Here is a 112578-nt window from a genome sequence, read left to right as displayed (position 1 = left end):
CCACGAAGGGCAGGATGGCATCCGCCACCGGCTTGAGCTGGCGGGTCAGGTAGTGATCGGTATCGATGGCCGAGCGCCGCCCCTCCAGGGGCTCCGGCCCGGCCACCGTCATCACGTAGCGAATCCATCCGCCCTGCTGGTACTGGCGCGGGCGCCCCAGCCGCGCATTGAGCTCGTCGGCGAGCCGCGCCGCCCGCACATGGGGCGGCACGTTGCGCCGATAGTCGCCCAGGGGGCGGCGGAGTCGCTTGCGGTAGACCAGCCGATCCTCGAAGTCGCCGGCCAGGGTGCGTCGCACATAGTCGCGCACGTAGTCCCGATACGGCTCCCCGGTGAAGATGCGCCGATAGAGTTCCTCCTGGAACGTCTTGGCCAGGACCGTCCAGTCGCTGCGGACGCTCTCCAGCCCCTTGAAGACCAGCCGTTCCTGCCCTGACGGGTCGCGCATCAGACCGGCATAGCGTTTCTTGCTGCCCGCCTCGGCGCCGCGGATGGTGGGCATCAGGAAGCGCCGGTAATGGGTCTCGAACTGCAGCTCCAGGGCGCTCTCCAGGCCGTATTCCCGGTCGAGGTGGTCCCGCCACCAGGCATTGACACCCGCCACCAGGCGCCGACCGATCGCCGCGGCCTCCGCCTCGTCATGCGCGCGGCCCAGCCAGACGAAGGTGGAGTCGGTATCTCCGTAGATGACGGTGTAGCCCTCGGCCTCGATCAGCTCGCGGGTGCGACGCATGATCTCGTGACCGCGCATGGTGATCGACGAGGCCAGGCGGGCGTCGAAGAACCGACAGCCCTTCGAGCCCAGCACCCCGTAGAAGCTGTTCATGATGATCTTCAGTGCCTGGGCGAGCGGCGCATCGCCGGCCCGCTTGGCGGCCTCCCGCCCTTCCCAGACCCGGGCCACGATGTCCGGCAGGGCGTGGTGCGTACGCGAGAAGCGTGCCCCGCGAAAGCCCGGCGCCGACGCGGCGTCGGTGGGCTCGTCGAGGCCCTCGATCAGGCCCGCCGGGTCGATCAGGAAGCTGCGGATGATCGAGGGATAGAGACTCTTGAAGTCGAGGACCAGCACCGAGTCGTAGAGGCCCGGTCGGGAATCCATGACGAAGCCCCCCGGGCTCTCGTCCGGCTGCCCCTCGCCGAGGTTCGGCGCCACGAACCCCAGGCGGTGCAGGCGCGGCAGGTAGAGGTGGGTGAAGGCCGCCACCGAGCCGCCGCTGCGATCGGCGGCAAGCCCGGTCACCGTGGCCCGCTCGAGCAGGAAGTCGAGGAGTTCGGCCCTGGCGAAGATCCGTGTCACCAGCTCGCAGTCCTGGAGGTTGTAGCGCGCCAGGGCCGGCTTGTCCTCGGCGAACATGCGCAGGATCTCGTCCAGCCGCTGGTAGGGGTTGTCGATGGCCTTGCCCTCGCCGAGCAGGGTGCGGGCCACGTGCTCCAGCCCGAAGGAGGCGAACTGCCAGGTCGCCGAGCGCAGGGCCTCGATGCCGTCGACGAGCAGCCGCCCGGCCGTCGAGGCGACGTAGCGATCGGCCCGATGGCCATGGGCGCGCCATTCCAGCTCGGCCCCGCCGCGCCCCAGCCTCAGGGGCACGCCGAGCCGTTGCGCATGCTCCTGGAGAACCCGCAGGTCGAACTGCACCAGGTTCCAGCCGATGATGGCGTCAGGGTCATGCTCGGCGAACCATTGGTTCAGCCGCTCCAGCAGCGCCGCGCGGCTGTCGCAGTAGTCGAGGCAGAAGTCGAGCCCCCCGGCCTCGCCGTTGGGCGGTCCGAGCATGAAGACCCGGCGCTGCCCCTCCCCTTCCAGGGCGATGGAATACAGCTCGCCCGTCCCGCTGGTCTCGATATCCAGCGACACCAGGCTGAGTCGCGGGCGATAGCCCGGCTCGGGCCTGAGCCGTGTGGCCACCAGGCCGCCCTGGCCGTCGGCTTCCCCCTGGACGCTCACCGGCGCGGTGATAAAGCGCTCCATGAGATAGCGCTCCGGGGGCCGGATATCGGCCTCGTAGACCTCCACGCCGGCATCCTTCAGGCGTCGTTCCAGGGCGATCAGCCGGCGGTGACGCCGGCAGTAGAGACCCAGCACCGGCCGACGCTGGAAGTCGCGCAGCGCGAGCGGGCGCAGCTCGACGCCGCTTTCGCCGCGCAGCACGGACTCGGCCCGCTCCCGCTGTGCCGCCGGCAGGAAGGCCACCGACGGCTGAGGCGGCACGCGCACCCGGAGAGGCCCCTCGTCGGTGGCCAGCCAGAACGCGACCTCGGTGCCCTCGGGCGTCTCCTGCCAGTGCCGGGTCAGGATGAACCCCTGCCGTACCACCACCGCCTTTCCTCTTGTCCTCCCAGGGATCCCGATCTTAACCCGGGCGCCGCCGGCTCACACCCGGCGCCCGGGGGCGGGCTCGTCCGGTCACCAAGGGAGCGGGCCGGCGACTCTCCCCTGCCCCTCCCCCAACGGACATAAAAAAGGCCCCCGAAGGGGCCAGTAGGAGCACGCCAGCTCACTCGTCGCGTCGGTTGCCGCGCAGCGACGAACGGCAACCGACCGGACGACCGGGATCGCGTCCAGGACACGATCATCCTCCGGCCGCCGACACCGATCCCTTTACAAGCGCTATGCCACCCAGGAGATTTTCCTTTACCGATAGAGGGTTAGAGAAAAACCTTCGCGAACGCCCCCGAGCCGGACGCCGAGTCGGCGCACCATGGCCGCCCGACGGGGTATTGCAGCGCATCATGGCGGGGCATCCCGCCGCGACCACTTGATGGAAAACCCTTCCATAACGCATGCTGAGGCTTTTGCACAGGGAGACTCCCCCATGACGCATCCCCGCCTCGGTTTCATCGGCATCGGCCTGATGGGCGACCCCATGACCCGCCGGCTGCTCGGCGCCGGCTTCGACGTCACCGTCTGGAACCGCTCGGCGGACAAGACCGCCGGGGTCGCCGAGGCCGGGGCCCGGGTGGCCGGCTCGCTCGGCGAGCTGGTCGACGAGGCGGACGTCATCCTGCTGTGCCTCGCGAACACCGCCGTGGTCGAGGCGGTGGTGTTCGGCGAGGACGGCGTGGCGGCCCGTGCCCGGCCCGGGCAGCGCCTGGTCGATCTCTCCAGCAGCGACCCCGCGGCCACCCGGGACTTCGCCGCCCGGCTCGAGGCAGCCTGCGGGGTGCCCTGGGTGGACGCGCCGGTCTCCGGCGGGGTGGCCGGGGCCGAGGCCGGGGAGCTGGCCATCATGTGCGGCGGGGCGGAACAGGACGTCGAGGCCGTGCGGCCCCTGCTCGAGCCGCTGGCCGCGCGCCTCACCCGCATGGGGCCGGTGGGCAGCGGCCAGGTCACCAAGGTCTGCAACCAGATGATCGTGGGCTGCCAGGCGGCGGTGATCGCCGAGATGGTGGCGCTCGCCGAGGCCAGCGGCGTCGACGCCACCCGGCTCACCGAGGCGCTCGCCGGCGGCTTCGCCGACTCCAGGCCGTTCCGCATCCTCGCGCCGCGCATGGCCACGCGCGACTTCGCCGCCCCGCCCTGGCACCTGCGCACCCTGCTCAAGGACCTGGACATGGCGGTGGCGCAGAGCGGCCGGGTGACCAGCGCCACGCCGATGAGCGCCCTGGCCGCCCAGCTGATGCGGGCCCAGGCCGCGCGGGGACGGGGCGAGGCCGATCCGGCGATCCTGGTGGAGGCCTATCGTCCCGACGACGCCGACTGACCGGCCCTGGTGGCGGTCCCGACGCGACGGAGCCATCCTGAGCCTGCGCCCCGTTCTCGGGAGACAACACGACGCGGGCGCCGGGAGGCCGCATGAGCCGCACGGCACGAGTTCACGTCGGGACCTCGGGCTACCAGTACGCTCACTGGCGAGGCGTCTTCTACCCGGACGCCCTGCCCCGTGAACGCTGGCTCGGGCACTACGCCGAGCATTTCGCGACGGTGGAGATCAACAACACCTTCTATCGGCTACCCGAGGCCACCACCTTCCGCGCCTGGCGCGACGCCGTCCCCGACGGCTTCCGCTTCGCCGTCAAGTTCAGCCGTTACGGCAGCCACATCAAGAAGCTCAAGGATCCCGGGGCCACCATCGGCCGCTTCCTGGAGGTGGCCGAATGGCTCGGCGACACGCTGGGCCCGATCCTGGTGCAGCTGCCGGGGCGCTGGCGGGTCGACGCCGAGCGCCTGGATGCCTTTCTCGAGGCGGCCCCGCCCGAGCATCGCTGGGCCCTGGAATTCCGCGACCCCTCCTGGCTGTGCGATGCCGTCTACCGGGTGCTGCAGGCCCACGGCGTCGCCCTGTGCTGGCACGACATGCTCCCCAACCACCCCCGGCGGCTCACCGCCGACTGGACCTACCTGCGTTTCCACGGCGATCACTACCGGGGCGCCTACTCGCCCCAGTACCTCACCGCCCAGGCCCGACGGCTCCGGGACCAGGCCGTGGACGGCCACGACGCCTACGCCTACTTCAACAACGACGAGGCCGGCCACGCCGTCGAGAACGCCCGGCAGTTGCGCCGCTATCTCGCCCGTCTCGGGCCCGACAGGGGATCGTGACGCCTGAGGCTCCCCGCCACTCGCCGAGGAGATTGTCCCGTCGGCGCCCCTTACGTACACTCGTTTGAATTTGTGACGACCTTCGAGAGGCGATCCATGGCGTTCGACAGCACTTCCACCTACGTGGCCACCGAGGGCCTCAAGCGGGCGGTGAATGCCGCCGTGACCCTGCAGCGCCCGCTGCTGGTCAAGGGCGAACCGGGCACCGGCAAGACCCGACTGGCCGAGGAGCTGGCGGCCTCGCTGGACACCCGCCTGATCACCTGGCACGTCAAGTCCACCACCAAGGCCGCCCAGGGGCTCTACGAGTACGACGCGGTGAGCCGGCTGCGCGACTCCCAGCTCGGCATCGAGGGCGTGGAGGACGTGGCCAACTACATCCGACCGGGCAAGCTGTGGGAGGCCTTCACCGCCGACGAGCGGGTGGTGCTGCTGATCGACGAGATCGACAAGGCCGACATCGAGTTTCCCAACGACCTGCTGCAGGAACTCGACCGCATGGAATTCCACGTCTACGAGACGGACGAGACCATCCGCGCCCGCCATCGCCCGGTGGTGGTGATCACCTCCAACAACGAGAAGGAGCTGCCCGACGCCTTCCTGCGCCGCTGCTTCTTCCACTACATCGACTTCCCGGACCGCGAGACCATGCAGGCCATCGTCGACGTCCACTTCCCCGGGATCGCCCCGCGGCTGGTCGGCGAGGCCCTGGAGGTGTTCTTCGAGCTGCGCGAGGCCCCGGGCCTCAAGAAGAAGCCCTCCACCTCCGAGCTGGTGGACTGGCTGAAGCTGCTGATGGCCGACGAGCTGGCCCAGGAGGCGCTCTACCAGCGCGACCCGGCCCGGGCCATCCCGCCGCTGGCCGGCGCCCTGGTGAAGAACGAGCAGGATACGCAGTTACTGGAACGGCTGGCCTTCATGCTGCGCCGGCAAGGCAGGTAAGTCATGTTCATCGGCCTGTTCGAGACCCTGCGCCGCTTCGAGGTGCCGGTGTCGCTGCGCGAGTTGCTCGACCTGCACGCCGTGGTGGAGCGGGGCGTGATCTTCGCCGACCTGGAAGCCCTGCACGGGGTCGCCCGCACCGTGCTGGTCAAGGACGAGCGCCACTTCGACCGCTTCGATCGGGCCTTCGGCGCCTGGGTCGAGGGCATCGAGGATCTCGACGCCGCCATCGAGGCGCTGATCCCCGACGACTGGCTGCGCCGGGAGTTCGAGAAGCGGCTGTCCGAGGAGGAGAAGGCAAGGATCGAGTCCCTGGGCGGCCTCGAGGCGCTGATCGAGACCTTCAAGCGACGCCTCGAGGAACAGACCGACCGCCACGCCGGCGGCAACAAGTGGATCGGCACCGGCGGCACCAGTCCCTTCGGCGCCTATGGCTACCATCCCGAGGGCATCCGCCTCGGCCAGGACGGCTCGCGCCACCGTCGGGCGGCGAAGGTCTGGGACGAACGGCGCTTCCGCGACTACGACGACGATCGCCGACTCGGTACCCGCAACATCAAGATGGCCCTGCGCCGGCTGCGGCGCTTCGCCCGGGAAGGCGCGGCCGAGGAGTTCGACGTCGACGCCACCATCCGCGCCACCGCCCGGGACGCCGGCTTGCTCAACGTGCGGATGCGCCCCGAGCGCCACAACGCGGTCAAGGTGCTGCTGCTGCTCGACGTGGGCGGCTCCATGGACGACCACATCCGTACCTGCGAGGCGCTGTTTTCCGCCGCCCGGGCCGAGTTCAAGCACCTCGAACACTACTACTTCCACAACTGCCTCTACGAGGGCCTGTGGCGGCACAATGCCCGGCGACACGCCGAGCGCATCCCCACGCGGGACGTCCTCCATACCTATGGCGACGATTACCGGGTGGTGATCGTCGGCGACGCCGCCATGTCGCCCTACGAGATCACCCATCCCGGCGGCAGCGTCGAGCACTTCAACGACGAGCCCGGCGCGGCCTGGCTGTCACGGTTGGTCCGGTCCTTCCCGCGCCTGGCCTGGCTCAATCCCATGCCTCGGCGGCACTGGGACTTCACGCCCTCGACCGGCCTGATCCGCGAGCTGATCGACGACCGCATGTATCCCATGACCCTGGCCGGGCCGGAGCAGGCCATGGGCGCACTGGCGCGGCAGAGGTGATGGCGGATGGCGGCCGCTATATAACTCAATAAGGCTATTTTATTGATTAATAGCCTTTTTGGGCTATGGTTAACACCATGATGCTCCCGAAGGGAGGAACGCTCATGGTCTCCCGTCTCGCCGTGCTGACCGGCGACGTCATCGAGTCGCGCCGCATCGCCGATGCCCGCTGCCTCCACCGGACGCTCGAGGCGGCGCTCGCCGAGCTCGCCGACCACCATGACGGCACCTATCAACGCTACCGCGGCGACGGCTTCCAGCTTGCGCTGCCGGACCCCGCCGCCGCCGTGGATGCGGCCGTGACGCTGCGCGCCAGCCTGATCGAGCGCTCCGAGGCCGACCAGCGCTGGGACGCCCGGGTGGCCATCGCGGTGGGCGCGGACACCCTCCCCCCCGCCGATGACCTGGCCTCCGCCGATGGACCGGTCTTCGTGGCCTCGGGCCGGGCCCTGGATGCCCTGGCCCGCCGGGACGAGCATCTCGCCCTGGCGATGACCACCGAGGCCGTGGAACCCTGCCTGGCGCTGGTGCTGCGCTACCTGGACGAGCTGGTCGAGGGCTGGTCGCCCTACTCCGCCGAGATCGTCCGGCTGCGACTGCGGCATGAGGAGACCCAGCAGGCCCTGGCCGAGCGCCTGGGCATCCGCCAGCCCAGCGTGCACAAGCGGCTGCGCGCCGCCCGCTGGCCCCTGCTGGTCGACACCCTGGCCCTGTTCCGCAAACGCCTGGCCGAGGAGGACACCACTCCATGAGCGCGACGCCCCTGGCGGCACTGCTCGCCCTGCTCCTGGCCCACCTGGTGGGCGACTTCCTGCTCCAGCCGCGACGCTGGGTGGAGGCGCGCCAGCGCCACAAGGGACGCGCCACCGCCCTCTACCTCCATGCGGGCCTGCATGGCCTGCTGACGCTGGGCGTGCTGGGGCTCGCCGGGGCCGGCCCCATCCCGGCCTTCCTCGCGGGACTGGCCGTCGCCGGCAGCCACGGCCTCATCGACCTGGGCAAGGCCTGGCTCGATCCCCACCGGCTGCGCTGGTTCCTGCTCGACCAGGCCCTGCACCTGGCGGTGCTGCTGGCCGTCTGGCTGGCATGGCAGGGCAGCGCGGCCCCGCTGGCCGAGACCCTGGCTTGGCTGGCCAGCCCGGGGGTGCTGACGCTCGCCCTGGCCTACCTGCTGGTGACCCGGCCCATGGCGCTGGCCATCGCGCTCGCCATGCGCCCCTGGAGCGACGAGGTCGCCGATCCCGGCACCCTGGCCGCGGCGGGCGCGCGGATCGGGATCCTCGAGCGCCTGCTGGTGCTGACCCTGGTGCTGGTCGACGAATTCACCGCCGTAGGCTTCCTGCTCACCGCCAAGTCGGTGCTGCGCTTCGGCGACCTGCGCGAGCGCCGCGACCGCAAGCTCACCGAATACGTGCTGCTCGGCACCCTGCTCAGCGTCTCGGCGACCCTGGCCCTGGGGTTGCTGGTACGCGCCACGCCCTGGGTGGGATGAGTGGTGTCGCGGCGGCGGTCGTGCAGGTCGCCATCAGGATTGGCGCGAACGGGCTCGCCTGCTAGGGTGCCGGCGACCTGCCACCAGCCGGGAGCGACGATCATGGCGGCCATCACCCTGACCACCTGCCAGGGGCGCGACATCGCCCCCCACCTGGAGGCCCTGGCGCGGCTGCGCATCCGGGTCTTCCGCGATTTCCCCTACCTCTACGACGGCGACCCGGCCTACGAGGCCGACTACCTCGACCGCTACGCCCGCAACCCGCGCAGCCTCTTCGTGCTGGCCTTCGACGGCGGCCCCCTGGTGGGCGCGGCCACCGGCCAGCCGCTGGCCGACGAGGTGGATGAGTTCCGCGGCCCCTTCGAGGCCGCCGGCTACCGGCCCGAGACGGTCTTCTACTACGGCGAGTCGGTCCTGCTGCCCGAGTACCGCGGCCGGGGCATCGGCAAGGCCTTTATGGAGGCGAGGGAGACACACGCCGCGGGTGAAGGGTTCGAGTTCGCGGCCTTCTGCGCCGTGGAGCGCCCCGACGACCATCCCCGCAAGCCGGCCGACTACCGGCCGCTGCACGGCTTCTGGAACGCCCGGGGCTACCGGCGCACGCCGTCGCTTGTCACCACCTTCGCCTGGAAGGACCAGGACGAGGCCGAGGAGACCGCCAAGCCCATGGTCTTCTGGCTCAAGGCGCTGCGCCCATGACCGGGGGGAGCGAACGTCCGGTGACCGTGGCCACCGCCCAGTACCCCATCGAGGCCTTCGCCGACTTCGCCGGCTTCCGGGCCAAGGCGGCGCGCTGGGTCCAGGACGCGACGAGCCGTGGCGCCGAGCTGCTGGTCTTCCCCGAGTACGGGGCCATGGAGCTGGCCTCGATGCTGCCCGAGGCCGAGCGGGGCGACCTCCAGGCCCAGCTGCACTGCCTGCAGCCGTGGCGCGAGGCCTTCGTCGAGACCTGGCGCGAGCTGGCGGTGCGCCATGGCGCGACGATCCTCGCCCCTTCCCTGCCCTGGCGCCTGGACGACGGCCGCTTCGTCAACCGGGCCTGGCTGTTCGGCCCCGACGGCCGGGCGGGCCACCAGGACAAGCAGGTGATGACCCGCTTCGAGAACGACGACTGGGGCGTGGTCGAGGGCGACGGCCTTCGGGTCTTCGACACCCCCGCCGGGCGGCTGGGGGTGCTGATCTGCTACGACAGCGAGTTCCCCCTGCTGGCGCGAGCCCTGGTCGAGGCCGGCGCCGAGCTGCTGCTGGTGCCGAGCTGCACCGACACCGAGGCCGGCTACCAGCGGGTGCGCCTCAGCGCCCAGGCCCGGGCCATCGAGCAGCAGGTGGCGGTGATCCATTCGCCCACGGTGGGCGAGGCGCTATGGTCGCCGGCGGTGGACATCAACATCGGCCGTGCCGGCGTCTTCACGCCCTGCGACCATGGCTTCCCGCCGGACGGGGTGCTGACCCTGGCCGCGGACGCCACCCCCGGCTGGCAGCTGGCGCGCCTGGACCTGGCACGGATCCGCGCCCTGCGCGAACACGGCCAGGTCAACAACCACGCCGACTGGGCGCTGCAACACCCCCGCCTGGCGCCGGGCATCGCGACGCACCCTTTGGGGTAAGCCCTGCGGCCCCGGACTATCGCAGACAGCGGATCGATCGGGACTGATCCGGCGACAAGCCTTCGAGGAGGCGCTGTGAACCCTTCCATGGGCGCTACCGACGCCGTCCATGGCGTAGGACCTCCTCTTCGGCTTGTCCCCGGCGCCCCTCGTCAGATCCAACTGCGATAGCGCTGCCCGGCCCCCGCGGGCTTTTGCCGCCACTCCCGCTTGGCCGTACAATGCCGCTCATGTCCCGCCACCCGGCGGCCCGACCGTTTCCACCCGATTCTTGCTCGAGGACACCCCGGACCCATGCGCGCCACGCAACTGTTGATCTCCACCCTCAAGGAAACCCCCGCCGACGCCGAGGTGGTCAGCCACCAGCTGATGCTGCGGGCCGGCATGATCCGCCGCCTGACCTCGGGCCTCTATACCTGGTTGCCGCTGGGTCTCAAGACCCTGCGCAAGGTGGAGCGCATCGTCCGCGAGGAGATGGACCGCGCCGGCGCCCAGGAGGTGCTGATGCCCGCCGTCCAGCCCGCCGAGCTGTGGCAGGAATCCGGCCGCTGGGAGCAGTACGGCCCCGAGCTGCTGCGCCTCAAGGACCGCCACGACCGCGACTACTGCGTCGGCCCGACCCACGAGGAGGTGATCACCGACCTGATCCGTCGCGAGATCTCCAGCTACAAGCAGCTGCCCTCGAACTTCTACCAGATCCAGACCAAGTTCCGTGACGAGATCCGCCCGCGCTTCGGGGTAATGCGTTCCCGCGAGTTCCTGATGAAGGACGCCTACTCCTTCCATATCGACGAGCCCTCGCTCATGGAGACCTACCAGGCCATGTACGATGCCTATGTGCGCATCTTCACCCGCCTGGGCCTGGACTTCCGCCCGGTGATCGCCGACACCGGCGCCATCGGCGGCACCGACTCCCACGAGTTCCACGTGCTGGCCGACTCCGGCGAGGACGACATCGTCTTCTCCACCGAGTCCGACTACGCCGCCAACATGGAGAAGGCCGAGGCCCTGCCGGCGCCGCTGGGCAGCCAGCCGGAGCGCCCCGCGCCGAGCGAGGAGCTGCGCCTGGTCGACACCCCGGACGCCAAGACCATCGCCGCCCTGGTCGAGCAGCACGGGCTGCCCATCGAGAAGACCCTCAAGACCTTGATGGTGCAGGGCGCCGAGGGCGGCCTGGTGGCCCTGCTGGTGCGCGGCGACCACGAGCTCAACGAGGTCAAGGCCGAGCACCTGCCCGAGGTGGCCAGCCCCCTGACCATGGCCACCGAGGAGGAGATCCGCGCGGTGGTGGGCGCCGGTCCCGGCTCCCTGGGCCCGGTGAACCTGGACATGCCGATCGTCATCGACCGCAGCGTGGCGCTGATGAGCGACTTCGGCGCCGGCGCCAACATCGACGGCAAGCACTACTTCGGCATCAACTGGGAGCGCGACGTGGCGCTGCCCAAGGTCGCCGACCTGCGCAACGTGGTCGAGGGCGACCCCTCGCCGGACGGCCAGGGCACCCTGTCCATCAAGCGCGGCATCGAGGTGGGCCACGTCTTCCAGCTGGGCCGCAAGTACAGCGAAGCGATGAATGCCACCGTCCTCGACGCCAACGGCAAGGCCGCGCATCCCTGGATGGGCTGCTATGGTATCGGGGTAACCCGGGTGGTCGCCGCCGCCATCGAGCAGAACCATGACGAGAACGGCATCATCTGGCCGGACGCCATCGCGCCCTTCCACGTCACCGTGGTGCCGATGAATGCCCACAAGTCGCAGCGGGTCCGCGAGGAGAGCGAGCGCCTCTACCAGGAGCTCACCGCCGCCGGCTACGACGTGCTGCTCGACGACCGCGACCTGCGGCCGGGCGTGCGCTTCGCCGACCAGGAGCTGATGGGCATCCCCCATCGCCTGGTGGTGGGCGACCGAGGCCTGGACAAGGGAGAACTGGAGTACAAGGGACGCCGTGACACCGAGGCCACCATGGTCCCCGCCGGGGACATTCTCGACTTCCTGCGCGAGAAGATCGACGCCTGAGGAAACGCTGAATACATCGCCGAGCATCGTAAAGCGCAAGGCGCACGGAGCACAGAAAGCGAGACATAACGAGGAGTTAGGCGAGCTTTCGAGCACCGCGCAACGAAGCGATTTGCATGCGCAGGCATTCAAGCAGTGTTTCCGTAAGGGACGCTTCCTGGCCGCCGCCCTACTGGCGGCCGGGAGCCTCTTGCCCCCCGCTCCGGGCCTGGCGTCGGACGACTTCCTCACGGCCCTGGCCGCGAGGCCGAACCCGGGGGGCGTCTCCTCCGCGGCCGCGCCCCTGCCTTCCACCCTGCGCCAGACCCTCGAGGGCACCCGCCAGGCCCCGCGCTCCCCCGCCGAGGTCTGGGCCGCGCGACAGTGGCTCAACGACATGATGCCCCGCCTGGCCCGCCGGGTCCCCGACGCCGAGCGCCGCCGGGCCTTGCTGTCCCGGGTCCACCAGGAAGCCCGCCTGGCGGGCCTGGCCCCGGAACTGGTGCTGGCCGTCATCCAGGTGGAGAGCGCCTTCCAGGCCGAGGCGGTCTCCTCCGCCGGCGCCGTGGGCCTGATGCAGATCATGCCGTTCTGGATCCGCGAGCTCGGGCTGCCCGCCGACGACCTCAAGGACCCCGAACGCAACCTGCGCTACGGCTGCACCATCCTCGCCCACTACCTGGCGGTGGAGGACGGCGATCTCACCCGGGCGCTGGCCCGCTACAACGGCAGCCTGGGCAAGACCTGGTACCCGGAACGGGTGATGCGCGCCCTCTCGCGGCACTGGTCGTCCGCCGGCGGCGTCGTGGAGCGCCTGACCGCCGAGCGATAAGCAAAAAAATGGCCGATCCCGAAGGATCGGCCCAGTGGGGGGAAGCTCCCCCCTCCCCTGACGACTGGTGGAGCGGCTGGCTCAGTGCTTCTTCTTGCGATGGTGGTCGCGAACGACGAATGCGATCCAGCCCCCCATGAAAGCGATCATCATTCCGACGGTGGCCAGTCCGAAGATTACGGCGTCATCCCAGTACATGTGGTGGTCCTCCCGTCTCGATGTGTTGAGTGCACTGTAGCGCTCATGAGCCGGGAGAAAGCTGACCTGAATCAACTTTGCCGCCGGCCTCCTTCACGAGGGCCGACGGCCTTTGATCCAGGTCAGATTCGGGGCCGGGAGAGTCCCGGCGGGGAGGAGGGGCGAGCGGAAGGGACGGCCGAGCTCAGGGCATCTTCTTGTCTTCCACCTGGTCCGGCGTGGTGCCCGGCGGGAGGGGATGGCCCTTGGCGAGCTCGGCGCGGGTGGCCTCGCGTACGTCGAGGACCTCGAGGCGGTAGCGCAGCGTCTGGCCGGCCAGCGGATGGTTGGTGTCGATCAGCACGCCGTCGTCGCGCACCTCCAGCACGGTGACGATCTCCGGGCCATCGTCCCCCGGCGTCTGGAAGCGCATGCCGGGCGAGAGGTCGGGGACCGGGAAGGCCCCTCGGCCGACCTCGCGCACCAGGGACTCGTCGCGCAGGCCATAGGCCTCGGCGGGCATCAGGGTGACGCTGAGTTCGGCGCCGGCCTCTCGTCCGAGCAGGGCGCGTTCCAGCCCGGCCATGATGTTGTCATGGCCGTGCAGGTATTCGAGCGGGGTCTGGCGGGCGCGAGAGTCGTCGAGGACGTTGCCGTCCTGGTCGCTGAGCACGTAGTGCAGGGTCACGACCCGCTGGGGGGCGATCGTCATGGGGCCTCCGGGGCAGGGAATGGGGGATCAGTCGCGGCGGCGCAGCTGGGCGACGGGCATCTCCAGGCGCTGCTGCTTGTGCAGCATGTTGAGCAGCACGATGGCGCGCTCCTCGCCCTTGTGGCTGGCGAAGACCGCCTGAAGGTCCTTGAAGGGGCCCTCGGTGATCTCCACCGTCTCGCCGGCGCGGAAGTACACCTGGATAGCGTCGCCGGCCTCCTGGCTGCCGTGACGGCGCAGGGTGTCCACCAGCTCGTCGCTGACCGGGATCGGCATGTCCACCCCGAAGGTCACCAGGCGAAGCACCCCTCGGGTCGAGCGGATCGGTCGCCAGTTGCTGACCAGGCGGTCGAGGCGAATGAACAGGTAATAGGGGAAGAGCGGCTCGCTGACCCACTCGAGCTTGCCGCGGCGCTTCTTCTGGGCCTGGAACACCGGGTGGAAGACCTCGTAGCCCTGGTTGTCCAGGTGTTCGGCGGCCCGGAAGGATTCCCCGCCCTTGCACTGGATGACGTACCAGCGGGGGACGGCCGCCTCGTCGCCGTCCAGGCGAATGTCGTCGTCACTCATGGCTTTCCTGATCGCTCTGGCTGGTGTCGGCGCCGGGGCTCTGCAACAATCGGCGGCGCGCGCCCCCCGTATCGCGAGGCCCCGGTCGAGGCCGCCATCTTATCACCGATGGCCCGGCGCGTGGCCCCGTCCCAGCCCCGCAAGGAGAGCTTACGCCATGCCGACCCCTTCCGCGCAACGCAGCTGGCGCGATGCCCTGGCGATCTACCGGCGCCCCCCGGTGCTGACGATGCTGTTCCTGGGGTTCTCGGCGGGCCTGCCCTTCCTGCTGGTGTTCTCCACCCTGTCGGCCTGGCTGCGCAGCGACGGCGTCGAGGTGGCGGCCATCGGGTTCTTCGCCTGGATCGGCATCCTCTATTCGATCAAGTTCTTCTGGGCCCCGGTGGTGGATCGCCTGGCCCTGCCGGGACTCACCCGGGCCTTCGGCCAGCGGCGCGGCTGGATGCTGCTCGCCCAGGCCATGATCGCCACCGGCCTGGTGGGCCTGGCCAGCCTGGACCCGCTGGGCCACCTGCCGATGGTCGCCGCCTTCGCCCTGCTGGTGGCCTTCGGCTCGGCGACCCAGGACATCGCCATCGATGCCTTCCGCATCGAGTCGGCGCCGGAAGACCTGCAGGCGGCCATGGCCTCCACCTACATCATCGGCTACCGCGGCGGGCTGATCGCCGCCGGCGCGGGCGCCCTCTACGTGGCCTCGCTGGTCTCCTGGCACGCCGCCTACCTGGCCATGGCCGCCCTGGTGGCCGTGGGGGTGGTGACGGTGCTGGTGCGGCCGGAGCCCGAGCGCCTGGCGCTGACCACCCAACTGATCCATGAGCCGCGGGTGCGCGCCTTCCTGCGCGCCAGCCGCGGCCGGCCGGCCTGGCAGCGCCGCCTGGGCGCCTGGGCCATCGGCGCGGTGGTCTGTCCCTTCACCGACTTCTTCGCCCGGCATCGTCTCAAGGCATTGTGGCTGCTGGTGTTCGTGGCGGTGTTCCGGATCAGCGACCTGGCCATGGCCTCCATGGCCAATCCGCTCTACATCGACCTGGGGTTCAGCCTGGCCGCCATCGCCAACGTGACCAACGTCTTCGGCATCGCCATGAGCATCGGCGGGGGCCTGCTCGGCGGCCTGCTGGTGGCCCGCTACGGGGTGGGGCCCATCCTGGTGCTCGGCGCCACGGCCACCGCGCTGACCAACCTGCTGTTCGTGGTCCTCGCCCTGGCCGGGGACAGCCTGCCCATGCTGGTGGTGACCATCGTCGGCGACAACCTCTCCAACGGCCTGGCCAGCGCGGTCTTTATCGCCTTCCTGTCGGGGCTGACGTCACGAGCCTACACCGCCACCCAGTATGCGCTGTTCTCCTCGCTGATGACCCTGCCGGGCAAGTTCCTCAGCGGCTTCGGGGGCCTGGTGGTGGCCGGCCAAGGCTACCCGGGCTTCTTCCTGCTGGCCTCGCTCCTGGGCCTGCCGGCCATCGCCCTGGCCGTCTGGGTCAGCCGCATCCGCAGCCTGGTGCCGGCCCCGAAGGCGGCCTGAGCGGACTCAGATGATCGCCCGTTCGGCGAGCCACTCCAGCGCGCCCGGCGTGGCCCGCCACTGGTCGCGCATCAGGGTGCGGTACTGCCAGGCCTCGGCCCGGGAGCCGATGGCGGCGCCGTCGGGAGCGGGAGTCGGCGGACGCGGGTGCTCGTCGCACAGCAGGGCCGGAGCGAAGGCGTTGTGGCGGCGGGCGGCCTCCAGGGCCTCGGCGGCCTCCTCGCGACGCTCCAGACGGAAGAGGGCCAGCACCCGCCCCATCAGCAGCCCGAGCACGGATTCCTCCTCGACCTCGCTCTCCAGGGCCGCCTCGCTCAGCGCCAGGGCCTCGGCGTCACGACCGTCCCGGAGCAGCTGGTCGAGCACCAGCTCGCGCAGCCCCAGGCTGTCCTGGTCGTCCAGCTCGAGCAGCCGTTCGGCGAGCCGGCGCGACCGCTCCCGGGCCCCGCGCTCCATGCCCACCACCAGCGCCAGGCCGGTGCGCAGCAGCACGGCGTTGTCGGCGACGTCCCAGGTCAGCGGGGCCTCGCCGGCCTGGCGCGCCTGCTCCAGCCAGCGCTCCAGGCGCACCGCCAGCGGCTCGAAGAGGCTCGGGGCCATCCACGGCAGGCTGCCGAATCGGGTGGTCAGGGCCAGGGCCAGGGACTGCATGACGGCGGGGGCATCCAGCCACTCGGGATGCGCGCACAACGCCGGCAGCCAGTCGCCGGCCTGGGGCCAGGGATCGACATCGAAGCTCAGGGTCGCCTCGCTCTGCACCTCGGCCGGGAAGACCGACCGGAAGGCGGCATAGAGGGTGGCCTCCCGGGCGCTGGCCTGATAGGCGAGCCAGCCGTCCACCTCCTGGACGTCCAGGCGGGGCGCGGTGGGCAACGATTCGAGCAGGGTCTGGAAGGCGACCAGGGGTTCGGCGAGGTCCTCCTCGGCATTGAGCAGCTGCTCGGCCAGGGTGGCGCCGGGGTTGTCGGCCAGGTCGGCGAGGAACTGCAGCTGGTCGGGGTCCAGATCGCCCTGCCGGGACAGCCGGCGGAACCAGAACCGCGAGCGTTCCCGCGCTTCCGCCTCGTGCCCCTCGTGGAGCAGCAGCATGGCCTCGATGTAGGCCAGGGTGGGCGAGTCCGGCAGTGCCTGCTGGGCGCGCACGAAGGCGGCCCGGGCGCTGTCCAGGTCGTCGTTGTCCAGGTGCAGCAGGCACAGCCGCTCCAGCGCCACGCCGCGCAGGAACAGCGGCCCCCGATCGAGCACGGCGTCGAGCAGCGCCTCGCGCTTGCGATGGAAGCCGCGCTCCTGGTAGAGGTCGACGAGGATCTCGAAGGCCGGCTCGGCCTGCTCCGGCAGGCGCGACCAGTCGGCGGTCTCGAACAGCGACTCGAGGATCTGCTGAGCCCGCCCCCGCTGGCCGGACTCCGCGGCGATCAGGCCGGCCTCGAGCAGCGCCTGGGCGGGTGCGCGGCCGCTGGCCAGCGCCGCCTTGAGGGTCTCGCCCTTCCACTCCCGCAGCGACAGCATCCACATCAGGTGCCCGGGGACGTGTCCGGGCAGGGTGACCGCGCCGCAGCAGTGCTTGGTCTTGCGCCCCGAGTCGCACCAGCAGGGCTCGTTGCGTCCCGGCCGGGCCAGGGGCTCACAGGCGAAGTCGAGCCGCTCCAGCGGCGTCTGCGACCAGAGTTCCGGGGCCAGCGCCTGAGCCAAAGCCAGGTCGCCGGTCAGCTTGGGGCCCTCTCGGCGCGCCCAGGCCATCAGCGTCGGATAGCGCTCGTCTTCCCTGATCGCCTTGAGGGCGCCCGAGGCGAACCCCAGCAGCTGTTCTACCCATACCGCCAGCATTGCCGTCTCCACTGCCCAAAAACCGCACAGTCTACCAGCCGACCGCCGGCCTGGCAGCCGCTTTCAGGCCCTCGCCCAGGCGAGCAGCGGACGAGTGCGCCGGTGCATGTCGAGGCGCGCCCCGAGGCGCACCAGGTTCCAGTAGTGGCCGTTGAGGGTGCGCGACAGCAGCAGGGTATCCGCTGGCGGCTGGAGCCGGTCCATGGCCGCCCATACCTTGGGGCTCAGCTCGCGCAGCCGACGGTGCACCCGCACGTCGCCGAAGTCTTGGGGCCCGGGCGCGAACAGCGGCGCCACCGCCTCGGCGGATTCCCGATAGAGGGCCAGGGGGGCCCCTTCTCCCTGGCGGCCGCCGAGCTCCCGCAGGGCCGCGTCCATGGCCAGGGCATCGGCGGCCAGCGTCGCCTCCAGCAGGCGCATCATGGCCGCCAGTCGCGCCCGGGGCACAGGAATCACTGCCCCCAGATCATAGATCACCAGCCGCCCCTCGGCGTCGGCGGCGAAGTTGCCGGCATGGGGATCGGCATGCAGCTCGCCGTGGGTGAAGATCTCCTCGGTCAGCCAGTCCGCCAGGGTGGCGGCGATGCGCTGGCGCACGGCGTCCTCGGCTCCATCCAGCTCGCGCAACGGCGTTCCCGCCACGTAGCGCATGGCGAGTACCCGAGGGCCACAGAACGACGGCAGCGGCTCGGGAATCACCAGGTCCGGAAGATGCGCATAGCGCGCCCGGTAGCGGGCGAGCGCCTGAGCCTCGGCCCGATAGTCCAGCTCGCCGCGCAGGCTGGCGGCGAGTTCCTCGAAGAGCGCCTCCAGCCGCGCCTGGGGGACGCTCAGCCATCGCCCCAGGCGCATCAGCCGACGCAGCCGGGCGAGGTCGTCCTCCAGCACGTCGCCGAGCCCGGGGTACTGCACCTTGAGCACCACCGTCTCGCCTTCGCGGGTCACCGCACGGTGCACCTGGCCCATGGACGCGCTGGCGAAGGGCGTCGTCTCGATGCGTTCGAAGCGCTGCTCCGGGTCACCGTACTCCGCATCCAGGGTCCGCCGGATGCTCCCCCAGGGCATGGGCGTCGCCTGGCGCTGCAACCGGGAAAGCTCCTCGGCCAGCTCGGGGGGCAGCAGGTCGTCCCACTGGGCCATGATCTGGGCCAGCTTCATGGCCGGGCCCTTGAGCTCCGAGAGCCCCTCGACCAGCGCCTCGCCCAGGGCGTGCCAGTCGCTCTGGCCACCCAGACGCGCCTTCAGCAGGGCACCGCCGGTGCGAGTCCCCAGCCCCAGCAGGCGTCGTGTCCGACCGCGTTCGAGCATGCCCTGCCCTCCGACCAGAATCATACAAGAATTATACAAACATCAAGACATGTTACACCTGGTCTCGCCACGAGAATACTGTAAGAATTCCCATGTCTTCATCGCCGCCTCGAGGTCCGCTTGCGCCTGATCATCGCCGAGAAACCCAGCCTGGCCCGTGCCATCGCCGAGGCACTCCCTGCCGGCGTCCCCGGCCAGGACGGCGCCCTGATGGCCGGCGACAGCGTGGTCACCTGGTGCCTGGGTCATCTGCTGGAACAGGCGCCACCGGACGCCTACGACCCGTCCCACAAGGCCTGGCGCCTGGATACCCTGCCGATCCTGCCCGACCGATGGAAGCTCGTGCCCCGCGCCAAGGCCCGTGCCCAGCTCGCCGTGATCCGCGGCCTGCTCAAGCGAGCCGACACCGTGGTCCACGCCGGCGACCCCGACCGGGAGGGCCAGCTGCTGGTCCAGGAGGTCATCGAGCACCTCGGCTGGCAGGGGCCGGTGGCACGCCTGCTGGTCAGCGACCTCAACGCCCCGGCGGTCAAGCGGGCTCTCTCCCGCCTTGAGGACAACGCCCGCTACGCGCCCCTGTATCGGGCGGCCCAGGCCCGCGCCCGGGCCGACTGGCTCTACGGGATCAACCTGACCCGCGCCTGGACCCTGGTCGGCCGCCAGGCCGGCCACGACGGGGTGCTCTCGGTGGGCCGGGTGCAGACGCCGGTCCTCGGGCTGGTGGTGCGCCGGGACGCCGAGATCCGCGACTTCGAGCCACGCCCCTTCTTCGTGCTGTGGGCGGATCTCGTCGTGGCCCGGGGCCGGCTGCGTGCCTGGTGGGTGCCCGGCGAGGGCCATTCGCTGGACGACCAGGGGCGGCTTCTGGAGCGGGCCCCGGCCGAGGCTTTGGGCGGCCGGCTTGCCGGGGCCGAGGGCCGGCTCGCCCGGCTCGAGACCCGCGACAGGCGTCAGGCCGCCCCCCTGCCCTACTCCCTGTCGGCCCTGCAGGTGGATGCCGCCCGGCGCCACGGCCTCTCGGCCAAGGCGGTGCTCGACATCTGTCAGCGCCTCTACGAGCGTCACCAGCTGATCACCTATCCCCGCTCCGACTGCCGCTACCTCCCGGAGGAGCATTGGGCCGGCGCCCGGCGCACCCTGGAAGGCGCCTGCGGCGAGGATGCCACCCTGCGGGGCTGGCTGGCCGGCGCCGACTTCGCGAAGCGCTCCAAGGCCTGGAATGACAAGAAGGTCGGCGCCCACCACGCCCTGGCGCCCACCGGCAAGCGGGCCGATCTCTCGCGGCTCTCCCGCCAGGAGGCCGACGTCTTCCGACTGATCACCCGCAACGTGCTCGCCCAGTTCTACCCTCCCCTGTCGACCCGGGAGGTGAAGGCGGAGTTCGCCATCGCCGGCGAGGTCTTCCGGGCCCGGGGGCAGGAAGTGCTCGAGGCCGGCTGGAAGCCGCTGTTCACCACCCGGGACGAGGCGCCGCCCCTGCCGCCGCTGACCGAGGGCGAACCCTGCCGAGTGGAGGAGGCCGGCGTGGAGGATCGCGAGACGCGCCCGCCCGAACCCTTCACCGACGCCAGCCTGATCAAGGCGATGATGAACATCGCCCGCTACGTGGAGGACCCGGCGATCCGGCGCACCCTGCGCGACTCCGACGGCCTGGGCACCGAGGCCACCCGGGCCGGCATCCTCGAGACCCTGCTGGAGCGCGGCTACCTGGCCCGGGAGGGCAAGGCGCTGCGCGCCACCCGCCTTGGCGATGCCCTGATCGCCTCGCTGCCCGAGGCCGTGGGACGTCCCGAGCGCACCGCCCTCTGGGAGCAGCGACTGTCCGCCATCGCCGAGGACGGCGACGCCCCGGCGCCCTTCCTGGACGCCCTGGTGGAGGACCTCCGCGGGCTGCTCGGCCACGCCGATGCCGAACGGATGCGCCGGGCCCTGGCCGGGGCCCGGGGCGTCGAGGTGCCGAGCCGAGGGCGCAAGGCCGGCGGGAAGGCGAGGCGTCAGTCCGCCGGGCGTCGCACCGGCGGGAAGACATCCCCCGGGGGCGCTCGTCGCAAGCGGGGCTCCTCCTCATGAGCCTGTCGCTGATCCTCGGCCCGGGCGCCCTGGGTCGCCTGCTGGCCCTGCGCCTGGCCGAGCAGGCGCCGGTGACCCTGATCGGCCGACGTCCCCTGCCGCCCCGCCAGGCCCTGACCACCCCGGAGGGCGAGACGCTCGACCGGGAGCTGGACTGTCGGACGACGGCGACCCTGACGCGCGCGCTGGCCGGCGAGGCCGAGTGTCTCCATCTCACCACCAAGGCCTACGCCGCCGAGGCCGCCCTGGCCGCCGTCGCCGATCGGCTACGGCCCGACCTCCCCCTGGTGCTCTGGCAGAACGGTTTCGGCGTGCAGCAGGTCCTCGCCGAACGGTGGACGGGGCCGGTGCTCTGCGCCACCACTACCGAGGGTGCCTTCCTGGCGGGCGATGACGGGGTGGTGCATGCCGGACACGGCCGAACCCTGATCGGCGCCCTGGATGGCCGGCATGGCTCCCTCGCCGAACGGCTGGCCGACCGACTGACGGCCGCGGGCCTTCCGGCCACGCCGGTCGAGGACATCCGTGTGCGACTGTGGCACAAGCTGGCCGTCAATGCCGCCATCAATCCCCTGGTGGCCCGCTTTCGCATCCGTAACGGCCAGCTGCGCGACCGCCCCTTCCGGCCCATGGTCGAGGCGGTGATCGAGGAGGTCGCGGCGATCATGGCCGCGGAGCACATCCCGGCTCCCGAGGGAGGCTGGGACTGCCTGGTGTGGACGGTGGTGTCGGCGACCGGCAACAACCGCGCCTCGATGCTGCAGGACGTGCTGGCCGGTCGCCCCACCGAGCATGCCGCCATCCTCGGCCCCCTGCTGGCCGCCGGACGCCGCCATGGCCTGGCCACGCCGACGCTCGCGGCGCTTCACGCCCGCTTCGATGGCTCGACCTGAGCGCCGCCGGCCGGCCGTCGATCTGGCATCTTGCGGTGTCGCCTGCTAGCCTCAATGCGATAACGACACCGGACGGCTCCAGCCGTTCCAAGGCCAGGGAATCATGAACATCCGAGCGCTGTGGCGGCTCCCGCTGGCGGCCATGACGTTGATGGCGGCATTGCCGGCGATGGCGGACGCCGACACTCCCGCCTATGCCGGCGAAGCCACCGATATCGCCCGGCTCGACAACGGGCTGCGCCTGCTGGGCGATGACGTCGAGTCCCTCGACGGCATGACCTCCGGCTTCCGACTCACCGCCGGCTTCACGCCCAGCCACCTGCCCCGGCTCGACTTCGGGGCCGAGGTCAGCTATCGACACAGCGACGACGTCGCCGTCAGCGCCGACTCCCGCGACATGCTCCTCGACACCACCAGCCTGGGCGGCAGCCTGCTGGCCGGCGTACGCCTGGGGCGCGTGGGGCTCTATGCCAAGTCGGGGCTCGCCGGCTGGGAGAGCGAGGCGGTCAACGGCCGCCAGGAAGGCATCCCCGAGGGCGGGACGACTCGCATCAACGGCTTCGGCGCCCGCTTCAGCTTCGACCGCTGGGTGAGCCGGCTGGAATACGAGGAGGTCGAGGACCCGACCCTCTCGCATCTCAACCTGATCACCGCCTCGGTGCATCTGCCCTTCTAAGCTGCAAGCTGCAAGCTGCAAGCTGCAAGCTGCAAGCTGCAAGCTGCAAGCTGCAAGCTGCAAGCTGCAAGCTGCAAGCTGCAAGCTGCAAGCTGCAAGCTGCAAGCTGGCAGCATGAGTTCTCCCCGAGCATAAGCAACCCCCGAAGGTCTAGGCCTTCGGGGGTTGCTTGTAGCTCGGCGCTTGTAGCTTGCGGCTCCGGGCGCAGCCCGGGCCTAGCCGGTGTTGCGAAGCCCCGCGGCGATGCCCGCCATGGTCACCATCAGCGCCCGGGACAGGTCGGCACTGATGGCGCCGTCGGCGTCCCGGTTTCGCTGCAGCAGTTCCGCCTGGAGGCCGTGAAGCGGGTCGATGTAAGGGTTGCGCACCTCCACCGCCTGCCGGATCAAGGGGGTACTCTCCAGCAACTCCTGCTGGTCGAGGATCTCCAGGACCGCCTCGTTGAGCCGGGCGAAGCGCTCCCGCAACCGCGTTCCCAGGGCCTGCAGCGCCGGCTCGTCCACCAGCCGATGCTCGTAGTAGGCGGCGATGCCCGAATCGGCCTTGGCCAGCACCATCTCCAGCATGTCCAGGTAGGTGCCGAAGAAGGGCCAGCGGTCGCGCATCTCGCGCAGCACTTCCCGGCCGCCCTCCTCCTCGAGCCGCTGGGCGAAGGCCTCACCGCTGCCGAGCCAGGCGGGCAGCATCAGCCGGGTCTGGGTCCAGGCGAAGATCCAGGGGATGGCCCGCAGGGTCTCGACGCCGCCCTCCTGGCGCCGCTTGGCCGGACGCGACCCCAGCGGCAGCCGGCTCAAGGCGGTCTCCGGCGTCACCGAGCGGAAGTAGGGCACGAAATCCGGGTCCTCCCTCACCACGCCGACATAGGCCCGGTGAGCGACCTCGGCCAGCCGATCCATCTCCTCGCGCCAGGCCGGCTCGGGCGCCGGCGGCGGCAGCAGCGAGGCCTCCAGCACCGCACAGGCGTAGATCTCCATGGAGCGCAGGGCGATCTCCGGCTGGCCGAACTTGAAGCGGATCATCTCGCCCTGCTCGGTCACCCGCAGGCTGCCGTTCACCGACCCCGGCGGCTGGGAGAGGATCGCCGCGTGGGCCGGGCCGCCGCCACGGCCCACGGTGCCGCCACGGCCATGGAAGAGGGTCAGGTCCACCCCGTGGCGCTCGCAGACTTCCACCAGCGCTTCCTGGGCCCGGTACTGCGCCCAGGCGGCGGCCAGCTGGCCGGCGTCCTTGGCGGAGTCCGAATAACCGATCATGACCTCCTGGCGATCGCCGGCCAGCTCGCGGTAGCCCGGCAGGGCCAGCAACCGATCGATGACGTCGCCGGCCCGGTTGAGGTCGTCCAGGGTCTCGAACAGCGGGGCGATGGGCAGCGTCGCCTCGCCTCCCACTTCCTTCATCAGCAGCGCCACGGTCAGGACATCGGAGGGCTGGGCGGCCATGGAGATGATGTAGGTGCCAAGCGCCTCGGCATGCTCGCCCCCCACGACCCGGAAGGTATCGAGCACCTCCCGGGTCTCCGCCGAGCATTCCCAGCGGCGTGGGATGAGCGGCCGGCGGGAGGCCAGCTCGGCGAGCAGGAAGTCCTGGCGTTCCTCCTCGCTCCAGTCACGGTAATGGCCGAGCCCCAGGCTGTCGGTAAGCTCCTCCATCACCTGCTCATGGCGACCGGCCTCCTGGCGCAGGTCGAGCTTGGTGAGGGTGACCCCGAACACCGCCACCCGGCGCAGGGTGTCGAGCAGCACGCCATTGGCGATGGTGTCGAGGCCCACGTCGCACAGCGAGCGGTAGCAGGTGAGCAAGGGAGCATAGAGCTGGTCACGGGTCTCGATGATGGGCCCGCCATCGAAGCTCTTGCCGTCGAGCCGGGCCTTGGCCCAGTCACGGGTGGCCTCGACCTTGATCAGCAATCGCTTGAGCAGCTCGCGATAGGGTTCGGCGACGTCGCCCACCTCGGCCTTGAGCGCGCTGTTGGCCTTCCACATGGACAGCTCGATCTTGAGCTGCTCCAGGTCGCGCAGGTAGAGGTCCGCGGCCATCCAGCGACCCAGCAGCAGGACCTCCCGCGTCACCTTGGCGGTGACGTTGGGGTTGCCGTCGCGGTCGCCGCCCATCCAGGAGGCGAAGCGCAGCGGCGCCGCATCGAGCGGCAGGCGCTCGCCGGCGGTCTCCAGCAGCAGGTTGTCCAGGTCGCGGTGGAAGTCGGGCACCGCCTGCCACAGCGAGTTCTCGATCACCGCGAAGCCCCACTTGGCCTCGTCCACCGGGGTCGGGCGCTCGTGGCGGATCTCGTCGGTGTGCCAGGCCTGGCTGATCAGCTCCTCGAGCCGCCCCTGGGCCCGGGCGCCCCGCTCGGGATAGCCGGCGGAGGACTCGAGGGCGGTCAGGCAGTCGTCGATGGCGTCGTACTTCTGGATCAGCGTCCGGCGGATGACCTCGGTGGGGTGGGCGGTGAGCACCAGCTCGACGCGCATCCTGGCCAGGCTCTCGACCAGCTTGCGAGGCGAGTGGCCCTCGCGCCGGGCGCGTTCGAGCAGTTCGCCGAGCACCGGCTGGGCACCGGGCTTGTAGTCCTCCACCCGACGGAAGCGGGCGCGGTAGTGCTGCTCGGCGATGTTGGCCAGGTTCAGGAACTGGTTGAAGGCCCGGGTCACCGGCAGCAGGTCGCGGTCGGGCAGGCCACGCAGGTACTCGATGAGCTCCCGCTGGCTGTCGGCCTCGCCCTGGCGTCCCTGCTTGGCGAGGCCGCGGATGGTCTCGATGCGGTCGACGAAGCCCTCCCCCAGGTCATCGGCGATGGTGCGGCCCAGGCTGTCGCCCAGGATACGAACGTTGTCGCGCAGCGATTCGTGCAGGTCGTGGCTCATGACCTTGACTCTCCTTCCGATGTGGGGGGATGGGATTCCCGGCGCTTGGCCGCCTGCCAGTGCCGTTCCATGCGCTCGAGCCCCGCTTCGGTCAGCGGCACGCCCTCCTCGGCGAGACCGCTTTCCACCTGACGGAAGCGACGCTCGAACTTGCCGTTGGTGGCGCGCAGGCAGCGTTCCGGGTCGGCGCCCAGGGTCCTCGCCAGGTTCACCGTGGCGAACAGCAGGTCGCCCACCTCCTCGGCGGCATGGGCGGCATCGCCCTCGGCCAGGGCCGCCTCGACCTCGTCGAGCTCCTCGCGCAGCTTGGCGATCACGCCGCGGCTGTCGGGCCAGTCGAATCCTACCCGGGCGGCACGCTTGGACAGCTTGGCGGCTCGGGACAGCGCCGGCAGGGTCCGCGGGACGTCGTCCAGCACCGAGCGGGCCTCCCGGGCCTCGCGTTCCTCGGCCTTGAGCGACTCCCAGCGGGAATGCACCTGGCGGGTCTCGACCTCGGCGGCGCTCACACCCTCCCGGCGCGAGGCCAGGGTGCCGTCGGGGAAGACATGGGGATGGCGACGCAGCATCTTGGCGGTGAGGACGTGGACCACGTCGTGGAAATCGAAGCGGCCTTCCTCGGCACCGAACTGGCTATAGTAGACCACCTGGAAGAGCAGGTCGCCAAGCTCGCCGGGCAGCTCGTCGAAGGCTCGGCGCTCGATGGCGTCGGCCACCTCGTAGGCCTCCTCCAGGGTGTGGGGAACGATGCTGTCCCAGTCCTGCTTGAGGTCCCAGGGACAGCCGAGTTCGGGGTCGCGCAACACCGCCATCAGGGTCAGCAGGTCGTCGAGATCGAAGCGGCGCTCGCTCATGGACGCTTGCTCCCGCGTTTCTTCTTGCCCTTGCCGCCGCTGCGCAGGCGGCGCACCTCGATGACGTTGGCCAGCTGCTGGATGCGCGAGAACAGCCGACCCAGGGTCTCCAGGCCGTCCACCTCCAGGGTGATCTGCAGCCGCGCGATGCCGTCGTCGCTGTCGGTGAGGGTGTTCACCGACAGCACGTTGACCTTCTCGTGGCTCAGCACCGCGGTCACGTCACGCAACAGTCCGGAGCGATCCCAGGCCTGGATCTCGATGTCCACCGGGTACTGGGTACGGGCCCGCTCGCCCCACTCCACCTCGATCACTCGCTGGGGCTCGTCGACGCGCAGCTGGAGGATGTTCGGGCAGTCCTCCCGGTGCACGGTCACGCCGCGCCCCTGGGTGATGAAGCCCACGATGGCCTCGCCGGGCACCGGATGACAGCAGTTGGCCATGCTCGTCTTCAGGTTGCCGACCCCGAGCACGGTGATGCCGTCGCCGCCACCCTTGCCCTGGCCGCGCCTGGGCTTGGCCAGCAGCTTGTCGAGCTGCTCCTGGTCGTCGTTCTCGCCGAACAGCTGCTGAGCCTGGTGCAACACCTGGCCGATCCGCAGGTCGCCGGCGCCGAGGGCGGCGTACATGTCCTCCGGCGTGGCGTAGTTGACCTTGTTGGCCAGGCGAGTGAGGTCCATGTCGCCGACGTCGAGGCGCTTCATCTCGCGCTCGAACAGGAGCCGCCCCTCCTCGAGGTTACGGTCCCGGGCCTGGTGCTTGAACCAGGACTGGATCTTGGCCCGGGCGCGGGAGGTGCAGACATAGCCGAGGTTTGGGTTGAGCCAGTCACGACTGGGGCCGCCCTTGCTGGCGGTGAGGATCTCCACCTGCTGGCCGGTCTTGAGCCGGTAGGTCAGCGGCACGATGCGCCCGTTGACCTTGGCCCCCCGGCAACGGTGCCCCACCTCGGTGTGCACCCGATAGGCGAAGTCGATGGGCGTGGCCTCCCGCGGCAGGTCGATGACGTGGCCGTCGGGGGTGAAGACATAGATGCGATCCGGCGCCACGTCGCTGGACAGGCCTTCGCGGATGTCGCCGAAGTCGCCGACCTCCTCCTGCCATTCCAGCACCTGGCGCAGCCAGGCGATCTTCTCCTCGTAGCTGGCGCTGCGGGCGTTGGTGTCGTGGCCCTTGTAGCGCCAGTGGGCGCAGACCCCCAGCTCGGCCTCCTCGTGCATGGCGAAGGTGCGGATCTGGATCTCCAGCACCTTGCCCTCGGGGCCGAAGACGGCGGTATGCAGTGACTGGTAGCCGTTCTTCTTGGGGTTGGCGATGTAGTCGTCGAATTCGTTGGGGACATGATGCCAGCGCGAGTGCACCAGGCCGAGCACCGTGTAGCAGTCGCTGATCTCGGGGACCAGGATGCGGACCGCGCGAATGTCATGGACCTGGGAGAAGTCGATGCGCTTGCGCTTCATCTTCCGCCAGATCGAATAGATGTGCTTGGCGCGGCCGTCCACCTGATAGTGATGGATGCCCTGAGCCTCGATCAGGCCCTTGAGGATCTCCACCACGTCGTGGATGTAGCGGTCCCGGTCCAGGCGCTTCTCGGCGAGCTGGCGGGCGATGGCCTTGTAGTCGTCCTCGTGGAGATAGCGAAAGGACAGGTCCTCGAGCTCCCACTTGAGGTGGCCGATGCCCAGGCGGTGCGCCAGGGGCGCGTAGATGTCGAAGACCTCCCGGGCCACCTGCATGCGCTTCTCGCGGGGGGCGTCCCGCACCTGGCGCAGCGCGCAGGTGCGCTCGGCGATCTTGATCAGCGCCACCCGCACGTCATCGATCATGTTGACCAGCATCTTGCGCAGGTTGTCCTGCTGGTCGTGCTGGCTGAGGCCTTGGCTGGGGGTCTGGGAGGTGCTGATGGCGGCCATCTGCAGCACGCCGTCGATCAGGCCGGCGACCTCCTGGCCGAAGCGCTTGGCGATGTCCTCCAGACCGATCAGGCCCTCGCGTACCGCCCGATAGAGCACCGCCGCCTCGAGCGCCGGCTGGTCCAGGCGCAGCTCGCCGAGGATGTCGGCCATCTCCAGGCCCATGCGAAAGCTCGACCCGTCCTTGAGCCATACCTTGTGGGGGCGATCGGACTCGCGCTCCAGGCGCTGGGCCAGCTCGCAGGCCGCCCGCATCTCGTCCGGGGCGCGCAGCTTGACGTCCTCCTGCAGGCGTTCGACCCAGCGTGGAATATCGACCGCGCCGTCCTCGGCCAGCGGCTGGTCTTCCCGCACTTTAACCATCGATTGACGCTCCTTCGCACCGCCGCCCGGCATCCGGGTGCTCGAGCAGCAGCATGGATTCCAGGTGGGCGGTGTGGGCGAACATGTCGGCCACCGCCCAGCGTTGGATGACGTAGCCAGCCTGCACGAGCCGCGCCGCATCCCGGGCCAGGGTGGCCGGGTCGCAGGACACGTACAGCACCCGCGGTACCGGACGCTCGGCCAGCGACCGGCAGACGGCCTCGGCGCCGTCCCGGGGGGGATCCAGCAGCACGGTACGCGGCCCGAGCTCGTCGAGCAGGGCCCGACCGGACGCCGCGGCGTTGAGGTCGGCCTGGCGGGCGTCCACCCTGAGCCCGTTGCGCTGGGCATTGTCGCCCAGGCGGTCGACCATGGCGGCACTGCCCTCCACGGCGCAGACCCGCGCCCCGAGGGCCGAGAGGGGCAGGCCGAAGTTGCCCACCCCGGCGAACAGGTCCAGAACCGGCTCGCCCGGGGACAGCGGCGACAGCCAGGCCAGGGCGGTGGCGACCATGCGGGCGTTGACCGCCTCGTTGGCCTGCAGGAAGTCGCCGGGGGCGAAGCCCAGGGTCAGCTCACGCTCCCCCACCGCCAGACGGCAGCTCAGGGCCGGAGCCGGCGTCAGCCACTCGAACGTCGGCGCCTCCCGTCCGACCCAGCGTGCCAGGTGGACGCCCCGGGCCTCGGCGAAGGTCCGCCATCGGTAGGTATCGTCGGGATGCTCGCGCAGCTGGCGAATCACCAGGGTCTCGCCGACGTCGCTGGCCAGCAGTTCCAGGTGACCCACGTGCCGCGGGGCCTCGAGGGCCTTCAGGCAGTCGCGCAGCGGGGTGAGCAGCGCCGACAGCTCGGGGAGGAGCACCGGACAGGCATCGAGGTCGACCAGGCGGTGGCTGTGGCGCGCCCGGAACCCCAGGTGCACGCCACCCTCGGCATCGACCTTGACCCCCAGCCGCGCCCGGCGCCGGTAGCCCTCGCCGGCCTCGGCCAGCAGCTCGGGCTCGCCGGCGGGTGCCAGGCCCTGGCGGGCGAGCAGCTCGCGAAGTACCGCCTGCTTGTGGCGATGCTGCCCCGCCAGGCTCAGGTGCTGGAGGTCGCAGCCGCCGCAGCTGCCGTAATGGGCGCAGGGCGGCGTGACCCGATCCACAGAGGGCTCGAGCACCTCGCGCACATGGGCCTCGTCGAAGCGCTTGCGGGTACGATGCACCGCCACGGCCACCGTCTCGCCGGCCAGGCCGCCCTCGACGAAGACGGTCTTGCCGGCCGGGGTGCGGCCCACGCCGCGGCCGTCATGGGCGAGTCCCTGGAGGGTCAAGACCGGGGCGTCGTCGCCTGCGCCCTTGGCCGGGGGCGCCTCCCGACGCCGTTCCTGGAGCCCCGAGACGCCGGAACGGGCTCTCGTGGGCCGTCGCTTGCCGAGCCCCACCTCAGGACTCCGGGGCGAACAGGCCGGTGGACAGGTAACGGTCGCCGCGGTCGCAGACGATGAAGACGATCACCGCATCCTCGACTTCCTCGGCCAGGCGCAGCGCGCCCGCCAGGGCCCCGCCGGAGGAGACCCCGGCGAGGATGCCTTCTTCCCGAGCCAGGCGGCGCATGTGCACCTCGGCCTCGTGCTGGCCGATGTCGAGTACCCGATCGACCCGGGAGGAATCGAAGATCTGCGGCAGGTAGGCCTCGGGCCAGCGTCTTATGCCGGCGATGCTGGCGCCGTCCTCCGGCTGGAGGCCGACGATCTGCACCCCGGGGTTCCTTTCCTTGAGGTAGCGGGAGACGCCCATGATGGTGCCGGTGGTCCCCATGGAGCTGACGAAGTGGGTGATGGTGCCACCGGTCTGCTCCCACAGCTCCGGCCCGGTGCCTCGATAGTGCGCCAGGGGGTTGTCGGGATTGGCGAACTGGTCGAGCGGCTTGCCCTCACCGCGGGCGATCATGGTCTCGGCCAGGTCACGGGCCTCTTCCATGCCGCCGGCCTGGCTGACCTCGATCAGTTCGGCGCCGTAAGCGGCCATGGCCTGCTTGCGCTCGCTGGAGGCGTTCTCCGGCATGATCAGGACCAGACGATAGCCCTTGATGGCCGCGGCCATGGCCAGGGCGATGCCGGTGTTGCCGGAGGTGGCCTCGACGAGGGTGTCGCCCGGGGAGATCGTGCCCCGCGCCTCCGCCTGCTCGAGCATGGACAATGCCGGACGGTCCTTGACGGAGCCGGCCGGATTGTTGCCCTCGAGCTTGGCGAGCAGGGTGTTGTTGCGCCCCGCGGTGATGCGCTTCAGGCGAACCAGCGGCGTATGGCCGACGGTCTCCTCCAGGGTGGGGAACTGCATGCAACCTTCCTTCTGGAAACGTCTTTTCGGCATTATATCCTTGGCCGCCCCGAGTGGACAGGCATGCCCGCCGGCTGTGGCATACTACGCCGCGACACCCACCCGACGAGTCATCTCCATGTCATTGAAGACCCGCCTGATGCTGGCCATCCTCGTGCTTCCCCTGGTATTGATGACCCTGGTGGTGGCGGTGGTGGCGGAGCTGGAGGATCGCCGCCACCGGCAGCTGATGCGCGAACGCCTGGTCCAGGCCACCTCGATGCTCGCCCCCTCCCTGGGCGAGGCCCTGGCGGCCGGAGAGCGGGAGACCCTGGAGAGGACCGCCGCCCGCCTGCTCGACCTGGAAGACGTGCGCGCCCTCGGCATCCAGGACGCCGAGGGCCGACGGCGCCTGGAGCTCGGCCGCCTCAGGGCGAGTCCCGACATGGCGGCACCGGAGGCCATCCGCATCGAGGAACAGGGACGGCGCTGGCTGATCCGGGCTCCCCTGCCGGGCGCGCCCGGCGCAGGACTGTTGCTCGACGTGGACGCCTCGGTCCTGCCCCTGACCTACTACCGTCATCTGGCCATCGGCGGGATCGTGCTGCTGATGCTCGGGATGCTGCTGTTCATGGTGGCTTACGGCCTCAGCCGCCGGGTGTCGGTACCGCTGGAACGCGCCGCCCAGACGCTGGAGTGGCTGACCGCCGGCGGCGACCCGCGTCCGCTCCCCCTGCCCCGGGATCCGGAGATGAGCCGGCTGGCCCAGCGACTCAATGCCCTGGGCGACCACCTCGCCTCGGCCCGGGAGGATCTTCAGGCCCAGATCGACCAGGCCACCGGCGAGCTCCAGGAATCGATGGAGACCATCGAGGTCCAGAACATCGAGCTGGATCTCGCCCACCGTCGCGCCCTGGAGGCCAATCGGGCCAAGTCGGAGTTCCTGGCCAACATGAGCCACGAGATCCGTACCCCCTTGAACGGCATCATCGGCTTCTGCCGACTGCTGCATCGCACCGAGCTCGCCCCGCGCCAGCGCGAATGGCTCGACCATGTCCAGCGGGCCTGCGACAACCTGCTGATGCTGATCAATGACGTCCTGGATTTCTCCAAGATCGAGGCCGGCCGACTGGAGCTCGAGCATACCGAACTGGACATGGTGGCCCTGGTCGACGAAGTGCTCGGTCTCCAGGCGCCCCAGGCCCAGCAGAAGGGTCTCCAGCTCCTCGGACTGGTCTACGACGACGTGCCCGAGGCGCTGCAGGGGGACCCGCTGCGCATCCGCCAGGTACTCACCAACCTGGTCGGCAACGCCGTCAAGTTCACCGAACAGGGCGAGGTCATCGTTCGGGTGATGGTCGAACAGCAGGCGCCGGGCCATGTAGTGTTGAAGCTGGCCGTCAGCGATACCGGCATCGGTCTCTCCCAGGACGCCCAGCGCCGCCTCTTCCAGGCCTTCCGCCAGGCCGACGCGAGCCACCAGCGAGAATTCGGCGGTACCGGGCTGGGCCTGGCCATCAGCCGGCAGCTGGTGGAACAGATGGGGGGCGAGATCTCCGTCGACAGCACCCCGAACGAGGGCTCCACCTTCTCGTTCACCCTTCCCTTGGCCTGCCGGGAGGATGCCGAGCGCGCCCCGGAGCTGGTGCTGGATGGCAAGCGCGTCGTCCTGGAGGAACCTCATGGCCCGACCCGGCATGCCCTCCGGCATCTGCTGTCACGCTGGGAAGCCCGGATCACCGACCTGGAGAAGGCTCGTACCGCCGCCCCCGCCCTGGCGGTGATCGGGCTGGCCGACGAGGACCTCGGCGAGACGGGGCTGGCGGCCTGGCAGCGTCGCCTGGAGGACCTGCCCTGTCCGGCCCTGCTGCTGGTCAATGCCAGCCCACCCGACCTGCCGGTCTTGCCGCTGCCACATGGCGGGGAAGTGCTGAGCAAGCCGCTGTCGCGGCGCACCCTGGTGGAATCGGTGACCCGGGCCCTGACCCGGGCGCGCCGCGATCAGTCCCCCCACCGGCCGACCGCCCCCGAAGGTCCTCCCCTTCGCCTGATGGTGGTGGATGACACCGAATCCAATCGTCTGCTGCTCAAGGAACTGATCCAGGGGCCGGAGCTGGAGGTGGGACTGGCGGCCAGCGGCGAGGAGGCCCTGGCCATGGCCCAGGAAACCCGGTTCGATCTGGTGCTGATGGACATTCGCATGCGCGGCATGGACGGCGTGGAGACGACCCGATCCCTGCGCGGCCTGGGAGGGCCCTGGCGGCACGTGCCGATCATCGCGGTCACGGCCCATGTACAGAGCGAGCAGCGTCGCCAATTGCTGGAGAGTGGGCTCGACGGGGTACTGGAGAAGCCGCTGGATACCGCCCAGCTCTCCAGCCTGCTGCGCCATCACCTGGGAGTCGGCCTGCCCCTGGAGGACGGGCCCGCCAAGCCGTCGGAAACGCCGGCCGGGGATGCCGAGCTGGCCTCGGTGGACCTGGCACTGGGTACCCAGCTGGCCGGCGGCCGCCAGACCCTGGCCCGCCAGCTGCTCGGCCAACTGATCGATTCCCTGGACGACAGCGAGAGGGCGATCCGCGAGGCCATGACGTCGAACGACGCCGAGGGACTGCTCGACGCCATCCACGCCCTCAACGGCGCCTGCCGTTACTGCGGCGTGCCGCGCCTGGGCCTGCTCGCCGAGACCCTGGAGACGCGGTTGCGCTCCCGAGGCCTCGAGGCCGTCGCCCCCCTGCTGCCCGACCTCTATGCGGCCATGGGCGCGCTCCGGGCGTGGCAGGGGGTTCACCCCTCCATCACCACGAAGGCCACGGCGAACGCCGCCTCGTCCGACAGCGAGAGATGAAGGGCCTTGACGCCGGCAGCCTCGGCCAGGTCATGGGCCTTGCCCTCCAGGCGGAGGGTCGGTCGCCCCAGGGCATCGTTGACCACCTGGATCTCGGTCCAGCGCATGCCATGGCGCAGTCCGCTGCCCAGCGCCTTGACGAAGGCCTCCTTGGCGGCGAAACGCTTGGCCAGGTAGGCCGCGGGACGCCCCCGCTCCCGATAGCGGGCCAGCTCGTCGACACCCAGCAACCGCTCGGCGAAGCGCTCGCCATGGCGTGCCTGGGCGTCCACGAAACGCGCCACCCTCGCGATGTCGGTGCCGATGCCGAGGATCATGGTCAGTGATCGTGATCGTGGTCGTGCTCTTCCAGCGCGGCCACGAAGCCGGCCTCCTGGCCGGCGATGGCCAGGCGCTTCATCTCCGCCACCGCCTCCTTGAGGCCGACGAACAGCGCTCGGGCGATGATGGCATGGCCGATGTTGAGCTCGTGCAGGCCGGGAATGGCGGCAATGGCCTCGACGTTGTGGTAATGCAGGCCATGGCCGGCATTGACGGTCAAGCCCAGTTCACCGGCCATCTCGGCGGCGGCCACCAGCCGGGCATGCTCCCGCTCGGCCCCGACGCCGGACGCCTCGGCGTAGGCCCCGGTGTGCAGCTCCACCACCGGCGCCCCGGCGTTCGCCGCGGCCTCGATCTGGGCCGGCTCCGGGTCGATGAACAGCGACACCTCGCAGCCCGCGGCCGCCAGCCGACGGCCGGCGTCGGCCACGGCCTCGAAGCTCCCCGCGACGTCCAGCCCACCCTCGGTGGTCAACTCCTCGCGCTTCTCCGGCACCAGGCAGACATGGGCCGGACGGACCTCCTCGGCCAGCGCCAGCATCGACTCGGTGACCGCCATCTCCAGGTTCATGCGGGTGTTGAGCACCTCGGCCAGCAGGTGTACGTCGCGGTCCTGGATATGGCGGCGATCCTCGCGCAGATGGACGGTGATGCCGTCGGCTCCGGCCTCCTCGGCCAGCAGCGCCGCCTGGACGGGATCGGGATAGCGGGTGCCGCGGGCCTGGCGCAGGGTGGCGATGTGGTCGATGTTGACGCCGAGCAGGATGCGGGGGGGATGCATGACACTCTCCTTCGATGAGCCGTAAGCTGGAAGCTGGAAGCTGGAAGCTGGAAGCTGGAAGCTGGAAGCTGGAAGCTGGAAAACAGCATGTTACCACCCACCTGTACCGCAAGCCTGTCTTCCAGCTTCAGGCTTCCAGGCGCGTAGCGCTGCTCTTCAAGCTTGGCGGGCCCGCCGCCGGGCCGCCAACTGGCGCATCCACTCCCGGGAGCGCAGCGGCCGGCTACCCAGCAGTGGCGCCAGGGCCGCCCGATTGACGGCCTTGGCGGGCCCGGCCAGGCCCGGCTCGCCCCGGTCGCCACTCGCCAGCAGCTTCAGGGTACGACCATCGATGCCGCCCTGTCCCGGGTGGAAGGCGCGGGAGACGGGGTCGAAGACATAGCGAGTCTGCGGGTCGAGGGCCTGGCCATCGGGGCCGCAGAAGCGCGGCTCGGCATCCAGCGCCTCGAGCAGCGCCTGCTCGAGGCGCCGCAGGGCACCGGCCCGTCGCTCGGGACGCGGCAGGGCCTCGAGGGCCGCGCCGTAGTGGACGAAGACCTCCCGGACCGGCAGCTCCACGGGCAGCAACCGGGTCAACAGTTCGTTGGCATAGAGGCCGCACAGCAGTCCTTCGCCGACCAGCATGGCCGCCGCGCCCTGAGTCTCCATCAGCGACAGCCGCTTGAGATCGCCCTCGCCGCTCCAGGTAAGGTGCAGCGGCGCGAAGGGCTGCAGGGCCGCCCGGGCCCGGCTGCGGGGCCGCTGCACGCCCCGCGCCACGGCCCGGACCCGCCCGTGGTCCAGGGTCAGCAGCTCGACCAGGGCGCTGGTCTCGCGGTAGGGCCGCTTGTGCAACAGATAGGCCGGTTGGGGGATCATGAGCGATGGGCCTTCGGGCAGCGTCAAGCCACAGGGAGCAAGGAGCAAGCGGCAAGCGGCAAGTGGCAAGTGGCAAGTGGCAAGTGGCAAGTGGCAAGCAGATGAGAACCTTTCTACTTGCGCCTCCTTCCCTTTCTACTTGCCACTTTTTACTTTCTACTCGCCGCTTGGTCGCTCAATCCAGGTCGTAGCCCAGGCTCTTGAGCGCCCGCTCGTCGTCGGACCAGCCGCGCTTGACCTTGACCCAGAGGTTGAGCATGACCTTGGCGCCGAGCACCCGCTCCATGTCGAGCCGGGCCTCGCGGCCGATCTTCTTGATGCGCTCGCCGCGCTCGCCGATCAGGATCTTCTTCTGGCCCTGCCGTTCGACCATGATCAGGGCGCTGATGTGCACCACCTTGCCCTCGTCCCGAAACTCCTCGATCTCCACGGTCATCTGGTAGGGCAGCTCGTCACCCAGCTGGCGCATGACCTTCTCGCGGACCAGTTCGGCGGCCAGGAAGCGCTGGCTCTTGTCGGTGATCTGGTCGTCGGGAAAGTAGTGCACGCTCTCGGGCAGGTGCCTGGCGACCTCGGCCTCGAGCTCCGGCACGTTGGTGCCGTGCTTGGCCGCGATGGGCACGATGGCCGCGAAGTCGCGCCGGGCGCCCACCGACTCCAGCCAGGGCAGCAGTTCCGACTTGTCCTTGAGGCGGTCGACCTTGTTGACCGCCAGGATCACCGGCGCCTCGACCCTGGCCAGGCGCTCCAGCACCACCTGGTCCTCGGCGGTCCAGCGGGTGCGGTCGATGATGAAGACCACGCAGTCCACGTCCCGCAGTGCCTGGGTGGCCGCCTGGTTCATGAAGCGGTTGATGGCCTTGTTGCGGTCCTTCTCGAGGATATGGATGCCCGGGGTATCGACGTAGATGTACTGAGCCTCGCCCTCGGTCTTGATGCCCATGACCTGATGGCGGGTGGTCTGGGGACGGCGCGAGGTGATGGAGATCTTCTGGCCGAGGATCCGGTTCATCAGCGTCGACTTGCCGACGTTGGGACGGCCGACGATGGCCACGAAGCCGCAGCGCTGGGTCATGAGCGACCTCCACGGGGGTCGAGCCGGCCCAGGGCGCGCGCGGCGGCCTGCTGCTCGGCGTGGCGGCGGCTGGAGCCGATGCCCTGGGTGTGCTCGTCGAGAATGTCCACGTGGCACTCCACCGTGAAGGTCTGGGCATGGGCCTCGCCCTCCACCGAGATGACCTCGTAGCGCGGCAGCGCCACCTGGCGCGACTGCAGGAACTCCTGCAGCCGGGTCTTGGGATCCTTCTGGGTGTCCTGGAGGTCGATGGCCTCCAGGCGCTCGGCGTACCAGGCCAGCACCCGGGCCCGGGCCGTCTCCATCCCGGCATCCAGGTGGGCGGCGCCGATGACCGCCTCGACGGCGTCGGCGAGGATGGAGTCGCGGCGATGTCCGCCGCTCTTCATCTCGCCGGAGCCCAGGCGCAGGTGATCGCCGAAGTCCATCTCGCGGGCCAGCTCGGCCAGGGTCTGGCCCTTGACCAGGCGGGCACGCAGGCGCGACAGCTGGCCCTCCCGAGCCTGGGGAAAGCGCTGGTAGAGGTCCTCCGCGATGACGAAGTTGACGATGGAATCGCCGAGGAATTCCAGGCGTTCGTTGTTGCGGCCACCGAAGCTGCGATGGGTCAGGGCCAGCTCGAGCAGCTCGGGCTGCGCGAAATCATGGCCGATCCGGCGGCTGAAAAGGGTCAGGGAATTGCTCACGAAGCTCCTGCTATGTCATGCAAGCGATGCCGATCCCGGCATGTGTTATTGAATGCGGCGCACGCTGGTGAAACTCGGCAGGCCACCGTCCCAGTGCATCCAGACGGCGAAGGCCTTGCCCACGACATTGGCCTCCGGCACGAAGCCCCAGTAGCGGCTATCGTTGGAGTGGTCGCGGTTGTCTCCCATGGTGAAATAATGGCCCGGCGGCACCACGACCTCGCGCATCTGCGGGCCGGGGTCGCGAGGATTAGTGTAGATAGCGTGGCTCACCTCGCCCAGTCGCTCTTCGAGCAGCAACTCGCCGGGAGCCGCCGCGGGCCCGGCCTCGACCAGCGACTTGGGCACCGGCTCGCCGTTGACGTAGAGCTGCTTGTCCTCGTAGCGAATGCGATCCCCCGGCACCCCCACCACGCGCTTGATGAAGTTCACCGAGGGCTCGCTGGGAAAGCGGAACACCATGACGTCGCCCCGCTCGGGCTCGCCGAGCTCGACGATCCGGGTATTGATCACCGGCAGGCGCAGGCCGTAGGCGAACTTGTTGACCAGGATGAAGTCGCCCACTTCCAGGGTCGGGCGCATCGAGCCGGAGGGAATCTGGAAGGGCTCGACCACGAAGCTGCGCAGCACCAGGACCACCAGCAGCACCGGGAAGAAGGAGCGTGCGTAGTCCACCGGCCAGGGATCCTTGAGCGCCTTCTCCCGGGCCGCGGGATCGATCCCCTCGGTCGTCCCGGCCTCGGTGTTGGCAAGCAGCCGGGCCCGGCGGGCGGGCCGCCACCAGATCAGGTCCAGCAGCCAGATGGCGCCGGTGACGGCCACCGCCACCACCAGCAAGAGTGCGAAGTCCATCGTCGACGCCCTTCCCTAGTCGTTGACCTTGAGCACGGCGAGGAAGGCATCCTGGGGAATCTCCACCCGGCCGACCTGCTTCATGCGTTTCTTGCCCGCCTTCTGCTTCTCGAGCAGCTTCTTCTTGCGGGTCACATCGCCGCCGTAGCACTTGGCGGTGACGTTCTTGCGCATCGCCTTGACCGTGGAGCGAGCCACCACCTGACCGCCGATCGCGGCCTGGATGGCCACGTCGAACATCTGCCGCGGAATCAGTTCCTTCATCTTCTCGACCAGCACCCGGCCACGGGAGTGGGCATGGTCGCGGTGGATGATCACCGCCAGGGCATCGACACGATCACCGTTGATGAGCACGTCGAGACGCACCAGCTTGGCCGCCTGGAAGCGCTCGAAGTTGTACTCCAGCGAGGCATAGCCCTTGGAAATGGACTTCAGGCGATCGAAGAAGTCCATCACCACCTCGCTCATCGGCAGCTCGTAGGTGAGCTGGATCTGGCTGCCCAGGAAGAGCATGTCGAGCTGGGTGCCGCGGCGCTGCTCGCACTCGGCGATGACGTTGCCGACGAAGTCCTGGGGCACCAGGATGCTCGCCCGCACGATGGGCTCGCGCATCTCCTCCACGTCGGCCATGTCGGGCAGCTTGGACGGGTTGGAGACGTAGCGCACCGAGCCGTCCTTCATGGCCAGCTCGTAGACCACGGTCGGCGCGGTGGTCAGCAGGTCCAGGTCGTACTCGCGCTCGAGCCGCTCCTGGACGATCTCCATGTGCAGGGTGCCGAGGAAACCGACCCGGAAGCCGAAGCCCAGGGCGTCGGAATTCTCCGGTTCGTAGTCCAGGGAGGCATCGTTGAGCGCCAGCTTCTCCAGGGCGTCGCGGAAGTCCTCGTAGTCGTCGGCGCTGACCGGGAACATGCCGGCATAGACCTGGGGCTTGACCTTCTGGAAGCCGGGCAGGCGCTTGACGTCCGGGGTCTTGGCATGGGTGATGGTATCCCCCACCGGGGCGCCATGGATGTCCTTGATGCCGGCCACCACGAACCCCACCTCGCCGGCCTTGAGCACGTCGGTCCCGCGACGCTGCGGGGTGAAGATACCCACCTCGTTGGCCTGCCAGTCGCGGCCGGTGGAGGTGATGCGGATCTTGTCGCCCTTCTTCAGGGTACCGTCGAAGATCCGCACCAGGGAGACCACGCCCAGGTAGTTGTCGAACCAGGAGTCGATGATCAGCGCCTGCAGCGGCGCCTCCGGATCGCCCTTGGGGGGCGGAATGTCGCGCACCAGCCGCTCGAGCAGCTCGTCGACGCCCAGGCCGCTCTTGGCCGACACCTGGCAGGCATCGGTGGCATCGAGGCCGATGATCTCCTCGATCTCGTGGCCGACCTTCTCGGGATCGGCCTGGGGCAGATCCATCTTGTTGAGCACCGGCAGCACCTCGAGGCCCTGCTCGATGGCCGTGTAGCAGTTGGCCACGGACTGGGCCTCGACACCCTGGGCGGCATCCACCACCAGCAGCGCCCCCTCGCAGGCATAGAGCGAGCGCGAGACCTCGTACGAGAAGTCCACGTGCCCCGGCGTATCGATGAAGTTCAGCTGGTAGACGTTGCCGTCCTTGGCGTGGTAGTCCAGCGTCACCGACTGGGCCTTGATGGTGATGCCCCGCTCACGCTCCAGGTCCATGGAATCCAGGACCTGTTCCTTGAGTTCGCGCTCGGTCAGCCCCCCGCAGGTCTGGATCAGGCGGTCGGCCAGGGTCGACTTGCCGTGATCGATGTGGGCGATGATCGAGAAGTTCCGTATCCCGTTGATTACTTTACGGTTATCGCTTTCTGCCATTCAGGATTGATCCGTGTCGTGTACGCGCCCGCAGAACCGGGGGCGGAAATGCGCATCGTGTGAGATGGCGGCATTGTAGCGGGATGCGCCGGCCAGATACAGCGACCCGGCGGCCGGGGCCGCCGGGTCTCGGCGCTCGACGGACGCCGACGGGGTCAGTCGGCGGCGAGTCGCAGGGCCACGAAGTAGGAGCGGCCTTCCCGGTAGAGACGCACCGGCACCACGCTGCCCTCCGGGAAGCCGGCGACCAGCTCGGCGAGCTGCGAGGGGCTCTCCACCGCCTGCTGGCCGATGCTCACCAGGACGTCGCCGGGGCGGATGCCGGCCTGGGCGGCGATGCCGCCCGGTTCGACCTCGGCGACCCGCACGCCATGGTCGAGCCCCAGCTTGCGGCGATCCCCCTCGTCGAGCGCCTGGACCACCACCCCCAGTCGGGCCGGGGCTGTATCGCCGCCTTCGGCGGCCAGGGCGGCATCGGGCCATGCCCCCACGTCCAGGGTGATGGTGCGACTGGCGCCGTCGCGCAGCACTTCCAGGGCGACCTCACCACCGGGCGGCACGCGACCGATCAGGCGCGGCAGGGTACTGGAGCGCTCCACCTCCTTGCCGTTGACCTCGAGGATGATGTCCCCGGCCTGCAGGCCACCCTCGGCCGCTGGTCCCTCCGGATCCAGGTCGGCGATCAACGCGCCCTCGGGGTTGTCCATGCCGAAGGACTCGGCCAGCTCCCGGGAGACCGGCTGGATCATCACCCCGAGCCAGCCGCGGGCCACCGAGCCGTTGGCGCGGAGCTGGTCGGCCACGTCCATGGCCACGTTGATGGGGATGGCGAAGGACAGCCCCATGAAGCCGCCGCTGCGGGTGAAGATCTGGGAGTTGATGCCGACCACCTCGCCGTCGAGGTTGAACAGCGGTCCCCCGGAATTTCCCGGGTTGATGGCCACGTCGGTCTGGATGAAGGGCACGTAGACATCCCGCGGCAGGGTGCGGTTGATGGCGCTGACGATGCCGGCGGTCACGGAGTGATCGAAGCCGAAGGGCGAGCCGATGGCCGCCACCCACTCGCCCACCTGGAGCTCGTCGGAGTCGCCCAGGGCGAGGGTGGGCAGGTTGTCGGCCTCGACCTTGAGCACCGCCACGTCGGTCTTCTCGTCGGCGCCGACCAGTTCGGCTTCCAGCTCGCGGCGATCGTTGAGGCGCACCAGGATCTGGTCGGCCCCGTCGACCACGTGAGCGTTGGTCATGATGTAGCCGTCCTCGTCGATGATGAAGCCCGACCCCAGCGACTGACGCTCCTCGCGCTGCCCGCCACCGCCGGGCGGCATCGGCAAGCGATCACCGAAGAAGTGACGGAAGATCTCCGGAATCTCCTGGCCGCCGAAATCGTGGAAGGGGGAGTCGCGCTCCACCATCCGTGAGGTGGAGATGTTGACGACCCCGGGGGCCGCCTCCTCCACCAGTTCGGTGAAGTCGGGCAATTCCCGGGCCTGGGCGGCCTGGGTGGCGAAGAGCGCCAGGACCAGGAGCATCCACAGGGAAAGGGATCTGGGTGTCATGAGGGACTCCTGTGACAAGGTGCGATGAATAAGCAGATCGTGTTTCTCTTACCACAAGGTGGGAGAAAGGTTCAGCAGGGGGGCTCGAGCAGCCGGGGCCGATAGCGGGCGTCATCACGCTGCAGCCGTCGCCTCAGGATCAGCAGGCCGCCGAGCAGTCCCGCGGCGAACCCCAGCGCCACCCAGGGCTCGGAGCCTCCCAGCCGCTCGATGCCCAGGGCGCCGGCCAGGGCGAGCCCCAGCGGCATGCCGTAGGTCCAGAGGCTGGCGCTGGCCAGCTCGCGCGGGGGCAGGCCCAGGGAGACCTCCTGGCCGATGGCCAGCGGATGCGAGCTTTCGATGGCCACCCGCAACGGGCGCGACCGCCCCCAACGGGCCATGGCTCGAGTGCCGCACCCGGACCGGGCCGCGCAGGCGCCGCAGGCACTGCTCCGCTCGACCTGGACCCAGGCGCCTCCCTCGAAGGGCTCCACCACCCGGCCGCGCTCGACCAGCAGGCTCGCCGTCTCGTCTGGACTCATGGGGTCACCTCCGGCCGTCTCGCCTCCCGGCCGGGGTCGCCCCCGTCGTCGGCGTGCCACTCCACGGCCTCGACCACCCGGCGCAGGACCTCGGGCGGCAGCTCGCCCATGGCCACCACCTGGCGGGGGCGGCCGCCGAGCTGCCGGTGCAGCACCGCGGCGTTCGATACCCCCAGTCGATGGACACCGGGGATCAGCAGATCACGGTTCTCCAGTGGCTCGACGAACAGGCTCAGGGTCGCCAGGCCGTCGCCATAGACCCGATGGCCGACCTCCGGACGGCGGCCGGCATGGGTCTCCACCGGCTGGGCCACGAACCCTTCGGGCATCCAGCCGGGCCGCCAGGGGGGGGCGGGGAGGCGTCGCGCCGGGGAAAGGCCGATCTCTCCCCGGTGAAGACGCGGGTCGCGCAGTTCGGTGATCTGGAAGGTCTCGATCACCCGTCCACGCTCGTCGAGCAGCATCTGCTTGAGCGGGAGGGCGGTCACGGCATCGAGCCACAACCGGTGGCCATAGCGCAGCTCGTCCAGCGGCTCGATGTCGAGCCGAACCGTTCGACGGCCGGCGATGCGATCCTCGCCGGTGATCTGGAGACGATAGAGCCCGGCGAGATGATCGACGATCGTTGCCGGCGAGGCCGGTGCGGGACGCCCCGCGGCCATACCGGCGAGACGGGCGACTCGTCCCTGGCGCTCGAACACCACGGCGGGTCCGTCGAGGAACCGCGCCACCTCACGCTCGATGCCGTCACGGATCTCGTGGGACAGCGCCAGGGTGCGCACCCCGTCGACGCCGATGCGCACCGCCCGGGCCTGGTAGACATAGCAATGGTTCGCCCAGAGGCTGCGCTCGTACCAGCCGCGGGCGGAATCCGGCGGGGCCCCGTCGGCCAGCTCGGCGCAGTCGAAGTGGGGGCCTTCGACCCCCGGCGTGGCCGCCATTCCCTGGACAGGGAGCAGCAGGATGGCGCCGGCCAGGAGGGTCGCCGCCAGTCGCGCCGTCCTTGTGCGCCGGGTCGCCATCAGCGCTGTCCCAGTGTCTCGCTTCCCGAGGCCCGCAGCAGCGGCATCCAGACGTCGCCGCCACTGGCGGCGGCGCCCTCCGCATGGCGATCCAGGTAGGACTGCAGGAGCAGGGCCTGCTGACGGTCCATGCGCAGCGACTGGCGCTGGGACGGCGACAGCATCATGGGCATCGCCTCCCCGGCCCCCACGGTCATCAGGCCGGCATTGCCTGCCGTGGGGGTCTGGAACATCGGCAGGTCGACCAGCGAGGGCATCCGGTCGTCCGTCGGAAACTCGGCCTGCTCGGCGGCGGCCGCCACGGCGGCCTCGTCGCCGCCCAGCGGCGAGGCGCCGTTGTAGAACTGCACCCCGGTGATGACCAGCAGGGACACGGCCGCGGCAATACCGGCGCTGCGCGCCAGGGGCAGCGAGCGTCGCGGCAGCTCGCTTGCGGCCGGAGTCGGCGCAGGCTCGTCCTGGAGGCGGGCCATGATCCCCGCGGAGAGGTCGGTGGCGACGTCGGCGTCCGTCTCACGTCGCATCAGGCTTCTCATCAGATGGTAGCGGCGCCAGGCATCCGCCGCGTCCGGCTCGTCCTCCAGCGACTTCAGGACCCGCCGTAGCTCGAGCTCATCCCCCTCGTCGTCCATTAGCGCAGAAAGCGATTCCCGTGCGTTCTGACTCATTTCTTATCACCCTCACAATGGGCAAGGCGCCGCCGCCTTGCATCCTGTTGGAAGCCTGGAAACCCGACCCGAAAGCCCGTGTCGTCGGCCATGTCGAGAGGCCCATGACCCGTGACGCACGGGCCGGTCACCGCATATGACGTCACAAGCGGCGGACAGTTCAGCCAATCGACAAAAACGGTGGAAATTCGCCTCATTCGGTGACCGCTTCCTGGTTGCGGGAGGTCGTGACCAGGGGCCGGATGTGCTGATCCACGGCCTCGCGTGCCCGGAAGATGCGCGAGCGCACCGTGCCCACCGGGCAGTCCATGATGTTGGCGATGTCCTCGTAGGAGAGCCCATCGAGTTCGCGCAGTGTGATCGCCGTACGCAGGTCGTCGGGCAGGGCCTCGATGGCCTCGAAGACGGCCGCCTGCAGCTGGTCCCTGGCGATGGCCGCCTCGGGGGTCTCGATGTCGGCGAGCCGGCCGCTGTGATCGACCACCTCGGCATCGACGATGTCCAGATCGCTGCCCGGCGGACGCCGCCCCTTGGACACCAGGTGGTTCTTGGCGGTATTGATGGCGATGCGATACATCCAGGTATAGAAGGCGCTCTCGGCCCGGAACTTGCCCAGGGCCCGATAGGCCTTGATGAAGGCCTCCTGGGCCACGTCCTGGACCTCGGCCTGGTCGTGCACGTAGCGCCCGATCAGGCCGATGATCTTGTGCTGGTACTTCTTGACCAGCAGATCGAAGGCTCGGGTATCGCCCTTCTGGGCGCGTTCGACGAGTTGCTGGTCGGTCTCCCGGGTGCCCATTCAACGCCTCCCCATGGCGGGAGCTGGTGGCGACGCCGCCGTGGAACGTCGCGATGAGACTGGTGTCGCTTCCATATGTATCAACCTAGACCCTGGGATGTGCGTGTGCCGATGTGGCGGGAGCCCAAGTGTTCCCGTTTCTCCGGCATCCATCAAGCCGCCGTCCCGGCGATCGGACCGACACGGTGCCGTGCGGCACCGGCGCTGTGACAGGTCGGGCCGTCCACGGTTCCCCGGATCGATTGAATTTGCCAGGCGCGCGCGCGATAGTAGGTGTCTTAGACGATTCAGCGCTGACACGACTCCGATAGGTAACGAAGCACAATGTCCGAGCAACAGGTCAACAACCTCAACGTCCTCGCCGAGGACGTCCTCATCACCCCGGCCGATCTCAAGGGGGAGATTCCCCTCTCCGAGGAAGCCGAGCGCACGGTGATCGAGGGACGCGACACCATCCAGAACATCCTCGACGGCCGCGACCCCCGGCTGCTGATGGTGGTGGGGCCCTGCTCGATCCACGACGTGGACGCGGCCCTGGACTATGCCCGCCGCCTGCGCCGGCTCGCCGATGAGGTCAAGGATAGCCTGTACGTCGTGATGCGCGTCTATTTCGAGAAGCCGCGGACCACCGTGGGCTGGAAGGGCCTGATCAACGACCCCCATCTCAACGGCTCCTTCGAGATCGAGGAGGGCCTGCATATCGCCCGCAAGCTGCTGGTGGAGCTGGCCGAGCTGGGGCTCCCCCTGGCCACCGAGGCCCTGGACCCGATCTCACCCCAGTACCTCCAGGACTGCATCAGCTGGTCCGCGATCGGCGCCCGGACCACCGAGTCCCAGACCCACCGCGAGATGGCTTCCGGCCTCTCCTGCCCCGTCGGCTTCAAGAACGGCACCGACGGCAGCCTCGACGTGGCCGTCAATGCGCTGCAGTCGGTGGCGCATCCGCACAACTTCCTCGGCATCGACCAGGCCGGCAAGGTGGCGATCATCCGCACCCGCGGCAACGCCTACGGCCATGTGGTGCTGCGCGGCGGCAACGGCAAGCCCAACTATGACAGCGTCAGCGTGGCGCTCGCCGAACAGGAGCTGAACAAGGCCGGCGTGACCCCCAACATCATGATCGACTGCTCCCATGCCAACTCCAACAAGGATCCGGGGCTGCAGCCGCTGGTGCTGGAGAACGTCACCAACCAGATCCTGGAGGGCAACCGCTCCATCATCGGCCTGATGGTCGAGTCCAACATCGGCTGGGGCAACCAGAAGGTGCCCGAGGACCACAGCCAGCTGGTCTACGGCGTCTCCATCACCGACGCCTGCATCGATTGGGACACCACCGAGCAGTCCTTCAAGTCCATGAACGAGAAGCTGGCGCCCGTGCTCGCCAAGCGCCGCGAGGCCGCCTAACCGCCCTCTCCCCTTCGCTCCTCGCATGACACGGGCCCGCCCATCTCGGCGGGCCCGCGTCGTCCGTGACCCGGCATAGGGGCAAGACAGTCGGGCACCCTGGCCCGTTGCTGGGCTACGCTCTGAGGGACGACCATGACGTCTCGACGACAGGAAACGCGGCGATGCCCCGATCGGCCAGCGAGATCGCATCCTGCCGAAGCGTCGTCGACACAGAGCGAGGGCCATGGCCACGACGGTGACGGAAACAGGACGGCAAGCGCCGGCGGCGTGCGGCATGGCGATCCGCGTGCGCGGCCTGGTGCAGGGCGTCGGGTTCCGCCCCACCGTATGGCGCCTGGCGCGCGACTGCGGGCTCGTCGGCGAGGTCGGCAACGACGCCCAGGGGGTGTGGATCCACGCCTGGGGCGAGGCGTCGTCCCGTCACCGCTTCTGCCGGCGTCTGCGCGAGGAATCGCCTCCCCTGGCCCGCATCGAGACACTGGAGATCGAGCCCCTGGACGGGGCGCCGCCGAGCGCGGGATTCGCCATCGTCGACAGCCGAGGCGGGGACGTGCACACCGGCATCGTGGCCGACGCCGCCACCTGCGCCGACTGCCGTGCCGAGCTGTTCGATCCCGGGGATCGACGCCATCGCTACGCCTTCACCAACTGCACCCACTGCGGGCCGCGGATGTCGATCGTCCGCGCCATTCCCTACGACCGCGCCAACACCAGCATGGCCGCCTTTCCGCTCTGCGCACGCTGCCGGGCGGAGTACCGGGACCCGGCGAACCGGCGCTTCCATGCCCAGCCCAATGCCTGCCCCGAGTGCGGCCCCCGCCTATGGCTGGAGGGCCCCACCGGGGCTTCGCTCGATCCCGGCGAGAAGCCGCTGACCGCCGCCCGGCGCCGGTTGCGGGCCGGCCAGATCCTGGCCATCAAGGGGGTGGGAGGCTTCCATCTGGCCTGTGACGCCACCGACGCCGAGGCCGTCGACCGGCTTCGCCGGCGCAAGTGCCGCCCCGACAAGCCGCTCGCGCTGATGGCACGCGACCTCGACATGATCCGCCGCTACTGCCGGGTCACGCCCCGGGAGCAGGCGCTGCTGGAGAGCCCGGCGGCCCCCATCGTGCTGCTCGCCGCCGGGGGTGGCGAACGTCTCGCCGAGGGCGTGGCGCCGAGGCAGCGCCATTACGGTTTCATGCTGCCCTACTCCCCCCTGCATCACCTGCTGCTGGCCGACCTGGACGCTCCCATCGTGCTGACCAGCGGCAATCGCGCCGGCGAGCCGCCATGCATCGCCAACCAGGCGGCACGGGCCGGCCTCGTCGGGGGCGAGGTCCCGATCGCCGAGGCGCTGCTGCTCCATGACCGGGAGATCGTCGACCGCCTGGACGACTCCCTGGTACGCACGGTGGCCGGGGCGCCCGCCCTGCTGCGCCGCGCCCGGGGCTTCGCCCCGGCCCCGCTGCCGCTACCCGCCGGCTTCGCCGCGTCCCCGCCGCTCCTGGCCCTGGGGGGCGAGCTCAAGAACACCTTCTGCCTGTTGAAGGACGGCCAGGCCATCCTCTCCCAACACCTGGGCCGGCTGGACACCCCGGAGGGCGAGGCCGCCCGGCAGCAGACGCTGCGCCGCTACCTGCGGCTCTTCGCCCACCGCCCCGAGCGTCTCGCGATCGATGCACATCCCGACTATCGCCCCAGCCGCGCGGGACGCGACTGGGCCGCCGCCCACGACCTGGCGCTGGTGGAGGTCCAGCATCACCACGCCCATGTCGCCGCCTGCCTCGCCGACAACGGGCTCGATCGCGACACGCCGCCGGCCCTGGGCATCGCCCTGGACGGCACCGGCTACGGCGACGACGGGACCCTGTGGGGCGGCGAGTTCCTGCTGGCCGACTATCGGGGCTACCGTCGCCTGGCCAGCCTGATGCCGGTCGCCATGCCCGGCGGCACCCAGGCCATTCGCCAGCCCTGGCGCCTGGCCCACGCCCACCTGTGCCGGCTGGGCGACTGGCCCGGCCTGGCCGCCCGACACCGGCGACTGGCCTTCTTCCAGGCGCTGGAGGCCCGGCCCCTGGCCACCCTGGAGCGGATGATCGCGACGGGGCTCAACAGCCCGCTGAGCAGTGCCGCGGGACGGCTCTTCGATGCCGTGGCGGCCCTGCTCGGCCTGCGCCTGACGGTGAGCTACGAGGGCCAGGCGGCCAGCGAGCTGGAAGCCGCCGTCGAGGAGGGCGCCCTCGCCGAAGCCGGCTATCCCTTCGCCATCGTGCAGGACGAGGGGCTGCCGCGCCTGGAGCCTGGCCCGATGTGGCAGGCGCTGCTCGCCGATCTGGCACGCGGCGAGACCACCGGCATCATGGCGGCCCGGTTCCATACCGGCCTGGCCGAGGGCCTGGCGGCGATGGTCGAGCACCTGGCGAACCATCACGGCGATCGCTGGGGAGGACGCATCGCCCTCTCGGGTGGCGTCTTCCAGAACGCGGTCCTCGCTGAAGCGCTGGTGCCTCGGCTCGAGGCGGCAGGCTGGAAGGTGCTTCGCCATGCCCGGGTCCCCGCCAACGACGGGGGGCTGAGCCTGGGACAGGCGGCCGTCGCCGCCGCCCTGACGATCGCCGAGACGAAGGAGCCGAGCCCATGTGCCTAGGCATCCCGGGTCGTATCGTGTCGATCGTCGACGACGAGACCGACACCGCCCTGGTCGAGATCGCCGGCATCCGCCGCGCGATCAACATCGCCTGCGTGGTCGAGGAGGACGGGCGTCACGCCGACTGTGTCGGCGACTGGGTGCTGGTGCATGTCGGTTTCGCCATGAGCCGCATCGACGCCGAGGAGGCCGCCAGGACCCTCGAACTGCTCCGGGAACTGGGGGAGATGGACGAGGAACTGCGCCAGCCGCAGGCGTCCGCGAGACGAGGAGGCGAGCATGGCCGATGACGTCGATCCCCTGCGGGACCTCTACCCCTTCCTGCACGGGGAGCTCCAGGATGATGCGGGGGTTCAGGACGCCCTGCTGGCATCGGTGCGGGAGAAGGCCGACCATGGCGTCCAGGTCAAGCGCGAGTTCTTCGCCTCCCGGGGCCAGGCGGTGGTCGACGCCGCCCGCGCCATCGCCGGGGTCTACCGACGGGGCGGGCGAATGCTGACCATGGGCAACGGCGGCTCGAGCTGTGATGCCGCCCACTTCGCCGTGGAGTTCCTTCACCCTGTCACGGCCGGCCGGGCGGCGCTGGCCGCCATCCCCCTGGCCGGCAACGACGCCATGCTGACCGCCGTGGGCAATGACGTCGGCTTCGACCACGTCTTCGTGCGCCAGCTGCTCGCCCTGGCCCGCCCCGAGGACGGCCTGGTGGGCTTCTCCACCAGCGGCAACTCGCGCAACCTGATGCGCGCCTTCGCCCAGGCGCGGAAGCTGGGCCTGATGACCCTGGGGCTGGCCGGTGGCGACGGCGGCGAGATGGCACGCAGCGACGACCTCGACCACTGCCTGGTGGTCGCCACGGACAGCATCCACCGTGTCCAGGAGGTACACGTCGCGACCTATCACATCCTCTGGGACCTGGTGCATACCCTGCTGGCCGACCGCCGCGGCGGCCTGGAGGCAGGCCCATGAGCCGGCCAGGGAGGCGCTCATGAAGTTCGTCGACGAATTCCGCGATCCTGGCAAGGCCCGCGCCCTGGCCAGGCGCATCGACGCCCTGGCGGCCCGCAACCCGATCTGTCGCCGGCGCCCGCTGCAGCTGATGGAGGTGTGCGGCGGCCACACCCACACCATCTTCAAGTACGGCCTCGAACAGCTGCTGCCCGAGGCCATCGAGCTGGTGCACGGTCCCGGCTGCCCGGTCTGCGTGCTGCCCATGGGCCGGGTCGATGACTGCGTGGCGCTCGCCGAACATCCCAACATCCTCTTCACCACCTACGGTGACGCCATGCGCGTGCCGGGATCGCGCAAGAGCCTGATGCAGGCCAGGGCCGAGGGCGCCGAGGTGCGCCTGGTCTACTCGCCCATGGACGCCCTCGCCCTGGCCCGGGACCAGCCTGACCGGGAGGTGGTGTTCTTCGCCCTGGGCTTCGAGACCACCATGCCCTCCACCGCCCTGACGGTGCTGCGCGCCGAGGCCGAGGGGATCGACAACTTCTCGGTGTTCTGCAACCACATCACCATCATCCCCACCATCAAGGCCATCCTCGACTCCCCGGAACTCACCCTCGACGGCTTCCTGGGCCCCGGCCACGTCAGCATGGTCATCGGCGATGCCCCCTATGCCTTCATCGCCCGGCACTACCGCAAGCCGCTGGTGATCTCTGGCTTCGAGCCGCTGGACATCCTGCAGGCCATCTGGATGGTCATGGTCCAGCTCGACGAGGGACGCTGCGAGGTGGAGAACCAGTACCGGCGCGTGGTGCCCGAGGCCGGCAACGCGGCGGCACTGCGCGCGGTGCAGCGGGTCTTCCGGCTGCGCGAGTTCTTCGAATGGCGCGGCCTGGGCTCCATCGATCACTCCGGGGTGCGCCTGAACGAGGCCTATGCCCGCTTCGATGCCGAACGCCGGTACTCCCTGCCCAACCTCCGCATCGCCGATCCCAAGGCCTGCCAGTGCGGCGAGGTGCTCAAGGGCGCGATCAAGCCCCGTCAGTGCAAGGTGTTCGGCACGGCCTGCACGCCGGAGACCCCCCTGGGCTCGCTGATGGTGTCCTCGGAGGGGGCCTGCGCCGCCGTCTACCGATACGGCGACCCGGCCGGCCCTCCGCGCCGGGATCGCACCGAGGCCGTCGACGGCCTCGCCTCCCGCGACGCCGCCGACCATCCCGCCACGAGCCAGGAGAAGCCGACATGAACGACGCCGCCTCGACGCCCCTCTCGCCGATCGGCCGGCGCAGCGGCCGGGTCCGCGACGGTACCGTGACCCTCGCCCACGGCAGCGGGGGCAAGGCGATGCGCGACCTGGTCGACGACGTCTTCGTCGCGGCCTTCGACAATCCGGCCCTGGCCCCGCTGGAGGACCAGGCCCGCTTCGCGCTGGCCGACCTCGCCCGCGACGGCGATCGCCTGGCCTTCACCACGGATTCCTACGTGGTCGATCCGCTGTTCTTCCCCGGCGGCGACATCGGCGAGCTGGCGGTGAACGGCACCGTCAACGACCTGGCGGTGTCGGGCGCGCGCCCGCGTTTCCTGTCATGCGCGGTGATCCTCGAGGAGGGCTTTCCCGTCGCCGACCTGCGCCGCATCGCCGCGTCCATGCAGCGGGCCGCCGCCGCCGCCGGCGTCGCCATCGTCACCGGCGACACCAAGGTGGTGCCACGCGGCGGGGCGGACAAGCTGTTCCTCACCACCAGCGGGGTGGGCGTGATTCCCGCCGGGGTCCAGATCGCCGCCACCCGGGCGCGCCCCGGCGACCGGGTGCTGGTCAACGGTTGTATCGGCGACCACGGCGTGGCGATCCTCGCCGCCCGCGACGACCTCGCCCTGGAGGTGCCCGTCACGAGCGACACCCGGCCGCTGAACGGCCTGATCGATGCCCTGCGGGAAGCCTGCCCCGACGTCCATTGCCTGCGCGACGCCACCCGCGGCGGGCTGGCGACGGTGCTCAACGAGTTCGCCCGGGCGGCGGGGATCGGCGTTCACCTCGACGAGGCGGCCCTGCCCGTGCGCGAGACCGTCAAGGGAGTCTCGGAGATCCTGGGGCTCGACCCGCTCTATTACGCCAACGAGGGCCTCCTGGCGGCGGTCGTGCCGCCGGACCGGGCCGAGGCCGCCCTGGCGGCGATGCGGGCGCATCCGGCGGGGCGGGATGCCGCCCTGATCGGCGAGATCGACTCGGCCCCGGCGGGCCGCGTCATCCTGCACACCGGCTTCGGCGGAGGGCGTATCGTCGACATGCTGGTCGGCGAGCAGTTGCCCCGCATCTGCTGATCGGCGCGACGTTTCGGGAGCGCGAGGATGCATGAGTTGACCGTCGCCCGACGCATCGTCGAGGTCTGCGCCGAGCGCGCCGGCGAGGCCCGGGTGCGGCGCGTGACGCTGGAGGTGGGCACGCTCACCTGCGTGATGCCCGAGGCCCTGCGCTTCTGCTACGAGGTCGCGACTCGCGCCACGCCACTGGAGGGCTCCGAGCTCGAGATCCTCGCCTGCCCCGGCCGCAGCCGCTGCCGTCGGTGCGGACGAGAGGTGACGATGTTCGACCTGCTGGCCGCCTGCGAGTGCGGCTCGGTGGACCTGGACCCGCCGAGCGGCGGCGACGAGCTCAGAATCCGATCGATGGAGATCGAGGAGATGTCCTGATGTGCACGACCTGCGGTTGTTCCGACGGCGCCCTCCCCCGGCTGACCGATCCCGCCACCGGCGAGATCCTGACCCTCGATACCGCTGCGCCTCCGGGGGCTCGGGCGACCCCGCCTGACGGAGCTTCCGATCCGGCGGCGGCGGTGGCGGGGGCTCACGGCACCACGGTGCCTCTCGAGCAGGCGGTGCTGGCCGAGAACGACCGCCTGGCCGAACGCAACCGCGCCTGGCTCGCGGCGCGGGGCATCCTGGCCCTGAACCTGGTGAGCTCGCCGGGGGCCGGCAAGACCACGCTGCTCGAACGCACCCTTCGCAATCGGACGGACCCGCCGTCGATCGGGGTGATCGAGGGCGACCAGGAGACGCAGTTCGACGTGGAGCGCATCCGCGCCACCGGCTGCCGGGCGGTGCAGATCAACACCGGCACGGGATGCCACCTGGATGCCGACATGATCGCCGGTGCCCTCGACCGGCTGGCGCCACCGCCGGGATCGCTGGTGATGATCGAGAACGTCGGCAACCTGGTCTGCCCCGCCCTGTTCGACCTCGGCGAGGCCGCCAAGGTGGCGATCCTCTCGGTGACGGAGGGGACCGACAAGCCGCTCAAGTACCCTCACCTGTTCCGCAGCGCCCGGCTGATGATCCTCAACAAGATCGACCTGCTGCCGCATGTCGACTTCGACGTGACGGCGTGCATCGCCTTCGCCCGGCGGGTCAATCCCGACATCGAGGTGATCCCCCTCTCCGCCACTCGTGGCGAGGGCCTCGATGACTGGTATGCCTGGCTGAATCGGCAGCGGGACGACATCGCCGGGGGGCATCGGCCGGATCGCGGTGAACCGTCCGTGGCCCGGCCCCTCAGGCCCCGCGCCGGATGAGCTCGCCCGCCCAGGGAAGCGCCTCGGGATAGGCCTCGGCGTCCAGCACGAATTCCTGGCCTCGGGCGACGGCCTGCAGGGCGGTGTGCTCCGCCTGCCGCCGCCAGCGTGTCGGGTCGGCGTGATAGCTCAGCGGCGGCCGGCCCTCCCCCGGATGGAACCAGGACGGCAGCCTCCAGGCGGAGACCCTCTCGGCGTCCGGGGCCGTCAGCCGGCGCTCGGGGGAATAGCCGGGGAAGATCCCGGCGCCCGGCAACGTCGTGCCGAGTCCCTCGAGCTCTAGCCGCCTCCGGGCGAGATAGAGCACGTTGTGGAGGACGTCTCCCCGCTGCCGATGGGGATGATAGTCGGCCCAGCCGTAGGCACCGGCCGGGACGCCGTCCAGGGGCAGCACCTCGCCCACCTGCATCCAGCCCCAGAGCAGATGACAGGGCCGGGCGTCGGCCCCGAAGCGCCAGGCGCCGTCGAGGTGTTCGACGCGACGGAAGAGGCCGAAGAACAGGAAGACATCCCCCGGGCCGACGCCCTGATTGCGCAGGTGGCTCTGGGCCTGGCCCATCTGGCCGAAGAGCAGTCGCCAGCCCGGCCGGCGCGGCAGGCTGTCCGCCACGAGGTCGGGGTCCAGGTGGGCCCGGGTGTCGGGGGCGATCCTGCCGCGGGTCAGGTCGGCCACGAGGGGCCCCAGCGGCTCGCCCTGGTGGGTGATCTCGCCGTAGGGGATCACCGACCGCTCGTCCGGGATGGGCAGCGCGATCATCCGTCCGTCGGGCAGGATCGGGCTGGGCACGCCCCCGGCGGCCGTATCGAAGCCCTTGCGGCTGAGGATCAGCTTCATCTCGCGTCCTGCACCACTCCCTCGATCTCGCGGACGAAGGGCGGCAGGGCATCGAGCAGGGCGCGGCCGTATCGGCGAGTGAGGACTCGCCGATCGAGCAAGGTGATGCGGCCGCGGTCGGCCTCCTTGCGGATCAGCCGGCCGCAGGCCTGGACCAGCTTGATCGAGGCGTCGGGAACGCTGATGCGCATGAAGGGATTGCCGCCCTGCTGCTCGATCCATTCCGCCAGGGTCGCCCCCACCGGGTCGTCGGGCACGGCGAAGGGCAGTCGGGTGATGACCACATGGGTCAGGTAGTCGCCGGGCAGGTCGATCCCCTCGGCGAAGCTCGCCAGGCCGAAGAGGATGCTGCCCTCCCCCTTGTCGACCCGGGCGCGGTGGCGCTCCACCAGTTCGCGCTTGGGCAGGCGGTCCTGGGCCAGCACCCGCTTGCGGGTGGCATCGGAAAGAGCCCGCTCCACGCCACGCAGCTGGGCCCGGGAGGAGAACAGCGCGAGCACCGCCTCGTCCTTCCCCAGACTCTCGACGAAGTCGACGATGGCCCGCTCGTGCCCCTCGCGGTCGGCGGGATCCGCCGCCTCACGAGGCACGCTGAGCACCGCCCGGGAATAGTCGAAGGGGCTCGGCAGGCGCTGGTAGCGGTAACGGTTGGCCAGCCCGGCGCGTTCCTGGAGGCGCTCGAAACGGCCGAGCGCGGTGAGCGTCGCGGACGTCACCACGGCGCCATGGCAGCGCCCCCACAGCGACTTCGCCAGGGTGTGGGCGGCGGACACCGGACTCGCCGAGAAGGTCAGCTCCGGCTCGCCGCCGAAGCGTTCCAGGGTCAGCCAGCGGGCCCGGGGCGGCTCGCCCTCGGGATCCGGCTCGGCGAAGGCCTGCCACAGGGCGTGGGCCTCCAGCGCCCGACCATGGAGCAGCGCCACCAGCGGCAGCCAGGGCTCGGCCTGCTCCCGGGGCAGCCCGGTGGACTTCTCGGGGTCGAGGCTCTCGCGCAGGATGTCGGCCATGGACTCCATCGTCCGCGACAGCTCGGCGAACAGCGTCACCAGGCCGTCGGCCTGCTCGCGCAGGGCCTCCGGCACCCGGCCCATCTCGAAGCGGTGCTGGGCACCGTCCTCGCCGTCCCCCAGTCCTTCCGGGCGGCCGGCCAGCTGGTGGCCCAGGGCGAAGGCCTCGGCGAGCCGGGGCTCCACCGCTTCGAAGAGCTGGGGCAGGCTCGCCAGCAGACGGGCCAGGGTGGGCTGTACGGCCAGCGCCTGGTTGAGCTCGGTGAGCGACTTCTTGAGGGTCCGCAGCCAGCGCAGGCCGCCGCCCACCGCGAACCGATGGGTGAAATGGTTGAGCGCCTTGTCCGGCAGGTGGTGGCCCTCGTCGAAGACGTAGATGCAATCTCCAGGGTCCGGCAGCACCACGCCGCCGCCCAGGGCCAGGTCGGCCAGCACCAGGTCGTGGTTGGCGACGATGACGTCGGCGCTGTCCAGGTCGCGGCGGGCGCGGAAGAAGGCGCAGGCGCCGAAATGGCCGCAGCGGCGGTTGGTGCACTGGCGGTGGTCCACGGTGAGCCGGCGCCAGTGGCCGTCCTCGATGGCCTCGGGCCAGCTGTCGCGGTCGCCGGCCCAGCGGCCGTTGCCGTAGGCCTCGCCGAGGGACTGCACGAGCGACTGGAAGTCGTCGCCGCCGCTGTCCAGGGCCTGCTCGAAGAGCGACAGGGTGGGGTTGTCCTCGCCGCCGTCCATGGCCTGGTCGAGGCGCGCCACGCAGACGTAGCGCCCGCGGCCCTTGGCCAGGGCGTAGTCGAAGGCCAGGCCGCTGTGGGCCTTGAGCGCCGGCAGGTCCTGGTGCAGCACCTGCTCCTGCAGGGCCACGGTGGCGGTGGCCACCACCAGGCGCTTGCCGTGGGCCTTGGCCACCGGCAACGCGGCCAGCAGGTAGGCCAGGGTCTTGCCGGTGCCGGTGCCGGCCTCCAGCACGCAGACGTGCTCGTCGCTGGTGCGCCGACCGGCGTCGTCGGCCTCGATGCCCGCCAGGGTGCGGGCGATCTCGGCGATCATCAGCCGCTGGCCATAGCGCGGCGTCAGGTCGAGCCCCTCGAGGACCCGCCGATAGGCGGCCTGGATCTCGCCCTTCAGGGCCTCATCAAGCATAAAATTCCTAGCTGGAAGCCAGAAGCTGGAAGCTGGAAGTCACACCAGTGCCACTCGGAGGAGGCTCTGGCTTCCGCCACAGCCGGTGTTTTTCTCTTCCAGCTTCGAGCTTAAAGCTAAGAGCTTACAACAGTCCTTCGGGCGGATGCTCGCAGGGCAGCTTGTCGTTGATGAAACGCTCGATCTCCGGCAGGGAGAAGGCGTCCTCCTCGCCCACGAAGCTGATCGAGGTGCCCTTGGCGCCGGCGCGCCCGGTGCGGCCGATGCGGTGGACGTAGTCCTCCGGGTCCTCGGGCAGGGTATAGTTGATCACGTGGCTGACATCCTCGATATGGATGCCGCGGCCGGCCACGTCGGTGGCCACCAGCACCTGGATCTCGCCCTCGCGGAAGCGCTCCAGGGTGCGGATACGCTGGTTCTGGGGCACGTCGCCGGAGAGCATGGCGGCGTTGATGCCGGCCTTCTTGAGCAGCTCGTCGAGCTTGCGCACCAGGTCGCGGCGGTTGCCGAAGACCATCACCCGGTCGAAGCTCTCCTGCTGCAGGAGATTGACCAGCAGGCGCTGCTTGTCCTCGTCGCTGACCAGGTAGACCCGCTGGTCGATGTCCGCGGCATTGTCGACGGTGACCTCGATCTCGACGTGGGCCGGGTCATGGGTCCACTGGCTGGCCAGGTTGAGGATGTCCTCGGTGAAGGTGGCCGAGAACAGGAAGGTCTGACGCTCCTCCTTCTTCGGCGTATGGCGAATGATGCGCTTGACGTCGGGAATGAAGCCCATGGAGAGCATGCGATCCGCCTCGTCGAGCACCAGCACCTCGACCTGGGTGAGGTCGACGTCCCGCCGCTGGTGGAAATCCAGCAGCCGGCCCGGGGTGGCCACCAGGATGTCGAGCTTCTTGCCCAGTCCCTCGAGCTGCTTCTGGTAGTCCATCCCGCCCACGACGCTGGCGACGTTGAGCTGGGTGAAGCGCGCCAGTGCCTTGGCGTCCTTCTCGATCTGCAGCGCCAGCTCGCGGGTGGGAGCCACGATGAGTGCCCTGGGCGCGCCGGGCTTCTGGCCGTCCGGCGCCTCCTCCTCGAGGAAGTAGGCCAGGATCGAGATCAGGAAGGCGGCGGTCTTGCCGGTGCCGGTCTGGGCCTTGCCGACGACGTCGCCGCCCAGCAGGGTATGGCGCAGCGCCTCGGCCTGGATCGGAGTGCAGTACTCGAAGCCCTGGGCATGAATGGCGCGCATCAGCGGCAGCGGGAGATCGAAGTCATGGAAGCGCCACTTGCCCGCCACGGCGGGGACCTGGAACTGGCGCAGGTCCCAGTTCGACTGGCGACGGCGCGGCTTGCGGCGGCGACGCTTGGGCTTGCGGTTCTCGGTCTGGGCCGGTGCTGTGGTCTGATCCGACTCGCTCATAGGCTGTGCTGTCTCGTCCATGGGGTGGATGGAAAGCGTCGATGGGTGGATGCGTGACGCAAACGACCATTGTACCAGTCTCCGGCGCCGAGGGCGCGCCCACTGTCGAAGCGCCACCCCCGAGGCTGATAGAATGGCGCCCATTACCCAAGGAGCCTGCGTCATGACGCGCAAGAAGAAGACCCGCTCGCTGGCCGACAAGGTGACGATTCGCACCGGCCGGCGCAAGGACTACAAGAAGTGGCGCCACGAGAACCCCGACGAGGTGACCTCGTCGCGCCGCTACACCCAGAAGAAGCGCCAGCAGCGCAAGCTGCAGGCGGCCCGCAAGCTGGCCCGCCAGGAAGCCGGCCAGTCGATCGCCATCCATCCCGACAAGCCCCACGACAAGGACGACTGACCGATGCGCCTGGTGTCATTCAACATCAACGGCATTCGCGCCCGCCTCCACCAGCTCGAGGCGCTGATCGAGGCGCACCGGCCGGACGTGATCGGCCTGCAGGAAACCAAGGTCCAGGACAGCGAGTTCCCGGTGGCCGCGGTGGAGGCCATGGGCTATCACGTCTACTTCCACGGCCAGAAGGGCCACTACGGCGTGGCGCTGCTGTGCCGGCAGGAGCCCGAGGCCGTCTACCGGGGCTTCCCGGACGACGGCGAGGAGGCCCAGCGCCGGCTGATCGGGGTGCGCCTGCGCGGGGCGGACGGCGAGCCGCTGACCGTGTGGAACGGCTACTTCCCCCAGGGCGAGAACGTCGATCACCCGGTGAAGTTCCCCCACAAGCGGGCGTTCTACGCCCAGCTCCAGCGGCTGCTCGACGAGCACCACTCCCCCGAGGAGCGCCTGGCGATCATGGGCGACTTCAACATCTCCCCTGAAGACATCGACATCGGCATCGGCGAGGCCAACCGCAAGCGCTGGCTGCGCGAGGGCAAGACCAGCTTCCAGCCGGTGGAACGGGAGTGGCTCGAGGGCATCAAGGGCTGGGGGCTGACCGACAGCTACCGGATCTGTCACCCGGAGGTGGACGACCGCTTCAGCTGGTTCGACTACCGCTCCCGGGGCTTCGAACGCGACCCCAAGCGCGGCCTGCGCATCGACTACATCCTGGTCACCCCGGCGCTGGCCGAGAAGGTCCGGGAGGCCGGGATCGACTACGAGCTGCGGGGCATGGAGAAGCCCTCGGATCACGCCCCGGTGTGGACCGAACTGGACGACTGATTCCCCTCGGCGGAGCCGGCATCACCGGCCACTCCGCGGCCTTCCTGCCCCGGCAGGCTGGCCAGCCAGGCGGCGGCCTCCGGTTCGCCCAGTGCCAGGGCCCGCGAAAGGGCCCGTTCGGCGAGTGCCCACATCCCCCAGCCATGGGCCAGTTGGCCCAGCTGCAACCAATCCTCGCCGGCGTCGCTGCGCTCGGCCAGCCGCTCCCAGGCGGCCAGGGCCCGCTCGCGGTCCCGCGCCGCCTGCCAGGCTCGGGCCAGCAGGCGGCGGTTGGCCAGGTCATCGGCGAGCGTACCCTCCTCCAGGGCGGCGGCGAGCAGTTCGGCGGCGCGGGCCGGTGTACCGCCGGCCAGATGCAGGCGGATGCGCTGGCGGAGATCGTCGCGCCCGGCGAGCGCGCCGCGGCGCCATCCCGCCTCCCAGATCGCCGCCGCCCGGCCGGCGTCGCCCAGCCGCTGGGCCAGGGCCGTCGCCCGGCGCCAGGCTTCCGGATCGCCCTCGGCGCCCTCCAGCCGGCGCTCCAGCACGGCCAGCGCCGAGGCCACCTCGCCGGCGCGCTGCAGCACGGCGGCGGCGAGCGAGGCCTCCGTCTCGTCCGGCTCACCGCCGGCTTCCAGGGCACGCCTGACCCAGCGCGCCGCCCCCTCCCAGTCCGTCTCGGCGGCCAGCAAGCGTGCCATCAGCCAGTGATCCTCGGGCTCTCCGCGATGGCGGCGGAACCAGTCGGCGAGCAGCGTCCGGGCCCGCTCGGCCTGGCCGGCCCGCAGGCGTAGCCCGGCCTCCTGGCGCAACCAGCGGTCGGCCTGGGCGCGCTCGACGCCCTCGATCGCCCGAGCCTCGGCCAGGTGTCCGGCGGCGGCCGCGGCGTCGCCGCGACGCCCCTCGGCGGCGGCGGCGAGCTGCAGGTAGAGGGCGCGCGCCCAGCGGTCGGCGGCGTTGCCGCCGGCCAGGCGCTCGGCCTGGGCCAGGGCCCGGCCCCGCACGGTGTCGAGGTCCCCGGCCTGGAGCCTCCGTTCCAGGCCCTCCAGGTCGCGGATGATGCCGCCCGGCAACGAGGGGGCGGCCAGGGCGGGCCCGGCCAGCGCCAGCCAGGCGCCGGCGATCAGGCCGGCCAAGGGGAGACGTGGTGTCATGGCGGCTACCTCAACCGGAATTCCAGGCGTTGCCGTGCCAGGCGGCGCCCCTCGGCGGTGACGAACCGCCAGTCGGCGATGGCCCGGCGGGCGGCGCGATCGAAGACCCCGCGGGGATCGGCCTCGACGACCTCGATGCTGCCGCGCTCGACCCCGCCATCCGGGGCGATGATGAACTGCACCACCACATGGCCCTGGAGGCCGCGGCGACGGGCCCGGGCGGGATACTCCGGGGGCACGCGACGGGTCGCCTGGGCCGAGGTGCCCACGTCCACCGGCTCCCGGGCGACCGGCTCGGCGGTGGCCGCCGGGGGTGCGGCGGGCCGGGGTGCCGGTTCGGGGCTGGGCGCCGGGGCCGGCTCCGGCTCACGTTCCGGCCGGGGATCGGGCTCGGGCTCCGGCGGGGTCTCGGTGAGCTCCGGCAGGGCCTCGTCCAGGGGCACCTCCGGCATCTCCATGGGCGGCAGTTCAGGTTCGGGCAGGGCGATGGCACTGTCCACCCGTGGCGCCGGGGCCGGCTCGGGAGGTGGCGTGGGGGCGCTGGGCGGCGGGGGCGGCGCGGCGAAGGCCGGCTCCGGCTCCGTCGCCGGTTCGGCCGGCACTTCGGCGAGCGCCATGGTCAGCTCCTGGCGCGGCTCGGGTTCGGCCTGGGGCGGCACCACCAGGAGCGCCAGCAGCAGGAACAGCGCCAGCGTCAGCGTCGTGCCGGCGAGCAGCGAGACCGGCAGGCGCATCAGGCGCCGCTCCGCTGGGCGGCCACGGCCACCTGCTCGACGCCTTCCTCGCGCAGGCGATCCATCACCTCGATCAGCACGCCGGTGGCCGCCTCGCGATCGGCCTGGATCACCACCGAGCCGTCGTCGCTGACCAGGCCGGCCACCCTGGGGCCCACCCGGTGCAGGTCCACCGGCTCGCCGTCGACCCAGACCGCCCCTTCCGGGGTGATCGCCACCAGCACCTGGACGTCCGGGCGCGGGGTCGCCGCGCTGGATTCGGGGCGCTCGATCTCCACCCCGCTCTCCTTGATGAAGCTGGTGGTGACGATGAAGAAGATCAGCATGATGAAGACCACGTCCAGCATCGGGGTCAGGTTGACCTCGCTGGTCTCCTCGCCGGCGGCGGCCAGTCGGCGTCTACGCATGGGCGTCCTCCGCGGCACGGGCCAGGCGGTCGTGCAGCCGCTGGTCCTCGCGCCGGATGATGTGTTCGAGACGGGCGATGAACAGCAGGCCCACCACCGAGACCGCCATGCCGCTCAGGGTGGGCAGGGTGGCCCGGGCCACGCCGTCGGCCATGGCCCGGGCCTGGTTGACCTCGCTGACGGCCAGGCTGTCGAACACCGCGATCATGCCGGTCACGGTGCCCAACAGGCCCAGCAGCGGGCAGATCACCACCAGCAGCTTCAGCCAGGGCAGCGGGCCGCGCAGCCGGGCGATCAGCTCCCGGGTCCAGACCTCGCGCAGGGTCAGGGCGCTCCAGCTGACGTGGTCGGCCCTGGCCACCCAGTGGTCCACCAGGGCCCGGCGCGCCTGGCGGTAATGGAGGCGGAAGAACCACCAGCGCTCCAGGGCCAGCGAGAACAGCAGCACAGCCACGCCGACGATGACCACCAGGACGGGCCCCCCGGCCTCGACCAGCCGGGCCAGCGGCTCAAGCCAGGGCATCGGCATGGCGCGGCGCCACGGTCGGGGAGGCGGTTCGGGCGGCCTCCAGGGTGTCGGCGAGCACGGCGCTGGCCCTGCCCTCCAGGGTGCCGATCAGCGCCCGGCTGCGGCTGGACAGCGCCGTGTGGGCGAACAGCAGCGGCACGGCGGTGATCAGCCCGAGCACCGTGGTGACCAGCGCCTGGCTGATGCCGCCGGCCATCAGCTGGGGGTCGCCGGTGCCGAACACGGTGATCGACTGGAAGGTCACGATCATGCCGGTGACCGTGCCCAGCAGGCCCAGCAGCGGGGCCACCGCGGCGAGCATCTTGACCAGGCCCTGGCCGCGCTCGAGGCGCGGCTGCTCGGCGAGCAGCGCCTCGTCGAGACGCGCCTCCAGGGCCTCGGGGGCGTGGCCGGGGCCGAGGGCCTGGAACCGCTGGAGCGCCCGGCCCAGGGGGTTGTCGTCGCGCAGCCGTTCGAGGTCGCCCAGCTGGCGGCGCAGGGTCACGGTGACCCGCAGCAGGTAGAGGTACTGGCCGAGCGCCACCAGCAGGCCGCCGAGGCCCAGGGCCACCACCACATAGCCCACGGCGCCGCCCTGCCGGAAGCGCTCCCAGAGCGTCGGTTGCCGGGCCAGGGCCTCGAGGACCCGGCCATCGGTGGGATCGAAGGATACCACCTCGCCCTCGCCGTCCTGGAAGGCCCGCAGGCGTTCGGCCACCCCGGCCGGGGTATGCGGCAGCACCGCCAGGCGGCCGTCCTCGCCGGCGCGCTCCAGCAACCGGCCGTCGCTGGCCGCCAGCAGGTCGCCGAGGCGGATCACGGCGCGCTCGGCCACCTCGCCATCGGCCCCGGCCACCGGCGCCGTCAGGCCGACCACGCGGGCGGTCTCGGCGGTCAGGCCCATCAGGCTGTCGGCCAGGGTGGCGAGCTGCTCGGCGCGCAGGATGCCGTCGGCCGCCAGGCGCGGCGGCAGCCCGGCCTCGGCGCCCAGGGTCAGCCAGCCGGCGCTCAGGTCGTCGCGCAGCTCGCCGCTGACGCCGGCCACCGCGTCGAAGACCGCCTCGAGATCGCCGCCCTGCTCCTGACGGCGAGCCTGGAGAGCCTCGAGTTCGGCGGTCTGGGCCTGTTGCCGGCCATCCAGGGTCGCGCGGCGCTCGCGTACCTCGGCCAGCTCGGCACGGGCCTCGGCGAGGGCGGCGTCGAGGGCCTGCTCGTCGTCGACCAGTTCGGCCAGTCGCGCCCGGTCCCGAGCCTCGGCGGCCTCGCGCTCGGCGCGCAGGGTCTCGAGGGGAGCGTCCGTCGCCGCGGCGTCCTCCTGGGCCAGGACCGGCAGCGGCGTCCCCGCCAGCAGCAGGCCGGCCAGCGCGCCGCGCAGAATCGGCTTCAGGGTCATCAGGCGTCCTCCCCGGGCATCGAGACAGGTTGCGAGACGGGCAGGTCAAGCAGGGCCGGGGCGCGCTGCTCACGGGCGATGGCCAGCCCCTTGCGGACCTCGGCGAGGGCCGTCTCGTCCAGGAGGCGCCACTCGCCCGACTCGGCCTGCCAGACGCCGCCCCGGCGGCCGTCGGGAGTCAGGTAGTACCAGCCCACCCGGCCCAGGCGCAGGAAGTCCACCTCCCGGGGGGGGGCGCCGGGCAGCTCGCCGCGCCAGGCGTCGAGCTCGCGGCCGTAGTCGAGCTCGGCGCGCCAGGCGGCCAGCACCCGCTCCAGCTTCTCGGCGGTGTCGAGTTCCGGGTCGGCCAGCAGGGTCTCGAGGCTCTCCACCCGGGCCAGGCGCTCGTCGCGCAGGAAGGGCATGTCGCCTTCCACCCAGGCACGCAGGCGCTCGACCATGCCGCGCATCAGCCCCGGCAGGGCCTCGCGGGTCTGGGACAAGGTGTCCAGCGCCTCTCGGCGTTCGGCCAGGGTGGCGGCCTGGCGCTCGACCAGGGGCGCCAGCTCGGCGTTGTAGCGCCTCAGGCGCCGGATCTCCTCGCGGGCCTCGCGCAGGGCCTGGAGCCTGTCTCGCACCGCCTCGTCGGCGGCATCGATGCGCGCCTGCAGCTCGGCCTGGGTGCGCTGGGCGTCGAGGGTCTCCTCGCGCAGCGTCGGCTCGGCGGCCGCCGTGGTGGCCAGCACCAGCGACAGGCGGGCCAGGCTCCGGCGGATCCATGGATGTGGGTAGGGCACGCTCGTCTCCCGAAAGGTGCACAGGTGCGATGCACCCTACCCTGAACAAGAATAGTTATCAATATCTTGAGTCCGCCAGACGCGACAGGGCCGGCTCCCCCGCAAGGAAGCCGGCCCCGGGTCGCGACCGGAAAGGGCGCGATCTGTCGCCTGCAGCTGGCTCTCGAGCGAGGGCCGCGCCTCGACCAGGTCCGCGACCAGGCCGGCGGTTGCCGAGAGCGCGACAGGGAAGGTCGCGCCCCGTTCCGCTGACTGAAAGCTTCTGCTCCCGCTCCGGCAGCGCCTCGAAGAGCTCGGCCCGTTTCACGATCAGGCCATGTGGCCTTGGAACATCGTTCTAAAGTTCAGAGGAGATGAGCGCCGGGGACAAGGTGAAGCGAGGGTCTTTTGACCATGGACGGCAATAGTAGCGCCCATGGACGGGTTTACAGCGCCCTCGCGATGGTCCGGCACTCCGGAGCTTGTCGCCGGAACAGCTCATCTCCTGGGCTGGTTATGAAAGAAGCAGTTAGAGCTTCTGTTCCAGCTCCGGCAGGGCCTCGAACAGATCCGCCACCAGGCCATAATCGGCCACCTGGAAGATCGGCGCCTCCTCGTCCTTGTTGATCGCCACGATCACCTTGGAGTCCTTCATGCCCGCCAGGTGCTGGATGGCCCCACTGATGCCCACGGCGATATAGAGCTCCGGGGCGACGATCTTGCCGGTCTGGCCGACCTGCATGTCGTTGGGCACGAAGCCCGCGTCCACCGCGGCGCGCGAGGCGCCGATGGCCGCGCCCAGCTTGTCGGCGATGCCCTCGAGCAGCTTGAAGTTCTCGCCGCTGCCCATGCCGCGGCCGCCGGAGATGACCACCTTGGCCGCCCCCAGCTCGGGCCGGTCGCTCTCGGCGAGCTCCTCGCCGACGAAGGACGACAGGGCGTTGTCGACGCTGGCCTCGACGGCCTCGACGGTCGCTCCGCCGGTCTCGTCCACGGCGTCGAAGGCGGTGGCGCGCACGGTGATCACCTTGAGCGCGTCCTCGCTCTGCACGGTGGCGATGGCGTTGCCGGCATAGATCGGGCGCTTGAAGGTGTCGGCGCTCTCCACGGCGATGATCTCGGAGATCTGGGCGACATCCTTGAGCGCGGCCAGGCGCGGCAGGACGTTCTTGCCGGTGGTGGAGGCCGCCGCCAGCACGTGGGAGTAATCGCCGGCCAGGCCGGCCAGCAGCTCGCCCATGGGCTCGGCCAGCTGGTGGGCGTAGACGGCGGCATCGGCGACGCGCACCTTGCTCACCCCGTCGAGCCTGGCGGCCGCCTCGGCGATGGCGCCGACGTTCTCGCCCGCCACCAGCACGTCGATGTCGCCGCCGATGGCCTGGGCCGCGGCGACCACATGGGCGGTGGCACCCGCGAGCTGACCGTCGTGATGTTCGGCAAGGACCAGAATGCTCATGAGATCACCTTGGCTTCGTTCTTGAGTTTGTCCACGAGCTCATCGACGGAGCCCACCTTGACGCCGCCCTGGCGCTCGGCCGGCGGCTCGACCTTGACCAGCTTGAGCTTGCTTCCCACCTCGACGCCCAGCTCCTCCGGGGTCTTGGTGTCCAGCGGCTTCTTCTTGGCCTTCATGATGTCGGGCAGCTTGGCGTAGCGCGGCTCGTTCAGGCGCAGGTCGGTGGTGACGATCGCGGGCAGGGCCAGCTCGACGGTCTGCAAGCCACCGTCGATCTCGCGGGTCACCTTGAGCTTGCCGTCCTCGACCGCGACCTCGGAGGCGAAGGTGCCCTGGGGGCGACTGGTCAGCGCGGCGAGCATCTGGCCGGTCTGGTTGTTGTCGGTGTCGATGGCCTGCTTGCCGAGGATCGTGAGCTCCGGCTGCTCGTCTTCGACCACCTTGGCCAGCGCCTTGGCGGCGCCCAGCGACTCGACGCGCTCGTCGGTCTGAACGTGGATGGCGCGATCGGCCCCCAGCGCCAGGGCGGTGCGCAGCTGCTCCTGGGCGGCCTTGGGGCCGACGGTCACGGCGACGATCTCGCTGGCCACGCCCTTCTCCTTGAGACGCACCGCTTCCTCCACGGCGATCTCGCAGAAAGGGTTCATGGCCATCTTGACGTTGGTGAGGTCGACGTCACTGTTATCCGGCTTGACCCGGATCTTGACGTTGTAGTCGATGACGCGTTTGACCGCGACGAGTACCTTCATATTGCCCTCGCTTGGTTCAGTCTCGGAACCTTGGGTGACGAGGACGAGCCTCACGTGACGAGGACGTGATACCCACCCTCCATAGAACCGGCCGGCATGCTGTTATATGTTTCATGCAAGCGTTTGATAGGCGCCGCACCGAAAAACCCCTTCAATTTGCCACATCCTCGCTGGCGGCAACAATCCCCACCATGGTGGCAAGGGGCCATCGTGGCCGCTTCACCCATCGTAAGGGGTGACCCTTTACGGCTATTATGCCTATCATGAGGCATGCCTAGAAGCAAACGACCGTTTTAACTCTAGCGACGTTAGTGGTACCTGAGGGCACCGGGCGTCGTCGCCGTGGGAGGAGAGAGAACCTATGACAGAACAAGTGGAACGCGACTCCATGGAGTTCGACGTGGTCATCGTCGGCGCCGGACCCGCCGGCCTCTCGGCGGCCTGCCGCCTGATGCAGCAGGCCAACGAGGCCGAGCAGGAGCTGACCGTCTGCGTGGTCGAGAAGGGCTCCGAGGTGGGGGCCCACATCCTCTCCGGGGCCGTCTTCGAGCCCCGCGCCCTCCAGGAGCTGTTCCCCGACTGGGAGGAGCGCGGCGCCCCCCTGACCACCCCCGCCGTGCGCGACGAGCTCTACCTGCTCAAGGACGCCGAGAAGGCCCAGAAGCTCCCCAACGCCCTGGTCCCCAAGACCATGCACAACACCGGCGGTGACCTCACGAGTGGCGACTCCCGCCGCTACGTGATCAGCGCGGGCAACCTCTGCCGCTGGCTGGCCGAGCAGGCCGAGGCGCTCGGCGTGGAGATCTTCCCCGGCTTCGCCGCCCAGGAGGCGATCGTCGAGGACGAGGTGGTCAAGGGCATCCTGATCGGCGACATGGGCGTGGGCGCCGACGGCCAGCCCAAGGACAGCTACATGCCCGGCATGGAGCTGCGCGCCAAGTACACCCTGTTCGCCGAGGGCGCCCGGGGCCATATCGGCAAGCGCCTGATCGAGCGCTTCGACCTGGCGGCCGGCAAGGACCCGCAGCACTACGGCATCGGCTTGAAGGAGCTGTGGGACGTCCCCGCCGACAAGCACGAGCCCGGCCTGGTGCTGCACGGCTCCGGCTGGCCCCTGGACAAGCACACCCACGGCGGCTGGTTCCTCTACCATGCCGAGAACGCGCAGGTGGTGGTCGGCCTGATCATGGACCTGTCCTACCAGAACCCCTACCTGTCGCCCTTCGACGAATTCCAGCGCATGAAGCACCATCCGGTGCTCGCCCGGCACCTGGAGGGGGGGGCCCGGGTCGCCTACGGCGCCCGGGCCATCGCCAAGGGCGGGCTCAACTGCCTGCCGAAGATGACCTTCCCCGGCGGGCTGCTGATCGGTTGCGACGCCGGCACCCTGAACTTCGCCAAGATCAAGGGCCTGCATACCGCCATGAAGTCCGGCCTGGTGGCCGCCGAGAGCGTCTTCGAGGCGATCGCCGCGGGCGACGAGAGTGGTCGCGAGCTCACCGCCTTCACGGACCGGTGGCAGGCCAGCTGGGCCTACAAGGAGCTCGACGAGACCCGCAGCTTCGGCCCGGCGATCCACAAGTACGGCACCGTGGTCGGCGGCGCCTACAATTTCCTCGACCAGCTCGTCGGCGGCAAGCTGCCGACCCTGCACGACACCGTGCCGGACCACGCGGCCCTCAAGAAGGCCGCCGAATGCGAGAAGATCGACTATCCCAAGCCCGACGGCAAGCTGTCCTTCGACAAGCCCTCCTCGGTGTTCCTGTCCAACACCAACCACGAGGAGGACCAGCCCTGCCACCTCCGGCTGGCCGATCCGGACCTGCCGATCCGCGACAACCTGCCGGACTACGCCGAACCGGCCCAGCGCTACTGCCCCGTGGGCGTCTACGAGGTCGTCGAGGACGAGGACGGCAAGCCGCAGTTCCAGATCAACTTCCAGAACTGCATCCACTGCAAGACCTGCGACATCAAGGACCCGGCCCAGAACATCACCTGGGTGGCGCCGGAAGGTGGTGGCGGGCCCAACTACCCGAATATGTAAGCTCCGGCTACGGGCTACGGGCTACGGGCTACGGGCTGCGCCAGCAAGGAAGCTCGAAGCTCGAAGCTCGAAGCTCGAAGCTCGAAGCTCGAAGCTCGAAGCTCGAAGCTCGAAGCCAGCATAAACAGAAACGCCCCGCAGGCCTCGGCCTTCGGGGCGTTTTCTCTTCCAGCTTCAAGCTTCCAGCCGCGAAGCGGCGCTCCTCCAGCTTCCGGTGCCCGGCTCAGTCGCCGGTGGCGAGGGGGCGGGCCGGGTCGCGGATCCACTCGCTCCAGGAACCGGGGTAGAGCCGCGGCAGGGGCCGGCCGGCGATGGCGTAGGCCAGGATATCGTGACAGGCGGTGACCCCGGACCCGCAGTAGGCGATGACTGTCTCGCCCTCGGGGAGCTCCGCATCCAGCAGCTCGGCGGCCTTGAAACGCCCGGTCGCGTCGAGGTTCTCCGCGCTGGGACGGCAGACCGCACCGGGGATGTGCCCCGCCACCGGGTCTACCGGCTCGGCCTCGCCGCGGAAGCGCTCCCGGGCACGGGCATCCACCTTGAGGGCACGGCCGGAAAACACCTCCTCGGCGCCGACCCGGGCGTCGTCGCGATAGCGCGGGGTCCAGTCGCCGGGCACGGGCGCGGGCTCGCGGCCGAGCGGCAACTCGCCGCCGGCGTCCTGCCAGGCGCGCAGGCCGCCGTCGAGCACGCGCACCTCGGGATGGCCGGCCCAGCGGGCGAGCATCCACCAGGCTCGGGCCGCGGCCAGCTGCCCGCCCATGTCGTCATAGACCACCACCGGCCGCTCGGGGGTGATGCCCAGGCGCCGGATCACCGCCGTGAAGGCCGCCTGGTCGGGCAGCGGGTGACGCCCGCCCTCCCCCGGCGGGCCGGCCAGGTCACGATCCAGGTCCAGGTGCTGGCTCCCCGGCACGTGTCCCTCGCGCCACAGGCGCTCCCCGGCATCGGGATCCCCCAGCCGGGCCCGGCAATCCAGCACCAGGGGCGGGCGATCGCCCTTCAGGGCGCTCGCCAGTTCGGCGGCATCGATCAGCACCTCGTTCATGCGCGTTCTCCATCCAGCAGTTCGATGGGCGCCCGACGGGCGATCAGCCGCCGCCGGCCGGCCTGGTCGAAACGGACCTCGATCACCGGGTTGTCCGGGTCGCCCTCCACCACGCGGATCTCGCCCTCGCCGAAGACCGCATGGCTCAACCGCCGGCCGACCCGGTAGTCGACCAGGGGTTCGGTGACCGCGGCCGGCGATACGGCCGCCTCGACGGCCAGCGCCCGCCCCTGAGCCTCGAGGTAGCGGCGCACCAGTGCCGGGCGCGTCACCCGCACCGGGGTTTCGTCACCCTCGGCCAGACGCTCGGCCACCCGCTGTCCGTCTTCCCAGGCGGTCTCGCCGAGGAAGCGGCTGGGACGATGGTCGCCGCCGTCATGCAGCATCACCAGCCGCTCCCGCGCCCGGGTGATGGCCACGTAGAACAGCCGCCGCTCCTCCTCGAGCCGCGATGGGGTCAGGGGATTGTCCCGGGTGTAGTGGGGGAAGTCTTCCTCGTTGACCCCGCCCAGCACCACCAGCGGCCACTCCCGCCCCTTGGCACCGTGCACCGTGGTGATCAGCACACCGTCGTCGCGGTTCTCCACCGGTCGTCGCAACAGCTCGATGAAATCCCCGAGCCGCTGCGTCTGGCCGGCCTGCTCGACCAGGACGTCGAGCAGGCGCACGTCCTCCTCGCCCTTGTCGCGTCGCGCCGCCGCCCGCTTGAGCACCTTCTCCGCGTCCACGCTCTCGATCACGTGCTGGAGCAGCCTGGCCGGCGACCAGCCGGCCAGGCCGGGCAGCTCGCGCAGCAAGGCCCAACGGCGCTTCAGGGTGCGGCGCGGGTGGGGCTTGAGTCCGGCGATCAGGGGATCCTGGCGCTCGGGCCACTGCTGCGTCTCGGCCAGCCGGTGGGCCAGCGCCGCCAGGCGTTCCCGGGGCACGAAGGGAGTGGGCTGGGACAGCAGGGTCAGCAGGTGACCGGGATCGCGCAGCAGGCCAGGGTCGAGGGCCAGGCTCAGGTAGCCCGTCAGGGCCTCCACCAGCGGCAGGCGGAACACGAAGCGATCCTCCCGTGGCAGGCGGAAGGGAATGCCCTCGCGCAGCAGCGCCAGCTGCAGCGGCACCGACAGGGCCCAGCTGCGCACCAGCAGGCAGGCCTCGTCGAGGCGACGGTCCTGCCGCCGCCAGGTGGCGAGGGCATCGAGCAGACCCTGGGCGCCCTGCCCCACCGACAGCCGGGTATCGGGATTGCCCGGCGCGGCCAGGCACAGCTGGTCGGGGCGTCGGCGGTTCGCGTCGATGGCATGGTTGGCGGCCAGCGCCAGGGCATGGCCATGACGAAAGGTGGTGGACAGCGGGTAGTCCCGGGCGGCGCCGAAGGTCGCGGTGAAGTCCTCCAGCATGGTGTCGGGGTGGGCCCCACGCCACTCGTAGATGCACTGGTTGGCGTCGCCTACCGCCATCACCGCCGCCTCGCGGCCGGCCAGTACGGCCAGCAGGCGCTGCTGGGTGGGGTTGATGTCCTGGTACTCGTCGATGATCACGTGATCGAGGAAGCCCTGGACCCGGGCCCGCAGGGCGGCATCGGCCTCCAGGGCCTGGAGCGGGCGATAGAGCAGGTCCGAGTAGGTCATCAGGGCCTGGTCGGCCAGCAGGGCCTCGGCGTGTTCGAAGGCGGCGACGAAATGCCCGGTGTCCTCGCCGAAGTCGAGCCGGGCATAGAGCTCGGCGGGCTCGGCCATCTCCGCCTTCACCAGGCCGCAGAAGTGAGCGAGCGCCTCGAGCTTGTCGGCGTCCAGGGCCGTCTCGGCGCCGTCGGGCACCGCCTCCAGGGCCTGCTGGGTGGCCTGGCGCAGCAGGCGTTCCAGCTGCCAGTCGGCGGTGAGCAGCCGGCGGGGAGCCAACACGCCCCAACGGGTCAGGCTCTGGGTGAGGCGGTGCCCCAGGGAGTGGAAGGTGCGCACGTCGGGCAGCGCCTGCCCCGGAGGAGCCAGGTCGCCCAGCCGGGCCTGGAAGTCCTCCCTGGCCGAGCGGTTGAACATCAGCACCAGGATGCGCGTGGACGACACCCCCTGCTCGAGCACCTGCAGGACCCGGGCCACCAGGGTGGTGGTCTTGCCGGCCCCGGCCACCGCGGCCACTCGGGCATGGCCCTCGTCGTGGACCATCACGGCCTGCTGCTCGGCGGTCAACCTCATGGCGACTCCGCGTCCCGCCGGCCCAGCGGCTGCCAGACGCCGCGGCTCTCCAGGCCGAGCTCTGCCCCGCGGGACTCGGCGGCCTCGGCGAGCCGGTAGAAGACGTTGCGTCCCAGCCGTGCCGAGAGGCCGAAGCGCACCGGCACCTCGGGCACGGGCTCGCCTCGCGGGGTCGGCGTGACCGTGAGGCGATGGTCGGCGTCGAGGCGTACCCGATCGCCGACGTTGGTGGTCAGCCACCAGTCGCCGGCGTCGTCCCGGTCGGCATCGACGACGAGGAAGGGCCTGTCCTCGACCCGGATGCGCTGCTTCTCGGCCGGGGTGACCAGGCAATAGTCGCCGTCGGTTTCCCGGCGCAGGATGGTGGACAGCAGGCGCACCAGGCGCGGACGGCGGATCGGGGTCCCCTCGTGGATCCAGCGGCCATCGGCGGCGATCGTCAGGTCGAGCTCGCCCTGGTGCTCGGGGGCCCAGCGATCCACCGGGGGAATCTCTCCATCCGGTTCGATGCCGGAAAGCAACGCATCCAGGTTCATGACGGATACCTCCTCGCGGCGCCCCGACGCTATGGGACCAGGCCGGAGCGGGCCAGGGCCTCGCGCACCTCGGCCGGCGCCTCGGGAGCGGCCGCCTTGAACAGTCGGTAGAAGTTGGCGGTGGTCTGCATGGCCACCTCCTCGACGCTGATGCCCCGCTCGGCGGCGATGCACTCGGCCACCTCCACCACCCAGGCCGGCTCGTTGGGCTTGCCGCGATGCGGCACCGGCGCCAGGTAGGGGCTGTCGGTCTCGATCAGCAGCCGGTCCAGCGGCAGGCGCCGGGCCAACTCGCGGATCGAGGCCGCGTTGCGGAAGGTGACGATGCCCGACAGCGAGATATGGAAGCCGTGACCGACGGCCTCCCGAGCCATGTCCAGATCCTCGGTGAAACAATGCAGCACCCCGCCGACGCGCGGATCCACGTGCTCGCGAATCAACGCCAGGGTGTCCTCCCGCGCCTCGCGCGTGTGGATGATCACCGGTAACTCGAGCTCGGCGGCCGCGATCAGGTGGCGACGGAAGCGCTCGAGCTGCACCTCCCGGGGCACGCCGTCGTAGTGGTAGTCGAGGCCGGTCTCCCCGATGGCGACCGCCTCGAAGCGCTCCGCGCACTCCTTGATGGCGGTCACACTGGGCTCCTCGGGGACCCGGTGCAGGGGATGGACGCCCGCGGAGATCACCACGTCGTCGTGATCGCGGGCGATGGCGGCGATGCCCGGCACCTCTTCCAGGGTCACCGCGATGGCGAGGAACTGGCGCACGTCGCGGGCCCGAGCGGCCTCCAGGGCGGCGGCGACGTCGCCGTCATGGGTACGGGGATCGAGGCGATCGAGATGGCAATGGGAATCGACAAACATCGGCAAATACGGTTCAGGGGAAATAGAGTGTAGCTTGAAGCTTGAAGCTTGAAGCTTGAAGCTTGAAGCTTGAAGCTTGAAGCTTGAAGCTCGTCAGAGCGTGTAGGTCGATGCGCCCTTGTCGAGCTGGCCGGCCAGCAGGTCCTCGATGTGGTCGCGCACGCCCTGATCGTCGGCGCTGAAGTGGATGCCGATGCCCGGCACCCGGCGCCCGGCGACGCCCTCCGGGGAGACCCAGACCACCCGGCCGGTCACCGGCAGGCGTTCGGTCTCGTCGGGCAGGGTGAGCAGGAGGAAGACTTCCTGGCCGAGTTCGTAGCGTTCCCGCGTGGGCACGAAGATCCCGCCCCGCTCCAGCTGCGGCATGTAGGCCGAGAGGAGGGTGGGAATGTCCTGGATGGTCAGGGAAAGGGCTTTTTGTGCGGCCATCGAACGAGCCTCCTCGGGCAATGTATCATCAAGAGCGCAGCAGCGCGGACCACCGCACCAGCCAGGCCTCGAGCACCAGCTGCGGATTGGGGTTGCCCCCTTCGGCCAGCAGGCGCCGCTGTTCGCGAGCATAGTCCAGGAGGCGGAACCAGTCGCGGACCCGGCCGTTCTTCACCGCCTGACGGTACAGGGGCAGCAGGTCCGGATTGCGCAACGCCTCGCCGTTGCCGGAGAGTCCCAGACGGATCAGGTCCTCGAGCCAGGCGATACCGTACCACAGGATGGCGTCGATGGACTGGCGATCGAGCCTGGCCGCCTCGGCCACCGGTTCGGCCCCCCTCACCAGGGCGTCGAACGTCTCGTGGAGCTGCTGGCGCAACGCCCGGGCATCCGGCTCGGCGAGTTCCAGCGCCCGCTGCGGCAGCCCCCCGGCGGCCCTGAGCCAGAAGCGTGCCTCCTCGTCCCCCCCCAGCCTCTCGGCCAGCCAGGCGAGGCAGGCATCCTCGTCCGGAGCGGCCAGGGCCCAATGCTGGCAGCGGGAACGGATGGTCGGCAGCAGATGCGAGGGAATGTCCGAGAGCAGCACGAAGAGCGTCCGGCCGCCGGGTTCCTCCAGGCTCTTGAGCAGGGCGTTGGAGGCCGCCACGTTCATGGCCTCCGCCGGGGCGATGACGATCACCCGGTAGCCGCCTTGCTGCGCCGTCTGGGAGACGAAGGCGTTGACCTCACGGATGGGATCGATGCGGATCTGACGCTTGCCTTCTTCCGGGGCGACCCGCAACAGGTCCGGATGATAGCCGGCGGCCAGCATCTGGCAGGCATGGCAGCGGCCGCAGGCGATCTCGCCGGGATGCTGGCACAGGGTACGGGCGACCAGAGCGTCGGCCAGGGACTGCTTGCCCACCCCATGGGGGCCGGAGAACAGCAGCGCATGGGGCAGGCGCCCGGCGTCGGCCAGGCGAACCAGCTCCTGCCAGCGCGGCTCGAGCCAGGGCAGCGGACGCGCCTCTTCGCTCATCCCCAGCTCTCCAGGCAGTCGTCGAGCAGACTCGCCAATTCGGCCTGAACGGCGGCCAGGGGCCTGTCGGCATCGACGACGGCGATACGCTGCGGAGCCTCGGCGGCCCGGGCCAGGTAGGCGCCACGCACCGCCTCGAAGAAGTCGCTCCGCTCCCGCTCGAAGCGGTCACGGGTGCCGCCGTCCCGGTCGAGGCGCCCCTCCAGGCGATGCTGCGCCGCCTCCATGGGCATGTCCAGCAGCAGGGTCAGGTCCGGCTGAAGCCCTCGCTGGACGAAGGCCTCCAGCTCGGCGATGCGACCGGGCGGAATGCCGCGTCCACCGCCCTGATAGGCGAAGGTGGCGTCGGTGAAGCGGTCGCAGACCACCCAGGCGCCGCGCTCGAGCGCCGGGCGAACCACCCGGGCCAGGTGCTGAGCACGGGCGGCGAAGACCAGCAGGAGTTCCGCGTCGGCGTCCAGCGGCTCCTCGCCGGTGGGGTCGAGCAGCAGCCCACGGATGGCCTCGGCCCGGGGCGTGCCGCCCGGTTCACGGGTTCTCACCACCTCGAGGCCGCGGTGCATCAAGTGATCGGCGACCCAGGCCAGGTTCGTGGACTTGCCCACTCCCTCGCCGCCTTCCAGGGTGATAAAGCGTCCGCGGCTCGACATGATGACGTCCCGGTGGTTGATGGCTTGATCAGCGATTGCGAATAAATCGATTGACGGCGTTGTTGTGCTCCCGCAGCGAGCGGGAGAAGTGGTGGGTCCCGTCGCCCCTCGCCACGAAGTAGAGCGCCTCCCCCTCGGCCGGATTCACCGCCGCCTCGAGCGCCGCTCGTCCGGGCAGGGCGATGGGGGTCGGCGGCAGGCCGTCGATCACGTAGGTGTTGTACGGCGTGGCCTCGCGCAGGTCGGCGCGGGTGATGTTCCCGTCGTAGCCCTCGCCCATGCCGTAGATCACGGTGGGATCGGTCTGCAGCCGCATCCCCCGCTCCAGGCGCCGCACGAAGACCCCGGCGATTCGGTCGCGCTCCTCGGGCGCGCCGGTCTCCCGTTCCACCAGCGAGGCCAGGATCAGCGCCTCGTAGGGCGTCTCGATCGGCAGGCCCTCGCGGCGTTCGGCCCAGGCCTCGGCGAGCAGGGTGTCCATCCGCTCCAGGGCCTGACGCAGGATCTCCAGGTCGCTGACGCCCTTGCGGTAGCGATAGGTGTCGGGGAAGAAGCGCCCTTCCGGGTGCTCGCCGTCACGCCCCAGCCGCGCCATGATCTCGGCGTCGGACAGTTCCTCCGTGCGGTGCTCGAGCTTTTCCGCCGCGTTCAGGGCCTCGCGCATCTGGGCGAAGGTCCAGCCCTCGGGGATGGTCAACGGATAGGTGACCACCTCGTGACGGTCCAGCATGCCGAGCAGGTCCCGGCCGCTCATCCCGGGAGTCAGACGGTACTCGCCGGGACGCAGGTCCGGCACCGCCTCCGGCTCCAGCCGGGTCAGCAGGCGGAAGGCCCAGCCATCGGCGACGATGCCCTGCTCGCCCAGGTCGGCCACCACGCGATGGAAGCCGGCGCCGGCCGGCACCTCATAGAGGGTCGCCTGTTCGAGGCTCAGCGGCGCTTCGAGGCGGGACTGCCAGTAGCGGTATCCCGCCCCCACCACCAGGGCCGCCAGGATCACCAGCAGCGGCAGGAACCTGACTGCTCGGCTCATGGAATGTCCTCTTCAGTCATCGGGTTGAAGGGGGTAGCCGAGCAGCCCATGGGCCTCGGCCTGCAGCGTCCGGTGACGCTCGGTCGGCGTCCAGCGTGCCAGGGGCCGGCCTTCGGTGTCGTCGAGCCGGGTCACCGGCCAGAGCCCCTGCACGGAGTTGCCCAGGCACAGCGCCTCGACGCGGTCCAGGACCTCGGGACCCGCCGTCACCTCGCGGATGCCGCCGCGGGCCAGCAGGGCCTCGCGCAGGGTCCCCGCCACGCCGCAGCCCTCCAGCCGAGGCGTCTGCCAGCCGCCGTCGGACCACCAGAAGACGTTCATGCAGGTCGCTTCCACCAATCGGCCCTCGGCGTCGCACAACAGCCCCTCGGCCACCTCCGGGTCGCGCCACTCGCCGCGCGCCAGAACGTTCTCCAGGCGGTTGAGGTGCTTGAGGCCGGCCAGGGCGGGCTGGACGGCGAGCCGCAGCCGACAGTGACGGACGGCCACGCCCTGCCACCAGCGCGCCGGGTCCGGGGAGAAGGGCAGGACCTGCCAGCGCAGGCGGGGCTCGGGTGCCTCGGGCGCCAGATAGCCGCGCCCGCCGCTGCCCCGGGTCAGCACCAGCTTGAGCACCGCGAGCCCTTCGCCGGCCCGCGCCGGCAGGGCCTCCAGGGTCTCGCGTTCCGGCAGGGGGAAGCCCAGCGCCGCGGCGACGCGGGCCAGGCGTCCGAGATGGCGCTCCCAGAGCTGCGGCACCCCGTCGCGAACCAGGACGGTCTCGAAGAGGCCGTCGCCGTAGGCCAGGCCGCGATCGTCGAAGGGCACCCCCTCCCCCGGGGTCAGGCCCCGGGCGAGGGAGTGATCGCCGGTCCCGCTCACACCCTGGAGAAGACCAGGGTGCCGTTGGTGCCGCCGAAGCCGAAGGAGTTCGACAGGCTGACGTCGATCTTCATCTCCCGGGCGGTATGGGGCACGTAGTCCAGCACGCAGCCTTCCTGGGGGTTGTCCAGGTTGATGGTGGGCGGCGCCACCTGATCGCGGATGGCCAGCACCGAGAACACCGCCTCGACGGCACCGGCGGCACCCAGCAGGTGGCCGATCATCGACTTGGTGGAGCTGACCGCCACGTCCTTGGCCGCCTCGCCCAGCACGCGCTCCACCGCCCGACTCTCGGCCAGATCACCGGCCGGGGTGGAGGTGCCATGGGCGTTGATGTAGTCCACGGCCGAGGGGGCGAGGCCGGCGTCGCGAATGGCATTCTGCATCGACAGGGCGGCGCCGCTGCCATCCTCGGGCGGCGCGGTCATGTGATAGGCGTCGTCGCTCATGCCGAAGCCGGTCAGCTCGGCGTAGATGGTCGCGCCGCGGGCCTTGGCGTGCTCGTACTCCTCCAGCACCATGACGCCGGCACCGTCGGAGAGCACGAAGCCGTCCCGGTCACGGTCCCAGGGCCGGCTGGCCGCCGCCGGTGCGTCGTTGCGGGTCGAGAGGGCGCGGGCCGCGGAGAAACCGCCCAGCCCCAGGGGGGTGGTGGCCATCTCGGCACCGCCACAGATCATCACGTCGGCATCGCCGTAGGCGATGGTGCGTGCGCTGTAGCCGATGTTGTGGGTGCCGGTGGTGCAGGCGGTGGTAATGGCGATGTTGGGGCCGCGATAACCGTGCTGGATGGCCAGGTTGCCCGAGATCATGTTGATGATCGAGCCCGGCACGAAGAACGGCGAGATCCGGCGTGCCCCGCCCTTCTGCAGGGCCTGGTGGTTGTGCTCGATCATCGGCAGGCCGCCGATGCCCGAGCCGATGGCCACGCCGATGCGATGGGCGTTCTCCTCGGTGCATTCGATGCCGGCGTCAGTGATCGCCTGGCTGCCCGCGGCGATGCCGTACTGGATGAACAGGTCCATCTTCCTGGCATCCTTGGGGTTCAGGTAGGGGCTGATGTCGAAGTCCTTGACCGAACCGCCGAACCGCGTGTTGAAGCCACTGGCATCGAAGTGCTCGATGGGGGCGATACCGCTCTTGCCGGCCAGGATGTTGCCCCAGCTCTCGTCGACGGTATTCCCCACTGGCGTGACCAGGCCAAGCCCCGTCACCACAACCCTTCTACGAGCCATCAGCTTTCCTCCAGATCCAGATGGTGACACGGCCCCGGAGGGCCGTCTTTGCGCGCATTATACCCGAGTCTACGTCCGCTGTGGTCGCCCCGGCCTGCCCCAGATAGCACGAGAGCCGCCCTGCACGGCAGGACGGCTCTCACCAGGGCTCGCTGCCCTGGATACACCCCAGCAAGCGGCGCCTGGCGCCCTTACTGGTGGGTGTTGACGTAGTCGATGGCTTCCTGAACGGTGGTGATCTTCTCGGCTTCCTCGTCAGGAATCTCGGTGTCGAATTCCTCTTCGAGCGCCATCACCAGCTCGACGGTATCCAGGGAATCCGCGCCGAGGTCCTCGGTGAAAGAAGAAGAGTTCTGGATGTCCTCTTCCTTGACGTTCAGGCGCTCGGCCACAACCTTCTTCACGCGCTCTTCGATGGTGCTCATTATGACGTACTCCAGTCGTTCACGTTAAGCCGACTGATAACCAGCCGCTTCAGATCCGCAAGCCAAAAAGCTGCGGGGTAGTTTATAGACCGCTTAGGTTAGACGCAACCGCCACATGGCGCGGCATCAGCGCATGTTCATGCCGCCGTTGACGTGCAGGGTTTCGCCGGTGATATAGCCGGCCGACTCGCCGGTGAGGAAGCCCACCGCGGCGGCGATTTCCTCCGGCTGACCGAGCCGCGCCAGGGGAATCTGGCCGAGCAACGCCTTCTGCTGCTCCTCCGGCAGGGCCTCGGTCATGTCGGTGGCGATGAAGCCGGGCGCCACGGCATTGACGGTGATCGCCCGGGAGGCCACCTCGCGGGCCAGCGCCCGGGTGAAGCCTTCCATGCCGGCCTTGGCGGCCGCGTAGTTGGTCTGCCCCAGGTTGCCCATGGTGGCGACCACCGAGCTGATCGACACGATGCGACCGAAGCGGGCCTTGGTCATGCCGCGCAGACAGGCCTTGCTGACCCGATAGACCGACTTGAGGTTGGCGTCGATCACCGCATCCCACTCGTCTTCCTTCATGCGCATGAGCAGGTTGTCGCGGGTGATGCCGGCGTTGTTGACCAGGATGGTCGGGGCGCCGAACTCGTCGTTGATGCGCTTGATCAAGCCGTCGACACTGGCCTGGTCGGTGACGTCGAGGCGACGCCCCCCACCTTCGAAGCCCTGGGCCTTGAGGTCGGCGTCGATGCGCTCGGCACCGGCGTCGCTGGTGGCGGTACCGATCACGATGCGGCCCTGACGGCCGAGTTCGTGGGCGGTGGCGCGGCCGATGCCGCGGCTGGCCCCGGTGATCAGGGCGACTCTACGCTCGCTAGTCATGGTCTCTTCCGTTCTCGTCCAGGAGATGGATCAGGCATTGGCCGACGGCGACTGGCCGACCGCCTCGCGGGCCAGGTCCAGGGCCGCGGACAGGCTGTCGGGGTCGTTGACCGCCAGGCCCCGGGTCCCGCGGGCGATTCGCTTGTTGAGGCCGGTGAGCACCTTACCCGGCCCGCACTCGATGAAGACCTCGGCGCCCTGGGCGACCATGGCCTCGACGCAGGCGGTCCAGCGCACCGGCTGATAGAGCTGCTCGATGAGCCGGGTGCGCAGGGTCTCGACGTCGGCATGGGCCTGGGCATCGACGTTCTGGATCACCGTATAGCGAGGCGGCCGCAGCTCGATGTCGTCCATGGCCGCGGACAGGCGCTCGGCGGCGGGACGCATCAGGTCGCAGTGTGACGGCACCGAGACCGGCAGCGGCATGGCCCGCTTGGCGCCCGCCTCCTGGCAGGCCGCGATGGCGCGATCGACCGCGGCCTTGCCGCCGGCGATGACCACCTGCCCCGGCGCATTGTAGTTCACCGCGGCGACGACCTCGCCCTGGGCGGCCTTGGCACAGGCCTCCTCCACGACGGCATCGTCCAGGCCGAGGATGGCGGCCATGGCGCCCTGCCCCATGGGCACCGCCTCCTGCATGGCCTCGCCGCGCAGCTTGACCAGCCGTACGCCGTCGGCGAACGGCAGGGTGCCGGCACAGACCATGGCGCTGTACTCGCCCAGGCTGTGGCCGGCCATGGCGCCGGGACGCGGACCTTCCAGCTCCTGCCAGACACGCCAGATGGCGACGCTGGCGGTCAGCAGCGCCGGCTGGGTGCAGGCAGTGGCGTTGAGCGCCTCGGCGGGTCCCTCCTGGACCACCTGCCAGAGGTCGTAACCCAGCGCATCGGCGGCCTCCTCGAAGGTGGTGCGCACCACGCTGTAGCGCTCGGCCAGCTCGCGCAGCATACCGATCTGCTGGGAGCCCTGCCCGGGGAAGATGAGGGCAAGGGGTTGTGTCATGTCGATCACCTTTGCTCTTGTTGGCTTGCCGCGGTCCCGACCGACTCCTTGACGCCGGGACCGAGAATCCTGGATCCGCTGTCGATTCGACCGTCACCGACGACCGAATCGACGGCGGACCGTCGAAGCTCGAGCTCCTCGGCCAGCCGCCCGGCCACGGCATGGCGCACCTCCTGCACGGCCCGGGCCACGGCGAAGCGAAAGCCCGCGGCATCGGCGCTGCCGTGGCTCTTGATGACGATGCCATCCAGCCCCAGCAGGCTCGCGCCGTTGTAGCGCACCGGGTCGAGCTCGCGGCGCAATCGGGCCAACGCCGGCCGCGCCAGCAGCCCCACCAGCCGACTCGTCCAGTGGGCATCGAAGGTCGCCTGCACGCGATGCACCAGCATCCGTGCCAGCCCCTCGCTGGCCTTGAGCACGGCGTTGCCGACGAAGCCGTCGCAGACTACCACATCGGCCTCGCCGGAGAAGATGCCGTCCCCCTCGATGAAGCCGATGTAGTTCAATCCGGAAAGCCGTCGCAACGCCTCGTCGGCCTGCTGCACGCTGACGGTCCCCTTGGTACCCTCGACGCCGACGTTGAGCAGGGCGACCCGAGGGTGCGCAAGGCCGTCCATCTGGCGCGACATGACCTCCCCCATCAGGGCGAAATCGATCAGTCGCGCCGCCCCCACGTCGACGTTGGCGCCCAGGTCCAGCAGGTAGCAACGTCCTTCGCCCCGGGTGGGGATGGCGGTGCTGATCGCCGGACGCGGCACGCCGCCCACGGTCCCCAGGGCGCGGCGGGACAGCGCCATCAGCGCCCCGGTGTTGCCGGCGCTGACCCCGGCCTCGGCCTCGCCGTGGACCAGGCAATCCAGCATGGCGGCCATGCTGCTGTCCTGGCCATGGCGAAGGGCCTGGGCCGGCCGCTGGTCCTGGCGGACCACATCGGGAGCGTGGGTGACGTGCAGACGTGACGGCGCCGCGGCCAGGGACCGCGGCAGCCGGGAGATCTCGTCCTCCAGCCGGGCGGCAGGGCCGAACAGCCGGATCTCGAGATCGGGGTCGGCCATGACGGCGCTGGCCGCACCGGCGACGGTGGCGCGGGGACCCAGATCCCCTCCCATGGCATCGACGGCGATCCGCATCTCAGCGGCCAGGCATCACGGCGGGTCGAGTCTCGTGTCGCCTCAGGCGTCGACGACCTTGCGACCGCGATAGAACCCGTCCGGAGAGACGTGGTGGCGCAGGTGAGTGGTACCGGTTTCCTTGTCCTGGGACAGGGCCTGGCCGGTCAGGGCATCGTGGCTGCGACGCATGCCGCGCTTGGAACGGGTCTTGCGGTTCTGTTGAACTGCCATGAGATATCACTCCAGAGTGAATCGATGAGGTATCAGGTTTTGCCCTTGAGACGCTTGAGCACGTCGAAGGGACTCTCGGAGGGCGAGTCCGATGAATCGGCCCCCGCCCCACTGGTCAGCTGGTCTCGCGAAACCGCGCACTCGGCCTCGTCGTGGTAAACCACCTGGGGGAGGCTGAGGATCAGCTCGTCCTCGACCACCGCCAGCAGGTTCAGCTGTTCGTTCTCCACCAGCACCGGCTCGTGGGTGCTCGGCAGATCGGCCGCCAGGGCGTCGCTGGTCACCATGCCGAGCAGGAAGTCGCTCTCGACGAGTTCCGCCAGGGGCGACAGGCAGCGGCGACAGGGCAGCTGGAGCTCGGCCTCGAGATGGCCACGGATCACCCGACGCCCCTGGGCGTCGATGGCGAAATCCAGCCACACCCGCGCCTCGCCCTGCTGGGCGCCGATCTCCTCGGCCAGCCGAGGCAGATCGCCCAGCGCCACCAGGCCTTCGAGATGTTCGGCATGTGCGGCGAGCTTGTAGGGCTCGACCCTGCCCGGGAGTCGTGAGGTCAACATAGGCGCGCAATGATAGGCACTCCCCTCCCCCCTGTCAAAGCCCGCTTGATTCGCGGTTACAATGCCCGCCAGCGACCAAGAATCCAAGCCGTTCATCCTGTTGGAGGACCCTGCCATGCCACGCCTGGTGCTCGCCTCGAGCTCGCGATACCGCCGCCAACTGCTCGACCGACTGGAGCTTCCCTATGCCTGGGAGAGCCCGGACATCGACGAGACGCCCCGTCCCGGCGAGTCCCCCCGGGCGCTGGTGCACCGACTCTCCCTGGCCAAGGCCGAACGGCTCGCCGAGGCCTGGCCGGACCACCTGATCATCGGCTCCGACCAGGTGGCGGTCTTCGAGGACGAGGTACTGGGCAAGCCCGAGGACGAGGCCGCCGCCCGAGCCCAGCTCGCGCGCTTCTCGGGACGCAGGGTGAGCTTCCTGACCGGCCTGGCGCTGATCGACACCCGGCGGGGCAGCCACCGGGTCTGCCACGAACGCTTCGACGTGCTCTTCCGCTCGCTCGACGAGGACGAGATCGCCCGCTATGTCGCCCGGGAGCGGCCGCTGGACAGCGCCGGCAGCTTCCGCATGGAAGGGCTCGGCATCGCCCTGTTCGAGCGCCTGGAGGGCGACGACCCCAATGCCCTGATCGGCCTGCCGCTGATCCGGCTCTGCGAGCTGCTGCGCGTGGCCGGGCTGGACCCGCTCGGCGAGCGATAAACCCCGGCTTCGCCGGGAGCTGGAAGATCGCCCGCTGCGCGGACGTAAGCTTGAAGCTGGAAGATTCCTCCTTTGGCGGATTCAGGCTGTCTTCCAGCTTCCAGGCGCGAAGCGCCGCTCTTCCAGCTTCGAGCTCCCCGTCAGGGGGCGAGTTGGTAGCGCACCGGCGAGTCGGCGCGGGGCAGGCCCGCCCATTCGGCAACGACCCGGCCGAAGCGCCGCGCCAGGCGCTCGAAGGGGTCGAGCCTCGGGGTGTAGTCCTGCACGCGCGGCGTCGCCAGGCGCTTCCTGGCGAGGTCGTCGAGGCTGGCCAGGCCATCCACCAGGCCAAGCTCCCGGGCCTGCTCGCCGGTCCAGATGAGCCCGCTGAACAGCCGCTCGTCGTCGGCCAGGCGAGCTCCGGGACCGGCCTTCACGTCGTCGATGAACTGCTGGTGAGTGGTGGCGAGCACGTCCTGCCAGAAGGCTCGCTGCTCCGGGGCGATGCGCGAGAAAGGATCGAGGAAGGCCTTGTTCTCGCCCGCCGTGAACACCCGCCGCTCCACGCCGAGGCGATCGATGGCCTCCTGGAACCCGAAGCCGGCGTGGATGACGCCGATCGATCCCACCAGGCTGGCCGGGGCGGCATGGATCTCGTCGGCCGCGGCGGCGATGTAGTAGGCGCCGCTGGCGCCGATGTCCTCGATCACCGCGAGGATCGGCTTGTCGCCCTGCTCCCGCAGACGCATCAGCTCCGCGAAGATCCGCTGGGACTGGACCGGACTGCCGCCGGGGCTGTCGATGTGCAGCACCACCGCCTCCGCGCCGGGGGCCTCCCAGGCGCGCTCGACGCCCTCGAGGATGCGCTCGGCGCTGGCTCGGGACTCCCGATCGATCACCCCCTCCACGCGCACCACCCCCAGGTGCGGGCCCTCCGCCCCCATCGGCCCCGGGGCCAGGAAGACGCCGAAGAGGGTGGTGCCCAGCGAGGCCAGGATCAGCAGGACGACGAGAAAGCGGAAGAACAGCTTCCAGCGCCGCGAACGACGCTGCTCGGCGAGCACGCCGTCGATCCAGCGATCGAGCATGGCCTGCTGCGCCAGCCGCTGGCGCTCGCGCAGCGTCTCGGCATCCTCGCCGGGCGCCGCCTGCTGCGCTCCCGGGGATGACTGGCGCCGCTCCCGTTCTCGCCGAGCCTGCTCGGCGCTGAGCTCCGGCCCCTGGGTCCAGTCGTCGTGTCGATCGTCACCCATGACGCTTGCCTCCTTGGTGCCGGTCAGGCATGCAACCAGTCGATGAGTTCCGGAAAGGCCTCGGCGGTGAACACCGGACGACTCGCCGCCAGGCGATCCGGAGCGTGCACGCCATAGGTCACGGCGACACGATCCATGCCCAGCGCCCGAGCCATCTCCAGGTCGTACTCGGTGTCACCGATCATCACCGCCTCCTCCGCCGGCACGCCCAACTCGTCGAGCAGCTCCTCGAGCATCTGCGGGTGGGGCTTGGAGCGGGTCTCGTCGGCGGTGCGGCTGGCATGGAACCAGTGACCGCACTCGCTCTCACGAAAGATGCGATCGAGCCCTCGCCGGCTCTTGCCGGTGGCCACCGCCAGGCGAGTCCGGCCATCGCCGCGCAGGCGGGCGATCCCCTCGGCCACGCCGGGATAGAAGGGCATCGGGGTGACGTCGCCCTCGACGAAGTGATAGGCGTAGCGGCTTCGCAGGGCCTCGGCGCGGTCCGGGTCGATGCCGGGACACAGCTTGGCGATGGCCTCGGGCAGCCCCAGGCCGATGATGTCGCGCACGCTCGCCTCGGGCAGCTCGCCCCAGCCGATGTCACGCCCCGCGGCCTGCATGCAGGCGACGATGCGCGCCACCGAGTCCATCAGGGTGCCGTCCCAGTCGAAGATCATCAGTCGGTATCGCATCTTGGCTCCGGTTCAGCGGGCCTCGCGGGCCCGGGCAAGCACGCCGTCGAGCTCCTCCCCCAGGGGGGCACGGATGCTCACGGGCTTGCCGCTGGTGGGTTCGGGGAAGGTCAGGGAGGCGGCATGCAGGAAGAGCCGGGACAACCCGAGGCGGGCGGCGATCCGCCCACCCTCGCGGCTGCCGTACTTGTCGTCGCCGAGCAACGGGTGGCCGGCATGGGCGGCATGCACGCGGATCTGGTGGGTCCGGCCGGTGATGGGTTCGGCCTCGACCAGGCTCGCGCCGCTGAAGGTCTCGCGCACGGCGAAGCGGGTCCGGGCCACCTTGCCGGCGGCATCGACCCGCACCCGACGTTCGCCGTTGCCGGCATCGAAGCGATCCAGCCTCGCGCTGACGAAATCCCTCCGCACGGGCCAGCGGCCGGCGACCAGCGCCAGGTACTGCTTGGTCATGCGGTGTTGCTTGAGCGCCTCGTTCAGGGTCAGCAGCGCGGGGCGCGACTTGGCCAGCAGCAGGCAGCCGGAGGTGTCGCGGTCCAGGCGGTGCACCAGCTCGAGGAAGTCGAGGTCCTCGCGGACCTGGCGCAGCGCCTCGATCAGGCCGATCTTGACCCCGCTGCCGCCATGAACGGCGAGCCCCGAGGGCTTGTTGATCACCAACCAGTCGCGGCCCTCGAGCAGGACGCTGCCGGCGAGCAGGTTGCGCAGGTTGTCGCTGACCTCGCGGATCGCCTCCCGGGGAGCGAGCCGGAGCGGCGGGATGCGCACCACGTCACCCAGCGCCAGGCGGGTATCGGCCTTGACGCGCTTCTTGTTCACCCGCACCTCGCCCTTGCGGACGATGCGGTAGATCAGCGCCCGGGGCGCCCCCTTGATACGCGTCATCAGGAAGTTGTCGACCCGCTGGCCCACCTGCCCCTCGGTCACTTCCACCCATTGCACCTCGCGGCCCTCGGCCATGCATTCCTCCCTCGGGAATCTGCGTGAGAGCCGCATTCTATCGCAGTGCGCGCCATCCTGCCGCCAATTGCTGGGCACCCCCTTTACTGTTATATTGCCAATTCGCTCCAGTGGGCAGGAATGCCCGTACGAGCGCCTGCACGACAGACACGCAGGCCGGAGCGAAAAGATCAGGCCGCGACGACCCTCGCCGTTTCGAGGTCCCGCCGCCGACAAGCAAGCGATACAACGCCACGCCCGCCCCGCGTCGCTCGACACGAGCGAGCGGTGATCACGGGATACGTACCACATCGTGCCGGAGGCCGGCGTTGGCGAATCGATGAATGCCAGGTGTTGGCGGTGACCGCAGGGCCGGATGGGCGAAGACCCGCCGAGACATGTCCTGCCTCCGCCCCGTACTCAACATGAACATGCCGTGCCGGGCCGCCTGCATCATCGGGCCCCGACACGGCCGGGCGCAATTCCGCATCCGCGCCATGCGCTGAGCACAAGCACGCAGCACCCAGCGGTTCGCCTTCGTCGTTGCCCATGGGCGCCCACCGGCGCGTCCATTTTGCGAGACGACATGAAAAGGATGCTCATCAACGCGACCCAGCCCGAAGAGCTGCGCGTCGCACTGGTCGATGGACAACGCCTGTATGACCTGGACATCGAATCCGGTGCCCGGGAGCAGAAGAAAGCCAACATCTACCGCGGCAAGATCACCCGCGTCGAACCCTCCCTCGAAGCCGCCTTCGTCGACTTCGGCGCCGAGCGTCACGGCTTCCTCCCCCTCAAGGAAATCTCCCGCGAGTACTTCATCAAGGAGCCCTCGGGCCGCCCCAGCATCAAGGAAGTGCTCAAGGAAGGCCAGGAAGTCATCGTCCAGGTCGACAAGGAGGAGCGCGGCAACAAGGGCGCGGCGCTGACCACCTTCATCAGCCTGGCCGGCCGCTTCCTGGTGCTGATGCCCAACAACCCTCGCGCCGGCGGCATCTCGCGGCGCATCGAGGGCGAGGAGCGGGCGCAGCTCAAGGAAGCCATGAGCCAGCTGACCGTGCCCGACAAGATGGGCCTGATCGTGCGCACCGCCGGCATCGGCCGCTCTCCCGAGGAGCTGCAGTGGGACCTGGACTACCTGGTGCAGGTGTGGGAGTCGATCACCGAGGAAGCCGGCAAGCGCCCCGCTCCCTTCCTGATCTACCGCGAGTCCAACGTCATCATCCGCGCCATGCGCGACTACCTGCGCCAGGACATCGGCGAGGTGCTGATCGACAACGAGCAGGTGCATCAGGAGGCCCTGGCCTTCATCCGCCAGGTCATGCCCTCCTACCAGCAGAAGATCAAGCGCTACGCCGACGAGGTACCGCTGTTCTCCCGCTTCCAGATCGAGTCGCAGATCGAGACCGCCTACGAGCGGGAGGTCAAGCTGCCCTCCGGCGGGTCCATCGTCATCGACCACACCGAGGCACTGGTCTCCATCGACATCAACTCGGCACGCGCCACCCGGGGCAGCGACATCGAGGAGACGGCGCTGCAGACCAACCTGGAAGCCGCCGACGAGATCGCCCGCCAGTTGCGGCTGCGTGACATCGGCGGCCTGGTGGTCATCGACTTCATCGACATGAGCCCGGCGCGCAACCAGCGCGAGGTCGAGAACCGGATGCGCGATGCGCTCAAGCTCGACCGCGCCCGGGTGCAGATCGGCCGCATCTCGCGCTTCGGCCTGATGGAGATGTCCCGCCAGCGCCTGCGCCCGTCCCTCGGCGAGACCAGCGGCGTGGTCTGCCCGCGCTGCGTCGGCCAGGGCACCATCCGCGACGTGCGCTCCATCTCGCTGTCCATCATGCGCCTCATCGAGGAAGAGGCCATGAAGGAGCGCAGCGCCCAGATCCGCGCCATCCTGCCGGTGCCGGTGGCCACCTACCTGCTCAACGAGAAGCGGGCCGTGCTGGCCGACATCGAGCGTCGCCAGGGCGTGCGCGTGGTGCTGCTGCCGCACCCCGACATGGACACCCCGCACTACGACGTCCAGCGCCTGCGCGACGATCATGTCGACGAGGAAGGCACGGCCCAGAAGTCCAGCTACGAGCTCCCCATGGAGACCGAGGTGGGCAAGGAGCCGGAAGCCGCCTTCGGCAAGCCGGTCAAGCGCGACGAGGCGGCGGTGAAGACCGTCGTCCACCACGAGCCGGCGCCGGCTTCGTTGCAGGAAGACGCCTCATCCAAGCCGGCAGCTCCGGCGGCCGCCAAGACCGAGACCGCGCCGCCCGTGCCGGCGGCGCGCGAAGGGGTCCTGGGTCGCCTGGTGAAGGGCTTCGCCCGCCTGCTGGGCAGCGAGGAGAGCGGCCAGGAGACCGCCGAACCCAAAGAGTCCCGCGACGCCCAGTCACGTCAGGCGGCGTCCGCCCGCCAGGGCGCTCCCAAGGGACGCGAGGAGCAGCGCGGCACCAGGTCCGGTAGCGGCAACGGCCGTCAGCGAGGCCGGCGCGGCGGTCAGGGCGCGGAACGCAGCGAGGCGGGACGCGGGGAAAGTCGCTCGCCCAGGTCCCAGCGCCAGGCCGAGGACAAGGCCAAGCCGGAGGCGACCGAAGGCCAGGGCCGCGGAGGCCGCGGGGGGCGCGGCCGTCGCCAGGACGAGGGTCGCCCTTCGGAGGCGCGCAAGCCCCAGGAGCGCAAGGGACAGGAGGCACGCAAGCCACAGCAGGCCCAGGCGGAAGGCACCAGGCCCGAGGCCAAGCCGCAGAAGCGCGAGGCCGTCGAGCAGGCCGCGACGACCGAGGCCAAGCCCCAGCGCACCCGCAACAATCCGCGTCAGCGTCGCCGTCAGCATGCCTTGAACCCGGCGGCCGTGGCCGAGCAGGAACGCCTCCAGGCGGAAGCCGCCCAGGCGACCGCTACGGAGGAAGTTCAGGCGCCCCCTCAGGCTGACACCGAGTCGCAGCCCAAGGCCGAGGCCAAGCCGGAGCCCAAGGCCGAAGCGAAGCCGGAAGCCAAGGCCGAGCCCAAGCCGCAAGCCAAGCCCAAGCCCAAGCCCGAAGCGAAGCCAGAAGCCAAGGCCGAGCCCAAGCCGGAACCCAAGGCCGAGCCCAAGCCCGAAGCGAAGCCGGAGCCCAAGGCCGAGGCCGAGGACAAGCCCGAAGCGAAGCCGGAAGCCAAGGCCGAGCCCAAGCCGGAGCCCAAGGCCGAGGCCAAGCCGGAGCCCAAGGCCGAGGCCAAGCCGGAGCCCAAGGCCGAGGCCAAGCCGGAGCCCAAGGCCGAGGCCAAGCCGGAGCCCAAGGCCGAGGCCAAGCCGGAGCCCAAGGCCGAGACCCAGCCGCAAGCCAAGGCCGAGCCCAAGCCCGAAACGAAGCCGGAGCCCAAGGCCGAGGCCAAGCCCGAAACGAAGCCGGAAACCCAGGCCGAGGCCAAGGCCGAGACCCAGCCGGAGCCCAAGGCCGAGCCCCAGCCGGAGCCCAAGGCCGAGACCAAGCCGCAAGCCAAGGCCGAGCCCAAGCCGCAAGCCAAGGCCGAGCCCAAGGCCGAGGCCAAGCCCGAAGCGAAGCCGGAAACCCAGGCCGAGGCCAAGGCCGAGACCCAGCCGGAGCCCAAGGCCGAGCCCCAGCCGGAAGCCAAGGCCGAAGCCCAGCCGCAAGCCAAGGCCGAGGCCAAGCCGGAGCCCAAGGCCGAGACCAAGCCGGAGCCCAAGGCCGAGCCCAAGCCGCAAGCCAAGGCCGAGGCCCAGCCGCAAGCCAAGGCCGAGGCCCAACCGGAGCCCAAGGCCGAGGCCAAGCCGGAGCCCAAGGCCGAAACCAAGCCCGAAGCGAAGCCGGAGCCCGAGGCCAGGACCGAATCCGAGTCGCAGTCTCAGGCCGAGAAGCCGGCGCCCCGCCGGCGTCGCCGCCGCGCCCACAACGACCCTCGAGAGATCCGTCGGCGTGAGCAGGAAGCCAAGCGTCAGGAAGGCAACAAGGGCTGAGCCCGCCCCCCCCTGAAGCAACAACGCCCGTGGCAGATGCCACGGGCGTTGTCGTTTGGAGGCCGGGGAAGGAGGACGGGAAGGCTAGGCGCCCTCCCCCGCCAGGCGGGGCTCACGCTCCAGCACGATGCCGAAGCGGTCCTCGACGGCTCCGGCCACGCGTTCCGCGAACGCGAGCAGCTCCGTCGCACTGCCCCCGCCATGATGCACCAGCACCAGGGCCTGACGGTCATGGACGCCGAAATGCCCATGGCGCCAGCCCTTGAGCCCGCAGCGATCGATCAGCCAGCCGGCCGCCAGCTTGACCCTGCCGGCCGGCTGCGGGAACCACGGCATGTCGGGGTGCTCCCTGAGCAGCGCCTCGGCCTGCTCCGACGCCACCACCGGATTCTTGAAGAAGCTGCCGGCGTTGCCGAGCCGGGCGGGATCGGGCAGCTTCTCGCGACGCACCGCGCATACCGCCTCCGCCACCGCCAAGGGGGTGGGGGCCGGCCCGACCCGGTTCGCCAGGTCCCCGTAGGCCAGTCGCGGCGCGGCCCGGCGCGAAAGGCGCAGCACCAGGCGGGTGATGACCACTCGACCGGCCAGGCTTCCCTTGAAGATGCTGTCGCGATAGCCGAAGGCACAATCCTCGGCTCCCAGCACGACCTCTCGCCCATCGTCGAGGTACACGAGGTGCACGGCCTCGAGCGCCTCGCCGAGCTCCACGCCATAGGCGCCGATGTTCTGGATCGGTGCCGCCCCGCAATGACCGGGAATCAATGCCAGGTTCTCCAGCCCCCAGAGGCCGCGGGCGGCCAGGGCCATGACCAGGTCGTGCCAGACCACACCGGCCTCGACATGCACACGAACGGTGTCGCCCTCGGCCTCCTCCTGCCACCAGGCGTCCATGGCGGGGCGAATCACCAGGCCGGACAGGCGCTCGGGCAGGATCAGGTTGCTGCCTCCACCGAGCACCAGAGTCGGCCAATCCTCGGCTCGCGCCAGGGCCAGGGCGGCCTGGAGCGCGGCCGTGCTGCCAGGCCGCACCAGGCGCTCGGCGATGCATGGCAGCCCCAGGGTATTGGCCTGGGCGAGGTCGACCTCGGTTCGGATGGCGACGCTCAAGGGGTCCGCTCCAGGCGATCGCGCACCGCCGTGAGCAGGCCCCGGGAGGCGGCCTCGACCAGGTCGAGGACCTCCTCGAAGCCGGCGTCGCCCCCGTAGTAGGGGTCGGGCACCGCCCGGCCCGGAAACCCGGCGAACTCGAGCAGGAGCCCCACATGGGCGGCGCAGTCGGCGGGACGCCGGGCCTGAAGGACGGACAGGTTGTCCTCGTCCATGGCCAGCAGGTAGTCGAACCGGTCGAAGTCCCGATCGTCGAGTTGCCGGGCCCGCAGCGCGGAAAGATCCAGTCCGCGGGAGGCCGCGGCCGCCTGCGCCCGAGGGTCCGGTGCCTTGCCCAGGTGCCATGACCCGATACCGCAGGAGTCGACCTCGACCCGTCCGTCGAGTCCCGCCTCCGTGAGGTGGCGGCGAAACATCCCCTCGGCGGTGGGCGATCGGCAGATGTTGCCCAGGCAGACGAAGAGCACTCGCATCACTGGTCTCCTTGGGGTTGACTCAAGACATCACGCACCCGAGCCAGGTCCTGCGGCGTATCCACGCCGGCCGGATGCGCCTGGGTGGCCAGGGCCACCTGGATGGCGTGGCCGTGATGCAGGGCCCGCAGTTGCTCCAGCTGCTCGAGACGCTCCAGGGGGGACGGCGGCCAATGGCGATACTCGGCCAGGAAGCTCGCCCGATAGGCATAGAGCCCGATGTGGCGAAGCCAGGCATCGGTCTCGAGCCAGTCGGGACGGGCCGCGAAGGCCTCGCGATCCCAGGGGATGGGCGCCCGGGAGAAGTACAGCGCCCGCCCCGACAGCGCGCGCACCACCTTGACCGCATTGGGGTTGAAGAGGGTCTCGACGTCGGTGATGGGCTCGGCGAGGGTGGCGATGGAGGCTCCCGGATCATCGAACAGCCTTGCCGCCACCTGATCGATCAGGGCCGGCGGGATCAGCGGCTCGTCGCCCTGCACGTTGACCAGGACGGCATCCTCGGCCAGCCCCAGGTGATCGGCCACCTCGGCCAGCCGGTCGGTCCCGGAGGGATGATCGTCCCGGGTCATCACGACCTCGGCGCCGAGGGGCGCCAGCGCATCGCGGATGCGCTCGTCGTCGGTGGCCACCACCACTCGCCCGGCGGCGCTGGCCGAGGCGCGCTGCCAGACGTGGGCCACCATGGGCATCCCGGCGATGTCCAGCAGCGGCTTGCCCGGCAGGCGGCTCGAGGCGAAACGGGCCGGGATGACGGCGATGAAATCCTGCATGGTCGCTTCCTCAGGCCTCGTCCCGATGACCCGACGACGGCGGGAGCTTCTCGTCCACCTCCAGGTGCCGGGCCTCCTCGGGGAGCATCACCGGGATGCCATCCCGCACCGGATAGGCCAGGCCGTCGAAGCGGCAGAGCAGCTCCTCGGCCTGCCGATCGTATTTCAGCTTGCCCTTGCACAGCGGGCAGACCAGCATCGCCAGCAGTTCCTTGTCCATTGTCACGCCTCCGTGATCAGCGAGGGCGTCGCGTCCGCGCGACGCCCGGATGGTCAGAGTGTCGCCAGGCGGCCATCCAGCCAGGCGACGAAATCGGGATCGGGGATCGCCTCCACTTCCAGTACCCACGCCTCCCCGGAGGCCAGGCCGCGGCACTTGACCGCATCCTTGGCGGTCATCACCAGGGGACGATCGTCACCGAAGGCCAGGTCATCGGCGGTGAAGCGGTGATGATCGCCGAAGGAATGCGCCACATGGGCGATGCCAAGGGCCTCCAGGGTGGCGAAGAAGCGCGCCGGACGGCCGATACCGGCCACCGCATGCACCGGGCCGCGGAAGGGGGGCGGCGAGACGGGATACCGCGCGCCGTCGTCGAGGGAGCGCCAGCCGGACGGCGCCAGGGTCATGCGATGCGCCGCGACGGGCAGGTCCCGGCGCGGCTCGCCGTTGACGATCACGGCATCCACCGTGGCGACGCGCTCCCGCGGCTCGCGCAGGGGCCCGGCGGGCAGGCAGTGGCCGTTGCCGAGGCCGCGGTGGCCGTCCACCACCAGGAGCTCCAGGTCGCGCCCCAGGGCGAGGTGCTGCAAGCCGTCGTCGGAGAGCAGGATATCGCAACCGGCTTCCAGCAACCGCCGGCCGCCCCGTGGCCGGTCCGGGTCGACCACCACCGGGACCCCGGTCTGCTCGGCCAGCATGCGTGGCTCGTCGCCGCAGGACGTCGGCGGCGTGTCGGCGGTGACCCACAGCGGATAACGCTCGGCCTTGCCCCCGTAACCCCGGGACAGGATCCCCGGGCGTCGCCCGCGCTCCTGCAGACGGCGGGCCAGCCAGGCCAGGGGCGGCGCGTTGCCGGTTCCGCCGAGGGTGATGTTGCCGACCACGATGACCGGCACCGGCGCCCGCCAGACCCGGCGTCGCCCTTCGGCATAGGCCCTGGCCCGATCCGCCACCACCCGCCGATAGAGCGCCTCCAGGGGCCGCAGGACTCGCAGCCACGGCGCGCCCGCATAGGCGGCCTCCAGCCAGCGCTCCCCGACACCGCCGCTCATGCCGGCTGGGGGTCCTGGAATTGCAGGCGATGCAGGGCCGCATAGGCCCCGTCCCGGGCCAGCAGGTCGGCATCGGTGCCCTGCTCGACGATCTCGCCCTGCTCCATGACCAGGATTCGGTCGGCCCGCTCGATGGTGGAGAGCCGGTGGGCGATGACGAAGGTGGTGCGCCCCCGGCAGACCTCCTCCAGGGCGGCCTGGATATGGCGCTCGGACTCGGAGTCCAGTGCCGAGGTGGCCTCGTCGAGGACCAGCAGGGGCGCGTCCTTGAAGATCGCCCGGGCGATGGCCAGTCGCTGGCGCTGGCCGCCGGAGAGCATCACGCCGTTCTCGCCGACCAGGGTGGCATAGCCCTGTGGCAGGCGCTCGATGAACTCGTGGGCATGGGCGGCTCGGGCCGCGGCCTCGATCGCCGCCGGGTCGGCATCGGGCACGCCGTAGGCGATGTTGTCCGCGATGGAGGCGTTGAACAGGGTCACCTGCTGGGACACCAGGGCGATGCAGCGCCGCAGGGGGGCCAGCCGATATTCCTGGAGGGCCACCCCGTCGATCAGGATGCGTCCCGCCGTTGGCCGATAGAAGCGGGGCAGCAGCCCCATCAGGGTGGACTTGCCGCTCCCCGATCGTCCGACGATGGCCACCATCTCGCCGGGGGCCACCTCCAGGTCGATGCCCTTGAGCACCTCGGGCTGATCCACCCCGTAGGCGAATCGCACGCCCTCGAAGCTCACCCGCCCCTCGAGCCGATCCGGCTCACGAGTGCCGTCGTCCGCCTCGGGCGGCTCCTCCAGCAGCCCGAAGAGCTCGCCGGAGGCGGCGATCCCCTTCTGGATCTCGCTGTTGATCTCGGTGAGCTGGCGCACCGGCTTGGCCATCAGCGAGGCCGCGGTGATGAAGGCCACGAACTCGCCGGGCGTCATGTCCGCCATCAGCGTCGGCGACATGGCCAGCCACACCAGCCCCGCCAGCGCGAGTGCCACCAGCAGCTGAATGACCGGCGTGCTGGTGGCCTTGGTCAGGGCCTCCTTCATGCTCTGGCGGCGGTTGGCCTCGCTGGCCTCGGCGAAGCGGGCCTTCTCGTAGCCCTCGGCGCCGTGGGTGCGCACCACCCGGTAACCGGACAGGGCCTCGGAGGCCACATGGGTGACATCCCCCATGGAGTGCTGGATGCGCCGCGAGATGCGCCGGAAACGCTTGCTGGCATAACTGACCACGCCGCCGATCAACGGGGTCACGGCCAGGAACAGCAGGGTGAGCATCCAGTTGGTCCACAGCAGGTAGACCCCCAGGCCGATGACGAAGAGCCCCTCGCGCAGCAGGATGGTGATGGCCTTGGTGGCCGCGCCGGTGACCTGCTCCACGTGGAAGGTCACCCGGGAGATCAGCTGCCCCGAGCTGTGGGCATCGAAGAACCGGCCCGGCAGGTGGAGCATGTGATTGAAGACGTCGCAGCGCAGAGCATGGACCAGGTTGCGGGCCACCTGGCTCATGAAGTAGGTGCCGAGGAAGGTCCCCAGGCCGCGGGCGGCGAACATGCCCACCACGAACAGCGGCAGCCAGAGCCGGAAGGCGGCATCGGGCTCCTGGATGCCATCGATCAGGCGCTTCATCATCTCGGCCAGCGCCGTGCTGGACGCCGCGTAGATGGCATAGCCGAGGATGGCCAGGACGAAGGCCTTCCGATAGGGCCTGACGTAGCCCAGCAGGCGCTTGTAGAGGGACCAGCCCGATTGTTCGCTCACGGTGACTCCGCTTCAGTGTGTGTCGCCTCGGCGGTGGCGATGCGCACCCGTCGAATGCCCTGGGCGCCGGCCCGGTCGAGCACCCGGACGACGTCGGCATGGGCGGCCCGGGCATCGGCCTCGACGACCAGGCCGTGCTCCCGGGCCCGCTCCGCTTCGGCCGCCAGGGCCTCTCCCAGCTCGTCGGCGGCGAGGATACGGTCTCCCAGGCGATAGCCGCCGTCGGGGGTGACCACCACCGTCACCGGCGACACCTCGGCGGCGACCCCGGTGACGCTCTCGGGCAGCTCGAGCTCGAGCGCCTGGCGGGTCTCGAAGGTGGTGGACACCATGAAGAAGATCAGCAGCAGGAAGACCACGTCGATCAGCGGGGTGAGGTTGACCTCCACCGGTTCGCGTCGCGTGCGCGGCACTCTCATGGCTGTTTCGCCCTCGACGTCGCGGCATCCTTGTCCGACGGGCGCGCGCCCTCGCGAGGCTCTACCTCATGACGCTCGGCGAGGGTCAGGTCGCCCGGGTAGTGGGCCAGGAATTCCACCACCTGCCCGGCCTGTTCCTCGATGCGCACGGTGATGTCCTCCACCCGCCGCTGGAAGTAGCGGTGAAACATCAGGGCGGGAATCGCCACGGTCAGGCCGGCGGCGGTGGTCACCAGTGCCCGGGAGATGCCGCCGGCCAGGTCGGCGGTACGTTCCACGCCATCGCTGGCGACGATCACCGCGAACACCTCGATCATGCCCACCACGGTGCCCAGCAGGCCGATCAGGGGGGTGATCGAGGCGATGGTGCCCAGGGGGCTGAGGAAGCGTTCCATGTCGTGGACCACGGCGGTGGCGGCCTCCTGGAAGCGGGCCCGGACCTGCTCGTGGCCGAGGCGGGCATTACGCAGCCCCGCCGCCAGCACGCCCCCCAGGGGGGAGTGACTCTCCAGCCAATAGAGGTTGATCTGGCCACGCGCCACCAGGGAGCAGACCTCCTGGCCGAGGCCACGAGGGGCGATCCGCCCGGGGCGCAGCGTCCAGAGGCGTTCGACGACGATCACCGCCGCCACCAGCGAGCAGCCCAGCAACGGCAGCATCAGCCAGCCCCCGGCGATCAGGGCCTCCATCATGGTCATGGCGGTCACCTCCCTCGAGCAATCACCGGCGCGCCTCCGGCATCGATGGGGGCGATTCTAACGCAAGGCAGTCCTCTCCGACACCGGGCGGCCGGCGGGCCGCCTGCGGCCCCTCGCCCTCCCCCCGCCCCAACCACAGGGTCAGCGCCCCGTCCCGGGCGGTGTTCCACAGGCAGCTCCCCTGTCGGCGAAAGCGCCTCACCACCTCGGGCGCCGGGTGGCCGAAGCGGTTGCCCCGCCCGGCGCTGAAGATCACGTGGCGGGGGCGTAGCCGTTGCACGAAGCGAGGGGTCGAGCTGGTGCGGCTGCCGTGATGGCCCGCCACCAGCACGGTCACCGGCCCCTCGGGGCGCTCGAGCAGGGTCGCCTCGACGCGGGCCCCGGCATCGCCGGTGACCAGCAGGTCGTGGCCCCCCGCCCGGATCAGCAGCACGCAGGAGCGGTCGTTGTCCGACAGGCCCCGCATCCTGGCGGGCGGCCAGAGGAGACGAAACGCCACCCCATCCCGCCGCCAGCGACGGCCCGCCACGCAAGGCTCGGCGGCGACCGGCAAGGCGTCCTCCGGCGGGGCCAGGAAACGCCCCACCCGATGATGGTCGAGCAGGCCCTCGAGACCGCCGGCATGGTCCCGGTCGCCGTGGCTGACGATGATGTCATCGAACACCTGCCCGGGGGGCCAGAGGGTGGTCAACGGCATGAAGCCGGAAGCGAAGCGCGGGCCGGTGTCGATCAGCGCCCGGTAGGAGGCCGTCCGCAGCTCGATCAGCTGGCCCTGCCCCACGTCATGGACCCGAACCCGCAGCTCGCCAGGTACGGGTACCGCCGGGGACGGCCAGAGCGGCAAGGCGGCCAGCAGCGGCGTGGCCGACCACCGCAATCGGATGTCGAGACCCGGCAGCCCCCAGACCAGGCCCAGCGCCGCCAGCGCCATCGCCAGGGGCAGGACCATCGCCGGGTCGGGTTGCCACAGCGGCAGGAGGTCCGTGGCGACGGCCAGCAGGCTCGCCAGACTCTCCCCCAACCAGGCGAAGAGGGCCCAGCAGGCCCCGGACAGCGGGGGCGCCCAGGCCAGGGCCCAGCCCGCCAGGCCCAGGGGCACCATCAGGCTGCCCACCAGGGGGACCGCGACCAGGTTGACCAGGGGCGCGACCGGGGCGAGACGGTCGAAGCCCAGGAGCACCGCTCCGGCCATCGGCGGCGCCAGCAGTAACTGGGTACGAACCAGCGCCCAGGCCCAGCCGCGCGCCCCGCGAGGCCGAGGCCTGCCCTGCCAGATCAGGATCAGCCAGGCCACCGCGGCGAAGGACAGCCAGAAGCCGGGACGCCAGACCGAGAGGGGATCGGCGAGCACGACCAGCGCCATGGCCAGCCACCAGGCCTGCCAGGGCCCGGGGGCATGACGGCCGCTGGCGGCCCAGAGGCCCACCACCACCATGATCGTGGCCCGCGCCGCCGGGGGCTCGAGACCGGCCAGGCCGGCATAGGTGACGGCCGACACCCCGGCGGCCCACCAGGGCCATACCGCCATCCGCCAGCCTCCCGGCGCCAGGCCGCGGGCCAGTCCCCGGGCGAGCCAGAGCGCGAAGCCCGCCACCAACCCCACATGCAGCCCGGAGATCACCATCAGGTGAGTCGTGCCGCTGGCATTGAGCAGCGCCCAGTCGTCCGCGCTGAGTCGCTCGCCGGCCCCGAGCGTCAGGGCGGCCAGCCAACGCCGCGGGCGCGGGGACAGCGCCTGGTCCTCGAGGTGATCGAGTGCCGCCCGGCGCAGCGAGAAGGGAGCGTCGGCCAGTTTCCTGGGGGGCGGATCGTCACGCACATAGCCGGTGGCCTGGATCCCCTCTCGCCACAGCCAGGCCCGGTAATCGAAGGCGCCGGGGTTGGCGAACCCGGACGGCGGTCGCAGGCGGGCCGCCAGGCGCCAACGCTCGCCCACCGTCAGCGTCGGCGGATCGTAGGCGCTCAGGCGGATTCGCGACAGCCCCTCGCAAGCGGGCAGTCCCGGCGACCGGGGGCGGCATCGCTCGACCTCCAGGGTCAGCCTGGCCAGCCGGGTCTGCCGGGAAACGGCCACCAGGCGTCCTTCCAGCACCAGGTCCTGGCGAGCCAGCCCCGGGGCGAGCTCGTCGCCCTTGAGCAGCAGCACCTGAAGGGTGACCGCCAGGAACACGCCCAGCAGCAGGACACCCTGCCAGCGGCGAGCCGCCAGCGCGACCAGCAGCACCAGGCCGAGGCCCTGCAGCCAGGCCTCGGAAGCGAGATGGCCCGAGAGCACGCCACCGAGGGCGGCGAGCGCCAGGGGCATGGCCCATCCAGGTCCCATCGCATCATCCCTGATCGGCGCCATGGCGGTCGTTGACGGGCGCCATGGCGAGGCACGCGGCATGTATGGATAATAGCTCGGGTATCGAAGCCGCGAGCCCCTTCACCATGCCGCGCCGTCTCCTGCAGCGCTATCTGCCTCATCCCGAGACCCTCAGGCGCCAGCGCTCCTTGCGCTTCATGAGCCACCTGATCGGCAATCCTTCCCTGTGGATGCTGTCCCGTCGCAGCGTGGCCAACGCCTTCTTCGTGGGCCTGTTCTGTGCCCTGCTGCCGATCCCCTTCCAGATGGCGGTGGCGGCGCTGGGCGCCTGGGGGCTGCGGGCCAACCTGCCCCTGGCGGTAGGGCTGGTCTGGATCACCAACCCCCTGACGATGCCGCTGATCTTCTATGGCAACTACCGGCTCGGCGCCTGGCTCCTGGACCTGCCGGTGCGTGCGGCACCGGATCGCCTGTCCACCGAATGGGTGGCCGAGCAGATGCTGGACATCCTGCCCGCCCTGGCGGCAGGCTCGCTGCTCGCGGCCTTGCTCGCCGGCCTGGCCGGCAGCCTGTTCATCCGGCTGGCGTGGCGCTGGCAGGTGGCGCGCAGTTGGAAGCGACGCGCGGCACGGCGCCGCGACTATCGGCTGGGCAACCGTCTGTGATGCGGGTCGTCGGCCACGCTCAGGCCCGGCTCGGCGTGGAACTCAGGCGCCCCCCATCGAGCCGCAGCACCCGATCCTGATGGGCGGCCAGGCCCGGGTCATGGGTGACGACCACGAAGGCGCAGGCCGCGCTCTGCGCCAGCTCGTCCATCAGTGCCAGGATGCTGGCGGCCGTGGTCTGGTCGAGGTTGCCGGTGGGCTCATCCATCAGCACCAGGCTGGGGTCGGTCACCAGGGCCCGCGCGATGGCGACTCGCTGGCGCTCGCCCCCCGACAGCTCGCCGGGCTTGTGGTCGGCCCGCCCTTCCATGCCGACGCGGGCCAGCAGGTCCCGGGCCCGCGCCTCGGCCACCCGCTTGCGCAGGCCACGCACGATCAACGGCAAGGCGGCGTTCTCCAGGGCCGTGAACTCGGCGAGCAGGTGATGGAACTGATAGACGAAACCGATGTGCCGGTTGCGGAACCGTCCCAGCTCGGCGTCGCCGAGCGCCTGCAGGGGCTGTCCGGCGATGCGCACTTCGCCGGCGCTGGGCCGGTCCAGGCCGCCCAGCAGGTTGAGCAGGGTCGTCTTGCCGGAGCCGGAGCTGCCGATCACCGCCACGCGCTCCCCGGCCCGCACCTCGAGTGCCAGGTCGTCGAGCACGGTGAGGTCGCGGGGCCCTTCGCGGTAGACGCGGGTCAGGCCCTCGCAGGCCAGCATCACCCCCCGCTCGGCCGTGTCTCGCGGGATAGTCTGGGTCATGGCGGGGTCATTCATAGCGGAGCACCTCGGCGGGCTGCACCCAGGCCGCGCGCCAGGCCGGGTAGAGGGTCGACAGGAAGGTCAGCACGAAGGCCGCCGCGACGATGTTGCCGACATCCGACCACAGCAGCTGGGACGGCAGGTCGCTGATGAAGTAGACGCCGGCGTCGAGGAACTGGATACCCAGCGTCGACTCGACGAAGCCGATGATGTCGGAGACGAACAGGGCCAGCAGGATGCCAAGGCCGACCCCCACCAGGATGCCGATCACCCCGATGGCCAGACCCTGGACCATGAAGATGCCCATGATGGAACGGGGCGTGGCCCCGATGGTGCGCAGGATCGCGATGTCGGCGTGCTTGTCGGTGACCACCATCACCAGGGTGGAGACGATGTTGAAGGCCGCCACCGCGACGATCACGGTGAGCAGCAAGGCGATCATGCGCTTCTCCATCTGGATGGCCTGGAAGAGGTTCCCCCGGGTGTAGGTCCAGTCCAGCCCCCGATAGCCCGGCCCCAGGTCGTCGATGATCGCACGAGTCACGCTGCCGGCGAGGAAGAGGTCGTCGAGTTCCAGGCGCAGCCCGCCCACCGCCTCGCCCATGCGGGCCAGGGTCTGCATGTCCTCGATATGGGCATAGGCCAGGCTCGCATCCAGATCCGCCCCGACGCTGAAGATACCGCTGACAGTGAAGCGCTTGAGCCGCGGGAAGACGCCCGCGGGGGTGATCGAGGCTTCGGGCACCAGCAGCGTCACCCGGTCGCCGACGCCGATGCCGAGCTGGCGGGCCAGCAGCTCGCCGAGCACGATGTTCCACTCCCCCGGGACCAGGTCCGCGAGGCTGCCGCGGACCATGTGCTCGTCGACGATCGACACCCGGCCTTCCCATGCCGGCTCGATGCCGTTGACCAGGGCCCCCTGGTTGCGCCCGCCCACCGAGAACATGCCCTGCTGCTGGACGTAGGGGGCCGCGCCGACCACATGCTCGCGTTGCATGAGGCGCTCGGCCAGGGGCTGCCAGTCGGTGAGCCCTGCCGGCACCTCGATGCGGGTATGGGGCACCATGCCCAGCACCCGAGTGCGCAGCTCCCGGTCGAAGCCGTTCATCACGGACAGCACCAGGATCAGCACCGCCACGCCCAGGGTCAGGCCCAGCATGGAGGTCAGGGAGATGAAGGAGATGAAATGATTGCGACGCTTGGCCCGCACGTAGCGCAGCCCGATCAGGAATGGCAGACGATCCAGCATATGAGCGTTCCTTGTCGGCGGGCGCTCATGGTACGTGTTTTTGCGCACGGCTGCACCGGGGCCACGGCGACTTGCATCAAGCCTGCATCCTTCGCCCGGGACCGGGCGGCGTGGGCCCGGCCGAGCCTTCAGCCATGCCGACGCATCAGCATGGCGACCACCTCCGGTGGCAGGGTGCGGCGGCGCTCACGGTCCGCAACACCGGCGCCGGCCGTCGTCCTCGGGCGGGATGCGGGCCGCTCGGCGTCCGTCGCCGTGCCGGACCCGGGGCGCAGGCGGGGCGTGGCCTCACGCAGCACCCGTGGCAACAACAGCAGGCTGGCCAGGGCCGCCAGGGCGGCGACGACCGCCAGGACGAAGGCCAGGGTGAGGTAATCCATGGCATCTCTCCATGCTCGGTTCCTGTCTGCCGCCATGATCGACCGAATGGCGCTGCCGGACTGTAAGCCATCGGCGACACCGGCTGTCTCCCCCGGCGACAGGAAGGCGACGACACCGCCGATCGACCTGAGGCGAGGCCGGACTTGCATCCCGGCGCCGCCGCCCCTACATTGCGCCGGATTCCGACATCGAGGAGGCCGCGACATGGCCGTCACCCTGCTCCCCGAGTGGCACCCCCAGGATGCCGTTCAACTGACCTGGCCCGGGCCCGAGAGCGACTGGGCACCGCTGCTGTCTCGCATCGAGGCGAGCCTGGAGAGCCTGGTGGTGGCCATCGCTCGCTATCAGCGGGTGCTGGTCGCCGTGCCGGACGAGGCCACGCGCGAGCGCCTGGCCGACACCTTCCGGCATCGGGGCGTCCCGGGGGAGCGGCTGCTCCTGGTGGTCGCCGAGGCCGACGACACCTGGGCCCGGGATCACGGGCCGATCGCGGTCGCCCGGGACGGATACCCCCTGCTGCTCGACTACGTCTTCACCGGCTGGGGCGGCAAGTTCCCGGCCGACCGTGACGACAGCCTGACTCGTCGGCTCGCCGAGGCCGGCGGCGCCGCCGCGCCCCTGGCGTCCCGGGACCTGGTCCTCGAGGGAGGCGCGATCGACACCGACGGCCAGGGCACCCTGCTCACCACCGAGGCCTGCCTGCTCAACGAGAACCGCAACCCGGGGCTCGGCCGGACCGACCTCGAGGCCCGGCTCCGCGAGGAACTCGGCATCGAGCGGGTGTTGTGGCTGGCCCATGGCCACCTGGAAGGCGACGACACCGACAGTCATGTGGACACCCTGGCGCGCTTCTGCGACCCGAAGACCATCGCCTATGTGCGCTGCGACGACGAGACAGACCCGCACTACCCGGCGCTCTCCGCCATGGAGCGCGAACTGCAGGCCCTCCGCCGGGTCGACGGCACGCCCTACCGGCTGATCCCCCTGCCCTGGCCGCGCCCCTGCCTGGATCCCGAAGACGGCCACCGCCTGCCGGCGACCTATGCCAATTTCCTGATCATCAACGGAGCCGTGCTGGTGCCCGCCTACGGGGACGCCGCCGACCTCCGGGCACTGAACGCGCTGGCCGAGGCCTTCCCGGACCGTGACATCCTGCCCATCGACTGCAGCACCGTGATCCGCCAGCATGGCAGCCTGCACTGCCTGACCATGCAACTGCCCCGGGGGACCCTCGTCGGGACCCGCCACCATGAAGGAGAGACGTCATGACCCGTACCCTCAAGGTCGGCCTGGTCCAGCAGCCCGCCTGGCCCGACAAGGAACGCAGCCTGGCCGAGAGCGAGGCCGGCATTCGCGAGCTGGCCGCCGCCGGGGCCGAGCTGGTGGTGCTCCAGGAGCTCCACGCCACCCACTACTTCTGCCAGTACGAGGATGTCGAACTCTTCGACCTGGCCGAGCCCCTGGACGGCCCCACCGGCCTGCGGCTGGCGGGCCTGGCCGCGGAACTCGGCATCGTGCTGTTGGGCTCGCTGTTCGAGCGCCGGGCTCCCGGCGTCTACCACAACACCGCCGTGGTCTATGATCGGGAACGGGGCCGGGTAGGCCACTACCGCAAGATGCACATTCCCGACGATCCCGGTTTCTACGAGAAGTTCTACTTCACCCCGGGGGATCACGACGCGGATCGCGGCCAGGGCTTCCAGCCCATCGACACCTCGGTGGGCCGGCTCGGCGTGCTGGTCTGCTGGGACCAGTGGTACCCCGAGGCCGCCCGACTCATGGCTATGGCCGGCGCGGAGCTGCTGCTCTATCCCACCGCCATCGGCTGGCACCCGCCGGACGATGCCGACGAGAAGGCCCGCCAGAAGGATGCCTGGACGCTGATCCAGCGCAGCCATGCGGTGGCCAACGGCCTGCCGGTGGTGGCGGCCAACCGGGTGGGCCACGAGCCCGATCATTCCGGCGTGAGCCCGGGCATCGACTTCTGGGGCGGGAGCTTCATCTGCGGCCCCCAGGGGGAACTGCTGGCCCATGCCGGCGAGGAGGCCGAGCGCCTGCTGGTGACCCTGGACCTGGATCGCGGCGAGGACATCCGGCGGATCTGGCCCTACCTGCGCGACCGCCGCATCGACGCCTATGGCGACCTGACCCGGCGCTATCGGGACTGAGCGCGCTTCACGCGCTCAAGCTGCAAGCTGCAAGCTGCAAGCTGCAAGCTGCAAGCTGCAAGCTGCAAGCTGCAAGCTGCAAGCTGCAAGCTGCAAGCTGCAAGCTGCAAGCTGCAAGTCAGCAGCTTGATCCCAGACCGGGCAAAAGCAAAACCCCCGAAGGCTTCCACCTTCGGGGGTTTTGCTTGTAGCTCGGCGCTCGCGCCTACTTCCAGAAATCCCGGATCGAGGCGATCCCCTGGGCCCCCACGGCGCGCGCGTGGTTGGCGTCGAAGCGGGTCATGCCGCCCAGGGCGAAGACCGGCATCCCGGCGTGCTCGACCAGCTGCTGGAAGTCGTGCCAGCCGATCGGCGCCACCTCCGGGTGGGAAGGCGTCGTGCGCAGCGGCGAGAGCGTGACGAAGTCGCAGCCGATGCGATGGGCCTGGGCCAGCTGCTCGCGGTCATGGGTCGAGGCCGACAACCACTTGCCCTCGGCCACCGGCCGCCGCTCCAGGCGCATCAAGCGCTCGCTGGTCAGGTGGACGCCGTCGGCGTCCAGCGCCTCCAGCAGCTCCGGCTCGCCATTGAGCACCAGCCGCGCGCCGTGGCGACGGCACAGGCCCAGGGCCTGCTCCGCCCGGGCGGGGTAGGCCTCACGTTCCAGTTCCTTGGCCCGCAGCTGCACCAGGCGCACCCCATCCTCGGTGAGCGCTCGCTCGAGACGGCCCAGGAAGGTGCTCTCGTCGTCCTCCTCCCCGGTGATCAGGTATTCGGTGGGCAGCATCACCGCACGCAGGATCGGCAGGTTGGCGGCCGGGAAAGGGTAGTTGATCAGCTCCTCCATGGGCACCCAGCGCACCGCTTGCCCCTCGCGGCCGAAGGGCTCGCCGGCGAAATCATGCACCTGCCAGACGTCGAGCAGGATGTGCTTGTCGGAATACTCGTGGTGGATGCGGATCAGCGGCTGGGCGCGGCGGATCTCCACGCCCAGCTCCTCGTGAAGCTCGCGCTTGAGCGCCTCGAGGCCCGTCTCGTAGGGCGCCAGCTTGCCGCCGGGAAACTCCCAGAGGCCGCCGTGATCGACGTTGGACGGGCGCCGGGCGAGCAGCACCTCACGACCGTCGGCGCTGATGATGGCGGCCGCCGCCACATGCACCCTTCTCTTCACCATTGCGTTCATTCACCTTATCCAACTTGATTCCCGCGACCGGAGGGCGGGGGTTGCTCTTGAGTCGAGGTAGGAGCGGAGGCTCAGCTGCGATAGTCGGCGTTGATGGCGACGTATTCGCGGGTCAGGTCCGTGGTCCAGACGGTGGCACTGCGTTCCCCGCGGCCGAGGGCGATCCGAATGGCGATCTCCTCCCGGGCCATCACCGCGCTGCCGGCCTCCTCGGTGTAACCGGCGGCACAGCCGCCGTGCTCCACCAGCCGCACCTCGCCCAGGTCGATGGTCACCCGGGACACGTCGAAGTCCTCCACCGGGGCCCGTCCCACCGCCGCGAGGATACGCCCCCAGTTGGCGTCGCTGGCCGCGAGCGCCGTCTTGACCAGCGGCGAGTGCGCCACCGTGAAGGCCACGTCCAGGGCCTCCTCGCGCGTCACCGCCCCGTCGACCTGCAGGCTGACGAACTTGGTGGCCCCCTCGCCGTCGCGGACGATGGCCTGGGCCAGCTCGATCATCAAGCCCTGGAGGGCGTCACGAAAGACGGCCAGGCGGTGCTCGTCGTCGACCCTGGCTCCCCGCCCGGTGGCGATCAACATGCAGGCGTCGTTGGTGGAGGTATCGCCGTCGACCGTGATGCAATTGAAGGAACGGGCCACGGTCTCGCGCAGCAGCTCGTCGAGCAGCGAGGGGGCGATGGCCGCGTCGGTGGCCACGAAGCCCAGCATGGTCGCCATGTTCGGCTTGATCATGCCCGAGCCCTTGCTGATGCCGTTGATCGTGACCGTCTCGTCACCCAGGCGTACGGTCACGCTGGCCCCCTTGGGCCGGGTATCGGTGGTCAGGATGCCCTCGCCCGCGGCGGCCCAGCCCTCGGCTCCCTCGTCCAGACCGCGCAGGGCCTCGGGCAGGCCGGCCAGCAGGCGCTCCATGGGCAGGGTCTCGCCGATCACCCCGGTGGAGAACGGCAGGACCTGGTTCGCGGCCACGCCGGCCAGATGGGCCAGCTCGGCACAGGTATCACGGGCATCGCGCAACCCGATGTCGCCGGTGCCGGCATTGGCATTGCCGGTGTTGACCACCAGGTAGCGCGGCGCCTCGCCTCGCATCCTGCAGCTTGCCAGGTGCTCGCGAGCCACGCTCACCGGTGCGGCACAGAAGGCGTTCCGGGTGAAGGTACCGGCCACGGTCGCCCCCTGCGGCACCTCGATCACCACCAGGTCACGTCGTCCGGCCGTCTTGATCCCGGCCCGGGCGGTCCCCAGGCGCAGCCCCTCGATCACCGGCATGTCCGGAAAGCTTGCAGGCCCCACTGCCATCGCTTGTCTCCTGTATGAATTCGCTTCGAGCTTCGGGCCTCGAGCAGCCTGGTGGGCTGCGCCTCGCCAGGTCTGATCCGCAGCCCGTTGCCCGACTCAGCTGAGTTTGCCGCAGCACTGCTTGAACTTCTTGCCCGACCCGCAGGGACAGGGATCGTTGCGGCCGACCTTGGGTCCCTCCCGGCGCATCGGGCGACCGTCGGCGCCCGGCGCCGGGGCGGCCGCCGCCGGGCGCTCCTCGCCGTCGGTGGCCGCCTCGGGGGCGTCATGCCGGCTGGCGGCGGACGCCTTCTCGCGCTCCAGGGCCTCGCGGCGCTGTCGCTCCAGGGCCTCGACCTCCTCGGGACGCCGCACCTTGACGTGACTGAGGATGCGCGTGACATCGGCCTTGATGTTGGTGAGCAACATCTGGAACAGCTCGAAGGACTCGCGCTTGTATTCCTGCTTGGGATTCTTCTGGGCGTAACCCCGCAGGTGGATGCCTCGGCGCAGGTGATCCATGGACTGCAGGTGCTCCTTCCAGCGGGTGTCCAGCACCTGAAGCATCACCTGCTTCTCGAAACGCCGCATCAGCTCGGGACCGGCGATCTCGACCTTCTCCTCGTAGGCCTGGCGATGCATGTCCTGGAGGCGTTCCCGGAGCCGCTCCTCATGGAAACGGTCGTCCTCCTCGGCCCACTGGACCACCGGCGCCTCGAGGTTGAACTCGGCCTTGAGATGGGCCTCCAGGCCGGCCAGATCCCACTGCTCCGGCAGGCTCTGGGGCGGCACGAACTCGCTGATCGCCTCGTCGAGCACCTCGGCCCGGATGCCGGCGACGTTCTCGGAGACGTCGTCGGCGGCGAGGATCTCGTTGCGCTGCTCGTAGATGACCCGGCGCTGGTCGTTGGCCACGTCGTCGTACTCGAGCAGCTGCTTGCGGATATCGAAGTTGCGGCCCTCGACCTTCTTCTGGGCCCGTTCCACCGCGTTGGAGACCATCTTGTGCTCGATGGCCTCGCCACGCTCCAGGCCCAGGGCCTGCATCAGGCGCTGCACCCGGTCGGAGCCGAACAGGCGCATCAGGTTGTCTTCCAGGGACAGGAAGAACCGCGTCGACCCCGGGTCGCCCTGGCGACCGGCGCGGCCGCGAAGCTGGTTGTCGATGCGTCGGGACTCGTGGCGCTCGGAACCGATCACGTGCAGGCCGCCGGCGGCGAGTACCGCCTCGTGGCGTGCCTGCCATTCTGCCTTGAGCCGCTCGATCTGGTCCTCGCTGGGCGCCTCCAGCTGGGCCGCCTCGGCCTCCCAGTTGCCGCCCAGCACGATGTCGGTGCCGCGACCTGCCATGTTGGTGGCGATGGTGATGGCTCCGGGTCGGCCGGCCTGGGCGATGATCTGGGCCTCGCTCTGGTGCTGCTTGGCGTTGAGCACGTTGAAGGCGAGCCCGGCCTGCCTCATGAGCCCCGCCAGGTACTCGGAGGTCTCGATGGAAGCGGTGCCCACCAGCACGGGGCGGCCGGCCTCGGTCTGCGCCCTGACATCGGCGATGATGGCCTCGAACTTCTCCTCGGCGGTGAGGTACACCAGGTCGTTCATGTCCTGGCGGATCAGCGGCTTGTTGGTGGGGATCACCACCACGTCCAGGCCGTAGATCTGGCGGAACTCGAAGGCCTCGGTGTCGGCGGTGCCGGTCATGCCGGACAGCTTGTCGTAGAGACGGAAGTAGTTCTGGAAGGTCGTCGAGGCGAGCGTCTGGCTCTCCCGTTGCACCGGCACCCCTTCCTTGGCCTCCACCGCCTGGTGCAGGCCCTCGGACCAGCGCCGGCCCGGCATGGTGCGACCGGTGTGCTCGTCGACGATCACCACCTGGCCATCGTTGACGATATAGTCCACGTCGCGGTGATAGAGGTGGCGGGCGCGCAGCGCCGAGTGCATGTGCTGCAGCAGGTTGAGGTTCTGGGCCGCGTAGAGCGAGTCCTCCTCGCCCAGCAGCCCCTCGGAGCGCATCAGCTCCTCGACCTTGTTGTGGCCGCCCTCGGTGAGCTCCACCTGCTTCTGCTTCTCGTCCAGGGTGAAGTCACCGCTCTCCGGGTCTTCCTCGTCGGTGCAGGGCGCAAGGTTCACCGCCAGCCGGTCCACGACCTTGTAGAGCTCGGTGTTCTCGTCCACCGCCCCGGAGATGATCAGCGGGGTGCGCGCCTCGTCGATGAGGATGGAGTCCACCTCGTCGACGATGGCGAAGCTCAGCCCCCGCTGGACCTTGTCCTCCAGCGAGAAGGCCATGTTGTCACGCAGGTAGTCGAAGCCGAACTCGTTGTTGGTCCCGTAGGTGATGTCGCAGGCGTAGGCGGCCCGCTTTTCCTCAGGGGTCTGGCCGGCATAGATGGTCCCCACGGAGAGTCCCAGGAACTCGTAGAGGGGACGCATCCAGTCGGCATCACGGCGAGCCAGGTAGTCGTTCACCGTGACCACGTGCACGCCTTCGCCCGGCAGGGCATTGAGGTAGACCGCCAGGGTGGCCACCAGGGTCTTGCCTTCCCCGGTCTTCATCTCGGCGATGCGACCGTCATGGAGGGTGATGCCACCGATCATCTGGACGTCGAAATGGCGCATGCCCATGACACGCTTGCCTGCCTCGCGCACCGTGGCGAAAGCCTCCGGGAGCAGGGCATCGAGGGACTCGCCGCCCGCCAGGCGCTCGCGAAAGGCCGGCGTGCGCGCCTTGAGCGCTTCGTCGCTGAGCGCCTCGAGCTCGCTCTCGAGGGCATTGACACGCGCCACGGTGCGGCCCATGCGCTTGATTTCTCGGTCGTTCTTGGAGCCGACGACCTTGCGTAACAATGTATTGATCATGAAGGATCCAGTCGCTGCGTGATGCTTCCGGCCGGGGTTGCCCCGCCGCTCGTCGTTCAGGGTCGACCGGCGACTGGCGGCCCCCGACGGGTCAGCACGTCATGCGCGGCCACGGCCCGGCATGGCGGCGAATCCATTGGCTCGTGACGGAGGGCGAGCCCGATCGACGCGGGACGCGGTCCGGGCGGCCAGCGGCGAGTGGCGCGACGCCGGGCCTGGAGCCGGGAACTGGCCCGGATCAGCGCCGGCGCCAGGATGCAGATCTGGATGACGCGCTCGACATGCCGGGTCGAGTCCAGCTGGGCGAGTCCCGCCGGGAGCAGGCAGCCCACCAGCAGGCCGGCGAGCCACCAGGGCGCCTGACGGTGCCCGGACACCCGCGGACGACGCGCCGCATCCTCGATCGGGCGCAGGCCCCGGGCGAGGTCGGACGAGGGACGTTCCGCGGTGAGGTGGGTCATGCTGTCGTGGGACTCCCGTGCCTGTGCTAGGCTACGTCATTCCAGTGCCGCCGGCGGGTGGCCGACGTCGATCGATCCAGGGTCCGGACCCCGGGAAACAAGCTGATGAGTATAAAGGTTAAGCGGTTCCGAGCACAGCCCATGTCCCGGCTGCTGGGCGGCGGTGGCGAACTCGGCGACCTGATGCGGCGGGCGCGCCTGATCGACCAGGCGCAACGCCACCTCCGCGACCACCTGCCCGGGGAGCTCGGCGAGCACCTCTTCGTCGGGGGCTTCCACCAGGGACGGCTGACCCTCATCACCGACCGCGCCGTCTGGCTGACCCGCTTGCGCTACGAACAGCCGCGCCTGCTGGAGCTGCTCCACCAGCTTCCGGCCTTCGCCGCGGTGACGGGGTTCGAGCTCAAGGTCCGCCCGGTGCGCCCTCCCAAGGCACCGCCCCGCCAGACTCGTCGGCTGACGTCTCGCGCCGCCGACGAGCTGTCGAGCTGTGCGGCCGACGTGGACGACCCGGGGCTCAAGCGCGCCCTGGAACGGCTCGCCTCCCACGCCGAACGAGACCCGTAAGCCCCGCCAAGCTGGAAGCGCGAACGCAGCACAGCCAGGACCTGATATGAAACAACCCCGCTGGAAGGCCCAGCGGGGTTGTTTGTCTTCCAGCTTCCGGCCGCGAAGCGGCGCTCTTCCAGCTTACGCCTCCCGGCGGAGCCGGAGGCTTACAGCTCCCGGCGAAGCCGGGTCCGGCTCAGGCCATGGCCGGTGCGGCGTAGGAGATCGGCGCCTTGGCGGCCTCGTCCTCGAAGGTGACGATTTCCCAGGCGTCCGCCGTCTCCATCAGGGCGCGACACAGCTGGTTGTTCAGGGCATGACCGGACTTCACGCCACGAAACTCGCCGATCAGGCTGTGGCCGAGCTGGTAGAGGTCGCCGATGGCATCGAGCACCTTGTGCTTGACGAACTCGTCGTCGTAGCGCAGCCCACCCTCGTTCACGATGCGGTAGTCATCGACCACGATGGCATTGTCGAGGCTGCCGCCCAGCGCCAGATTGTTGGACCGGAGGTGCTCCAGGTCACGCATGAAGCCGAAGGTCCGGGCCCGCGACACCTCCTTGACGAACGAGGTCGTGGAGAAATCGACCATCGCGGTCTGCTTCTGGTCCTCGAAGACCGGGTGGTCGAAGTCGATGGCGAAGGACACCTTGAAGCCGTGATGGGGAAGGAAGATGGCCTCCTTGTCGCCGTCACGCACCACCACTTCGCGCTTGATGCGGATGAACTTCTTGGGCGCGTTCTGCTCGGCGATGCCGGCGGACTGGATCAGGAAGACGAAGGGGCCGGCACTGCCGTCCATGATCGGCACCTCGGGAGCACTGACGTCCACGTAGGCGTTGTCGATCCCCAGGCCGGCCAGGGCGGACATCAGGTGCTCCACGGTGGCCACCTTGACGCCGTCCTGGGACAAGGCGGTGCACAGGGTAGTGTCGGCGACGTTCTCGGCCCGCGCGGGGATCTGCACCTCGGGCTCCAGGTCGGTGCGCACGAAGACGATGCCGGTATCGACCGGCGCCGGGCGCAGGGTCAGGTAGACCTTCTTCCCCGAATGCAGGCCGACGCCGGTGGCGCGGATGACGTTCTTGAGGGTGCGTTGTCTGATCATGGGCAGTCGCCAGGCACTCGTTGATTATCAAACACTGTTCACTATAACACCGAACGTCCGTTTCAACAAAAGGAACTTCCCCTAACGCTGCCTATACGAACGATAGCGACTCTCAATCGGCCTGGCGCCGCAGGAAGGCCGGGATGTCCAGATAGTCGTCGAGCTCCTGGGACTTGCGAGGCTCCGGCTGCGGACGAGACGCTTCCTGGGGCTCGGGCTTGGAGGCGGCCGCCGCGGTACGACCGCTGCCGGGCTGGGGACGGCCGGCCGCGGCGGGCTGACGCTGACGATAGTCGCCTCCGGCCTCGCTGCGGCGGGCGGATTCGCGGCTGGTCGCCTGGGACTGGCGCTGGCCATCGAGCCCGGCGGCCACCACGGTGACGCGAAGCTCGTCGCTCATCTCCATGTCGATGGAGGTACCGACCACGATGGTCGCGTCCTGGGAGGCGAACTCCTGAACGGTGGCCCCCACGTCGTTGAACTCGCCGATGGAGAGATCGGGGCCGGCGGTGATGTTGACGAGGATGCCACGCGCTCCATGGAGGTCGATGTCCTCCAGCAGCGGGCTGCGGATCGCCTTCTCGGCGGCCTCGCGGGCCCGGTTCTCGCCGGTCGCCCCGCCGGTCCCCATCATCGCCATGCCCATCTCGGACATGACCGTGCGCACGTCGGCGAAATCGACGTTGATGATCCCCGGGCTGGTGATCAGCTCGGCGATGCCCTGCACGGCGCCCAGCAGGACGTCGTTGGCCGCGCTGAAGGCGGTGAGCAGGCTGGCGCTCTTGCCGAGCACCGACAGCAGCTTCTCGTTGGGGATGGTGATCAGCGAGTCGACATGCTCGGAAAGCTCCTTCATGCCTTCCTCGGCCGCCCGCATCCGCTTGGGCCCCTCGAAGGGGAAGGGACGGGTCACCACCGCCACGGTCAGGATGCCGAGCTCCTTGGCCACCTGGGCGACGACGGGGGCGCCGCCGGTCCCGGTCCCGCCCCCCATGCCGGCGGTGATGAAGACCATGTCGGCGCCATGGAGCAGCTCGGCGATGCGCTCGCGGTCCTCCATCGCGGCCTGACGGCCGACCTCGGGATTGGCACCGGCCCCGAGACCCTTGGTAATCTCGCTGCCGAGCTGGAGCACGGTCTTGGCCGCCACCCGCTTCAGCGCCTGGGCATCGGTGTTGGCGCAGATGAACTCCACGCCCTCGATGCTGCTTTCGACCATGTGGTTGACGGCGTTACCGCCGCCGCCGCCGACACCGATGACCTTGATGACCGCACTGCTTGAGGGTGCGCTGTCTACCAGTTCGAACATTAGCCCCGTCTCCTGGACCGCTTGCGCGGCCATGTCAGAAATTTCCTTTGAACCAGCCCTTGAGCTTCGCGAGCGCCGGAATCCCTTCCCCTGCGCCACGCCGGGCAGGTTCACCGCGCCTCGGCTGCGCCGACATGCTGCCCCCGGACGGCTCCAGCTGGCCGTGCCCCTGACGGGCCTCGTTAAGAGCGTAATGTAGCAAACCGACCCCCGTCGAATAAATCGGATTGCGCACCACGTCAGCGAGCCCTCGCACGTTCTGCGGACAGGCGATGCGCACCGGCATGTGGAAGATTTCCTCGGCCAATTCGACCACGCCTTCCATGCGCGCCGTCCCCCCCGTCAGCACCACGCCGGCGGCCACCAGGTCCTCGTAGCCACTGCGCCGCAGCTCGTCGCGGACCAGGGTGAAGAGCTCCTCGTAACGAGGCTCCACCACCTCGGCCAACGACTGACGAGACAGGTCACGGGCCGGCCGGTCGCCGACGCTCGGCACCTTGATC

The 112578-nt window shown here is 70.1% G+C and carries 104 protein-coding genes (2 of these 104 cut by a window edge); 32 read left to right on the top strand and 72 right to left on the bottom strand.

The annotated features are described in order from the left end of the window. On the bottom strand, positions 1 to 2317 hold the 5' portion of the coding sequence (locus BEI_RS06595) for a DNA polymerase II (protein ID WP_097788770.1). The gene continues 47 nt to the left of window position 1, outside the view; 2317 of the gene's 2364 nt are visible here — the first part of the coding sequence; the start codon lies at positions 2315 to 2317; its stop codon lies beyond the left edge, outside the window. Positions 2318 to 2813: 496 nt separating this feature from the next. On the opposite strand from BEI_RS06595, the gene BEI_RS06590 reads away from it, so the two are divergent. From BEI_RS06590 to BEI_RS06545, 10 genes are all read left to right on the top strand, one after another. After that, entirely contained in the window at positions 2814 to 3701 is an 888-nt protein-coding gene (locus BEI_RS06590) for an NAD(P)-dependent oxidoreductase (RefSeq protein WP_097788769.1), read from the top strand. A gap of 92 nt (positions 3702 to 3793) precedes the next feature. Beyond that, positions 3794 to 4540, top strand: coding sequence for a DUF72 domain-containing protein (locus BEI_RS06585; protein WP_097788768.1), 747 nt, complete (start codon positions 3794 to 3796; stop codon positions 4538 to 4540). A gap of 96 nt (positions 4541 to 4636) precedes the next feature. Then, a complete protein-coding gene (locus BEI_RS06580; protein ID WP_097788767.1) occupies positions 4637 to 5482 on the top strand; it encodes an AAA family ATPase in 846 nt (281 codons plus the stop codon). 3 nt (positions 5483 to 5485) lie between these two features. Then, positions 5486 to 6670 (top strand): vWA domain-containing protein, encoded by a 1185-nt coding sequence (locus BEI_RS06575; RefSeq protein ID WP_097788766.1) that lies wholly within the window; start codon positions 5486 to 5488, stop codon positions 6668 to 6670. 104 nt (positions 6671 to 6774) lie between these two features. Further along, complete coding sequence (locus BEI_RS06570) at positions 6775 to 7422, top strand: hypothetical protein (protein WP_097788765.1); 648 nt, start codon at positions 6775 to 6777, stop codon at positions 7420 to 7422. Beyond that, positions 7419 to 8162, top strand: coding sequence for a DUF3307 domain-containing protein (locus BEI_RS06565; RefSeq protein WP_097788764.1), 744 nt, complete (start codon positions 7419 to 7421; stop codon positions 8160 to 8162). The genes BEI_RS06570 and BEI_RS06565 overlap by 4 nt, the downstream gene beginning before the upstream one ends. Before the next feature lie 102 nt (positions 8163 to 8264). After that, entirely contained in the window at positions 8265 to 8861 is a 597-nt protein-coding gene (locus tag BEI_RS06560) for a GNAT family N-acetyltransferase (protein ID WP_097788763.1), read from the top strand. Continuing rightward, positions 8858 to 9769: a carbon-nitrogen hydrolase family protein gene (locus BEI_RS06555; RefSeq protein ID WP_097788762.1), complete on the top strand. Its 912-nt coding sequence runs from the start codon at positions 8858 to 8860 to the stop codon at positions 9767 to 9769. Before BEI_RS06560 ends, BEI_RS06555 begins: the two co-directional genes overlap by 4 nt. A gap of 294 nt (positions 9770 to 10063) precedes the next feature. After that, positions 10064 to 11785: a proline--tRNA ligase gene (locus tag BEI_RS06550; protein WP_097788761.1), complete on the top strand. Its 1722-nt coding sequence runs from the start codon at positions 10064 to 10066 to the stop codon at positions 11783 to 11785. A gap of 295 nt (positions 11786 to 12080) precedes the next feature. After that, positions 12081 to 12596, top strand: a complete 516-nt coding sequence (locus BEI_RS06545; RefSeq protein ID WP_097791018.1) for a lytic transglycosylase domain-containing protein — start codon at positions 12081 to 12083, stop codon at positions 12594 to 12596. Between the two features lie 81 nt (positions 12597 to 12677). Here the strand turns inward: BEI_RS06545 and ccoM are convergent, their stop codons facing one another. From ccoM to rfaH, 3 genes are all read right to left on the bottom strand, one after another. Next, on the bottom strand, positions 12678 to 12794 hold the full coding sequence (gene ccoM, locus BEI_RS19445) for a cytochrome c oxidase subunit CcoM (protein WP_309651900.1): 117 nt from the start codon (positions 12792 to 12794) through the stop codon (positions 12678 to 12680). A gap of 184 nt (positions 12795 to 12978) precedes the next feature. Then, complete coding sequence (locus BEI_RS06540) at positions 12979 to 13485, bottom strand: FKBP-type peptidyl-prolyl cis-trans isomerase (protein WP_097788760.1); 507 nt, start codon at positions 13483 to 13485, stop codon at positions 12979 to 12981. Positions 13486 to 13512: 27 nt separating this feature from the next. Next, positions 13513 to 14055, bottom strand: coding sequence for a transcription/translation regulatory transformer protein RfaH (gene rfaH, locus BEI_RS06535; protein WP_097788759.1), 543 nt, complete (start codon positions 14053 to 14055; stop codon positions 13513 to 13515). A 157-nt stretch (positions 14056 to 14212) separates the two neighbouring features. Here rfaH and BEI_RS06530 point away from each other — a divergent pair, with 157 nt between their 5' ends. Continuing rightward, entirely contained in the window at positions 14213 to 15574 is a 1362-nt protein-coding gene (locus tag BEI_RS06530; protein ID WP_097788758.1) for an AmpG family muropeptide MFS transporter, read from the top strand. 6 nt (positions 15575 to 15580) lie between these two features. On the opposite strand, the gene BEI_RS06525 is transcribed toward BEI_RS06530, so the two are convergent. Continuing rightward, on the bottom strand, positions 15581 to 17401 hold the full coding sequence (locus tag BEI_RS06525) for an SEC-C domain-containing protein (protein ID WP_097788757.1): 1821 nt from the start codon (positions 17399 to 17401) through the stop codon (positions 15581 to 15583). 63 nt (positions 17402 to 17464) lie between these two features. Continuing rightward, a complete protein-coding gene (locus BEI_RS06520) occupies positions 17465 to 18709 on the bottom strand; it encodes an ABC1 kinase family protein (RefSeq protein WP_097788756.1) in 1245 nt (414 codons plus the stop codon). Positions 18710 to 18829: 120 nt separating this feature from the next. On the opposite strand from BEI_RS06520, the gene BEI_RS06515 reads away from it, so the two are divergent. The 3 genes from BEI_RS06515 (at position 18830) to BEI_RS06505 (ending at position 22348) form a co-directional block, all read left to right on the top strand. Further along, the gene (locus BEI_RS06515; protein ID WP_097788755.1) at positions 18830 to 20779 is read left to right on the top strand and encodes a DNA topoisomerase III; all 1950 of its coding nucleotides are present in this window, start codon (positions 18830 to 18832) and stop codon (positions 20777 to 20779) included. Further along, positions 20776 to 21672, top strand: a complete 897-nt coding sequence (locus BEI_RS06510; protein ID WP_097788754.1) for a ketopantoate reductase family protein — start codon at positions 20776 to 20778, stop codon at positions 21670 to 21672. The genes BEI_RS06515 and BEI_RS06510 overlap by 4 nt, the downstream gene beginning before the upstream one ends. Positions 21673 to 21775: 103 nt before the next feature. Beyond that, positions 21776 to 22348: an outer membrane beta-barrel protein gene (locus BEI_RS06505; protein WP_097788753.1), complete on the top strand. Its 573-nt coding sequence runs from the start codon at positions 21776 to 21778 to the stop codon at positions 22346 to 22348. 215 nt (positions 22349 to 22563) lie between these two features. Here BEI_RS06505 and ppc read toward each other — a convergent pair whose 3' ends face one another. From ppc to cysM, 5 genes are read right to left on the bottom strand one after another with little or no spacing between them, the layout of a single operon-like run. After that, complete coding sequence (gene ppc, locus BEI_RS06500) at positions 22564 to 25212, bottom strand: phosphoenolpyruvate carboxylase (protein WP_097788752.1); 2649 nt, start codon at positions 25210 to 25212, stop codon at positions 22564 to 22566. Beyond that, positions 25209 to 26066 (bottom strand): nucleoside triphosphate pyrophosphohydrolase, encoded by an 858-nt coding sequence (gene mazG / locus BEI_RS06495; RefSeq protein ID WP_097788751.1) that lies wholly within the window; start codon positions 26064 to 26066, stop codon positions 25209 to 25211. The genes ppc and mazG overlap by 4 nt, the downstream gene beginning before the upstream one ends. Beyond that, positions 26063 to 28342, bottom strand: a complete 2280-nt coding sequence (gene relA / locus BEI_RS06490) for a GTP diphosphokinase (RefSeq protein WP_097788750.1) — start codon at positions 28340 to 28342, stop codon at positions 26063 to 26065. The genes mazG and relA overlap by 4 nt, the downstream gene beginning before the upstream one ends. Continuing rightward, on the bottom strand, positions 28335 to 29768 hold the full coding sequence (locus tag BEI_RS06485; RefSeq protein WP_097788749.1) for a TRAM domain-containing protein: 1434 nt from the start codon (positions 29766 to 29768) through the stop codon (positions 28335 to 28337). Before BEI_RS06485 ends, relA begins: the two co-directional genes overlap by 8 nt. 1 nt (position 29769) lies before the next feature. Beyond that, a complete protein-coding gene (cysM, locus tag BEI_RS06480; RefSeq protein ID WP_097788748.1) occupies positions 29770 to 30666 on the bottom strand; it encodes a cysteine synthase CysM in 897 nt (298 codons plus the stop codon). Between the two features lie 118 nt (positions 30667 to 30784). Here cysM and BEI_RS06475 point away from each other — a divergent pair, with 118 nt between their 5' ends. After that, on the top strand, positions 30785 to 33493 hold the full coding sequence (locus BEI_RS06475; protein ID WP_097788747.1) for an ATP-binding protein: 2709 nt from the start codon (positions 30785 to 30787) through the stop codon (positions 33491 to 33493). Here the strand turns inward: BEI_RS06475 and acpS are convergent. From acpS to rpoE, 12 genes are all read right to left on the bottom strand, one after another. Beyond that, positions 33433 to 33810: a holo-ACP synthase gene (acpS, locus tag BEI_RS06470; protein WP_097788746.1), complete on the bottom strand. Its 378-nt coding sequence runs from the start codon at positions 33808 to 33810 to the stop codon at positions 33433 to 33435. The two genes, BEI_RS06475 and acpS, sit on opposite strands and share 61 nt — an antisense overlap. 2 nt (positions 33811 to 33812) lie before the next feature. Further along, positions 33813 to 34595 carry a pyridoxine 5'-phosphate synthase gene (gene pdxJ / locus BEI_RS06465; protein WP_097788745.1) on the bottom strand — a complete coding sequence of 261 codons (783 nt, stop codon included), beginning with the start codon at positions 34593 to 34595 and terminating at the stop codon, positions 33813 to 33815. 156 nt (positions 34596 to 34751) lie between these two features. Further along, positions 34752 to 35453 carry a DNA repair protein RecO gene (recO, locus tag BEI_RS06460; protein WP_097788744.1) on the bottom strand — a complete coding sequence of 234 codons (702 nt, stop codon included), beginning with the start codon at positions 35451 to 35453 and terminating at the stop codon, positions 34752 to 34754. 175 nt (positions 35454 to 35628) lie between these two features. Continuing rightward, positions 35629 to 36528, bottom strand: a complete 900-nt coding sequence (gene era / locus BEI_RS06455; RefSeq protein ID WP_097788743.1) for a GTPase Era — start codon at positions 36526 to 36528, stop codon at positions 35629 to 35631. After that, a complete protein-coding gene (rnc, locus tag BEI_RS06450) occupies positions 36525 to 37214 on the bottom strand; it encodes a ribonuclease III (RefSeq protein ID WP_097788742.1) in 690 nt (229 codons plus the stop codon). Before rnc ends, era begins: the two co-directional genes overlap by 4 nt. A gap of 45 nt (positions 37215 to 37259) precedes the next feature. Continuing rightward, entirely contained in the window at positions 37260 to 38066 is an 807-nt protein-coding gene (gene lepB, locus BEI_RS06445) for a signal peptidase I (RefSeq protein ID WP_097788741.1), read from the bottom strand. A gap of 15 nt (positions 38067 to 38081) precedes the next feature. After that, complete coding sequence (gene lepA / locus BEI_RS06440) at positions 38082 to 39899, bottom strand: translation elongation factor 4 (protein WP_097788740.1); 1818 nt, start codon at positions 39897 to 39899, stop codon at positions 38082 to 38084. Positions 39900 to 40054: 155 nt separating this feature from the next. Further along, positions 40055 to 41455, bottom strand: coding sequence for a DegQ family serine endoprotease (locus tag BEI_RS06435; RefSeq protein ID WP_097788739.1), 1401 nt, complete (start codon positions 41453 to 41455; stop codon positions 40055 to 40057). 71 nt (positions 41456 to 41526) lie between these two features. Further along, complete coding sequence (locus BEI_RS06430; protein ID WP_097788738.1) at positions 41527 to 41976, bottom strand: SoxR reducing system RseC family protein; 450 nt, start codon at positions 41974 to 41976, stop codon at positions 41527 to 41529. Next, positions 41973 to 42998 carry a MucB/RseB C-terminal domain-containing protein gene (locus tag BEI_RS06425; protein WP_227644606.1) on the bottom strand — a complete coding sequence of 342 codons (1026 nt, stop codon included), beginning with the start codon at positions 42996 to 42998 and terminating at the stop codon, positions 41973 to 41975. Before BEI_RS06425 ends, BEI_RS06430 begins: the two co-directional genes overlap by 4 nt. Then, entirely contained in the window at positions 42998 to 43666 is a 669-nt protein-coding gene (locus tag BEI_RS06420; RefSeq protein WP_097788737.1) for a sigma-E factor negative regulatory protein, read from the bottom strand. Before BEI_RS06420 ends, BEI_RS06425 begins: the two co-directional genes overlap by 1 nt. A gap of 193 nt (positions 43667 to 43859) precedes the next feature. Beyond that, positions 43860 to 44465 (bottom strand): RNA polymerase sigma factor RpoE, encoded by a 606-nt coding sequence (rpoE, locus tag BEI_RS06415; RefSeq protein ID WP_097788736.1) that lies wholly within the window; start codon positions 44463 to 44465, stop codon positions 43860 to 43862. 324 nt (positions 44466 to 44789) lie between these two features. On the opposite strand from rpoE, the gene BEI_RS06410 reads away from it, so the two are divergent. The 8 genes from BEI_RS06410 (at position 44790) to hypB (ending at position 53015) form a co-directional block, all read left to right on the top strand. Further along, on the top strand, positions 44790 to 45869 hold the full coding sequence (locus tag BEI_RS06410) for a 3-deoxy-7-phosphoheptulonate synthase (protein ID WP_097788735.1): 1080 nt from the start codon (positions 44790 to 44792) through the stop codon (positions 45867 to 45869). Between the two features lie 277 nt (positions 45870 to 46146). Next, complete coding sequence (gene hypF, locus BEI_RS06405; protein ID WP_227644604.1) at positions 46147 to 48501, top strand: carbamoyltransferase HypF; 2355 nt, start codon at positions 46147 to 46149, stop codon at positions 48499 to 48501. Next, complete coding sequence (locus BEI_RS06400; RefSeq protein WP_097788733.1) at positions 48492 to 48791, top strand: HypC/HybG/HupF family hydrogenase formation chaperone; 300 nt, start codon at positions 48492 to 48494, stop codon at positions 48789 to 48791. Before hypF ends, BEI_RS06400 begins: the two co-directional genes overlap by 10 nt. Further along, complete coding sequence (locus tag BEI_RS06395) at positions 48781 to 49467, top strand: D-sedoheptulose-7-phosphate isomerase (protein WP_097788732.1); 687 nt, start codon at positions 48781 to 48783, stop codon at positions 49465 to 49467. Before BEI_RS06400 ends, BEI_RS06395 begins: the two co-directional genes overlap by 11 nt. A 19-nt stretch (positions 49468 to 49486) precedes the next feature. Further along, on the top strand, positions 49487 to 50692 hold the full coding sequence (hypD, locus tag BEI_RS06390; protein WP_097788731.1) for a hydrogenase formation protein HypD: 1206 nt from the start codon (positions 49487 to 49489) through the stop codon (positions 50690 to 50692). Further along, a complete protein-coding gene (gene hypE, locus BEI_RS06385) occupies positions 50689 to 51768 on the top strand; it encodes a hydrogenase expression/formation protein HypE (RefSeq protein WP_097788730.1) in 1080 nt (359 codons plus the stop codon). Before hypD ends, hypE begins: the two co-directional genes overlap by 4 nt. Before the next feature lie 27 nt (positions 51769 to 51795). Beyond that, positions 51796 to 52137 carry a hydrogenase maturation nickel metallochaperone HypA/HybF gene (locus tag BEI_RS06380; protein ID WP_097788729.1) on the top strand — a complete coding sequence of 114 codons (342 nt, stop codon included), beginning with the start codon at positions 51796 to 51798 and terminating at the stop codon, positions 52135 to 52137. After that, positions 52137 to 53015: a hydrogenase nickel incorporation protein HypB gene (gene hypB / locus BEI_RS06375; RefSeq protein ID WP_097788728.1), complete on the top strand. Its 879-nt coding sequence runs from the start codon at positions 52137 to 52139 to the stop codon at positions 53013 to 53015. Before BEI_RS06380 ends, hypB begins: the two co-directional genes overlap by 1 nt. On the opposite strand, the gene BEI_RS06370 is transcribed toward hypB, so the two are convergent. The 3 genes from BEI_RS06370 to rhlB form a co-directional block, all read right to left on the bottom strand. Next, the gene (locus tag BEI_RS06370) at positions 52996 to 53850 is read right to left on the bottom strand and encodes an Nmad3 family putative nucleotide modification protein (RefSeq protein ID WP_097788727.1); all 855 of its coding nucleotides are present in this window, start codon (positions 53848 to 53850) and stop codon (positions 52996 to 52998) included. The two genes, hypB and BEI_RS06370, sit on opposite strands and share 20 nt — an antisense overlap. Beyond that, on the bottom strand, positions 53847 to 55994 hold the full coding sequence (gene dinG / locus BEI_RS06365) for an ATP-dependent DNA helicase DinG (protein ID WP_097788726.1): 2148 nt from the start codon (positions 55992 to 55994) through the stop codon (positions 53847 to 53849). The genes BEI_RS06370 and dinG overlap by 4 nt, the downstream gene beginning before the upstream one ends. 124 nt (positions 55995 to 56118) lie before the next feature. Beyond that, positions 56119 to 57399 carry an ATP-dependent RNA helicase RhlB gene (gene rhlB, locus BEI_RS06360; protein WP_097788725.1) on the bottom strand — a complete coding sequence of 427 codons (1281 nt, stop codon included), beginning with the start codon at positions 57397 to 57399 and terminating at the stop codon, positions 56119 to 56121. A 163-nt stretch (positions 57400 to 57562) separates the two neighbouring features. On the opposite strand from rhlB, the gene BEI_RS06355 reads away from it, so the two are divergent. Both BEI_RS06355 and xthA read left to right on the top strand, forming a co-directional pair. Continuing rightward, a complete protein-coding gene (locus BEI_RS06355) occupies positions 57563 to 57799 on the top strand; it encodes a hypothetical protein (protein WP_097788724.1) in 237 nt (78 codons plus the stop codon). A gap of 3 nt (positions 57800 to 57802) precedes the next feature. Beyond that, positions 57803 to 58618 (top strand): exodeoxyribonuclease III, encoded by an 816-nt coding sequence (gene xthA, locus BEI_RS06350; protein WP_097788723.1) that lies wholly within the window; start codon positions 57803 to 57805, stop codon positions 58616 to 58618. On the opposite strand, the gene BEI_RS06345 is transcribed toward xthA, so the two are convergent. The 8 genes from BEI_RS06345 to BEI_RS06310 all read right to left on the bottom strand — a co-directional run bounded on the left by BEI_RS06345 (position 58585) and on the right by BEI_RS06310 (position 65753). Next, complete coding sequence (locus BEI_RS06345; RefSeq protein ID WP_227644602.1) at positions 58585 to 59751, bottom strand: hypothetical protein; 1167 nt, start codon at positions 59749 to 59751, stop codon at positions 58585 to 58587. The genes xthA and BEI_RS06345 overlap by 34 nt on opposite strands. A gap of 5 nt (positions 59752 to 59756) precedes the next feature. Then, entirely contained in the window at positions 59757 to 60485 is a 729-nt protein-coding gene (locus BEI_RS06340) for an energy transducer TonB (protein WP_097788722.1), read from the bottom strand. Then, the gene (locus BEI_RS06335) at positions 60485 to 60892 is read right to left on the bottom strand and encodes an ExbD/TolR family protein (RefSeq protein ID WP_097788721.1); all 408 of its coding nucleotides are present in this window, start codon (positions 60890 to 60892) and stop codon (positions 60485 to 60487) included. Before BEI_RS06335 ends, BEI_RS06340 begins: the two co-directional genes overlap by 1 nt. After that, on the bottom strand, positions 60885 to 61421 hold the full coding sequence (locus tag BEI_RS06330; RefSeq protein ID WP_097788720.1) for a MotA/TolQ/ExbB proton channel family protein: 537 nt from the start codon (positions 61419 to 61421) through the stop codon (positions 60885 to 60887). The genes BEI_RS06335 and BEI_RS06330 overlap by 8 nt, the downstream gene beginning before the upstream one ends. Next, the gene (locus BEI_RS06325; protein WP_097788719.1) at positions 61402 to 62793 is read right to left on the bottom strand and encodes a MotA/TolQ/ExbB proton channel family protein; all 1392 of its coding nucleotides are present in this window, start codon (positions 62791 to 62793) and stop codon (positions 61402 to 61404) included. Before BEI_RS06325 ends, BEI_RS06330 begins: the two co-directional genes overlap by 20 nt. Then, the gene (locus BEI_RS06320) at positions 62793 to 63569 is read right to left on the bottom strand and encodes a DUF3450 domain-containing protein (protein ID WP_097788718.1); all 777 of its coding nucleotides are present in this window, start codon (positions 63567 to 63569) and stop codon (positions 62793 to 62795) included. Before BEI_RS06320 ends, BEI_RS06325 begins: the two co-directional genes overlap by 1 nt. Before the next feature lie 508 nt (positions 63570 to 64077). Next, a complete protein-coding gene (locus tag BEI_RS06315; protein ID WP_097788717.1) occupies positions 64078 to 65004 on the bottom strand; it encodes an electron transfer flavoprotein subunit alpha/FixB family protein in 927 nt (308 codons plus the stop codon). Next, positions 65001 to 65753, bottom strand: coding sequence for an electron transfer flavoprotein subunit beta/FixA family protein (locus tag BEI_RS06310; protein WP_097788716.1), 753 nt, complete (start codon positions 65751 to 65753; stop codon positions 65001 to 65003). The genes BEI_RS06315 and BEI_RS06310 overlap by 4 nt, the downstream gene beginning before the upstream one ends. 361 nt (positions 65754 to 66114) lie before the next feature. Between BEI_RS06310 and BEI_RS06305 the strand changes: the two genes are divergently transcribed. Then, positions 66115 to 67797, top strand: coding sequence for an electron transfer flavoprotein-ubiquinone oxidoreductase (locus BEI_RS06305; RefSeq protein ID WP_097788715.1), 1683 nt, complete (start codon positions 66115 to 66117; stop codon positions 67795 to 67797). 223 nt (positions 67798 to 68020) lie between these two features. On the opposite strand, the gene BEI_RS06300 is transcribed toward BEI_RS06305, so the two are convergent. The 16 genes from BEI_RS06300 to BEI_RS06225 all read right to left on the bottom strand — a co-directional run bounded on the left by BEI_RS06300 (position 68021) and on the right by BEI_RS06225 (position 81850). Further along, positions 68021 to 68845, bottom strand: a complete 825-nt coding sequence (locus BEI_RS06300; protein WP_097788714.1) for a sulfurtransferase — start codon at positions 68843 to 68845, stop codon at positions 68021 to 68023. Next, complete coding sequence (locus BEI_RS06295) at positions 68842 to 71028, bottom strand: ATP-dependent helicase (RefSeq protein WP_097788713.1); 2187 nt, start codon at positions 71026 to 71028, stop codon at positions 68842 to 68844. The genes BEI_RS06300 and BEI_RS06295 overlap by 4 nt, the downstream gene beginning before the upstream one ends. Further along, on the bottom strand, positions 71025 to 71564 hold the full coding sequence (locus BEI_RS06290; RefSeq protein ID WP_097788712.1) for a DUF1285 domain-containing protein: 540 nt from the start codon (positions 71562 to 71564) through the stop codon (positions 71025 to 71027). Before BEI_RS06290 ends, BEI_RS06295 begins: the two co-directional genes overlap by 4 nt. Positions 71565 to 71593: 29 nt before the next feature. Then, positions 71594 to 72424, bottom strand: coding sequence for a TatD family hydrolase (locus BEI_RS06285; protein WP_097788711.1), 831 nt, complete (start codon positions 72422 to 72424; stop codon positions 71594 to 71596). Between the two features lie 93 nt (positions 72425 to 72517). Further along, positions 72518 to 72853 carry a PilZ domain-containing protein gene (locus BEI_RS06280; RefSeq protein ID WP_097788710.1) on the bottom strand — a complete coding sequence of 112 codons (336 nt, stop codon included), beginning with the start codon at positions 72851 to 72853 and terminating at the stop codon, positions 72518 to 72520. A gap of 28 nt (positions 72854 to 72881) precedes the next feature. Further along, positions 72882 to 73871: a DNA polymerase III subunit delta' gene (locus tag BEI_RS06275; RefSeq protein ID WP_097788709.1), complete on the bottom strand. Its 990-nt coding sequence runs from the start codon at positions 73869 to 73871 to the stop codon at positions 72882 to 72884. Continuing rightward, positions 73868 to 74521 carry a dTMP kinase gene (gene tmk, locus BEI_RS06270; RefSeq protein WP_193765168.1) on the bottom strand — a complete coding sequence of 218 codons (654 nt, stop codon included), beginning with the start codon at positions 74519 to 74521 and terminating at the stop codon, positions 73868 to 73870. Before tmk ends, BEI_RS06275 begins: the two co-directional genes overlap by 4 nt. 28 nt (positions 74522 to 74549) lie before the next feature. Then, a complete protein-coding gene (gene mltG / locus BEI_RS06265) occupies positions 74550 to 75554 on the bottom strand; it encodes an endolytic transglycosylase MltG (RefSeq protein WP_097788707.1) in 1005 nt (334 codons plus the stop codon). Positions 75555 to 75566: 12 nt separating this feature from the next. Next, the gene (gene pabC / locus BEI_RS06260) at positions 75567 to 76415 is read right to left on the bottom strand and encodes an aminodeoxychorismate lyase (RefSeq protein ID WP_227644601.1); all 849 of its coding nucleotides are present in this window, start codon (positions 76413 to 76415) and stop codon (positions 75567 to 75569) included. Beyond that, complete coding sequence (gene fabF, locus BEI_RS06255; protein ID WP_097788706.1) at positions 76412 to 77650, bottom strand: beta-ketoacyl-ACP synthase II; 1239 nt, start codon at positions 77648 to 77650, stop codon at positions 76412 to 76414. Before fabF ends, pabC begins: the two co-directional genes overlap by 4 nt. Positions 77651 to 77841: 191 nt before the next feature. Next, positions 77842 to 78075, bottom strand: coding sequence for an acyl carrier protein (gene acpP, locus BEI_RS06250; protein WP_083005609.1), 234 nt, complete (start codon positions 78073 to 78075; stop codon positions 77842 to 77844). Positions 78076 to 78201: 126 nt separating this feature from the next. Beyond that, positions 78202 to 78945, bottom strand: coding sequence for a 3-oxoacyl-ACP reductase FabG (gene fabG, locus BEI_RS06245; protein ID WP_097788705.1), 744 nt, complete (start codon positions 78943 to 78945; stop codon positions 78202 to 78204). Between the two features lie 30 nt (positions 78946 to 78975). Then, entirely contained in the window at positions 78976 to 79947 is a 972-nt protein-coding gene (gene fabD, locus BEI_RS06240) for an ACP S-malonyltransferase (RefSeq protein WP_097791015.1), read from the bottom strand. A gap of 5 nt (positions 79948 to 79952) precedes the next feature. Next, the gene (gene plsX / locus BEI_RS06235) at positions 79953 to 81077 is read right to left on the bottom strand and encodes a phosphate acyltransferase PlsX (protein ID WP_097788704.1); all 1125 of its coding nucleotides are present in this window, start codon (positions 81075 to 81077) and stop codon (positions 79953 to 79955) included. Positions 81078 to 81119: 42 nt separating this feature from the next. Then, positions 81120 to 81290, bottom strand: a complete 171-nt coding sequence (gene rpmF / locus BEI_RS06230) for a 50S ribosomal protein L32 (RefSeq protein ID WP_097788703.1) — start codon at positions 81288 to 81290, stop codon at positions 81120 to 81122. Between the two features lie 32 nt (positions 81291 to 81322). Then, the gene (locus tag BEI_RS06225; protein ID WP_097788702.1) at positions 81323 to 81850 is read right to left on the bottom strand and encodes a YceD family protein; all 528 of its coding nucleotides are present in this window, start codon (positions 81848 to 81850) and stop codon (positions 81323 to 81325) included. A gap of 115 nt (positions 81851 to 81965) precedes the next feature. On the opposite strand from BEI_RS06225, the gene BEI_RS06220 reads away from it, so the two are divergent. Continuing rightward, complete coding sequence (locus tag BEI_RS06220) at positions 81966 to 82553, top strand: Maf family protein (protein WP_097791014.1); 588 nt, start codon at positions 81966 to 81968, stop codon at positions 82551 to 82553. Between the two features lie 140 nt (positions 82554 to 82693). Here the strand turns inward: BEI_RS06220 and BEI_RS06215 are convergent, their stop codons facing one another. Genes BEI_RS06215 through BEI_RS06205 form a run of 3 tightly spaced genes read right to left on the bottom strand, consistent with a single transcriptional unit; the run spans position 82694 to position 85419 of the window. Continuing rightward, positions 82694 to 83785: a S49 family peptidase gene (locus tag BEI_RS06215; protein ID WP_097788701.1), complete on the bottom strand. Its 1092-nt coding sequence runs from the start codon at positions 83783 to 83785 to the stop codon at positions 82694 to 82696. Positions 83786 to 83808: 23 nt separating this feature from the next. Then, positions 83809 to 84459 (bottom strand): HAD family hydrolase, encoded by a 651-nt coding sequence (locus BEI_RS06210; protein ID WP_097788700.1) that lies wholly within the window; start codon positions 84457 to 84459, stop codon positions 83809 to 83811. Between the two features lie 12 nt (positions 84460 to 84471). After that, on the bottom strand, positions 84472 to 85419 hold the full coding sequence (locus tag BEI_RS06205; RefSeq protein ID WP_097788699.1) for an RluA family pseudouridine synthase: 948 nt from the start codon (positions 85417 to 85419) through the stop codon (positions 84472 to 84474). Positions 85420 to 85984: 565 nt separating this feature from the next. On the opposite strand from BEI_RS06205, the gene rne reads away from it, so the two are divergent. Further along, the gene (rne, locus tag BEI_RS06200) at positions 85985 to 89356 is read left to right on the top strand and encodes a ribonuclease E (protein WP_097788698.1); all 3372 of its coding nucleotides are present in this window, start codon (positions 85985 to 85987) and stop codon (positions 89354 to 89356) included. An 84-nt stretch (positions 89357 to 89440) separates the two neighbouring features. On the opposite strand, the gene murB is transcribed toward rne, so the two are convergent. From murB to BEI_RS06160, 9 genes are read right to left on the bottom strand one after another with little or no spacing between them, the layout of a single operon-like run. Next, complete coding sequence (gene murB / locus BEI_RS06195; protein ID WP_227644599.1) at positions 89441 to 90463, bottom strand: UDP-N-acetylmuramate dehydrogenase; 1023 nt, start codon at positions 90461 to 90463, stop codon at positions 89441 to 89443. Beyond that, complete coding sequence (locus BEI_RS19225; RefSeq protein WP_227644597.1) at positions 90460 to 90936, bottom strand: low molecular weight protein-tyrosine-phosphatase; 477 nt, start codon at positions 90934 to 90936, stop codon at positions 90460 to 90462. Before BEI_RS19225 ends, murB begins: the two co-directional genes overlap by 4 nt. Beyond that, on the bottom strand, positions 90936 to 91709 hold the full coding sequence (gene kdsB, locus BEI_RS06190; RefSeq protein WP_097788696.1) for a 3-deoxy-manno-octulosonate cytidylyltransferase: 774 nt from the start codon (positions 91707 to 91709) through the stop codon (positions 90936 to 90938). The genes BEI_RS19225 and kdsB overlap by 1 nt, the downstream gene beginning before the upstream one ends. Positions 91710 to 91719: 10 nt before the next feature. Continuing rightward, positions 91720 to 91929 carry a Trm112 family protein gene (locus BEI_RS06185; RefSeq protein ID WP_097788695.1) on the bottom strand — a complete coding sequence of 70 codons (210 nt, stop codon included), beginning with the start codon at positions 91927 to 91929 and terminating at the stop codon, positions 91720 to 91722. A 53-nt stretch (positions 91930 to 91982) separates the two neighbouring features. Then, positions 91983 to 92981: a tetraacyldisaccharide 4'-kinase gene (lpxK, locus tag BEI_RS06180; RefSeq protein WP_097788694.1), complete on the bottom strand. Its 999-nt coding sequence runs from the start codon at positions 92979 to 92981 to the stop codon at positions 91983 to 91985. Next, positions 92978 to 94723 carry a lipid A export permease/ATP-binding protein MsbA gene (msbA, locus tag BEI_RS06175; protein WP_097788693.1) on the bottom strand — a complete coding sequence of 582 codons (1746 nt, stop codon included), beginning with the start codon at positions 94721 to 94723 and terminating at the stop codon, positions 92978 to 92980. Before msbA ends, lpxK begins: the two co-directional genes overlap by 4 nt. Next, complete coding sequence (locus BEI_RS06170) at positions 94720 to 95142, bottom strand: ExbD/TolR family protein (RefSeq protein ID WP_097788692.1); 423 nt, start codon at positions 95140 to 95142, stop codon at positions 94720 to 94722. The genes msbA and BEI_RS06170 overlap by 4 nt, the downstream gene beginning before the upstream one ends. Beyond that, complete coding sequence (locus BEI_RS06165; protein WP_097788691.1) at positions 95139 to 95840, bottom strand: MotA/TolQ/ExbB proton channel family protein; 702 nt, start codon at positions 95838 to 95840, stop codon at positions 95139 to 95141. The genes BEI_RS06170 and BEI_RS06165 overlap by 4 nt, the downstream gene beginning before the upstream one ends. Before the next feature lie 22 nt (positions 95841 to 95862). Next, on the bottom strand, positions 95863 to 98145 hold the full coding sequence (locus tag BEI_RS06160; RefSeq protein ID WP_227644596.1) for a DNA internalization-related competence protein ComEC/Rec2: 2283 nt from the start codon (positions 98143 to 98145) through the stop codon (positions 95863 to 95865). Between the two features lie 125 nt (positions 98146 to 98270). Here BEI_RS06160 and BEI_RS06155 point away from each other — a divergent pair, with 125 nt between their 5' ends. Beyond that, entirely contained in the window at positions 98271 to 98810 is a 540-nt protein-coding gene (locus BEI_RS06155; RefSeq protein ID WP_097788689.1) for a DUF2062 domain-containing protein, read from the top strand. 19 nt (positions 98811 to 98829) lie between these two features. Here BEI_RS06155 and BEI_RS06150 read toward each other — a convergent pair whose 3' ends face one another. From BEI_RS06150 to BEI_RS06140, 3 genes are all read right to left on the bottom strand, one after another. Then, positions 98830 to 99552 carry an ABC transporter ATP-binding protein gene (locus BEI_RS06150; protein WP_097788688.1) on the bottom strand — a complete coding sequence of 241 codons (723 nt, stop codon included), beginning with the start codon at positions 99550 to 99552 and terminating at the stop codon, positions 98830 to 98832. 7 nt (positions 99553 to 99559) lie between these two features. Further along, complete coding sequence (locus BEI_RS06145; RefSeq protein WP_097788687.1) at positions 99560 to 100801, bottom strand: lipoprotein-releasing ABC transporter permease subunit; 1242 nt, start codon at positions 100799 to 100801, stop codon at positions 99560 to 99562. A 128-nt stretch (positions 100802 to 100929) separates the two neighbouring features. Continuing rightward, positions 100930 to 101181 (bottom strand): hypothetical protein, encoded by a 252-nt coding sequence (locus BEI_RS06140; RefSeq protein ID WP_097788686.1) that lies wholly within the window; start codon positions 101179 to 101181, stop codon positions 100930 to 100932. Positions 101182 to 101386: 205 nt separating this feature from the next. Between BEI_RS06140 and BEI_RS06135 the strand changes: the two genes are divergently transcribed. Next, positions 101387 to 102451, top strand: coding sequence for an agmatine deiminase family protein (locus BEI_RS06135; protein ID WP_097788685.1), 1065 nt, complete (start codon positions 101387 to 101389; stop codon positions 102449 to 102451). Continuing rightward, entirely contained in the window at positions 102448 to 103350 is a 903-nt protein-coding gene (locus BEI_RS06130; RefSeq protein ID WP_097788684.1) for a carbon-nitrogen hydrolase, read from the top strand. Before BEI_RS06135 ends, BEI_RS06130 begins: the two co-directional genes overlap by 4 nt. 205 nt (positions 103351 to 103555) lie before the next feature. Here the strand turns inward: BEI_RS06130 and BEI_RS06125 are convergent, their stop codons facing one another. The 4 genes from BEI_RS06125 to BEI_RS06110 form a co-directional block, all read right to left on the bottom strand. Next, the gene (locus tag BEI_RS06125; RefSeq protein ID WP_097788683.1) at positions 103556 to 104503 is read right to left on the bottom strand and encodes a Nudix family hydrolase; all 948 of its coding nucleotides are present in this window, start codon (positions 104501 to 104503) and stop codon (positions 103556 to 103558) included. An 80-nt stretch (positions 104504 to 104583) separates the two neighbouring features. Further along, on the bottom strand, positions 104584 to 105813 hold the full coding sequence (argJ, locus tag BEI_RS06120) for a bifunctional glutamate N-acetyltransferase/amino-acid acetyltransferase ArgJ (RefSeq protein WP_097788682.1): 1230 nt from the start codon (positions 105811 to 105813) through the stop codon (positions 104584 to 104586). A gap of 96 nt (positions 105814 to 105909) precedes the next feature. Continuing rightward, positions 105910 to 108648 carry a preprotein translocase subunit SecA gene (secA, locus tag BEI_RS06115; protein WP_097788681.1) on the bottom strand — a complete coding sequence of 913 codons (2739 nt, stop codon included), beginning with the start codon at positions 108646 to 108648 and terminating at the stop codon, positions 105910 to 105912. Positions 108649 to 108704: 56 nt separating this feature from the next. Then, positions 108705 to 109109: a hypothetical protein gene (locus BEI_RS06110; RefSeq protein ID WP_097788680.1), complete on the bottom strand. Its 405-nt coding sequence runs from the start codon at positions 109107 to 109109 to the stop codon at positions 108705 to 108707. A gap of 105 nt (positions 109110 to 109214) precedes the next feature. Here BEI_RS06110 and BEI_RS06105 point away from each other — a divergent pair, with 105 nt between their 5' ends. Next, the gene (locus tag BEI_RS06105) at positions 109215 to 109676 is read left to right on the top strand and encodes a DUF721 domain-containing protein (protein WP_193765167.1); all 462 of its coding nucleotides are present in this window, start codon (positions 109215 to 109217) and stop codon (positions 109674 to 109676) included. 178 nt (positions 109677 to 109854) lie between these two features. Here the strand turns inward: BEI_RS06105 and lpxC are convergent, their stop codons facing one another. The 3 genes from lpxC to ftsA form a co-directional block, all read right to left on the bottom strand. After that, a complete protein-coding gene (lpxC, locus tag BEI_RS06100; protein WP_097788678.1) occupies positions 109855 to 110766 on the bottom strand; it encodes a UDP-3-O-acyl-N-acetylglucosamine deacetylase in 912 nt (303 codons plus the stop codon). A gap of 112 nt (positions 110767 to 110878) precedes the next feature. Next, positions 110879 to 112075, bottom strand: coding sequence for a cell division protein FtsZ (gene ftsZ, locus BEI_RS06095; protein WP_097788677.1), 1197 nt, complete (start codon positions 112073 to 112075; stop codon positions 110879 to 110881). A 34-nt stretch (positions 112076 to 112109) separates the two neighbouring features. Beyond that, a protein-coding gene (gene ftsA / locus BEI_RS06090; protein ID WP_097788676.1) for a cell division protein FtsA crosses the window boundary here: on the bottom strand, positions 112110 to 112578 show its final stretch. Its footprint extends 824 nt past the window's final position; 469 of the gene's 1293 nt are visible here — the last part of the coding sequence; its start codon lies off the right edge, out of view; the stop codon is at positions 112110 to 112112.

The sequence above is a fragment of the Halomonas beimenensis genome, from assembly GCF_002549795.1.
GTDB classification, from domain to species: Bacteria; Pseudomonadota; Gammaproteobacteria; order Pseudomonadales; family Halomonadaceae; genus Halomonas; species Halomonas beimenensis.
Note: the sequence above shows the minus strand (reverse complement) of the source record. Positions and strands in the feature narration are given on the sequence as shown.

Bases quoted from the DNA above. Each gene is read 5' to 3' on its own strand.
- BEI_RS06590 (WP_097788769.1), top strand. From the start codon at position 2,814: ATGACGCATCCCCGCCTCGGTTTCATCGGCATCGGCCTGATGGGCGAC.
- BEI_RS06585 (WP_097788768.1), top strand. From the start codon at position 3,794: ATGAGCCGCACGGCACGAGTTCACGTCGGGACCTCGGGCTACCAGTAC.
- BEI_RS06580 (WP_097788767.1), top strand. From the start codon at position 4,637: ATGGCGTTCGACAGCACTTCCACCTACGTGGCCACCGAGGGCCTCAAG.
- BEI_RS06575 (WP_097788766.1), top strand. From the start codon at position 5,486: ATGTTCATCGGCCTGTTCGAGACCCTGCGCCGCTTCGAGGTGCCGGTG.
- BEI_RS06570 (WP_097788765.1), top strand. From the start codon at position 6,775: ATGGTCTCCCGTCTCGCCGTGCTGACCGGCGACGTCATCGAGTCGCGC.
- BEI_RS06565 (WP_097788764.1), top strand. From the start codon at position 7,419: ATGAGCGCGACGCCCCTGGCGGCACTGCTCGCCCTGCTCCTGGCCCAC.
- BEI_RS06560 (WP_097788763.1), top strand. From the start codon at position 8,265: ATGGCGGCCATCACCCTGACCACCTGCCAGGGGCGCGACATCGCCCCC.
- BEI_RS06555 (WP_097788762.1), top strand. From the start codon at position 8,858: ATGACCGGGGGGAGCGAACGTCCGGTGACCGTGGCCACCGCCCAGTAC.
- BEI_RS06550 (WP_097788761.1), top strand. From the start codon at position 10,064: ATGCGCGCCACGCAACTGTTGATCTCCACCCTCAAGGAAACCCCCGCC.
- ccoM (WP_309651900.1), bottom strand. From the start codon at position 12,794: ATGTACTGGGATGACGCCGTAATCTTCGGACTGGCCACCGTCGGAATG.
- BEI_RS06540 (WP_097788760.1), bottom strand. From the start codon at position 13,485: ATGACGATCGCCCCCCAGCGGGTCGTGACCCTGCACTACGTGCTCAGC.
- rfaH (WP_097788759.1), bottom strand. From the start codon at position 14,055: ATGAGTGACGACGACATTCGCCTGGACGGCGACGAGGCGGCCGTCCCC.
- BEI_RS06530 (WP_097788758.1), top strand. From the start codon at position 14,213: ATGCCGACCCCTTCCGCGCAACGCAGCTGGCGCGATGCCCTGGCGATC.
- BEI_RS06525 (WP_097788757.1), bottom strand. From the start codon at position 17,401: ATGCTGGCGGTATGGGTAGAACAGCTGCTGGGGTTCGCCTCGGGCGCC.
- BEI_RS06520 (WP_097788756.1), bottom strand. From the start codon at position 18,709: ATGCTCGAACGCGGTCGGACACGACGCCTGCTGGGGCTGGGGACTCGC.
- BEI_RS06510 (WP_097788754.1), top strand. From the start codon at position 20,776: ATGAGCCTGTCGCTGATCCTCGGCCCGGGCGCCCTGGGTCGCCTGCTG.
- BEI_RS06505 (WP_097788753.1), top strand. From the start codon at position 21,776: ATGAACATCCGAGCGCTGTGGCGGCTCCCGCTGGCGGCCATGACGTTG.
- ppc (WP_097788752.1), bottom strand. From the start codon at position 25,212: ATGAGCCACGACCTGCACGAATCGCTGCGCGACAACGTTCGTATCCTG.
- mazG (WP_097788751.1), bottom strand. From the start codon at position 26,066: ATGAGCGAGCGCCGCTTCGATCTCGACGACCTGCTGACCCTGATGGCG.
- relA (WP_097788750.1), bottom strand. From the start codon at position 28,342: ATGGTTAAAGTGCGGGAAGACCAGCCGCTGGCCGAGGACGGCGCGGTC.
- cysM (WP_097788748.1), bottom strand. From the start codon at position 30,666: ATGCAGTTCCCCACCCTGGAGGAGACCGTCGGCCATACGCCGCTGGTT.
- BEI_RS06475 (WP_097788747.1), top strand. From the start codon at position 30,785: ATGTCATTGAAGACCCGCCTGATGCTGGCCATCCTCGTGCTTCCCCTG.
- acpS (WP_097788746.1), bottom strand. From the start codon at position 33,810: ATGATCCTCGGCATCGGCACCGACATCGCGAGGGTGGCGCGTTTCGTG.
- pdxJ (WP_097788745.1), bottom strand. From the start codon at position 34,595: ATGCATCCCCCCCGCATCCTGCTCGGCGTCAACATCGACCACATCGCC.
- recO (WP_097788744.1), bottom strand. From the start codon at position 35,453: ATGATCCCCCAACCGGCCTATCTGTTGCACAAGCGGCCCTACCGCGAG.
- era (WP_097788743.1), bottom strand. From the start codon at position 36,528: ATGACCCAGCGCTGCGGCTTCGTGGCCATCGTCGGCCGTCCCAACGTC.
- lepB (WP_097788741.1), bottom strand. From the start codon at position 38,066: ATGGACTTCGCACTCTTGCTGGTGGTGGCGGTGGCCGTCACCGGCGCC.
- lepA (WP_097788740.1), bottom strand. From the start codon at position 39,899: ATGGCAGAAAGCGATAACCGTAAAGTAATCAACGGGATACGGAACTTC.
- BEI_RS06435 (WP_097788739.1), bottom strand. From the start codon at position 41,455: ATGACACCCAGATCCCTTTCCCTGTGGATGCTCCTGGTCCTGGCGCTC.
- BEI_RS06430 (WP_097788738.1), bottom strand. From the start codon at position 41,976: ATGAGTCCAGACGAGACGGCGAGCCTGCTGGTCGAGCGCGGCCGGGTG.
- BEI_RS06425 (WP_227644606.1), bottom strand. From the start codon at position 42,998: ATGGCGACCCGGCGCACAAGGACGGCGCGACTGGCGGCGACCCTCCTG.
- BEI_RS06420 (WP_097788737.1), bottom strand. From the start codon at position 43,666: ATGAGTCAGAACGCACGGGAATCGCTTTCTGCGCTAATGGACGACGAG.
- rpoE (WP_097788736.1), bottom strand. From the start codon at position 44,465: ATGGGCACCCGGGAGACCGACCAGCAACTCGTCGAACGCGCCCAGAAG.
- BEI_RS06410 (WP_097788735.1), top strand. From the start codon at position 44,790: ATGTCCGAGCAACAGGTCAACAACCTCAACGTCCTCGCCGAGGACGTC.
- hypF (WP_227644604.1), top strand. From the start codon at position 46,147: ATGGCGATCCGCGTGCGCGGCCTGGTGCAGGGCGTCGGGTTCCGCCCC.
- BEI_RS06400 (WP_097788733.1), top strand. From the start codon at position 48,492: ATGTGCCTAGGCATCCCGGGTCGTATCGTGTCGATCGTCGACGACGAG.
- BEI_RS06395 (WP_097788732.1), top strand. From the start codon at position 48,781: ATGGCCGATGACGTCGATCCCCTGCGGGACCTCTACCCCTTCCTGCAC.
- hypD (WP_097788731.1), top strand. From the start codon at position 49,487: ATGAAGTTCGTCGACGAATTCCGCGATCCTGGCAAGGCCCGCGCCCTG.
- hypE (WP_097788730.1), top strand. From the start codon at position 50,689: ATGAACGACGCCGCCTCGACGCCCCTCTCGCCGATCGGCCGGCGCAGC.
- BEI_RS06380 (WP_097788729.1), top strand. From the start codon at position 51,796: ATGCATGAGTTGACCGTCGCCCGACGCATCGTCGAGGTCTGCGCCGAG.
- hypB (WP_097788728.1), top strand. From the start codon at position 52,137: ATGTGCACGACCTGCGGTTGTTCCGACGGCGCCCTCCCCCGGCTGACC.
- BEI_RS06370 (WP_097788727.1), bottom strand. From the start codon at position 53,850: ATGAAGCTGATCCTCAGCCGCAAGGGCTTCGATACGGCCGCCGGGGGC.
- dinG (WP_097788726.1), bottom strand. From the start codon at position 55,994: ATGCTTGATGAGGCCCTGAAGGGCGAGATCCAGGCCGCCTATCGGCGG.
- rhlB (WP_097788725.1), bottom strand. From the start codon at position 57,399: ATGAGCGAGTCGGATCAGACCACAGCACCGGCCCAGACCGAGAACCGC.
- BEI_RS06355 (WP_097788724.1), top strand. From the start codon at position 57,563: ATGACGCGCAAGAAGAAGACCCGCTCGCTGGCCGACAAGGTGACGATT.
- xthA (WP_097788723.1), top strand. From the start codon at position 57,803: ATGCGCCTGGTGTCATTCAACATCAACGGCATTCGCGCCCGCCTCCAC.
- BEI_RS06345 (WP_227644602.1), bottom strand. From the start codon at position 59,751: ATGACACCACGTCTCCCCTTGGCCGGCCTGATCGCCGGCGCCTGGCTG.
- BEI_RS06340 (WP_097788722.1), bottom strand. From the start codon at position 60,485: ATGCGCCTGCCGGTCTCGCTGCTCGCCGGCACGACGCTGACGCTGGCG.
- BEI_RS06335 (WP_097788721.1), bottom strand. From the start codon at position 60,892: ATGCGTAGACGCCGACTGGCCGCCGCCGGCGAGGAGACCAGCGAGGTC.
- BEI_RS06330 (WP_097788720.1), bottom strand. From the start codon at position 61,421: ATGCCGATGCCCTGGCTTGAGCCGCTGGCCCGGCTGGTCGAGGCCGGG.
- BEI_RS06325 (WP_097788719.1), bottom strand. From the start codon at position 62,793: ATGACCCTGAAGCCGATTCTGCGCGGCGCGCTGGCCGGCCTGCTGCTG.
- BEI_RS06315 (WP_097788717.1), bottom strand. From the start codon at position 65,004: ATGAGCATTCTGGTCCTTGCCGAACATCACGACGGTCAGCTCGCGGGT.
- BEI_RS06310 (WP_097788716.1), bottom strand. From the start codon at position 65,753: ATGAAGGTACTCGTCGCGGTCAAACGCGTCATCGACTACAACGTCAAG.
- BEI_RS06305 (WP_097788715.1), top strand. From the start codon at position 66,115: ATGACAGAACAAGTGGAACGCGACTCCATGGAGTTCGACGTGGTCATC.
- BEI_RS06300 (WP_097788714.1), bottom strand. From the start codon at position 68,845: ATGAACGAGGTGCTGATCGATGCCGCCGAACTGGCGAGCGCCCTGAAG.
- BEI_RS06295 (WP_097788713.1), bottom strand. From the start codon at position 71,028: ATGAGGTTGACCGCCGAGCAGCAGGCCGTGATGGTCCACGACGAGGGC.
- BEI_RS06290 (WP_097788712.1), bottom strand. From the start codon at position 71,564: ATGAACCTGGATGCGTTGCTTTCCGGCATCGAACCGGATGGAGAGATT.
- BEI_RS06285 (WP_097788711.1), bottom strand. From the start codon at position 72,424: ATGTTTGTCGATTCCCATTGCCATCTCGATCGCCTCGATCCCCGTACC.
- BEI_RS06280 (WP_097788710.1), bottom strand. From the start codon at position 72,853: ATGGCCGCACAAAAAGCCCTTTCCCTGACCATCCAGGACATTCCCACC.
- BEI_RS06275 (WP_097788709.1), bottom strand. From the start codon at position 73,871: ATGAGCGAAGAGGCGCGTCCGCTGCCCTGGCTCGAGCCGCGCTGGCAG.
- tmk (WP_193765168.1), bottom strand. From the start codon at position 74,521: ATGTCGAGCCGCGGACGCTTTATCACCCTGGAAGGCGGCGAGGGAGTG.
- mltG (WP_097788707.1), bottom strand. From the start codon at position 75,554: ATGAGCCGAGCAGTCAGGTTCCTGCCGCTGCTGGTGATCCTGGCGGCC.
- fabF (WP_097788706.1), bottom strand. From the start codon at position 77,650: ATGGCTCGTAGAAGGGTTGTGGTGACGGGGCTTGGCCTGGTCACGCCA.
- acpP (WP_083005609.1), bottom strand. From the start codon at position 78,075: ATGAGCACCATCGAAGAGCGCGTGAAGAAGGTTGTGGCCGAGCGCCTG.
- fabG (WP_097788705.1), bottom strand. From the start codon at position 78,945: ATGACTAGCGAGCGTAGAGTCGCCCTGATCACCGGGGCCAGCCGCGGC.
- fabD (WP_097791015.1), bottom strand. From the start codon at position 79,947: ATGACACAACCCCTTGCCCTCATCTTCCCCGGGCAGGGCTCCCAGCAG.
- plsX (WP_097788704.1), bottom strand. From the start codon at position 81,077: ATGCGGATCGCCGTCGATGCCATGGGAGGGGATCTGGGTCCCCGCGCC.
- rpmF (WP_097788703.1), bottom strand. From the start codon at position 81,290: ATGGCAGTTCAACAGAACCGCAAGACCCGTTCCAAGCGCGGCATGCGT.
- BEI_RS06225 (WP_097788702.1), bottom strand. From the start codon at position 81,850: ATGTTGACCTCACGACTCCCGGGCAGGGTCGAGCCCTACAAGCTCGCC.
- BEI_RS06220 (WP_097791014.1), top strand. From the start codon at position 81,966: ATGCCACGCCTGGTGCTCGCCTCGAGCTCGCGATACCGCCGCCAACTG.
- BEI_RS06215 (WP_097788701.1), bottom strand. From the start codon at position 83,785: ATGGGTGACGATCGACACGACGACTGGACCCAGGGGCCGGAGCTCAGC.
- BEI_RS06210 (WP_097788700.1), bottom strand. From the start codon at position 84,459: ATGCGATACCGACTGATGATCTTCGACTGGGACGGCACCCTGATGGAC.
- BEI_RS06205 (WP_097788699.1), bottom strand. From the start codon at position 85,419: ATGGCCGAGGGCCGCGAGGTGCAATGGGTGGAAGTGACCGAGGGGCAG.
- rne (WP_097788698.1), top strand. From the start codon at position 85,985: ATGAAAAGGATGCTCATCAACGCGACCCAGCCCGAAGAGCTGCGCGTC.
- BEI_RS19225 (WP_227644597.1), bottom strand. From the start codon at position 90,936: ATGCGAGTGCTCTTCGTCTGCCTGGGCAACATCTGCCGATCGCCCACC.
- kdsB (WP_097788696.1), bottom strand. From the start codon at position 91,709: ATGCAGGATTTCATCGCCGTCATCCCGGCCCGTTTCGCCTCGAGCCGC.
- BEI_RS06185 (WP_097788695.1), bottom strand. From the start codon at position 91,929: ATGGACAAGGAACTGCTGGCGATGCTGGTCTGCCCGCTGTGCAAGGGC.
- lpxK (WP_097788694.1), bottom strand. From the start codon at position 92,981: ATGAGCGGCGGTGTCGGGGAGCGCTGGCTGGAGGCCGCCTATGCGGGC.
- BEI_RS06170 (WP_097788692.1), bottom strand. From the start codon at position 95,142: ATGAGAGTGCCGCGCACGCGACGCGAACCGGTGGAGGTCAACCTCACC.
- BEI_RS06165 (WP_097788691.1), bottom strand. From the start codon at position 95,840: ATGACCATGATGGAGGCCCTGATCGCCGGGGGCTGGCTGATGCTGCCG.
- BEI_RS06160 (WP_227644596.1), bottom strand. From the start codon at position 98,145: ATGCCCCTGGCGCTCGCCGCCCTCGGTGGCGTGCTCTCGGGCCATCTC.
- BEI_RS06155 (WP_097788689.1), top strand. From the start codon at position 98,271: ATGCCGCGCCGTCTCCTGCAGCGCTATCTGCCTCATCCCGAGACCCTC.
- BEI_RS06150 (WP_097788688.1), bottom strand. From the start codon at position 99,552: ATGACCCAGACTATCCCGCGAGACACGGCCGAGCGGGGGGTGATGCTG.
- BEI_RS06145 (WP_097788687.1), bottom strand. From the start codon at position 100,801: ATGCTGGATCGTCTGCCATTCCTGATCGGGCTGCGCTACGTGCGGGCC.
- BEI_RS06140 (WP_097788686.1), bottom strand. From the start codon at position 101,181: ATGGATTACCTCACCCTGGCCTTCGTCCTGGCGGTCGTCGCCGCCCTG.
- BEI_RS06135 (WP_097788685.1), top strand. From the start codon at position 101,387: ATGGCCGTCACCCTGCTCCCCGAGTGGCACCCCCAGGATGCCGTTCAA.
- BEI_RS06130 (WP_097788684.1), top strand. From the start codon at position 102,448: ATGACCCGTACCCTCAAGGTCGGCCTGGTCCAGCAGCCCGCCTGGCCC.
- BEI_RS06125 (WP_097788683.1), bottom strand. From the start codon at position 104,503: ATGGTGAAGAGAAGGGTGCATGTGGCGGCGGCCGCCATCATCAGCGCC.
- argJ (WP_097788682.1), bottom strand. From the start codon at position 105,813: ATGGCAGTGGGGCCTGCAAGCTTTCCGGACATGCCGGTGATCGAGGGG.
- secA (WP_097788681.1), bottom strand. From the start codon at position 108,648: ATGATCAATACATTGTTACGCAAGGTCGTCGGCTCCAAGAACGACCGA.
- BEI_RS06110 (WP_097788680.1), bottom strand. From the start codon at position 109,109: ATGACCCACCTCACCGCGGAACGTCCCTCGTCCGACCTCGCCCGGGGC.
- BEI_RS06105 (WP_193765167.1), top strand. From the start codon at position 109,215: ATGAGTATAAAGGTTAAGCGGTTCCGAGCACAGCCCATGTCCCGGCTG.
- lpxC (WP_097788678.1), bottom strand. From the start codon at position 110,766: ATGATCAGACAACGCACCCTCAAGAACGTCATCCGCGCCACCGGCGTC.
- ftsZ (WP_097788677.1), bottom strand. From the start codon at position 112,075: ATGTTCGAACTGGTAGACAGCGCACCCTCAAGCAGTGCGGTCATCAAG.